The organism is Pseudomonas sp. FIP_A4 (assembly GCF_036701605.1).
GTDB lineage: Bacteria > Pseudomonadota > Gammaproteobacteria > Pseudomonadales > Pseudomonadaceae > Stutzerimonas > Stutzerimonas phenolilytica.
Map to the genome: position 1 here is coordinate 1 of NZ_JAYDXP010000120.1, position 113,713 is coordinate 113,713.

General features: G+C 63.7%; 102 protein-coding genes, 4 tRNA genes and 3 pseudogenes. 51 read left to right on the forward strand and 58 right to left on the reverse strand.

Features of this window, described 5'->3' with window-relative positions:
• Nucleotides 1-146, forward strand: a pseudogene (locus U8L64_RS06565) (aminoacyl-tRNA hydrolase); the annotation flags it as partial.
• A gap of 166 nt (nt 147-312) precedes the next feature.
• On the opposite strand, the gene U8L64_RS06570 reads toward U8L64_RS06565, so the two are convergent.
• On the reverse strand, nt 313-1,368 hold the full coding sequence (locus U8L64_RS06570; RefSeq protein WP_077682504.1) for an asparaginase: 1,056 nt from the start codon (nt 1,366-1,368) through the stop codon (nt 313-315).
• Between the two features lie 225 nt (nt 1,369-1,593).
• Here U8L64_RS06570 and U8L64_RS06575 point away from each other — a divergent pair, with 225 nt between their 5' ends.
• From U8L64_RS06575 to soxR, 3 genes are all read left to right on the forward strand, one after another.
• Nucleotides 1,594-2,121, forward strand: coding sequence for a GNAT family N-acetyltransferase (locus U8L64_RS06575; protein ID WP_333395005.1), 528 nt, complete (start codon nt 1,594-1,596; stop codon nt 2,119-2,121).
• 223 nt (nt 2,122-2,344) lie between these two features.
• Nucleotides 2,345-2,941 carry a LysE family translocator gene (locus U8L64_RS06580; protein ID WP_234302220.1) on the forward strand — a complete coding sequence of 199 codons (597 nt, stop codon included), beginning with the start codon at nt 2,345-2,347 and terminating at the stop codon, nt 2,939-2,941.
• Between the two features lie 80 nt (nt 2,942-3,021).
• Complete coding sequence (soxR, locus tag U8L64_RS06585) at nt 3,022-3,498, forward strand: redox-sensitive transcriptional activator SoxR (protein WP_043298390.1); 477 nt, start codon at nt 3,022-3,024, stop codon at nt 3,496-3,498.
• 86 nt (nt 3,499-3,584) lie between these two features.
• Here the strand turns inward: soxR and U8L64_RS06590 are convergent, their stop codons facing one another.
• On the reverse strand, nt 3,585-4,289 hold the full coding sequence (locus U8L64_RS06590; RefSeq protein WP_234302218.1) for a class I SAM-dependent methyltransferase: 705 nt from the start codon (nt 4,287-4,289) through the stop codon (nt 3,585-3,587).
• A 181-nt stretch (nt 4,290-4,470) separates the two neighbouring features.
• Here U8L64_RS06590 and U8L64_RS06595 point away from each other — a divergent pair, with 181 nt between their 5' ends.
• The 5 genes from U8L64_RS06595 (at nt 4,471) to U8L64_RS06615 (ending at nt 11,454) form a co-directional block, all read left to right on the forward strand.
• Complete coding sequence (locus U8L64_RS06595) at nt 4,471-4,728, forward strand: type B 50S ribosomal protein L31 (protein WP_333395009.1); 258 nt, start codon at nt 4,471-4,473, stop codon at nt 4,726-4,728.
• Between the two features lie 91 nt (nt 4,729-4,819).
• The gene (locus tag U8L64_RS06600) at nt 4,820-6,775 is read left to right on the forward strand and encodes a TonB-dependent receptor domain-containing protein (protein ID WP_333395011.1); all 1,956 of its coding nucleotides are present in this window, start codon (nt 4,820-4,822) and stop codon (nt 6,773-6,775) included.
• Between the two features lies 1 nt (nt 6,776).
• Entirely contained in the window at nt 6,777-10,634 is a 3,858-nt protein-coding gene (gene cobN, locus U8L64_RS06605) for a cobaltochelatase subunit CobN (RefSeq protein ID WP_333395013.1), read from the forward strand.
• Nucleotides 10,635-10,651: 17 nt separating this feature from the next.
• Nucleotides 10,652-11,125 (forward strand): MotA/TolQ/ExbB proton channel family protein, encoded by a 474-nt coding sequence (locus U8L64_RS06610; protein ID WP_273526358.1) that lies wholly within the window; start codon nt 10,652-10,654, stop codon nt 11,123-11,125.
• On the forward strand, nt 11,125-11,454 hold the full coding sequence (locus U8L64_RS06615) for a DUF2149 domain-containing protein (protein WP_054094918.1): 330 nt from the start codon (nt 11,125-11,127) through the stop codon (nt 11,452-11,454). Before U8L64_RS06610 ends, U8L64_RS06615 begins: the two co-directional genes overlap by 1 nt.
• Nucleotides 11,455-11,619: 165 nt before the next feature.
• Here the strand turns inward: U8L64_RS06615 and U8L64_RS06620 are convergent.
• Both U8L64_RS06620 and U8L64_RS06625 read right to left on the reverse strand, forming a co-directional pair.
• A tRNA-Asp gene (locus U8L64_RS06620) sits at nt 11,620-11,696 on the reverse strand.
• A gap of 18 nt (nt 11,697-11,714) precedes the next feature.
• Nucleotides 11,715-11,790 (reverse strand) — tRNA-Val (locus U8L64_RS06625).
• 272 nt (nt 11,791-12,062) lie between these two features.
• On the opposite strand from U8L64_RS06625, the gene U8L64_RS06630 reads away from it, so the two are divergent.
• Together U8L64_RS06630 and gspD are read left to right on the forward strand one after the other, a co-directional pair.
• On the forward strand, nt 12,063-12,680 hold the full coding sequence (locus tag U8L64_RS06630) for a type II secretion system protein N (protein WP_138299791.1): 618 nt from the start codon (nt 12,063-12,065) through the stop codon (nt 12,678-12,680).
• A gap of 3 nt (nt 12,681-12,683) precedes the next feature.
• Nucleotides 12,684-14,933 (forward strand): type II secretion system secretin GspD, encoded by a 2,250-nt coding sequence (gene gspD / locus U8L64_RS06635; RefSeq protein ID WP_054094916.1) that lies wholly within the window; start codon nt 12,684-12,686, stop codon nt 14,931-14,933.
• A gap of 52 nt (nt 14,934-14,985) precedes the next feature.
• Here the strand turns inward: gspD and U8L64_RS06640 are convergent, their stop codons facing one another.
• The 13 genes from U8L64_RS06640 to leuC all read right to left on the reverse strand — a co-directional run bounded on the left by U8L64_RS06640 (nt 14,986) and on the right by leuC (nt 30,668).
• Nucleotides 14,986-16,197, reverse strand: a complete 1,212-nt coding sequence (locus U8L64_RS06640; RefSeq protein WP_043298372.1) for an O-succinylhomoserine sulfhydrylase — start codon at nt 16,195-16,197, stop codon at nt 14,986-14,988.
• A gap of 42 nt (nt 16,198-16,239) precedes the next feature.
• Nucleotides 16,240-17,745 (reverse strand): amidophosphoribosyltransferase, encoded by a 1,506-nt coding sequence (gene purF / locus U8L64_RS06645; RefSeq protein WP_043298370.1) that lies wholly within the window; start codon nt 17,743-17,745, stop codon nt 16,240-16,242.
• A gap of 12 nt (nt 17,746-17,757) precedes the next feature.
• Entirely contained in the window at nt 17,758-18,333 is a 576-nt protein-coding gene (locus U8L64_RS06650) for a CvpA family protein (RefSeq protein ID WP_043298368.1), read from the reverse strand.
• Between the two features lie 135 nt (nt 18,334-18,468).
• On the reverse strand, nt 18,469-19,071 hold the full coding sequence (locus U8L64_RS06655) for an SPOR domain-containing protein (protein WP_054094915.1): 603 nt from the start codon (nt 19,069-19,071) through the stop codon (nt 18,469-18,471).
• Nucleotides 19,058-20,359: a bifunctional tetrahydrofolate synthase/dihydrofolate synthase gene (folC, locus tag U8L64_RS06660; protein ID WP_333395021.1), complete on the reverse strand. Its 1,302-nt coding sequence runs from the start codon at nt 20,357-20,359 to the stop codon at nt 19,058-19,060. The genes U8L64_RS06655 and folC overlap by 14 nt, the downstream gene beginning before the upstream one ends.
• The gene (gene accD / locus U8L64_RS06665) at nt 20,356-21,249 is read right to left on the reverse strand and encodes an acetyl-CoA carboxylase, carboxyltransferase subunit beta (RefSeq protein ID WP_043298362.1); all 894 of its coding nucleotides are present in this window, start codon (nt 21,247-21,249) and stop codon (nt 20,356-20,358) included. The genes folC and accD overlap by 4 nt, the downstream gene beginning before the upstream one ends.
• Nucleotides 21,250-21,428: 179 nt before the next feature.
• The gene (locus U8L64_RS06670; protein WP_333395024.1) at nt 21,429-22,058 is read right to left on the reverse strand and encodes a phosphoribosylanthranilate isomerase; all 630 of its coding nucleotides are present in this window, start codon (nt 22,056-22,058) and stop codon (nt 21,429-21,431) included.
• A gap of 111 nt (nt 22,059-22,169) precedes the next feature.
• Nucleotides 22,170-23,048: a tRNA pseudouridine(38-40) synthase TruA gene (truA, locus tag U8L64_RS06675; protein WP_054094912.1), complete on the reverse strand. Its 879-nt coding sequence runs from the start codon at nt 23,046-23,048 to the stop codon at nt 22,170-22,172.
• Nucleotides 23,048-25,813 (reverse strand): FimV/HubP family polar landmark protein, encoded by a 2,766-nt coding sequence (locus U8L64_RS06680; protein WP_333395027.1) that lies wholly within the window; start codon nt 25,811-25,813, stop codon nt 23,048-23,050. Before U8L64_RS06680 ends, truA begins: the two co-directional genes overlap by 1 nt.
• Nucleotides 25,814-26,233: 420 nt before the next feature.
• Entirely contained in the window at nt 26,234-27,346 is a 1,113-nt protein-coding gene (gene asd / locus U8L64_RS06685) for an aspartate-semialdehyde dehydrogenase (protein WP_156714281.1), read from the reverse strand.
• Nucleotides 27,347-27,402: 56 nt separating this feature from the next.
• Nucleotides 27,403-28,485, reverse strand: a complete 1,083-nt coding sequence (gene leuB, locus U8L64_RS06690; protein WP_138299785.1) for a 3-isopropylmalate dehydrogenase — start codon at nt 28,483-28,485, stop codon at nt 27,403-27,405.
• A 96-nt stretch (nt 28,486-28,581) separates the two neighbouring features.
• A complete protein-coding gene (gene leuD / locus U8L64_RS06695; protein WP_043298350.1) occupies nt 28,582-29,229 on the reverse strand; it encodes a 3-isopropylmalate dehydratase small subunit in 648 nt (215 codons plus the stop codon).
• 11 nt (nt 29,230-29,240) lie between these two features.
• Nucleotides 29,241-30,668: a 3-isopropylmalate dehydratase large subunit gene (leuC, locus tag U8L64_RS06700; protein ID WP_054094909.1), complete on the reverse strand. Its 1,428-nt coding sequence runs from the start codon at nt 30,666-30,668 to the stop codon at nt 29,241-29,243.
• A 190-nt stretch (nt 30,669-30,858) separates the two neighbouring features.
• Here leuC and U8L64_RS06705 point away from each other — a divergent pair, with 190 nt between their 5' ends.
• Nucleotides 30,859-31,758, forward strand: coding sequence for a LysR family transcriptional regulator (locus U8L64_RS06705; protein WP_333395031.1), 900 nt, complete (start codon nt 30,859-30,861; stop codon nt 31,756-31,758).
• Nucleotides 31,759-31,769: 11 nt separating this feature from the next.
• Entirely contained in the window at nt 31,770-32,516 is a 747-nt protein-coding gene (locus U8L64_RS06710) for an SDR family oxidoreductase (protein ID WP_138299782.1), read from the forward strand.
• Nucleotides 32,517-32,521: 5 nt separating this feature from the next.
• Here U8L64_RS06710 and U8L64_RS06715 read toward each other — a convergent pair whose 3' ends face one another.
• A complete protein-coding gene (locus U8L64_RS06715; RefSeq protein WP_054094906.1) occupies nt 32,522-33,496 on the reverse strand; it encodes a tRNA dihydrouridine synthase in 975 nt (324 codons plus the stop codon).
• 104 nt (nt 33,497-33,600) lie between these two features.
• Complete coding sequence (locus U8L64_RS06720) at nt 33,601-33,882, reverse strand: hypothetical protein (protein ID WP_333395036.1); 282 nt, start codon at nt 33,880-33,882, stop codon at nt 33,601-33,603.
• A 137-nt stretch (nt 33,883-34,019) separates the two neighbouring features.
• Between U8L64_RS06720 and U8L64_RS06725 the strand changes: the two genes are divergently transcribed.
• From U8L64_RS06725 to U8L64_RS06815, 19 genes are all read left to right on the forward strand, one after another.
• Nucleotides 34,020-34,199 (forward strand): hypothetical protein, encoded by a 180-nt coding sequence (locus U8L64_RS06725; RefSeq protein ID WP_043298957.1) that lies wholly within the window; start codon nt 34,020-34,022, stop codon nt 34,197-34,199.
• A 41-nt stretch (nt 34,200-34,240) separates the two neighbouring features.
• A tRNA-Met gene (locus U8L64_RS06730) sits at nt 34,241-34,317 on the forward strand.
• Nucleotides 34,318-34,450: 133 nt separating this feature from the next.
• Nucleotides 34,451-34,527: transfer RNA gene (locus U8L64_RS06735), tRNA-Met, on the forward strand.
• An 849-nt stretch (nt 34,528-35,376) separates the two neighbouring features.
• Nucleotides 35,377-36,156, forward strand: coding sequence for a hypothetical protein (locus U8L64_RS06740; protein ID WP_138299779.1), 780 nt, complete (start codon nt 35,377-35,379; stop codon nt 36,154-36,156).
• A 62-nt stretch (nt 36,157-36,218) separates the two neighbouring features.
• Complete coding sequence (locus U8L64_RS06745) at nt 36,219-37,394, forward strand: DegT/DnrJ/EryC1/StrS family aminotransferase (protein ID WP_333395038.1); 1,176 nt, start codon at nt 36,219-36,221, stop codon at nt 37,392-37,394.
• A gap of 23 nt (nt 37,395-37,417) precedes the next feature.
• Complete coding sequence (locus tag U8L64_RS06750; RefSeq protein ID WP_054094898.1) at nt 37,418-38,947, forward strand: lipopolysaccharide biosynthesis protein; 1,530 nt, start codon at nt 37,418-37,420, stop codon at nt 38,945-38,947.
• A 1-nt stretch (nt 38,948) separates the two neighbouring features.
• The gene (locus tag U8L64_RS06755) at nt 38,949-39,881 is read left to right on the forward strand and encodes a glycosyltransferase family 2 protein (RefSeq protein ID WP_054094897.1); all 933 of its coding nucleotides are present in this window, start codon (nt 38,949-38,951) and stop codon (nt 39,879-39,881) included.
• A gap of 43 nt (nt 39,882-39,924) precedes the next feature.
• Entirely contained in the window at nt 39,925-42,135 is a 2,211-nt protein-coding gene (locus tag U8L64_RS06760) for a polysaccharide biosynthesis tyrosine autokinase (protein ID WP_333395041.1), read from the forward strand.
• 21 nt (nt 42,136-42,156) lie between these two features.
• On the forward strand, nt 42,157-42,903 hold the full coding sequence (locus U8L64_RS06765) for a WbqC family protein (RefSeq protein WP_333395043.1): 747 nt from the start codon (nt 42,157-42,159) through the stop codon (nt 42,901-42,903).
• A 47-nt stretch (nt 42,904-42,950) separates the two neighbouring features.
• Complete coding sequence (gene rfaH, locus U8L64_RS06770) at nt 42,951-43,451, forward strand: transcription/translation regulatory transformer protein RfaH (RefSeq protein WP_054094894.1); 501 nt, start codon at nt 42,951-42,953, stop codon at nt 43,449-43,451.
• Nucleotides 43,452-43,488: 37 nt separating this feature from the next.
• A complete protein-coding gene (locus tag U8L64_RS06775; RefSeq protein WP_333395046.1) occupies nt 43,489-44,754 on the forward strand; it encodes a glycosyltransferase family 4 protein in 1,266 nt (421 codons plus the stop codon).
• Entirely contained in the window at nt 44,693-45,991 is a 1,299-nt protein-coding gene (locus tag U8L64_RS06780) for a hypothetical protein (protein WP_333395048.1), read from the forward strand. Before U8L64_RS06775 ends, U8L64_RS06780 begins: the two co-directional genes overlap by 62 nt.
• Nucleotides 45,992-46,008: 17 nt before the next feature.
• Complete coding sequence (locus U8L64_RS06785) at nt 46,009-47,316, forward strand: hypothetical protein (protein WP_139346414.1); 1,308 nt, start codon at nt 46,009-46,011, stop codon at nt 47,314-47,316.
• A 57-nt stretch (nt 47,317-47,373) separates the two neighbouring features.
• On the forward strand, nt 47,374-48,480 hold the full coding sequence (locus U8L64_RS06790) for a glycosyltransferase family 4 protein (protein WP_333395052.1): 1,107 nt from the start codon (nt 47,374-47,376) through the stop codon (nt 48,478-48,480).
• 68 nt (nt 48,481-48,548) lie between these two features.
• Nucleotides 48,549-49,739 carry a glycosyltransferase family 4 protein gene (locus U8L64_RS06795; RefSeq protein ID WP_043298974.1) on the forward strand — a complete coding sequence of 397 codons (1,191 nt, stop codon included), beginning with the start codon at nt 48,549-48,551 and terminating at the stop codon, nt 49,737-49,739.
• Between the two features lie 33 nt (nt 49,740-49,772).
• On the forward strand, nt 49,773-50,066 hold the full coding sequence (locus U8L64_RS06800) for a hypothetical protein (protein ID WP_138299769.1): 294 nt from the start codon (nt 49,773-49,775) through the stop codon (nt 50,064-50,066).
• A gap of 37 nt (nt 50,067-50,103) precedes the next feature.
• Complete coding sequence (locus U8L64_RS06805; RefSeq protein ID WP_043298976.1) at nt 50,104-50,313, forward strand: hypothetical protein; 210 nt, start codon at nt 50,104-50,106, stop codon at nt 50,311-50,313.
• Nucleotides 50,314-50,336: 23 nt separating this feature from the next.
• Nucleotides 50,337-51,335 (forward strand): glycosyltransferase, encoded by a 999-nt coding sequence (locus U8L64_RS06810; protein WP_333395056.1) that lies wholly within the window; start codon nt 50,337-50,339, stop codon nt 51,333-51,335.
• A 25-nt stretch (nt 51,336-51,360) separates the two neighbouring features.
• The gene (locus U8L64_RS06815) at nt 51,361-52,449 is read left to right on the forward strand and encodes an acyltransferase family protein (protein WP_333395058.1); all 1,089 of its coding nucleotides are present in this window, start codon (nt 51,361-51,363) and stop codon (nt 52,447-52,449) included.
• Here the strand turns inward: U8L64_RS06815 and U8L64_RS06820 are convergent.
• The 14 genes from U8L64_RS06820 to U8L64_RS06885 all read right to left on the reverse strand — a co-directional run bounded on the left by U8L64_RS06820 (nt 52,427) and on the right by U8L64_RS06885 (nt 65,097).
• On the reverse strand, nt 52,427-53,464 hold the full coding sequence (locus tag U8L64_RS06820) for a tetratricopeptide repeat protein (RefSeq protein ID WP_043298979.1): 1,038 nt from the start codon (nt 53,462-53,464) through the stop codon (nt 52,427-52,429). The two genes, U8L64_RS06815 and U8L64_RS06820, sit on opposite strands and share 23 nt — an antisense overlap.
• A 1-nt stretch (nt 53,465) precedes the next feature.
• Nucleotides 53,466-54,440, reverse strand: a complete 975-nt coding sequence (locus tag U8L64_RS06825; protein ID WP_333395061.1) for a type II secretion system F family protein — start codon at nt 54,438-54,440, stop codon at nt 53,466-53,468.
• A gap of 15 nt (nt 54,441-54,455) precedes the next feature.
• On the reverse strand, nt 54,456-55,442 hold the full coding sequence (locus U8L64_RS06830) for a type II secretion system F family protein (RefSeq protein ID WP_043298981.1): 987 nt from the start codon (nt 55,440-55,442) through the stop codon (nt 54,456-54,458).
• Nucleotides 55,439-56,872: a CpaF family protein gene (locus tag U8L64_RS06835; RefSeq protein ID WP_077682473.1), complete on the reverse strand. Its 1,434-nt coding sequence runs from the start codon at nt 56,870-56,872 to the stop codon at nt 55,439-55,441. Before U8L64_RS06835 ends, U8L64_RS06830 begins: the two co-directional genes overlap by 4 nt.
• Nucleotides 56,873-56,874: 2 nt before the next feature.
• Complete coding sequence (locus U8L64_RS06840; RefSeq protein WP_333395065.1) at nt 56,875-58,092, reverse strand: AAA family ATPase; 1,218 nt, start codon at nt 58,090-58,092, stop codon at nt 56,875-56,877.
• Nucleotides 58,086-58,583 (reverse strand): TadE/TadG family type IV pilus assembly protein, encoded by a 498-nt coding sequence (locus U8L64_RS06845; protein WP_156714258.1) that lies wholly within the window; start codon nt 58,581-58,583, stop codon nt 58,086-58,088. The genes U8L64_RS06840 and U8L64_RS06845 overlap by 7 nt, the downstream gene beginning before the upstream one ends.
• Nucleotides 58,583-59,050, reverse strand: a complete 468-nt coding sequence (locus tag U8L64_RS06850; protein ID WP_333395068.1) for a TadE/TadG family type IV pilus assembly protein — start codon at nt 59,048-59,050, stop codon at nt 58,583-58,585. The genes U8L64_RS06845 and U8L64_RS06850 overlap by 1 nt, the downstream gene beginning before the upstream one ends.
• A 10-nt stretch (nt 59,051-59,060) precedes the next feature.
• Nucleotides 59,061-60,323, reverse strand: coding sequence for a Tad domain-containing protein (locus tag U8L64_RS06855; RefSeq protein WP_333395070.1), 1,263 nt, complete (start codon nt 60,321-60,323; stop codon nt 59,061-59,063).
• Nucleotides 60,324-60,387: 64 nt separating this feature from the next.
• Nucleotides 60,388-60,657 (reverse strand): hypothetical protein, encoded by a 270-nt coding sequence (locus tag U8L64_RS06860; RefSeq protein ID WP_077682468.1) that lies wholly within the window; start codon nt 60,655-60,657, stop codon nt 60,388-60,390.
• 13 nt (nt 60,658-60,670) lie between these two features.
• Nucleotides 60,671-62,173, reverse strand: coding sequence for a type II and III secretion system protein family protein (locus tag U8L64_RS06865; RefSeq protein ID WP_077682467.1), 1,503 nt, complete (start codon nt 62,171-62,173; stop codon nt 60,671-60,673).
• A 55-nt stretch (nt 62,174-62,228) separates the two neighbouring features.
• Nucleotides 62,229-63,023: a Flp pilus assembly protein CpaB gene (gene cpaB / locus U8L64_RS06870; protein WP_333395073.1), complete on the reverse strand. Its 795-nt coding sequence runs from the start codon at nt 63,021-63,023 to the stop codon at nt 62,229-62,231.
• A gap of 12 nt (nt 63,024-63,035) precedes the next feature.
• On the reverse strand, nt 63,036-64,355 hold the full coding sequence (locus U8L64_RS06875; RefSeq protein WP_043298992.1) for an ATPase AAA: 1,320 nt from the start codon (nt 64,353-64,355) through the stop codon (nt 63,036-63,038).
• Between the two features lie 14 nt (nt 64,356-64,369).
• Nucleotides 64,370-64,885, reverse strand: a complete 516-nt coding sequence (locus U8L64_RS06880) for an A24 family peptidase (protein WP_333395075.1) — start codon at nt 64,883-64,885, stop codon at nt 64,370-64,372.
• A 5-nt stretch (nt 64,886-64,890) separates the two neighbouring features.
• Nucleotides 64,891-65,097: a Flp family type IVb pilin gene (locus tag U8L64_RS06885; RefSeq protein WP_008567587.1), complete on the reverse strand. Its 207-nt coding sequence runs from the start codon at nt 65,095-65,097 to the stop codon at nt 64,891-64,893.
• Nucleotides 65,098-65,406: 309 nt separating this feature from the next.
• Between U8L64_RS06885 and U8L64_RS06890 the strand changes: the two genes are divergently transcribed.
• The 9 genes from U8L64_RS06890 (at nt 65,407) to rimO (ending at nt 78,501) form a co-directional block, all read left to right on the forward strand.
• A complete protein-coding gene (locus U8L64_RS06890) occupies nt 65,407-66,303 on the forward strand; it encodes a helix-turn-helix domain-containing protein (RefSeq protein ID WP_370525247.1) in 897 nt (298 codons plus the stop codon).
• Nucleotides 66,304-66,379: 76 nt separating this feature from the next.
• The gene (locus U8L64_RS06895) at nt 66,380-67,909 is read left to right on the forward strand and encodes a sigma-54-dependent transcriptional regulator (RefSeq protein WP_333395078.1); all 1,530 of its coding nucleotides are present in this window, start codon (nt 66,380-66,382) and stop codon (nt 67,907-67,909) included.
• A 328-nt stretch (nt 67,910-68,237) separates the two neighbouring features.
• Nucleotides 68,238-68,621, forward strand: coding sequence for a glycine cleavage system protein GcvH (gene gcvH / locus U8L64_RS06900; RefSeq protein ID WP_008567590.1), 384 nt, complete (start codon nt 68,238-68,240; stop codon nt 68,619-68,621).
• A 9-nt stretch (nt 68,622-68,630) separates the two neighbouring features.
• Complete coding sequence (gcvP, locus tag U8L64_RS06905; protein WP_333395080.1) at nt 68,631-71,489, forward strand: aminomethyl-transferring glycine dehydrogenase; 2,859 nt, start codon at nt 68,631-68,633, stop codon at nt 71,487-71,489.
• A 175-nt stretch (nt 71,490-71,664) separates the two neighbouring features.
• A complete protein-coding gene (locus U8L64_RS06910) occupies nt 71,665-73,038 on the forward strand; it encodes an alanine/glycine:cation symporter family protein (RefSeq protein WP_054094870.1) in 1,374 nt (457 codons plus the stop codon).
• 65 nt (nt 73,039-73,103) lie between these two features.
• A complete protein-coding gene (gene glyA, locus U8L64_RS06915; protein ID WP_077682461.1) occupies nt 73,104-74,357 on the forward strand; it encodes a serine hydroxymethyltransferase in 1,254 nt (417 codons plus the stop codon).
• A 58-nt stretch (nt 74,358-74,415) separates the two neighbouring features.
• Nucleotides 74,416-75,792 (forward strand): L-serine ammonia-lyase, encoded by a 1,377-nt coding sequence (locus tag U8L64_RS06920; protein ID WP_054094869.1) that lies wholly within the window; start codon nt 74,416-74,418, stop codon nt 75,790-75,792.
• A 105-nt stretch (nt 75,793-75,897) separates the two neighbouring features.
• Nucleotides 75,898-77,013 (forward strand): glycine cleavage system aminomethyltransferase GcvT, encoded by a 1,116-nt coding sequence (gcvT, locus tag U8L64_RS06925; RefSeq protein ID WP_156714245.1) that lies wholly within the window; start codon nt 75,898-75,900, stop codon nt 77,011-77,013.
• Between the two features lie 162 nt (nt 77,014-77,175).
• Nucleotides 77,176-78,501 (forward strand): 30S ribosomal protein S12 methylthiotransferase RimO, encoded by a 1,326-nt coding sequence (gene rimO / locus U8L64_RS06930; protein WP_333395085.1) that lies wholly within the window; start codon nt 77,176-77,178, stop codon nt 78,499-78,501.
• A 92-nt stretch (nt 78,502-78,593) separates the two neighbouring features.
• On the opposite strand, the pseudogene U8L64_RS06935 reads toward rimO, so the two are convergent.
• Together U8L64_RS06935 and U8L64_RS06940 are read right to left on the reverse strand one after the other, a co-directional pair.
• A pseudogene (locus tag U8L64_RS06935) lies at nt 78,594-78,665 on the reverse strand (tyrosine-type recombinase/integrase); the annotation flags it as partial.
• 105 nt (nt 78,666-78,770) lie between these two features.
• A pseudogene (locus U8L64_RS06940) lies at nt 78,771-79,010 on the reverse strand (phage integrase N-terminal SAM-like domain-containing protein); the annotation flags it as partial.
• Nucleotides 79,011-79,125: 115 nt separating this feature from the next.
• On the opposite strand from U8L64_RS06940, the gene U8L64_RS06945 reads away from it, so the two are divergent.
• The 6 genes from U8L64_RS06945 (at nt 79,126) to tsaA (ending at nt 84,245) form a co-directional block, all read left to right on the forward strand.
• Complete coding sequence (locus U8L64_RS06945) at nt 79,126-79,392, forward strand: hypothetical protein (RefSeq protein ID WP_152947601.1); 267 nt, start codon at nt 79,126-79,128, stop codon at nt 79,390-79,392.
• An 85-nt stretch (nt 79,393-79,477) separates the two neighbouring features.
• The gene (locus U8L64_RS06950) at nt 79,478-79,726 is read left to right on the forward strand and encodes a hypothetical protein (protein ID WP_152947599.1); all 249 of its coding nucleotides are present in this window, start codon (nt 79,478-79,480) and stop codon (nt 79,724-79,726) included.
• Nucleotides 79,727-80,193: 467 nt separating this feature from the next.
• Nucleotides 80,194-80,841 (forward strand): HEPN domain-containing protein, encoded by a 648-nt coding sequence (locus U8L64_RS06955; RefSeq protein WP_333395089.1) that lies wholly within the window; start codon nt 80,194-80,196, stop codon nt 80,839-80,841.
• A gap of 100 nt (nt 80,842-80,941) precedes the next feature.
• Nucleotides 80,942-81,244 carry a hypothetical protein gene (locus U8L64_RS06960; protein ID WP_333395091.1) on the forward strand — a complete coding sequence of 101 codons (303 nt, stop codon included), beginning with the start codon at nt 80,942-80,944 and terminating at the stop codon, nt 81,242-81,244.
• A 1,007-nt stretch (nt 81,245-82,251) separates the two neighbouring features.
• On the forward strand, nt 82,252-83,460 hold the full coding sequence (gene trpB / locus U8L64_RS06965; RefSeq protein WP_054094903.1) for a tryptophan synthase subunit beta: 1,209 nt from the start codon (nt 82,252-82,254) through the stop codon (nt 83,458-83,460).
• A 92-nt stretch (nt 83,461-83,552) separates the two neighbouring features.
• Nucleotides 83,553-84,245 (forward strand): tRNA (N6-threonylcarbamoyladenosine(37)-N6)-methyltransferase TrmO, encoded by a 693-nt coding sequence (gene tsaA / locus U8L64_RS06970; RefSeq protein WP_043299010.1) that lies wholly within the window; start codon nt 83,553-83,555, stop codon nt 84,243-84,245.
• Nucleotides 84,246-84,271: 26 nt separating this feature from the next.
• Here the strand turns inward: tsaA and U8L64_RS06975 are convergent, their stop codons facing one another.
• From U8L64_RS06975 to U8L64_RS07010, 8 genes are all read right to left on the reverse strand, one after another.
• On the reverse strand, nt 84,272-86,806 hold the full coding sequence (locus U8L64_RS06975) for a penicillin acylase family protein (protein WP_333395095.1): 2,535 nt from the start codon (nt 86,804-86,806) through the stop codon (nt 84,272-84,274).
• Between the two features lie 76 nt (nt 86,807-86,882).
• Complete coding sequence (locus U8L64_RS06980; protein ID WP_077682454.1) at nt 86,883-87,347, reverse strand: DUF2489 domain-containing protein; 465 nt, start codon at nt 87,345-87,347, stop codon at nt 86,883-86,885.
• Nucleotides 87,348-87,353: 6 nt separating this feature from the next.
• Nucleotides 87,354-87,551, reverse strand: a complete 198-nt coding sequence (locus tag U8L64_RS06985; protein WP_003289983.1) for an SEC-C metal-binding domain-containing protein — start codon at nt 87,549-87,551, stop codon at nt 87,354-87,356.
• 10 nt (nt 87,552-87,561) lie between these two features.
• Complete coding sequence (locus U8L64_RS06990) at nt 87,562-88,059, reverse strand: LEA type 2 family protein (RefSeq protein WP_273527496.1); 498 nt, start codon at nt 88,057-88,059, stop codon at nt 87,562-87,564.
• A gap of 137 nt (nt 88,060-88,196) precedes the next feature.
• Nucleotides 88,197-88,931 (reverse strand): S-methyl-5'-thioinosine phosphorylase, encoded by a 735-nt coding sequence (locus U8L64_RS06995; RefSeq protein WP_077682453.1) that lies wholly within the window; start codon nt 88,929-88,931, stop codon nt 88,197-88,199.
• 28 nt (nt 88,932-88,959) lie between these two features.
• A complete protein-coding gene (gene nagZ, locus U8L64_RS07000) occupies nt 88,960-89,958 on the reverse strand; it encodes a beta-N-acetylhexosaminidase (protein ID WP_054094861.1) in 999 nt (332 codons plus the stop codon).
• Nucleotides 89,959-89,961: 3 nt separating this feature from the next.
• Complete coding sequence (locus U8L64_RS07005; protein WP_054094860.1) at nt 89,962-90,498, reverse strand: L,D-transpeptidase; 537 nt, start codon at nt 90,496-90,498, stop codon at nt 89,962-89,964.
• Nucleotides 90,499-90,537: 39 nt separating this feature from the next.
• Entirely contained in the window at nt 90,538-91,245 is a 708-nt protein-coding gene (locus U8L64_RS07010) for a TetR/AcrR family transcriptional regulator (RefSeq protein ID WP_333395102.1), read from the reverse strand.
• Between the two features lie 191 nt (nt 91,246-91,436).
• Between U8L64_RS07010 and lexA the strand changes: the two genes are divergently transcribed.
• Together lexA and sulA are read left to right on the forward strand one after the other, a co-directional pair.
• On the forward strand, nt 91,437-92,045 hold the full coding sequence (gene lexA / locus U8L64_RS07015) for a transcriptional repressor LexA (protein WP_043299024.1): 609 nt from the start codon (nt 91,437-91,439) through the stop codon (nt 92,043-92,045).
• Between the two features lie 10 nt (nt 92,046-92,055).
• The gene (gene sulA, locus U8L64_RS07020; protein WP_333395105.1) at nt 92,056-92,523 is read left to right on the forward strand and encodes an SOS-induced cell division inhibitor SulA; all 468 of its coding nucleotides are present in this window, start codon (nt 92,056-92,058) and stop codon (nt 92,521-92,523) included.
• Between the two features lie 57 nt (nt 92,524-92,580).
• Here the strand turns inward: sulA and U8L64_RS07025 are convergent, their stop codons facing one another.
• Nucleotides 92,581-92,820: a hypothetical protein gene (locus U8L64_RS07025; RefSeq protein ID WP_054094858.1), complete on the reverse strand. Its 240-nt coding sequence runs from the start codon at nt 92,818-92,820 to the stop codon at nt 92,581-92,583.
• Between the two features lie 171 nt (nt 92,821-92,991).
• On the opposite strand from U8L64_RS07025, the gene U8L64_RS07030 reads away from it, so the two are divergent.
• Nucleotides 92,992-93,837: a DMT family transporter gene (locus U8L64_RS07030; protein WP_333395684.1), complete on the forward strand. Its 846-nt coding sequence runs from the start codon at nt 92,992-92,994 to the stop codon at nt 93,835-93,837.
• Between the two features lie 15 nt (nt 93,838-93,852).
• On the opposite strand, the gene U8L64_RS07035 is transcribed toward U8L64_RS07030, so the two are convergent.
• The 5 genes from U8L64_RS07035 to fadB all read right to left on the reverse strand — a co-directional run bounded on the left by U8L64_RS07035 (nt 93,853) and on the right by fadB (nt 101,057).
• Complete coding sequence (locus tag U8L64_RS07035) at nt 93,853-94,371, reverse strand: DUF6586 family protein (protein ID WP_054094856.1); 519 nt, start codon at nt 94,369-94,371, stop codon at nt 93,853-93,855.
• A 140-nt stretch (nt 94,372-94,511) separates the two neighbouring features.
• The gene (topA, locus tag U8L64_RS07040) at nt 94,512-97,112 is read right to left on the reverse strand and encodes a type I DNA topoisomerase (protein WP_333395109.1); all 2,601 of its coding nucleotides are present in this window, start codon (nt 97,110-97,112) and stop codon (nt 94,512-94,514) included.
• A 246-nt stretch (nt 97,113-97,358) separates the two neighbouring features.
• Complete coding sequence (locus tag U8L64_RS07045) at nt 97,359-97,586, reverse strand: DUF1653 domain-containing protein (protein ID WP_003290002.1); 228 nt, start codon at nt 97,584-97,586, stop codon at nt 97,359-97,361.
• Between the two features lie 129 nt (nt 97,587-97,715).
• Entirely contained in the window at nt 97,716-98,891 is a 1,176-nt protein-coding gene (gene fadA / locus U8L64_RS07050) for an acetyl-CoA C-acyltransferase FadA (RefSeq protein WP_333395111.1), read from the reverse strand.
• A gap of 18 nt (nt 98,892-98,909) precedes the next feature.
• On the reverse strand, nt 98,910-101,057 hold the full coding sequence (gene fadB, locus U8L64_RS07055; RefSeq protein WP_333395113.1) for a fatty acid oxidation complex subunit alpha FadB: 2,148 nt from the start codon (nt 101,055-101,057) through the stop codon (nt 98,910-98,912).
• A gap of 425 nt (nt 101,058-101,482) precedes the next feature.
• Here fadB and U8L64_RS07060 point away from each other — a divergent pair, with 425 nt between their 5' ends.
• Nucleotides 101,483-103,516: a S9 family peptidase gene (locus tag U8L64_RS07060; RefSeq protein WP_333395115.1), complete on the forward strand. Its 2,034-nt coding sequence runs from the start codon at nt 101,483-101,485 to the stop codon at nt 103,514-103,516.
• 728 nt (nt 103,517-104,244) lie between these two features.
• On the opposite strand, the gene U8L64_RS07065 is transcribed toward U8L64_RS07060, so the two are convergent.
• From U8L64_RS07065 to U8L64_RS07105, 9 genes are all read right to left on the reverse strand, one after another.
• Entirely contained in the window at nt 104,245-104,463 is a 219-nt protein-coding gene (locus tag U8L64_RS07065) for a hypothetical protein (RefSeq protein ID WP_043299039.1), read from the reverse strand.
• A gap of 369 nt (nt 104,464-104,832) precedes the next feature.
• Nucleotides 104,833-105,918 (reverse strand): CaiB/BaiF CoA transferase family protein, encoded by a 1,086-nt coding sequence (locus tag U8L64_RS07070; RefSeq protein ID WP_333395118.1) that lies wholly within the window; start codon nt 105,916-105,918, stop codon nt 104,833-104,835.
• A 67-nt stretch (nt 105,919-105,985) separates the two neighbouring features.
• A complete protein-coding gene (locus U8L64_RS07075; protein ID WP_333395687.1) occupies nt 105,986-107,605 on the reverse strand; it encodes a long-chain fatty acid--CoA ligase in 1,620 nt (539 codons plus the stop codon).
• Nucleotides 107,606-107,712: 107 nt separating this feature from the next.
• On the reverse strand, nt 107,713-108,846 hold the full coding sequence (locus U8L64_RS07080; RefSeq protein WP_333395120.1) for an acyl-CoA dehydrogenase: 1,134 nt from the start codon (nt 108,844-108,846) through the stop codon (nt 107,713-107,715).
• A 10-nt stretch (nt 108,847-108,856) separates the two neighbouring features.
• Complete coding sequence (locus tag U8L64_RS07085) at nt 108,857-110,041, reverse strand: acetyl-CoA C-acyltransferase (protein ID WP_333395122.1); 1,185 nt, start codon at nt 110,039-110,041, stop codon at nt 108,857-108,859.
• Between the two features lie 11 nt (nt 110,042-110,052).
• Entirely contained in the window at nt 110,053-110,820 is a 768-nt protein-coding gene (locus U8L64_RS07090) for an SDR family NAD(P)-dependent oxidoreductase (protein WP_333395124.1), read from the reverse strand.
• Between the two features lie 159 nt (nt 110,821-110,979).
• Nucleotides 110,980-112,035, reverse strand: coding sequence for an AraC family transcriptional regulator (locus U8L64_RS07095; protein ID WP_052079061.1), 1,056 nt, complete (start codon nt 112,033-112,035; stop codon nt 110,980-110,982).
• A gap of 73 nt (nt 112,036-112,108) precedes the next feature.
• Nucleotides 112,109-112,546, reverse strand: coding sequence for a YqaA family protein (locus U8L64_RS07100; protein ID WP_234302168.1), 438 nt, complete (start codon nt 112,544-112,546; stop codon nt 112,109-112,111).
• A gap of 133 nt (nt 112,547-112,679) precedes the next feature.
• Entirely contained in the window at nt 112,680-113,696 is a 1,017-nt protein-coding gene (locus U8L64_RS07105) for a glutathione S-transferase family protein (RefSeq protein ID WP_333395127.1), read from the reverse strand.
• Between the last annotated feature and the right edge of the window lie 17 nt (nt 113,697-113,713).

Below are 113,713 nucleotides of genomic sequence, written 5' to 3' on the forward strand. Positions count from 1 at the left end.
CCATCCTGGTTGCCCACGATGAACTCGACATGCCCCCCGGCGTCGCCAAACTCAAGCAGGGCGGCGGCCATGGCGGACACAACGGGCTGCGCGACATCATCGCCAAGCTCGGTAATCAGAACGGCTTCCATCGCCTGCGCCCCGGTGGCGAAGATCGAGGCGGTGGCCACCAGCATGAGGAAGTGGATCTGGATCTTCAGCTGTGTGTCCAGGTAGCCCATGCCGAGGATGTGCGCTCGAGATCGGCCGCCGCCCGCGGCCCGCCCCCCCGCCCCCCCCCCCCCCCCCCCCCCCCCCCGCGACGCTGCCGCTTCACATCGCGTCAAACCCGGCCTGCAGCTCGCCCTGCCCCGTCTTCCCGTCCTGCAGAAGCAGCATGAGCAGAATCCGCGCCTTCTGTGGGCTTAGATTGCCTGCCATGACGGCACCTGCATCCGCAGTCGTTTTGCCGCCGCCCTCGAAGCCGTAGTTGGCCATGACTCGACCGTTGTACACGCGCGTCGAGATCACGACGGGCACCTGCTTGCCCAGCGCGTACTTGACGGCCTCGAACATCGGCTGGTTCATGTTACCCATGCCCAGCGCCTGGACCACGATCCCCTTCGCACCCTGGTCGACCGCGCTGCGAAGCAGGCTGCCATCGGCGCCGCCATACATAGCGACGATATCGACCCTGGGCATGGCGTCGGTCTTGATCTCGATGTGCTGTCGGCGCAACGGCTCTCTCGCGAAGATCACACGATCGGGATAGACCTCCCCGAGAAAACCGTAATCACCGGACTGGAATGTCTCCACGTTTGCCGTATGGGTCTTGGTCACATGACGCGCAGCATTGATCTGGTTGTTCATGGCCAGCAGGACCCCTTTGCCCTTCGCCTGATCATCGACAGCAATACGCACTGCGTTCAGCAGATTGCGCGGGCCGTCGAAGTCAGAAGAGGAAGCGTTGCGCTGTGCCCCGATGACGACGACCGGCTTGTCGGACTCGACGGTCAGGTCGAGCCAGAAAGCCGTTTCCTCCAGCGTGTCGGTGCCGTGCGAGACAATTACGCCCGATACCTCTGGTCGCTCGAGCGCGGTGTTCACTGCCTTGGAGAGTTCGATCCAGCGCGGCGGATCCATGTAGTCCGACGGCACATTCGATAGGTTGTCGACTTCAATGTTCGCGAACTCGGCCACTTCCGGCACCGTGGCAAGCAGATCATCACCTGATATGGCGGGCACCGGCGCTTTTTTGACCGGGTCGATCTTCATCGCGATCGTTCCACCGGTGGCAATGAACTGGACCGTCGGTTTCTCCTGCGCATTGGCGCTGCCAACCAGCGCCAATGCGCAAATCCCGGCCAGTAGAAATGAGCTCTTGTTCATGTCGACTCCTTGCCGATCGCTTATGGGGGCAAAGGAACTGACAAGCGAACCACCGTTTGGTTGGGTTTCCGGCCAGCACGAAAGTAAAGGGGGCACGTCTCCTGCCCGCTTGTAATCATCCCTTGACCTTAACTTGACTTGAAGTCCTAGAGTTGCTCGCGCCGGGTTTGGCAACCCTATTCGTTGCCTCGCCCCCAACCTGCCGCTGAACCAGGACACAAGCATATGTGCTACTTCATGGACACCCCGTGGGATGCCGGATTCTCATCACACTCGCTCAGGCGAATAAACCGCGTTGGCCTCCGGCGAGCCACATGTCGTGATCAGCTGGTCCTGTTCGAGATCCACAGGACCGCATTTCTGCCGCACATCGCCCGGATCTGGGGCTGGGACGAACGCCAGCAGCGAGCCAGCTTCCTCGAGGAGGTGGCCACAACCAATACCTGGGTCGTGGAGACCGACTCGGGCATTGCCGGCTACCTGCAGGTCAAGAGCCAAGCCGGGCGGCTGTACGTGCGCAACATGGCGCTGCTTCCAGAGTTTCAACGCCGGGGAATCGGGACGTGGCTCGTACAGAAGCTCCAGACGAAGGCGGCCGCGCGGGGCATGCCAATCGAGCTCAGCGTTCTCAGGACGAACGTGCCGGCACGGCGTTTCTACGAGCGCCTCGGGTTCGTCAGGACGCGCGATGCGCAAGCCCATTTCGAGTTGACCTGGCACGCCCCGAGCGTGAGCAACAGGCTTGATTGTTGAGCCGAGGGAACCGTCAAAACACGTGGCAGTAGGGATCATCACGCATCGCGGGACGGTTGCGCGCCGCTTGACGTCGAGGCGTTGTCCACGCAGCGCCACTGTTCGGGTCGATTCGATGGCGGCTGTACATGGAGCACGGCCATTCGAAGACCGAGACTGCTCTGCGCTGGCTGCCAGTCGAAAGCCTGTCGTTTCCAGTCGATAGCCCACCCCGGAGGGAACCATGCCGTCAGAAACCCTGCTTGCCTTCATCACCTATGCCTTCGTGACATCCATTACCCCGGGGCCGAATAACACCATGCTGCTGGCCTCCGGCTTGAACTACGGCTTTGTTCGCAGCCTGCCGCACGTCCTGGGCATCAGCATCGGCTTCGCGGTGTTGGTGATGGGGGTGGGCGCAGGTCTGGGGCGCGTATTCCAGACCTACCCCGCGCTGTATGACCTGCTGCGGATCGTTGGCGCCGCTTACCTGTTGTATTTGGCCTGGCAGATCGCGACGGCGCTCCCGGTGCAGGAAGCCTCGACGCATGGGCGTCCGTTCGGATTCTGGAAGGCCGCGGGGTTCCAATGGGTCAATCCGAAGGCATGGATCATGGCCATCGGGGCCATCACCGCCTACCTGCCTGCCGGTGGTGGCATGCAGGCCGTCGTGGCGCTGTCGCTGCTATTCGCGATCGTCAACGCGCCCAGCGTGGTGGTCTGGGTCACCTTCGGTACGACGCTACGGCGCTGGCTGACCAATCCGCGTCATCTACGAGCCTTCAACATATCGATGGCGTTATTGCTCGTGGCGTCGTTACATCCGCTCCTGCGTGGATAAGCGAGCTCGTCATCAGCGCAACGCCAGCGCATGGCGGAAGTGAAGTGAGCTTCATCGTGTTCGACTCAAGGGAGCTACCAGTGGCTGGAAAGGCAAGCAAGAAGGATCCCCTGCTACCCATCGGCGAAATCACCAGACGTAGCGGCATAGCGGCATCGGCGCTGCGCTACTACGAGTCGCTCGGTTTGATCAGCTCGTCCCGCCAGGGAACCAGTCGCCGCTTCTTCCCACGGTCGACGCTGCGCCGGGTGGCCTTCATCATCTTCGCCCAGAAGATCGGCTACTCGCTCGAGGAGATCGGCCAGCAGCTGGCGCGCCTGCCCACCGGAAAGCTACCGACGAACAAGGATTGGCAAGCCCTCTCTCGCGGATGGAAGCAACAGGTCGCCCAGCGCATCGGGGAACTGCAGCGACTCGACATGGACCTTGATCACTGCATCGGTTGCGGCTGCCTTTCGCTGCAGCGCTGCAAGCTGGCGAATCCAAATGACGCGGCCGGAGCCAGCGGCACCGGCCCACGACTGTGGCTGACTGACCAGAGGCCGGAGCAGGGATGAGTTATTGGCCTGAGTCGCGTGCTGATTGACTCCGCCAGTGCAAGGGGACCATCCGTTGTGAAAACGGCAGCGGAGCGTCGCAAGGCTTATTCCTTCCTCCTGACCGTCGAAACCCAGCCTTGCATCAATCCGGCCTGGAAGAACTGCACGGGCGTTTCGAATCCGGCTTGCTCGATAATGCGCCCGACCTGTTCCGTCGACAGGATGGCCACGTCCTTGGCATAAGCCTTCCGCGCACGCGCCAGCATCTCCGGTTGCACGCCGGCCGAGGACATCAGCGTCATCCAGCTGCGCAGCAGCGTCTCGTATGCCGGTGACTGCACGTCAGCGGCAAGATCGGCCGTTGCCAGCAACCCGCCGGGCTCGAGCCTTCGCGCGATCTTGTGGAAGAAGTCCACGCGCGCCTGGCGCTCGAGCAGGAACTGAGAGACCAGGAAGCAGGTCGCCGCGTCGTGGGCGGGCTGCAAGGGCAACGTGTCGAGGTAGCCTTCATGGAAGGTGCATCGCGCGAGGAAGCCGCCCTGCCGAGCTCGCTCACGGCACCTTTCGAGCATCGCACCCGAAGGGTCCACGGCGGTGAACTGCCAGCCGGGGAACCTCTGCGCCAGGTGCCCCAGTTCCGCACCGGTGCCGACACCCACGCAGAGAATCCGGGCGTTGGCCGGCAGATCGGCGAACAGCGATCCGAGCAGCAAATGCAGCGTATCGCGAATCGGCGCCATGCCCGCCCATTGCTGGTCGTAGCCCTGGGCCTGCTGATCGAATAGCGCTTTCAGTTCATCTGGTTGCATGGCTTGCCGCCTCTCTCTTTAGATGTTGAACCCGCCTAGACCCGGCGATCACCGACATCTGCCCTGCGCAGGCGCTTGAGGATATCCCGCGTGTGCAACGTCGATGGGGTTGTGTCCAGTTGATTGCTCGCTTTAATTGTTATGATATAACATCTTTCCTGTCACTCTGAGGACTCACTACATGAAGCCTGGCATCCACCCTGACTACCGCCCCGTTCTGTTTCATGACACGGCAGCCGACGTCTATTTCCTGATCTGCTCGACGGCTGAAACGACTCGTACTCATCAGCACAGCGACGGCAATACCTATCCGTACATCGCGCTCGACGTGTCCAGCGCGTCGCACCCGATCTACACCGGCAAGCAGCGCAAGACCACGACCGAAGGCCGCGTCGCCGGCTTCAACAAGCGCTTCGCCAGTTTCACCATCCAGAGATAACCCGCGCCACCTGCCGCAGGGCCCGGGACGCTCCATTCGAGCGGACCGCGTCGCTGCGCACGTTCGCCCGTGCTTTCAAGGAAGACGCCCCATGCCCCGCCCTCACCGCCTGAGCGCTACCCGCCCTCATGCTCGACTCATCCCCTGCCTAGCCCTTTTACCGCTGCCGGTCTTAGCCGAGCAGGTCTTGCATCTCCAGCCCACTGTCGTGACCGCGACCTCTACCCTGCAGGCGCTCGAGGACGCCCCAGCCAGCATGACGGTGATTAGCCAGGAAGAGTTGGCGCTGCGTCCGGTGCAGGACCTCGAGGATGCGTTGCGCGGCACCCCGGGGTTGCAGTTCACCGGCGTTGGCATGACGCGCCGGGGAGTGAGCATCCGCGGGATGGGCAGCGAGCACACCCTCGTGCTGGTCGACGGACAGCGCATCGGCAGCGCCGCCGGCGCCGTGGCGCACGCCGATTTCGATCTGGGCTGGGTGCCGGTCGAAGCCATCGAGCGCATCGAGGTCGTGCGCGGCCCGATGTCCTCGCTCTACGGCTCCGAAGCGCTGGGCGGCGTGGTGAATATCATCACCCGTCGCAGTACCGATACCTGGCAGGGTGCGGCGCGACTCGACGGTGGCGTCAGGGAAGATGACCGGGGTGGCCAGACGCACCAGTTGGGTACTTACGCCGGTGGCCCTCTGGTCCCAGGCGTGCTCGGGCTTTCGTTCACCGGCGAGACGCGTCGCCAGCAGGAAACGCCGCTGCACCGCGACGCGCCCCTCTCCGAGATCGAAGGCCGGGATGCCGACAGTGCAAGCGCCACGCTCAGCTGGACGCCGGATGCCGCGCAGCGAATCGACTTCGGCTACGCCAGCGGCCAAGAAGACCGCTGGCGCAACACCCGCGGCGCCAGCCGAGCTCCGGTCGAATACGAATCCCATGATCGCATCGAGCGCGAGCGATTTTCCCTCGCGCATCGGGGCGATTGGTCATGGGGCAAAAGCTCCGTGCGCGCCTATCGCAACACGCTGGAACGCACCAACCGCTACACCCACGGGATCATCCCAACCTCGCCGCGTCAGGAACTCACCGATGACGTGATCGACGGCAGCTTGAGCGTACCGGCCGCTGCGCACCTGTTCACCTTCGGCGGCGAATGGCGCAAGGAGCTGCTGGAAGATGCCGGTTTTGCGCGTGGCGATGCGCGGACCATTCATCGTGCCCTGTTCCTGCAGGACGAGATCGAGCTCGCCCCGTCGTGGTCGCTCGTCGTGGGAAATCGTTTCGATCGTCATGAAACATACGGCTGGCACAACAGCCCGCGCGCCTACCTCGTGCATCACGTCACCGATGCGCTGACGATCAAGGGCGGCGGCGGTCGTGGCTTCAAGGCCCCATCGCTCAAGCAGTTGTCGCCAGGCTACTCGGCCATCGGCGGCGGCGGGATGTTCACCATCCACGGCAATCCTGACCTCGAACCGGAACTCAACACGACCTACGAACTCAGCGCGGACTATCAGGCCAATGGCTGGACCCTCAATGTCGGCCTGTTCCAGAACAACGTGCGCGGACTGATCCAGACGCTGTGCGTTGCCAGCTGCGGACTGCGCGGTCGGGAGGTGCGCAACTACGACAACGTCGACCAAGCTCGCATTGGTGGCATCGAGCTCGGCGGCAGCCTGGAGCTGCCCGCCGACCTGCGCTGGGAGCTGAACTACACCTATCTCGACGCCATCGACCGCAGCGCTGACCGCCGGCTTGGCGATCGCGCACGCCATCTGGCCAATACGCAGCTGCAATGGACGCCAACCGCAGATTTCTCCGCACAGTTGCGTGGCGAGTACGTCGGCAGTCAGCTCACCTACACCAGCAACATCGCCCATGCGGTACCGGCCTACAGCCTCTGGCACCTTGAGCTGACCCAGCGCATCACCGACAGCCTGAGCGTACGCGGCGGCATCGAGAACCTCACGGACCAGGACTTCAGCGACACGTCGGAACACTTCACCTTCGCCGACCCCGGGCGCACCTATCACGTCGGCGTGAGGCTGAGTTTCTGACATGCGCCTTCCGTTCTATATGGGCATCATCCTGCCCATGCTCGCAAGCCTGTCGGCTGCCGCCGAATTGCCACCCGATTCTCTCGAGGTGCAGGTCGTCGCCACCGACTTCGTGCTGCAGGGCAAGATCGACAGGCTCGCGCAACGGGCGGCCGAGTTCGGCGTCGCGCTGAGCCGCGCGCCCATGCACGCGCAGGACTCGACAGCCGATACGCCTGACTTGCTCATCCTCGACGTGCCGCGTCCGGCCGACCTGGTCGCGATACAGCAAGGCCTTGGCGAGCGACTGAACAACACGCGCTTACCCTGGATTCGCGTCGGTGGCGGCCCGTCGGCGTTCGGCAACCTGCCTGCCCCGGTGGCCAGACGGCTGATCGGCTATTACGCCAATGGCGGGCGACAGAACCTCGACAATCTGTTCGCCTATCTGCGCGCCTGGCACGACCGCGCGCAGCTGGACGCGATACCGCCTCCGGTCACGCTCGTCGACGCCGGCATCTACCATCCGGCGGCACCGAAGCCCTTCGCGCAGGTGGAAGACTACCTGGCGTGGGGCACGGCACGCTGGCGGTCGGATGCGCCACGGGTGGCCTTCGCCATTCACCGCGGAGCGCTGGCCGACGACCAGCTTCGGCTGATCGACACCTTGATCACGCGGAGCGAGGCGCGTGGCCTGGCGCCTATGGCGTTCTGGATGGACGACACGGATCCCAAGGCACTCACGAAAGTGCTCAGTCCCGCACGCAGCGAGGTGCTCGTCAACCTGCAGCACATGCAGAACGGGCCGGCGCGGCAGGCCGAGTTCCTCGCGCTCGGTATTCCGGTGCTGGCCACGCTCACTTGGCGCGAAGGCGATCGCACCCACTGGCGCGCCTCAGCCAGTGGCATCAAATCCCATACCGCAGCCGCCATGCTGACCGTCCCGGAAACCTGGGGCATGACCGACCCAATGGTGATCGCCGCCATCGAAGACGGCCAGCCGACGCCAATTCCCGAGCAGCTCGACGCCCTGCTGGCCAAGGTCGAGCGCCTGGCCCGGCTGCGCTACCTGCCCGCTTCCGAAAAGCGCTTGGCGCTGATGTTCTGGAACCATCCGGGCGGCGAGAAGAACGTCACCGCCTCCAACCTCAACGTGCCGCGCAGCCTCGCCAAGCTGACGTCCGCGTTGCGCAAAGCGGGCTATGCGGTGCCCGAACGCAACGAGATCGATCTGATCGAAACCGCGCATCGCCTGCTGGGCGGCTACTATCGGCCCGAAACCCTCGATGCCCTGCTCGCCGACAGGCTCGCCATCTCACTCCCATTGCCTGAGTACCAACGCTGGCTCGCGGATTTGCCAGAGTCGAGCCGACAGGCGCTGGCCGAGCGCTGGGGCGATCCGGCGAGACACTGGGCATTGCGCGATATCGAGGGGCAACCCCATTTCGTTATACCCGCTGTCCGCCTGGGCACGCTGTTGCTGCTACCGCAACCGCCACGCGCGGGGCGGCCAGGTGAGGCCTACCACGACAGCAAGGTTCCGCCCGACCACCTCTACCTCGCCGCCTACCAGGCGGTGCGAGAACGCTTCAAGCCCGATGCGCTGATCCACTTCGGCACCCACGGCACCCAGGAATGGCTGCCAGGCAAGGACCGGGGACTCGCGGTCGGCGACTACCCCTTCCTCGCCTTGGACGATCTTCCGGTGTTCTACCCTTATATCCAGGACAACATCGGCGAAGCCATCCAGGCACGCCGCCGGGGTCGCGCCGTCATCGTCAGCCACCAGACGCCTCCGTTCGCACCGGCCGGCCTCTACGACGAGCTACGCGACCTGCATGAGCTGCTCCACGAGTACCAGCAGCTCGACGAGGGTGCGGTGCGGGAAGCGACCGCCGAGCGAATCCGCCAGGCAGCCATGAAAGCGGAGCTGCTGGCCGATCTGGGCTGGGACGGCACCCGTATGCACGGCGAACCCGAGGGGTTCCTGCAGGCGCTGCATGATCATCTGCACGAGATGGCGCAGGCCAACATACCCTTGGGGCTGCATACCTTTGGGGAACCGGCGCGCCCCGAGCATCGCCTGGCCACGGTGCTCCAGCAGCTGGGGCGCCCCTATCTTCAAGCGCTGGGCGTCAGCGAAGACGAGCCAGTCGCCGAGGACTTCACCGGGCTGCAGGCGAGCCTCCCCTACCGTACCCTGCAGCGATTTGTGCGCGACGGCGAAAGCCTCGATGCGATCGACGATGCTCGGCTGCGCGAGCAGATCGAAAGAGCCCTGGTACTGGACGCGCAGCTGGCCGAGACGGGGGAAATCGAAGCCCTGCTCGAAGGGCTTGCCGGTGGTTTTGTCCCACCGGGCCCAGGTGGCGACCCGGTACGCAATCCGGATGTGCCCAGCGGTCGCAATCTCTACGCCTTCGAGGCGAACAAGCTGCCAACCCGCGCAGCCTACGAGGCGGGAGGCACCGCGTTCGAACAACTGATCCAAACCTACCGGGCAGATCATGACGGCAAGATGCCGGAAAAGCTGGCCTTCAGCCTGTGGTCGTCCGAAGCCATGCGCCATCTGGGCATTCTCGAAAGCCAGGTCCTGCACGCACTGGGTGTGCGTCCCATCTGGGACGCAGGTGGGCGTGTGCAAGCACTGGAGATCATTCCGGCAGCGGAACTCGGACGACCGCGCGTCGATGTCGTGGTACAGGTCACCAGTGTCTACCGGGACCAGTTCGACGGCTTCATGCGCCTGCTGGCTGACGTTGTGGAACGGCTCTCGCGCCTGGACGAGCCGGGTAACGTTCTGGCCAGCAACAGTCACGCGTTGGCAGTCCGACTGCGCAGCCAGGGTTTCCAGACAGCCACCGCCGAGCGCCTGTCACAGCTGCGCTTGTTCGGCAACGAGCCGGGTGACTACGGTACCGGCGTGTCGCAGCTGACCTTGGACTCGACTACGTGGGACAACGAAGCGGAGCTGGCGGAGCAGTTCCTGTCCCGCCAGCAGCATGGCTACGGCACCGGGAACTGGGGCGAGAAGATCGACGGCCAGAACTTCTTCGCCGAACAACTCAAGGGTGTCCAGGCGGCAGTCATGGCGCGCTCCAGCGAACTGAACGGGGTGCTCTCCACCGACCATCCCTTCGAGTACCTCGGCGGGCTTGCCCTGGCCGTCCGTCATCTGGACGGCGCGAGCCCGTCGCTCTACATCGCCGACCTGCGCAAGCGTGAACCGCGCACCACCGATGCCGCAGGTTATCTCGCCACCGAGCTGCGCAGCCGTTACCTGAACCCGCAATGGATCGCCGCGATGCAGCAGGAAGGCTACGCCGGCACGCTGGAAATCCTGAACGTGGCCAACAACCTCTGGGGCTGGCAGGCGGCCGATCGCAGCATGGTGCGCGCCGACCAGTGGCAGGCGCTGCACGACACCTTCGTGCTGGACCAGCGCGAGCTCGGCGTCAATGAATGGTTCGAGGCACACAATTCCACGGCCCAGGCTCAGTTTATCGAGCGCATGGTCGAGGCGATTCGCAAGGGCTACTGGGATGCGTCTACGCAAACTCGACGCGAGTTAGTCGAGCGATGGCAGGCCCTGACCGCCGAGCACGGCGCCGACGCTGGCGAACCGGTAACCCGCGCATTCATCGAGCAGCTGGCCGCCGGCTTCGGTCTGGCGCAAACGACGCAGCAGGATGCCGATTCGGGGGTGGTCGAGGCTGGCGAGACGGTACGCGGGCGGGTGATGCAACCGATACCCGCGCGACCACCCGACGAGCATGAGCTCTGGCGGCCGCTGCTGGGCATCGTAGTTCTGCTCCTGCTCGCTCTGCTCGGCGTAGTGCACCAGCTAAGGGCCAATCGCCGCATCACCGCTCATTTCTAAACGTGGAAACGAACCGTATGAATACACTTGAATCAGCTCTCTACGAGCTTACCCGCATCTTCCTGATCCCCGTCCTGCTGCTCATCCTGGCGGCCCTGGTCTACGCATTTTTCGTACTAGGCAGCTTCGCCATGGAAGCCTGGCAACGTCGTACCGGACGCTATCGCTCGGTGCTTGCCGCACATCAGCGCGAGCACGGCGGCACGAGTGACGATCTCGAACTGTGGATCATGCAGCGCCTGGAATGGTTGCGTGTGACCTCGCGCAGCGCCCCGATGCTGGGCCTGGTCGCCACCATGATCCCCATGGGACCCGCCCTGCTGGCGCTGACCGAAAGCGATGCCAAGGGCGTTGGCGACAACCTCGTGGTCGCCTTCTCGGCCGTGATCCTGGCATTGGTTGCGTCGAGCATCGCGTTCTTCGTGCTCACCGTGCGCCGCCGTTGGCTGCTTCAGGAGTTGCGCGCGATCGAGCGCGCGGGAGAGAACTGATGCGCTTTCTCGAGCACGACAACGAAGACGACCCGCTGCTCTCGGTGGTCAACCTTATCGATCTGTTCCTGGTGGTGATCGGCATCCTGCTCATCGTCATCGTGCAGAACCCGCTCAACCCGTTCCGGCAGGACAAGGTAGTGGTCGTCGAGAATCCCGGCGAAGCGAACATGCGCATGTTGATCAAGGACGGGCAGGCGTTGAAGCAGTACGAGTCCAGCTCAGAGATTGGCGAGGGCCAGGGTGCAAAGGCCGGCATCACGTACCGATTGAACGACGGACGCATGATCTATGTGCCAGAGGGACCCGATAGATTGCCTGCGAACTAGCCGCAGCAAGGGATACCCGCTCGGTAAATGGCTAGCCAGCCCCGCCAGGGCGACGATTAAGCTGATGGCTGGAACGTGAGTTCCGCAGGGTGTTTTGACGGGCACAAAAAAAGCTGCCCTTGGCAGCTTCTCTTGCTCCTCTTTTTCAGAAAAGAAGGAGATGTATGGCGCAGCGGACGGGACTCGAACCCGCGACCCCCGGCGTGACAGGCCGGTATTCTAACCGACTGAACTACCGCTGCGCGTCGGTCTCGCAAAGATGGTGGCTGATGACGGGATCGAACCGCCGACCCCCTGCGTGTGATGCAGGTGCTCTCCCAGCTGAGCTAATCAGCCGATCGCCTTGCGAGGCGCGCAATTTACTGATCCCCCTTTGCTAAGTCAACAGCGGCATTGGATTTTTTTACCGCGCCGCGGGTCCATCGTTACTGGCTCACGGATTTGAAATCATGCCGCGGCACTATCGCACTGCCTTGCGGTCTTTGTTCTGCCGCGACGGCAACAGGCGTGACGGGTCTCGCGACGGTCACCTGTCGAAAAACGCGATATGTGCCTAAGGTTGAAGACGTAACGGACATAACATCACGATGCGGCATGGAGTAACTCGCTTGTATTTGCCCGGACCGTTGCGGAATTATCGACAGCACGCCCCGCTAGCCCTGAGCGCCCTGCTGGTCTGCCTTTTCGGAATATACCTGGCGAAGCAGATCGAAACGGTGTGGCAACTAAGCCGCGCCCCGCTCACGGTAGAGGTCAGCCCTCCCGCCGCCAGCGCTATTGGCAGTTCCGATCCAGCGCGCCTGGATGTCCTTTTTGGTGCGCCGCCTACCCTCCAGAACAGTGCAACGGCCAACGCCTCAGGCGTGACCCTGCATGGCAGCTTCGTGCATGCCGACCCCAGTCGCTCCAGCGCCATTGTTCAGCTCGACGGCCAGCCCCCCCAGTTGGTCTGGCAGGGCCAGGAACTACAGAGCGGCGTGGTACTGCGCAGCGTGCATCCTGACCATGTGCAACTCATGCGCGACGGCCAGATAGAACGGCTGGACTTTCCCGCGGTACGTTCGCCGGTGTTCGTTCCCGATGAAGCAGTGCAAACGTACGAGACCGAAGACGCGGGCACCGAAGAAATGCAGCAACAGATGGAGGCGCTACGCCAGCAACTGGAGAACGCCGTCAGCCCGCCCGCTTCGCCCACCCCGAACGTACCGACCAAGGAAGATGACTGAACGATGCCGCCGTTTCTCATGCGTCCGTTGCTTGCCCTGACCCTATCCAGCGTTCTGATCATGCCGTCGGCTGCACTGGCGGCAGCTGGCGACGCCGGTATCGAGCCAAGCGCCAGCCAGGAAGACGGTTGGACCATCAACCTGAAGGATGCCGACATCCGCGCATTCATCGATCAGGTCAGCCAGCTCAGCGGCCAGACGTTCATCGTCGACCCTCGGGTCAAAGGCCAGGTCAGCGTCGTATCCAACGCCACGCTGACGATGGATGAGGTCTACCAGCTATTTCTTTCGGTGATGGCGACTCACGGTTTCAGCGTGCTGGCACAGGGCGAGGTCGCGCGCATCGTGCCCAACGCCGAGGCGAAGGCCGAGGCCGGTGGCGGTCCGGCCGGCGGCGATCAGCTTGAAACGCGCGTCATCCAGGTTCAGCACACCGCGGCGACCGAGTTGATTCCGCTGATTCGTCCGCTAGTACCGCAGTATGGCCATCTCGCTGCGGTCACGTCTGCCAACGCGCTGATCATCAGCGATCGCAGCGCCAACATCGCGCGCATCGAGGATCTGGTACGGCAACTGGATCGCACCGAGAGCGACGACTACAGCGTGCTCAATCTGCGCCACGGCTGGGCCACCGATATCGCCGAGGTCCTGCGCAATTCCTTGATTCGCGGAGACGCGAAAAGCACTGCCGGGCTGCAGATCATCGCCGACTCGCGCACCAACCAGCTGATTTTCATTGGCCCACCGCAGGCTCGCAGCAAGCTGGCCAGCCTGGCACAGACGTTGGACACCCCCGCCACCCGCTCGGCCAATACGCGGGTAATCCGCCTGCGGCACAACGATGCCAAGTCGCTGGCCGAAACCCTCGGTGATATTTCTGAAGGTCTGAAGGATTCCGGCGAAGGCGAAACGACCACCACCCGCAGCCAGAACATCCTGATTCGTGCCGACGAAAGCCTCAACGCCCTGGTGCTGCTGGCCGAGCCGGAGCTGATCGGCACGCTGGAGAGCATCGTCCGCCAGCTGGATGTGCCGCGCGCACAGGTCATGGTCGAGGCTGCAATCGTCGAGGTTTCCGGCGATATCAGCGACGCTCTGGGGGTGCAGTGGGCAGTCGATGCACGTGGCGGCACGGGTGGTGTAGGCGGTGTCAATTTCGGCAACACGGGGCTGTCGATCGGCAGCGTGCTGAACGCCATCGACGAAGACGAGATACCGAGCAACCTGCCCGACGGTGCGATCATCGGCATCGGTACACGCAGCTTCGGCGCGCTGATCACCGCGCTGTCGTCCAACAGCAAGAGCAACCTGTTGTCGACGCCGAGCCTGCTGACGCTGGACAACCAAGAGGCCGAAATCCTCGTCGGCCAGAACGTGCCGTTCCAGACCGGCGCCTATACCACCGACTCCTCGGGTGCGAACAATCCGTTCACCACCATCGAGCGGCAGGATATCGGCGTTACGCTGAAGGTGACCCCGCACATCAACGAGGGCGCCACGCTGCGTCTGCAGATCGAGCAGGAAATCTCGTCCATCGCGCCGACCGCGAGCCTCACCGCACAGGCTGTGGACCTGGTCACCAACAAGCGCTCGATCAAGAGCACCATTCTTGCCGAGGATGGCCAGGTGATCGTGCTCGGCGGCCTGATTCAGGACGATGTAACCCGCACCGACTCCAAGGTCCCGCTGTTAGGTGATATTCCGTTGCTCGGTGCGCTGTTCCGCTCGACGCAGGAGAGTCATGTCAAACGCAATCTGATGGTCTTCCTACGCCCTACGGTGGTGCGTGACCGCGCAGGCCTGGCCGCGCTATCAGGCAAGAAGTACAGCGATATCCGCGTGATCGAGACTGACTCGGCCAGCCCCACCATTCTTCCCGCCAATCCCGAGCGTCTGTTCGATGGCCAGGGCGAACCGGCGCCGGCCATCGATCTGCGCGCCAACGAGCCAAGCCAAGGCTCGCTGGCACCGCCTCCGCCGCCGCGCGGCACCAAATCGAGCGCTCCCTCCAACGCCACAGGCAGCTGGGCGATTCAGCTGGCCAGTCTGCGCAACCCGGCTAATGCCGAAGCGATGCGCGAGCGCCTGGTCGGACTTGGCTATGAGGCTTATGTTCGACCAGGCAGCAATACGAGTCGGGTCTACGTCGGACCATTGGCGAGCCGCGACGAGGCCGTACGCCTACGTGAGCAGCTCTCGAAGGAACAACGCCTGGACGGCATCGTGCTGAAAATCGAGCCTACACGCGAATAAGCCGCCGAGGCTCATTCGCACGGCTGCCAGCAGTAGCCGCCGTTCGGTCTAATCAAAGCGCCGCGAGGCCGCGCGCCAGATCGGCCTGCAGATCAGCGACATCTTCCAGCCCGACCGCCACGCGGATCAGACTGTCGCTGATGCCGGCGCTGGCGCGATCCTCGGCAGACAGTCGGCCGTGCGTAGTCGAGGCCGGATGGGTGATGGTGCTCTTACTGTCGCCCAGGTTGGCCGTGATGGAAATCAGTCGGGTGGCATCGATGAAGCGCCAAGCACCCTCCTTGCCTCCTTTGACCTCGAAGCTCAACACGGCACCAAAACCCTTCTGCTGACGCTTCGCCAGTTCATGCTGCGGGTGGCTGGGCAAGCCTGCGTAATAGACCCGATCCACCGCTGGTTGGCGCTCCAGCCATTCGGCCAGTTGCTGTGCGCTGGCACAATGGGCCTGCATGCGCAGGCGCAGGGTTTCCAGCCCCTTGAGGAAGACCCAGGCGTTGAACGGGCTGAGCGTCGGACCGGCGGTACGCAGGAAGCCGACAATCTCCTTCATCTGTTCGCAGCGTCCCGCAACCACACCGCCCAGACAGCGCCCCTGCCCGTCGATGTACTTGGTCGCCGAATGAATGACGATATCCGCGCCAAGCGCCAGAGGCTGCTGCAGCACCGGCGTGCAGAAGCAGTTGTCGACCGCAAGCAATACGCCTTTGGCTCGGCAGAGTTGGGCCAGCGCAGCGATATCCACCAACTCCGCCAGCGGGTTGGACGGCGACTCGACGAACACCAGTTTGGTGTTGGACTTGAAGGCTGATTGCCACGCCGAAAAATCGGTCAGTGGCACGTAGTCGACCTGCACACCGAAGCGTTTGAAGTACTTCTCAAACAACGAAACGGTGGCGCCGAACACGCTGCGCGACACCAAAATATGATCGCCGGCCGAGCATAGGCTCATCACGGTCGCCAGAATCGCGGCCATGCCGGACGCCGTCGCGACGGCCTGCTCGGCACCTTCCAACGCCGCGATTCGCTCTTCGAAGGTGCGCACCGTGGGGTTGGTGTAGCGCGAATAGACGTTACCCGGCACTTCACCGGCAAAGCACGCAGCCGCAGCTGACGCGCTGCGAAACACATAGCTGGAGGTGAAGAACAGCGGCTCGCCGTGCTCTGCCTCCGGGGTGCGATGCTGCCCGGCACGTACGGCCAGAGTGTCGATCCCGACGCCGTCGAGATCGCTGTCCAGCCGCCCGGCTTCCCACTCAGTGGTCATTCTTGCTACCTCCAGCGCCGCAGCCGCACCGCGGCGCCCAGCTTAGTCGTTGTACAGATCGATGATGGCGCTTACGGCATTGGCCTTGGACTTGCTGAGGTCGTTGCGCGCCTGTTCGATCCGGTGCAGATAGGCGTCATCGATATCGCCGGTGATGTACTTGCCATCGAACACCGCGCAATCGAAGTGCTCGATCTTCACCTTGCCGCCACCGACGGCTTCGATCAGATCCTCCAGGTCCTGATAGATCAGCCAGTCGGCGCCGATCAGCTCGGCCACTTCCTCAGTGCTGCGGTTGTGCGCGATCAGCTCATGGGCGCTGGGCATGTCGATGCCGTAAACGTTCGGGTAGCGCACCGCTGGCGCTGCCGAACAGAAGTACACGTTCTTCGCGCCAGCCTCGCGCGCCATCTGGATGATCTGCTTGCAGGTGGTACCACGCACGATCGAATCATCAACCAGCAACACGTTCTTGCCGCGGAATTCGAGGTCGATGGCGTTGAGCTTCTGGCGCACCGACTTCTTGCGCGCTGCCTGGCCGGGCATGATGAAGGTCCGGCCGATATAGCGATTCTTGACGAAGCCTTCACGGAATTTCACCCCCAGCCGGTTCGCCAGTTCGAGCGCAGCAGTACGGCTGGTATCCGGAATCGGGATAACCACGTCGATATCATGCTCGGGACGCTCGCGCAGAATCTTGTCCGCCAGTTTCTCGCCCATGCGCAGGCGCGCCTTGTACACCGACACGCCATCCATCAGGGAATCGGAGCGCGCCAGATAGACGTACTCGAAAATGCACGGCGAGAGCTTCGGAGCGTCCGCGCATTGACGGGTGAACAACCGGCCATCAGTGGTGATATACACCGCCTCACCCGGCGCCAGGTCACGGATCACGGTGAAGCCGAGCACGTCGAGCGAGACGCTTTCCGAGGCGATCATGTACTCGACGCCTTCATCGGTATGACGCTGGCCGAAGACAATCGGACGGATTGCATTTGGGTCACGGAAGCCAACGATGCCGTAGCCCGTCACCATAGCCACAACCGCATACCCCCCTCGGCAGCGTTCGTGGACCTTGCTGACCGCGGCGAACACGTCTTCCTCGGTTGGCTGCAGCTTGCCGCGTACCGCCAGTTCATGAGCGAACACGTTGAGCAGCACTTCCGAGTCCGAGCTGGTGTTCACATGGCGCAGATCCGACTCGTAGATTTCCTTGGTGAGCTGCTCAACGTTGGTCAGATTGCCGTTGTGTGCCAACGTGATGCCGTAGGGCGAGTTGACATAGAACGGCTGCGCTTCGGCCGAACTGGAACTGCCGGCGGTGGGGTAGCGGACGTGGCCGATGCCCATATTACCGATCAGACGCTGCATGTGACGCTGCTGGAACACGTCTCGCACCAGACCGTTGTCCTTGCGCAGAAACAGGCGATCGTCGTGGCTGGTGACGATACCGGCGGCATCCTGCCCACGATGCTGCAGTACGGTAAGCGCGTCGTACAGCGCCTGATTGACGTTCGACTTACCGACGATGCCGACAATGCCACACATGCAAGGAACCTCTCAGTTTGTTTCAGGCTGACGCGCAGGCAGGAAACTGCCAGAAGCGTCTTCAATAAATTTTGCAGAACCGGACGGATCGAGCGAACTGGCCAGCCATTGGCTGCTGAACTCGAGAATCAGGTTCTTGGACCAATCGGCAACCAGCAGAAAGTGCGGTAGCAGAACCGACTCCTTCCACCAGAGATCCTCCTGAACCGGCGCAAGGCTGAGCAAGCCGGCCAGCACTACCACCAGCAGTCCACCACGCGCCGCACCGAATACCATGCCCAACAAACGATCGGTACCGGACAGACCGGTCACCCGAATCAGTTCACCAATCAGGAAATTGACCAGCGCCCCCACTAGCAGCGTGGCGATGAACAGGATGGCGCAAGCCGCGATGATTCGTGCCGAGGGCGTGCTGATGAACTCTGCCAGATGATGCGACAAGGCACCGCCGAACATCCAGGCGATCACCCCGGCAATGATCCAGGTCAGCAGCGACAAGGCTTCCTTGACGAAGCCTCGCTTCAGACTGATCAGACTGGAGACAGCAACGACGGCGATGATGATCCAATCGACCCAGGTAAAAACCACGACGTCTTCTGCATAGAGGAAAGGCGGCGCATTTTAGCAGACGGCCGGCGACGGAGTAAGCACAAACACCCTGCGCGATCGCGCCGAGCGCAACCCCCGCTCGACGAAGCTCGCGCTCGCCGGATCTGGTCCGGCTCAGCGCGGTTCCGGTTTGAAGCGCACCACGAAACCATTCAGCTTCTGCTGGCGCTGCAGCTGATCGCGCAAACGGTTGGCCTCGTCACGCTCGATGAGTGGCCCGACAAACACCCGGTTCATTCCGTCTGCGGTGCGAATGTAGGCGTTATAGCCCTGCTCACGCAGGGTCTTCTGCAGCTTCTCTGCACCCGCTCGATTGGACAGGCTGGCCAACTGGATGGACCAGCTCACTGGCAGGTTATCGGCATCCACGCGAGGCTGCGGTACAGGATTCGCCTGCGCAGGTGCTTTCACCTGCTCCGACTCGGCCACCGCCGGCGACTCGGTCGGCACAGCTGAAGGGACAGCCGCCGCCTGAGCACTGGCATTGTCTTCGACGATCTCGAAACCCTCGGGAATTGATTTAGGTTCCGGGACTTCCACCGGCTCGATTTCGATCTGAGCCACCGGCGGCGTATTGGGCATAGCCGGGGCATCGACAACGACATGGCGCAGGTCGTCTTCGCGAGTGAACAGCATCGGCACGAAGATCACCGCCAGGGCGATCAGCACCAACGCGCCGACCATGCGCTGTTTCAATCCTTTATCAAGCAGTGCCATCTCCCGCTTCCTCCATACGCGTGGCGATCCATTGCAGCGCTTCGGCTACGCAATAGAACGATCCGAATAACAGAATCTCGTCCTGCTCACCGGCTTTTTCGCACTGCGACTCTAGCGCCTGCATGAGCGATGCATGGGTGCTCACCGCGGCCTTGCGCTCAACCAAGGCCGCGTGCAGTTCCGCTGCGGGGCGCGAACGCGGGCTGGCAAGCGGCGCAACCGCCCACTCGCTCACGTGCGGCAGCAGGATATCCAGGATGCCGGCAAGGTCCTTGTCCGCCAGCAAACCGAACACAGCCAGGCGCCGGCCGGTCAATAACTGTTGTTCGAGATAGCTGGCCAGGTAGCTGGCCGCATGGGGGTTGTGCGCGACGTCCAATAACAGAGTGAGCGTGCGCCCGTTCCAGCGAATCGTCCGGCGGTCGAAGCGGCCACTGATGCGGGTTTGCTGTAACGCCTTTGCCAGAGTCTCGGGTTGCCACGGCAAATCCAGCAACGCGTAGACCTGCAGCGCAAGCGCAGCATTCTCCAGCGGCAGCGACAACAGTGGGAGATCATGCAGTTCGCGTGATTGGCCGGCCACATCGACGCCGCGCCAGTGCCAGCCGGCTACCCCGCTCGCAAGATCGTAATCCCGGCCACGGAGATGCAAAGGCACCTCCAGCTTCTCGGCCTGCCTCAGCACCGACACTGGTGGCTCCAGATCACCGCATACGGCCGGAACGGTGCGGCGGAGAATCCCCGCCTTTTCGTAACCGACGCTTTCCCGATCATCGCCCAGCCACTCGGCGTGATCGAGACCGATGTTGGTGATCACCGCCACATCGGCATCGATCAGATTGACAGCGTCCAGTCGCCCGCCAAGGCCGACCTCCAGAACCGCGGCGTCAAGTCCGGCTCGCTGGAAAAGCCATAAAGCCGCCAAGGTACCCATCTCGAAATAGGTAAGTGACGTATTCTCTCGCGCCCGTTCGGCAGCCTCGAAAGCCTCGCAGAGCGAGTCATCATCAACTTCCAGCCCCCCGATGCGCACCCGCTCGTTGTAGCGCAGCAGATGCGGCGATGCGTAGACACCGACACTGAGGCCCTGGGCCTGCAGCAACGAGGCGATGAAGGCGCAACTGGAACCTTTGCCATTGGTCCCGGTGACGGTGATCACCTTTCGTGCGGGACGCCCCAGGCCGAGCCGCTGCGCGACCTCGCGAACCCGCTCGAGCCCCATGTCGATGGCCGAGGGGTGCAGTTGCTCAAGATAACTCAGCCAATCTGCGAGGCCGCGGGCGCTCATGCAGAAGCCGCAACCTGCGCAGGCGCAACGGTCGCCGGCAGTCGCTGCAACTGCGCAAGCAGACGGGAAAGACGGGGTCGTAGCTCGGCACGCGGGATAATAAGATCGATGGCACCGTGATCCAGCAGGAACTCGCTGCGCTGGAAGCCCTCAGGGAGTTTCTCGCGAACGGTCTGCTCGATAACTCGCGGGCCGGCGAAGCCAATCAGGGCTTTCGGCTCCGCGACGATGACGTCACCCAGCATGGCCAAGCTGGCCGAAACACCACCATATACCGGATCGGTCAGTACGGAGATGAAAGGCAGCCCTTCTTCACGCATGCGGGCCAGCACAGCGGACGTTTTTGCCATCTGCATCAGCGAAATCAGCGCTTCTTGCATGCGCGCGCCGCCGGAGGCAGAGAAGCATATCAGAGGGCAACGCAGCTCCAGCGCCACATTGGCGGCTCGCACGAAGCGCTCACCAACGATAGCGCCCATCGAACCGCCCATGAAGGAGAATTCAAAGGCACAGGCGACGACCGGCACCTTGAACAAAGTACCCTGCATCGCGATCAGAGCATCCTTTTCACCAGTCTGTTTCTGCGCAGCAGACAAGCGATCCTTGTACTTCTTGCTGTCCCGAAACTTGAGTCGATCCACTGGCTCCAGGTCGCTGGCAATTTCCTCGCGGCCCTCGGCATCGAGAAAAATGTCCAGCCGGGTACGAGCGTCAATGCGCATGTGATGCTGGCATTTCGGACAAACATCCAGCGTCTTTTCCAGTTCAGGGCGATACAGCACAGCCTCGCAGGAGGGACACTTGTGCCACAGCCCCTCGGGTACCGAGCTCTTCTGTGTCTCGGAACGCATGATCGAAGGGATCAGCTTGTCTACCAACCAGTTGCTCATGCTCTTGTTCTCCAAAGCTTCCATTCGGGCCGCATCAACCTCGCGCCCCGATCAATGTATTGTTGCGGCTCGGCACTCCGCATTCGCTAAAGATGAGGCCCCCACTCTTGCGGGCAAGCCAACTGCCCGGCGCCGGCCGCATCGGCGATTCGTACTGGACGGCAAAGAGCCGCCAAGCGTCACATGACAGAGCGAACTCGTTGAACGAACGCGCGAACTTTTTCGGCGCTCTTGATGCCTTTGCTCAACTCAACGCCACCGCTCACATCAACCGCATAAGGGTGTACCTGCGCGATTGCATCGACCACGTTGTCGCAGGTCAGGCCGCCCGCCAGTATCAAAGGCTTGGGCAAATCGTCAGGAATAAGCGACCAGTCGAAACGGGTTCCCGTCCCGCCGGGAACGCCCGCTACGTAGGTATCGAGTAACAGTGCGCTAGCTCCGGCCGCAGCATATCGTGCTGCCGCGGCGCCAATATCGCGCCCAGGCGAAACACGTAACGCCTTGAACCAAGGTCGATGGAATCCTGCGCAGTCGGCAGGTTCCTCATCGCCGTGGAACTGCAACACATCGAGCGCAACCGCATCCAGAATATGTTCGACCTCGCAGCGACTGGCGTCGACAAAAAGTCCGACCACGGTCAGAAACGGAGATAACGCCTCGACGATTTCACGCGCCCGCCTGATGTCGACCACACGTGGACTGTTGGCATAAAACACCAAACCGATGGCGTCCGCCCCAGCCTCCGCGGCGAGCAACGCGTCCTCAACCCGCGTAATCCCACAAATTTTGCTTCGAACGACCGACAAGTCTTACTACCTTTGCGAAAGACAACGGATGGTAGCAAAAGCCGCGCTACCTGCAAGCCGAAGCCTGCAGAGCGTGACTATAGGCGACCATTCCAGCTTAGCGCCGCAACGCTAGTCATTGCTCGGGAGGGAATCCTGATAATCGGCAAGACCGGAAAGAAAGTGCGGACCGAGATACCGTTGAGGCAGCTCAAACTCTTCTGGATATTCAACCCGCACCAAGTACAGTCCGTAAGGATGAGCCGTGACCCCACCGGTTCGACGTATACGCGTCTGCAATACCTGCTGAGCCCATTCGACCGGGCGCTCGCCCGCTCCGATGGTCATCAGAACACCGGCGAAATTGCGCACCATGTGATGCAGGAAGGCATTGGCACGCACGTCGATCACAATGAATTTGCCATGCTGAAGCAACTGCAGATGATGCACGGTCTTCACAGGCGACTTGGCTTGGCACTGGCGCGCCCGAAAGGCACTGAAATCGTGGGTGCCGACAAACGACTTGGCTGCCTCGCGCATCAATTCGATGTCAAGTGGCCGATGGTTCCAGGTAACCTCTTCAGCCATGTGGGCCGGACGAATCTGGTCGTTATAGATAACGTATCGGTATCGGCGCGCCATAGCACTGAAACGAGCATCGAAATGAGCCGGCATCGCCTTTGCCCAAGTTACGCTGATATCACCCGGCAAGTTCATGTTCGCCCCCATGACCCAGGCGTGCATGCTGCGCTCAACCGAAGTATCGAAGTGCACCACCTGCCCGCTCGCATGCACCAGGGCGTCAGTGCGCCCTGCACAGCTCAAGGCAACGGGGTGTCCGCCGGCAACTCTGCTCAACGCGCGCTCAAGCGCTTCCTGGACTGAAGGCACACCCGCACGCTGGCGCTGGAAGCCGCGGTAACGCGACCCTTTGTACTCGACACCCAGTGCAATTCTGGAAACGCCAACGGCAGCCGATTCGGCTGCCGCTTCAGGTACGTCGTGAAGCATCAAGCCAGCTTGGCGAGCATCTCTCTCGCCTCTTGCTGCTGTTGCTCGCTCCCCTCCGAAAGTACCTCGTCGAGAATATCGCGAGCGCCTTCGGCATCGCCCATGTCGATATAAGCGCGGGCAAGATCGAGTTTGGTAGTGGCCTCATCGGTATCCGCGAAGAAGTTGAAATCATCCTCCTCTGCGGCGCTTTCAGGCTCGACACTCAAAAGGTCTGGAGACGCTGTTTTAGTGTCATCCAGACTGCCAGCGGGAATATCAAAATCAACACTATCGTCAGCGGCGCCCTCAACTTGCGACTCGCTCATTGGCTCATGATCAAAAGACAGATCGAAGTCCGCCGACAGCAGCTCCTCATCTACCGTGCCACCGCGATTGGCCGCAACGTCTTCCAGGGAATCGTTCAGATCGAAACTGTAGTTTTCTACCGACGGCTGCCCCCCCTCCACAGAAACGCCTTGCTCTTCAGTTCCGAGATCGAAGGAGAAATCATCCAGCTCATCAGACAGAGAAACTGCTGACGGGGACTTTTCTGTCAAGTCGGCAAAACCATCGTCAGCACCTGCATTCTCTGCCGCGCTGGGCGCCGGCTCATCAACCGAAAGATCATCGAAGTTCAGGGTTTCAGCCTGTGCGGTTTCGCTGATTGGCGTAGCCGGGGTCAGACCGGCCTGATCGCTGTCCAGATCGATATCCAGATCGTCCAAACTCAGGTCGAAGGCGTCGTCCGGATCCTGCCCGGCAGCCCTCGCAGATACCTGCTCCTCGAATTGCAGATCGTCCAGATCGAAATTATCAAGATCGGCATGTGTTGCTACTGCCGCGACGGCTGTGGTGGCGATGGCCGGATACTTGAGCTTGAGCCGTTCGATATCGCTACCGGCACCGCCAATTTCGCGCAACTCCGACTCTTGGCGAGAAAAACCGTCACGATCACCCAGCTCTGCATAAACCTCCATCAGTTTAAGACGCAAATCACTGCGCTGCGGTTCGTCGTTCAGGGCGTTGCGAAGCAGCTCGGCGGCCTGATTGAAACGACCATAGGCAATATAGATATCAGCTTCTGCCAGAGCATCGCCGGTAGAGGCATGCGTCGGAGCAACCGGTTCGGTTTCGACAAACGTAGCAGTGGTGCTCGGGAGCGATGCATCAGAGTCTGAATGCAAATCCTGTAGCGCCCCGGGCTGCAAATTGAAGCTTTCGTTCTCACTCTCCGCGAGGAGTTGCTCTTGAAGCTCGGCTTCCTTCATTGCGTTACGACGGGATAGCGCCATCAGCCCAACCAGCAACAGTAGCAGCGCGCTTCCACCCAGCACACCGAGCAGCATCGGGTTGGCCAGATAGTCGTCAAGCAAACTCGGCTCTTCAGGAGTCGCATCCACAGGATTTGCAGAAGTCGGCTTCGGTGCTGGCGCTGGGGCCGCCGCCGGCTTGGAAGGCTGGGCGCTCTGCGAAGCAGCCGCCGCAGCGCTTGCCGCTGCCTCCTGATCAGTTGTCAGCTCGGCCTTGTTCTCGCTCGCGTGATCTGTTTCATCGCTCTGCGGTTTAGAAGCAGACACGGAATCAGCTTGAACTGCCCGAACATCATCTTGCGACGGACGTTCAGCATTGCTCGTCTCGCCATCGACTGCCAGCTGAGCCTGCAGCTTGGCCAGCTGATCATCCTTAAGCTGCATCAGGCGCTGCAGTTTCTCCAGCTGACCTTGCAGCTCATCCAAGCGCTCTTTCAGATCGACATTTTCGCGCCGACTGGAGTCGAGACTCTCTTGGGTAGTGGCAAGGCGATCACGGAGCGCCTTGCTGTCGCCGCTGGAGCCAGTATCACTGCCAGCGGTGGACTTTCCTGTATCCGGAGCTACAAGCCGCAGGTTATCTCGACTATCACTTTGGGCAGGCGCCTCGCCTGCGTTGGTCCGGCGAGTCGCATCGATCTGTTTCGCCACATCGCGAGGCGCGGTGCGCCCCTGCCGCCAGATCGTATTCTGCTCAGCGACCTGCGCAATGGCCTCGGCCTGAGTGCGGCTGCTGATCTGCTCGGTGTTGGGCAGACGAAGGACTTGGCCACTCTTCATGCGGTTGATGTTGCCACCGATAAAGGCATCTGGATTCAAATCCTGAATCGCGAGCATGGTCTGATGGACCGTGCCAGAGCCAGCGTTTCGCTCGGCAATTTCCCAGAGTGTATCGTGCGAAGAGGTCTTGTACTCGGAGCTGGTCGGCACACGCTCAACCACCTGCCCGGTCGTCGACGCGGATGACGGCGACCTCACCTGACTCGGCGCAGGCGAAACAGTCGGCGTGCGGGCCGGTGCCACCGAGGTGATCGGCAACTGCGGAGCAACAGCAGCTACGGTTTCGGGAGAATAAAGCGGGGGGTCCAGCAACAACGTGTACTCACGCAACAAGCGACCGCTGGGCCATAGAACCTCAACCAGAAAATTGAGATAAGGCTCACGTACCGGCTTGGTCGATGAGACTCGGATGACGCTTTTGCCGTCCGGCCGCAGCACCGGAGTGAATTTCAGATCAGTCAGAAAGTACTGACGATCAATTCCGGCGCGGTTGAACTCCTCAACGGAGGCGAGAGAAGGAACCACCTCGCCCGGAGCGAGCATTTTTGCGTCAAGCAGTTCGATTTCCGCAACCAGTGGTTGATTCAGCGACGATTGCAGCCGGACCTCACCAAGCCCCAGCGCATGGGCCACCTCGGTAGTCAGCGCAGTAGCAGCTGCAATTGCCAGTACCAGATTTCGAACCCGAACCATTGTCTATCCTTTGTTTATCTTTTTCTCGAAGCTTGAGAAAGGGTCTTATGTCACTGCCCGCGCTTTGCAGCGCCCCGATCAGCGATAGGCCGTACTAGCACAACTTAGAAAAGTTCTTCGAATTACCGGTAAGTATCTTTTACAGATGGTGTTTTATCAACAACTTGGCGGACAGCGGGGCATTCCACGCCGCCGCTTTTAGCACGTTATCAGACTCAATCCACAATTTGACCGGCCGCCCCCTCTGCGCGCTGTAGCGCCTCTTCACGCCGAAGCCCCCGGCTCGCTGCCCACCAGCCCCAACGCTCACCGCGCACCGTTCGACGAAGTAACCCACCTGATATTTGGCACTTGCCTACATTCAGCCTGCAGGATGCAGACGAAAAAAAACCGCGGCTGACCGCGGTTTTTAAAAGTGCCTCAACGCTCAAGAAGTATGCGGAGCATCCGACGCAGGGGCTCCGCAGCCCCCCATAGCAATTGATCACCAACGGTGAAGGCCCCGAGGAAATGGGAGCCCATGTTGAGCTTACGCAACCGTCCGACCGGTACGCTCAACGTGCCAGTGACGGCCGCCGGGCTCAGCTCCTGCATGCTGGCCTCTCGATGATTCGGCACCAGCTTGACCCACGGATTGTGCTGGCTGATCAGCCCTTCGATATCCGAAATCGGCACATCCTTGTTCAGCTTGATGGTCAATGCCTGACTGTGGCAGCGCATAGCGCCGATGCGCACGCAGATACCGTCAACCGGAATCGGGTTCTTGAATCGACCAAGGATCTTATTGGTCTCGGCCTGCGCCTTCCACTCCTCACGGCTCTGCCCGTTGGGCAGTTCCTTGTCGATATAGGGAATCAGGCTGCCGGCCAGCGGTACACCAAAGTTATCGACGGGGAACGCTTCACCTCGCTGACTCTCGGCAACCTTGCGGTCGATATCCAGAATGGCGCTCGCCGGATTGGCAAGGTCTTCGGCAACGGCGGCGTTGATGGTTCCCATCTGCTTGATCAGTTCGCGCATGTTCTGAGCGCCAGCGCCGGATGCAGCCTGATAAGTCATGGCGCTCATCCATTCCACGAGCCCCGCCTCGAACAAACCACCGAGGCCCATCAGCATCAGGCTGACAGTGCAGTTACCGCCGATGTAGTTCTTGGTACCGGCATCCAGCTGCTGGTCGATCACGCGGCGGTTCACCGGGTCGAGCACGATAACGGCGTCATCCTGCATACGAAGTGCCGAGGCGGCATCGATCCAGTAGCCTTGCCAACCTGCTTCGCGCAGCTTCGGGAAAACCTCGTTGGTATAGTCACCGCCTTGGCAGGTCAGGATCACGTCCAGCGCCTTCAGCTCATCGATACTGTAGGCATCCTTCAGCGGAGCGGTTTCCTTGCCGATGGCCGGCCCCTGGCCGCCAACGTTCGAGGTGGTGAAGAACACCGGCTCGATCAGATCGAAATCCCGCTCTTCCAGCATCCGCTGCATGAGCACGGAACCGACCATCCCGCGCCAACCGATCAGACCTACACGTTTCATCGCAACTACACCTATAGAAAAAGTGGCCCGCACATATAGAAAGGCGGGCGAAGAGCTTACAACTTCGCGAGCGCCGCGACTACCGCATCACCCATTGCCTGAGTACCTACCTTCGTGCAGCCCTCAGACCAGATATCGCCGGTACGCAGCCCCTGGTCGAGCACATCACTGACCGCCCGCTCGATGGCGTCCGCCGCAGTGACCTGATTGAAGCTGTAACGCAGCATCATCGAAACCGAGAGAATGGTTGCCAACGGGTTGGCAATGCCCTTGCCGGCGATATCCGGCGCTGAGCCGTGGCAGGGCTCGTACATGCCCTTGTTGCTAGCATCCAGCGAGGCGGATGGCAGCATGCCGATGGAGCCGGTGAGCATGGAAGCCTCGTCGGACAGGATGTCGCCGAACATGTTGTCGGTAACGATCACGTCGAACTGCTTGGGTGCGCGCACCAGTTGCATGGCGGCGTTATCGACGTACATGTGCGACAGCTCGACCTCGGGGTAATCCTTGGCCACTTCCTCGACCACCGCGCGCCACAGCTGGCTAGAAGCCAGTACGTTGGCCTTGTCCACCGAGCAGAGCTTCTTGTTGCGCAACATCGCCATATCGAAACCAACCTTGGCGATGCGGCGGACCTCGCTTTCGCTGTACGGCAGGGTGTCGTAGGCCATGCGCTCACCATTCTCGAGCACCTTGCTCTCGCGCGGCTGACCGAAATAGATGCCGCCAGTCAGCTCACGCACGATGAGGATGTCCAGACCCGCGACGATCTCCGGCTTCAGGGTCGAGGCATCGGCCAGTTGCGGATATAGCAGCGCCGGGCGCAGGTTGCCGAACAGGCCCAGCTGCGAACGGATCTTCAGCAGGCCGCGCTCGGGGCGAATGGCTGGATCGATGGTGTCCCACTTCGGGCCACCCACGGCACCCAGCAGGATGGCGTCCGCCTTGCGGGCACGCTCCAGGGTTTCGTCGGCCAGTGGTACGCCATACTTGTCGACCGCGGCGCCGCCCAGCTCGTCGTAACTCAGCTCGAAGCCGAGCTGGAACTTGTCGTTGGCCAGCTGCAGTACCTTGACGGCTTCCGCCATGATTTCCGGACCGATACCGTCACCCGGAAGAACCAGAATCTGCTTGCTCATTGTTTCCTCGATTTTTCGTGGGGCGGTTGATTACCTCATCCGCCGAAATCCTGCGAAACGAGGTGAATGACAGATCACCCACCTTCCCGCTTCATATCATTTGATCGCGCCGAACAGCCAAGGCTGACTCGTGCGGTGCTTTTCCTCGAACGCGCGAATCGCGTCGGCGTCCTGCAAGGTCAGGCCAATATCGTCCAGACCGTTGAGCAGGCAATGCTTGCGGAAGGCGTCGATCTCGAAGCGATACTGCACGCCATCCGGGCGCGTCACGGTTTGGGCCTGCAGATCGACGGTGAGTTGATAGCCCTCGATGGCCTCGGCCTGTTGGAACAGCGCATCGACCTCCTCTTCTTTCAGCACGATCGGCAGCAGGCCGTTCTTGAAACTGTTGTTGAAGAAGATATCGGCGAAGCTCGGCGCGATGATGGCGCGAAAACCGTACTCATCCAGCGCCCACGGAGCATGCTCTCGGGACGAGCCGCAGCCGAAGTTCTCGCGCGCCAGCAGCACACTGGCGCCTTGGAAGCGCGGGAAGTTCAGCACGAACTCCTTGTTCAGCGGGCGGTTGGAACAGTCCTGGTTCGGCTGACCGACATCCAGATAGCGCCACTCGTCGAACAAGTTAGGACCGAAGCCGGTACGCTTGATCGACTTAAGGAATTGCTTGGGAATGATCTGGTCGGTATCGACGTTGGCGCGATCCAGCGGGCAGACCAGGCCGGTGTGTTGGGTAAAGGCTTTCATGCTGTTGCTCCTCAGGCCTGGATCAGTTCGCGAACATCGATGAAACGACCGGTTACCGCGGCGGCGGCGGCCATGGCCGGGCTCACCAGATGAGTACGACCACCGGCACCCTGACGCCCTTCGAAGTTGCGGTTGGAGGTCGACGCGCAATGCTCGCCGCTGCCCAGCTTGTCCGGGTTCATCGCCAGACACATGGAGCAGCCCGGCTCACGCCATTCGAAGCCGGCCTCGATGAAAATCTTGTCCAGCCCCTCGGCCTCGGCCTGCTGCTTGACCAGACCGGAACCCGGCACCACCAGCGCCTGCTTGACGTTCGCCGCGACCTTGCGGCCCTTGGCTACCTCGGCGGCAGCACGCAGATCTTCGATGCGCGAATTGGTGCACGAACCGATGAACACGCGATCGAGCTTGATTTCGGTGATCGGCTGGTTGGCGCTAAGGCCCATGTACTTCAGAGCCCGCACGATGGAATCGCGCTTCACCGGATCGCTTTCGGCGGCCGGGTCTGGCACGCGCTGATCGACCGCCAGCACCATTTCCGGCGAGGTGCCCCAGCTGACCTGAGGCTTGATGTCCTCTGCCTTCAACTCGACGATGGTGTCGAATACCGCGTCCTCATCGGACACCAGGTCTTTCCAGACTTCGACCGCTTTTTCCCAATCCGCCCCCTTCGGTGCATAGGGCCGCCCTTCTACATAGGCGACGGTCTTCTCATCGCAGGCGACCATCCCCACACGGGCGCCAGCCTCGATGGCCATGTTGCAGAGGGTCATGCGGCCCTCCATCGACAGGTCGCGAATGGCACTGCCGGCAAACTCCAGGGCATGACCATTGCCACCGGCGGTACCGATCTTGCCGATCACCGCGAGCACGATGTCCTTGGCACTGACGCCAAACGGCAGTTTGCCTTCGACGCGCACCTGCATGTTCTTCATCTTCTTGGCGACCAGGCACTGAGTGGCCAGCACGTGCTCGACTTCCGAAGTGCCGATACCGTGCGCCAAGGCACCGAAGGCGCCGTGGGTGGAAGTATGCGAGTCGCCGCAGACCACGGTCATGCCGGGCAGAGTGGCGCCCTGCTCCGGGCCGATGACGTGGACGATGCCCTGACGTACGTCGTTCATCTTGAATTCGAGGATGCCGAAGTCGTCGCAGTTCTCGTCCAGTGTCTGCACCTGAATGCGCGAGACCTCGTCGGCGATCGCTTCCAGGCCGCCCTGGCGCTCACCCTTGGTCGTCGGCACGTTATGGTCCGGCGTCGCGATATTGGCGTCGATGCGCCACGGCTTGCGGCCGGCAAGGCGCAGCCCTTCAAAGGCCTGAGGCGAAGTCACTTCGTGCAGGATGTGACGATCGATATAGATCAGCGACGAACCATCGTCGCGCCGCTTCACCTCGTGCATCTCCCAAAGCTTGTCGTAGAGCGTTTTGCCGGCCATCGGAGTTTTCCTCATCTGCTTTCTATGCGGGGCGAATAGCCCTTGCGCTTATGGGGCGATCCTAGGGGCTTGATTTGAATTACTCAAATTCATATTTTTTATCCAAAGCATTCCCTACAGGAATCGCACAGGCCGCTGGTTAGCACCCAACTGCCCCGCTCGTGGCACCACTCAACGATTCGGAAGCCCCATGGACCTTGCCAACCTCAATGCCTTTATTGCAGTCGCCGAAACCGGCAGCTTCTCCCTGGCTGCCGAGCGCCTGCATCTGACGCAACCGGCCGTCAGCAAGCGGATCGCCGCACTGGAAGGGCAACTCGATGTGCGCCTGTTCGATCGGCTGGGTCGCGAAATCGGGCTTACCGAGGCCGGCCGCGCGTTGCAGCCACGTGCTTACCAGATTCTCAACGTTCTGGAGGACACCCGCCGCGCCCTGACCAATCTCAACGGCGACATCGGCGGGCGGCTGTCACTCGCCACCAGCCATCACATCGGCCTGCATCGCCTGCCGCCGCTGCTGCGCGCGTTCACCCGGGCCCACCCGCAAGTGAACCTGGACATTCGCTTTCTCGATTCGGAGATCGCCTACGACGAGGTCCTGCATGGGCGTGCCGAACTGGCGGTCATCACCCTGGCGCCGCAGACGGCCGAGCCGGTGAAGGCAGTGAAGGTTTGGGACGACCCGCTCGACTTCGTCGTCGCGCCCGAACATCCGCTGGCACGCCGGCCCACGATCACACTGGCGGATATCTCCAGCCATCCCGCGGTATTTCCCGGCGGCAACACCTTCACTCATCACATCGCGCACCGCCTGTTCGAACGCGAAGGACTGACGCCCAACATCACCATGAGTACCAACTATATGGAAACGATCAAGATGATGGTTTCCATCGGCATCGCCTGGAGCGTTCTGCCTCGCAGCATGCTCGACGAGCAGGTGGTGCGCCTGGATCTACCAGGCATTCAGTTGACGCGCCAGCTAGGCTATATCCGGCACACCGAGCGAACGCTATCCAATGCCGCAAGGGCGTTCATGGCCCTGCTCGATAGCGTGGCGGGTACCGCCGGACGCAAGGCAAACGATCAATAAAGAGGCCCGCCATGTCCAAGGTCATGCTGATCACCGGCGCCAGCCGTGGCATCGGCGCCGCCACCGCGCAACTGGCGGCAGAACAGGGCTATGCCCTGTGCCTGAATTATCACCATCGGGAAGATGCCGCGCGCCAGGTATTGCACGAGGCCCAGCGGCTCGGCGTACAAGGCATCGCGGTACAGGCCGATGTCTCTCGCGAAGATGAAGTGCTCGACCTGTTCACCGCGCTTGACAGGGAATTCGGCCGCCTCGACGTACTGGTCAACAACGCCGGCATGCTGGAGCGACAGATGCGCCTGGAGCAAATGGATGCGGCACGCTGGAGCCGCGTGCTTGGCACCAATGTGATCGGCAGCTTTCTCTGCGCCCGCGAGGCGATCAAACGGATGTCGACCCGCCACGGCGGGCATGGCGGCGCGATCATCAATCTTTCCTCGGCAGCCGCGCGTCTCGGCGCCCCGGGCGAGTACATCGACTATGCGGCAGCCAAGGGCGCCATTGACAGCATGACGCTGGGACTGGCCAAGGAAGTGGGCGCCGAAGGTATTCGCGTCAATGCCGTGCGCCCCGGCGTTATCCATACTGACATCCACGCCAGCGGCGGCGAGCCGGACCGGATCGAGCGGGTCAGGACAAGCGTACCGCTCGGACGCGGTGGTGACGCGCGTGAGGTCGCCGAAGCCATCCTCTGGCTCGCCAGTGACGGCGCCAGCTATACCAGCGGCGCATTGCTGGACGTCAGCGGCGGACGGTGAGCGCCCTACGCCAGGGCGCGCTGACGGATGGCCTGGGTATCCACGCCAAGCAACGCATCGATCCGCTCGCAGTCGTTCTCCCGACGAAGCTCGGCGAACAATGTCGACGCCTGCGGATAATTGCGCGTCAGCAATGCAAGCCATTGCTTGAGTCGGCCAGGCGCGTAGCGCGGTGCGATCTTGCCGCGGGCCTGGCGCCAGAAATCGGCCAGCATGGGCTTGAAGGCGTCCCAGCTCATCTCAGCCAGCGCCTGCCCCTGCCTCGCCGCCGCGATCTGACGGGCCAGATCGGGACGCGAAACTAGCCCGCGCCCGAGCATCACATCCTCGACGCCACTGACCTCGCGGCAGCGGCGCCAGTCAGCCACCGACCAGATCTCGCCATTGGCGTACACCGGCACATCCACCACATCACGCACCCTAGCTACCCATTCCCAATGCGCCGGGGGCTTATAGCCGTCCAGCTTGGTGCGCGCATGCACCACCAACTGCTGCGCGCCGCCAGCAGTCAATGCACGCGCGCAATCGAGGGCGCCATCCGGACTGTCGAAGCCCAGGCGCATCTTCGCGGTCACCGGAATATGCGCCGGAACGCTGCGGCGCACCTCGCAGACAATGGCGTGCAGCAGCTCTGGTTCCTTGAGCAGCACGGCGCCGCCGCGCGATTTGTTGACCGTTCGCGCCGGGCAGCCGAAGTTCAGGTCAATGGCCGGCGCTCCCAGCGTGCAGGCATAGGCGGCATTGTCCGCCAGGCAGGCCGGATCGGAGCCCAGCAGCTGCACCCGCACTGGCGTACCGGCACGCGTCACCGCACCCTCGGTCAGCTCCGGTGCTAGTTTGCGGAAGCTGCTCTGCGGCAGAAGGCGGTCCGAGACGCGAATGAACTCGGTCACGCACCAGTCGACGCCACCCGCCCGGGTCAAAACATCGCGCAGGATCTCATCGACCAGTCCTTCCATCGGTGCAAGAGCGATCTGCATGTTGCGACGTCTCGTGAAAAAGGGACGGCATTGTACGGAGATCGGCCGCACCGATGAATGCCGAGCGAAGCCTGTTCCTGGCGTCCTCGAGGCAACGCACCCGATCAATCGTCGAACTTGTCTCGCAGCTCTCGTCGGTGGTGGACCATATCGGTCTCATTGCCCCCATGACCGGGTTCGCCGGCATTGCGCTCAAGCGGTACCGCCAAGCGTTTCGACGCCTCATCCGGGGCCTTGTCCGCTTCCGACCATCCCTTAACGACGGTTTCGGTTTCTCGCGCGCCGTCGTCGGTAGTTCCACGCTCCGGCGACACGCCGTCCGATTGCGCGGTTGCAGCGCTCGCCCACCACACAACCCCGAACGCGAGCAGAAGATGAACACGCATGGCTGTCTCCTCCTTTATTCCCCTGCAGTTTAGGCCGTACGTGCCGCACAGGCGTTCCGGCCGGTCTGGAACCGCTTCGGGCACACAAGGTCCACTGCATAGCCACAGGACGAGACTCACAGCACAGGATGCGCTACATGATGACGCCCGCCTTCACCCTTATGTTGATGCTCTTCGGCTGGTTCCTGGTCGCGCTGGCGCTGCTATGGGGCATGATGCGGATCGCCCGTCGCCACCATCGTCCACGCGTACGCCACCGCAATCGCTCGGCGGCGAAGATATTCAGCCTGCCGATGCCGCTCAGAAAAATTTTCTAATCAGGTCGTGACAATCACGACAGAACCTGTAGAATTCGCGCCGCGGGATGGAGCAGTCTGGTAGCTCGTCGGGCTCATAACCCGAAGGTCGTCGGTTCAAATCCGGCTCCCGCAACCAATTCAAAAGGCCACTCATCGAGTGGCCTTTTTTGTTTATCTGTACAGCGCGCTGCGAAGCTAACTCGCTGATAAAAAAGCTAATTTTTCAAGAAATAGCTTGACAGCCGACGCTCAATGCGTAGAATTCACGGCGCGGGATGGAGCAGTCTGGTAGCTCGTCGGGCTCATAACCCGAAGGTCGTCGGTTCAAATCCGGCTCCCGCAACCAATTCAAAAAGGCCACTCATCGAGTGGCCTTTTTCGTTTCTGCGCTCATTGTGTGAAGCGTCTTAGGCACGAGCCGTTATCCCTCCTCGCCCCGCCTGCCGGCCTCTGCGGCGGCTTATCGCACGAAATGAAAGCAACTCTCATTTCTCAAACACTTATTCCAGATAGCATTTAAAAAAGAGCGCTTATTTCCATAGGCGTTCGCTTAGTAAAGCACTCAACTATTAGCAACAATTGAAATATAGACAAGAGAATCGCAATCCACCCAAGGATTGATTCTTGCAGGAACCGTCAAAATAAATTTTCTTTACCTTTCAGCAGGTTATACGAGCCGACTCAGCTGGCTTCGCCAAGCAACAAAAAAACGTCTCCGCGAGCTTGACTTCGATCACAGTTTGACGGATATCTATTGCCGAACGGAGTAGTGCGCTGCGAGCAGTTAAGATCATCGGGAGCGATCAAGTTCAGCAGCTGAGTTATACCGCCAGCGAAGCCCCGAAAAATTGTCAGTTCAAGAACCGCAAAGAGAGGTAAGTGCGGTAGCTTTGCCCAAATAAAAGTTATTGGGCAGTTAACGGCTTTGCAGTGCGGAATCTGAGTCAAGACGGTAAAAGATCACTGAACGGCGAAACGGTCTGAAACGCCGGTGGGCGGTAGCATTGCCGGATGCCCACACAGACTCCAGAAGCCAAAACTCATATATACGCCAGCTAGGCGAAAGTGCGAAAGACACACTCGTTTCTCTCTGTAATGTGAATCGCCCTGGCTCAAGGCGGAAAACTCACCGTCAGATAAAAAAGTTCATGTAAAGACAATCTTCATATTTCCCTCTTTTCTGCGGGAGAAACTTGTGCGCGCCCAAACTAGCAACTTAGACAATAGTTCCACCGCTCTTATTGCCAACGCAATAAACAAAGACGGTTACGCCTGCATTCCCGATTTCCTCAGCAGATCGCAGCTTGAAGAACTTCGCGAGCAGCTTTCCATTGAGGCCGAGCGACATGAAGGCAACTACTTCGCGTATCACGGCGACAATGCGCTGGCGGGAAGTCCGCTCGTTGCGCTGAAGGCGTCGCCTGATTTCCAGAAGATGCTCGCCGATGTTTATCGACAGGCGGTCGGTAACAGCGCGCCGAGTTCTGAAATATTCCCCGTATTGCGCTGCGTTCAGGGAGGCAGCGGACGGCGCGAGTCCAACTGCTTTCACTTCGATGCCAGTCTGGTGACCGCCCTGCTCCCTATCGAAATCCCCCAACAGGGCAAGCCGAACGAGCGCGGCGATCTGTTGCTATTCGCCAATCGGCGCCGTGTTCGCCCCAGTGTGCTGCTCAATGTGCTGGAGAAGGCGCTGGTGCAGAACGCCTTCACACGCAAGCTGATCAGCCTCGGCATACGGCTGCATTTGCTTCGGCCGCAGCGTCTGCGTCTGGTGCCCGGCAACCTCTATCTGTTCTGGGGCTATCGCTCACTGCACGCCAATGAGCCCTGCAACCCGGCCTATCGCCGTGCCACGGCGATCTTCCACTACGGCGATCCGCATGCCGGCAGCCTGCTGACCAGCCTGATCCTGACGGTCAACCAGCACCGTGCACGTCGCGCCAGCCAGATAAGCGACCAGCACGCCGTCTGACTGCCCTCCCCTTGCCGGCCAGAAACCGGAGAAGGGCCCCATGGCCCGATAAGGAAATCGACATGATCAACGTGACCAAGTCTTACCTGGGCAACAAAGACAAGTTCATAGCCTACGTCGACCGCATCTACGACACGGGCTGGCTGACCAACCAGGGCCCGTTGGTGATGGCGCTGGAACAGCGGTTGCAGGAATACCTGGGTGTGAGGAACATCATTCTCACCAACAACGGCACCATCGCCCTGCAGATCGCCTACCGCGCCCTGGGGCTCACCGGCAGCGCGATCACCACGCCGTTCAGCTTCGTGGCCACGACCAGCTCCCTGCAATGGGAAGGCATCCGGCCGATCTTTGCCGACATCGACGAAGCCACATGGAACATCGATCCCGAGCGGATCGAAGCGTGCATCGCCCCCGATACCAGCGCCATCGTTGCCACCCATGTGTTCGGCAATCCCTGCGCGGTCGAACACATCCAGCGCATCGCGAACCGGCACAACCTCAAGGTTGTGTACGACGGTGCCCACGCGTTCGGCGTGCGTCACGGCGGCCAGTCGGTGTTCAACTGGGGCGACATCAGCACCCTGAGTTTTCATGCCACCAAGCTGTTTCACACCATCGAGGGTGGCGCGATCGTCACCAACGATGATGCGCTGGCCGCACGGATTCGCCTGCTGTGCAACTTCGGCATTGTCGATACCGACATCATTCAGGGCATCGGCATCAACGCCAAGCTCAACGAATTCTCCGCGGCGATGGGGCTGTGCATCCTCGACGACATCGAGGACATCCTCGATCAGCGTGCCCAGATCGGCCAACGCTACGAGCGCGAACTGGGTGGCTATTTCGACCTGCAGGCGCCGCAACCGGGCAGCCAGCGCAACTACAGCTACTTTCCCGTTGCGCTGGCGAACGAACTGCAGCTACTGCGCAGCCGTGAGCAGCTGAACGACAACGGCATCAATCCGCGGCGCTATTTCTACCCCTCGCTGGACACCTTGGAATACCTGCAGCCGCAGGCACCGCAGCCGCGCTCGCGCGCGCTCAGTCGCCGCGTGCTTTGCCTGCCGATCTACCCAGGCTTACCGCCCAAGGTGCAGAGCCGCGTCATTCATACCCTGATTCATGAATCGATTCATAGCGAACAGGCCAGCCGCGCGCTGTTCAACCCGCTGGTCCGGGCTCTCGACCTGGTACAGCCGCAGCTCACCGGCGCCACCTGCAAGCGTATTTCCTGATTCGAATGGACGCACCTATCACCATGCCTGACCCGAAACGGCTTTCGGTACTGCGCAACACCGGCCTGAACTACCTTGGCCAGGCTTACGCCTTGCTGGTCGGTATCGTCATCCTGCCGTTCTACCTCAGCCACCTGGGCGCCGAAGCGTATGGACTGATCGGCTTCTTCGCGGTACTGCAGGCCTGGCTACAACTGCTCGATGCCGGCCTGTCGCCCTCGCTGGTGCGGCAGATCGCCCATTACCGAGGGCAGGCCACGGATTTTGCCCGGCTGAGCGAACCGGGCCGCCTGCTGCGCTCGTTCGAGATCATCTTCGTCCCCATCGCCCTGCTGACGTGGGCCAGCATCCACGCCGCCAGCGGCTGGATTGCCGAACACTGGCTGCAGTCCCACGAACTCAGTGGCGCCACACTCGCCCAGTGCATCAGCCTGATGGGCGTGCTGGTCGGCCTGCGGCTATACGCGACGCTGTACAAGAGCGGCCTGCAGGGGCTGGAACTGCACGGCTGGCTGAACGGCGCGAACATGCTGATCGCCACCCTGCGCTACTTCGGCGGGCTGTTTCTGGTCGCCTTCGTGACACAGGACCCGCGGGACTTCTTCGTCTTCCAGGTCGCGGTCGCGCTGATCGAAACTCTGCTGATGGCCTCGCGCGCCTATGCGCTGATGCCCAATCCGCATCTGTTCACCGGTTTCGACTGGACGGTGGTCCGGCCGGTACTGCCCTTCGCGGCGGGGATGACGCTCACCTCGGTGCTGTGGATCGTCCTCACGCAGCTGGACAAGGTGCTGCTCTCCAAGGTGCTGCTGCTCAAGGAGTACGGCTATTACTCGCTGGTCGCGCTGATCGCCACCGGGTTGCTCACCCTGACCAACCCGCTGGTGCAGACACTGCTGCCGCGCATGACCATGCTTACCGCCGAAGGGCGGATCGCCGACATGCGCGCGCTGTACCTCAACGCCAGCCGCTTCGTCTGCAGCGTGCTGTTCCCGCTGGCGGCGGTGATTGCCTTCCACTCGCGCGAGCTGATTTTCGCCTGGACCGGCGATGCGCAGGCCGCGGCGTGGAGCGAGCCGATCCTCGCCTGGTACGTGCTGGGCAGCGCGATCCTGGCGGTAGGTGCCTTCCAGTTCTACCTGCAGTACGCCTTCGGCGAGCTGCGCCTGCACATCTGGTTCAGCGTCGTATCCACGGCGATCAGCATTCCGCTGGTGGTCTGGGCCGTGCTGCAGCATGGCGCGCTCGGTGCGGCACTGGCGTGGTTCGGCCTGCGGTTGATCACCTTCGTCATCTGGCCGCCGCTGGTACACCGGCGCTTCGTTCCGGGTCTGCACGGCATCTGGCTGAAAGACCTGGTTCGTATCACCGCCATGACCGTTCTCGGCCTGCTGGTCGGCGAGCCGCTGTTCGACGCCATCGCCAGCGACGAGCGCATCGACATCCTGCTGGGGCTGGCCAGCAGCGGCCTGATCTGCCTGGTCCTGGTCGCCGCCAGCTCCCGGCCGCTGGTTCTCAAACTCTACGTGTTGATCACCAAACCGAGCCTGTGACATGGAATTGAAGAGCGAATACGCCATCAGGTCGCGCTGGCAAGGCCGCACCGAGCCGACGCTGAGCATCATCTGCCTGACCTACAACCACGCTCCCTTTATCAGGAAGACCCTGGAGAGTTTTCTCCAGCAAGAAACGGATTTCCCTTTTGAAGTGATCGTGCATGACGACGCCTCCACCGATGCGACCGCCGCGATCATCGCCGAGTACGCCGCGCGCTACCCGGGCATCGTCAAGCCGATCTACCAGCAGCAGAACCAGTTCAGCCTCGGCGTACCGTTCAGCACGCGGCTGTTCGCCCGTGCGGCGGGTCGCTACATCGCCTACTGCGAGGGCGACGACTACTGGACCGATCCGCGCAAGCTGCAGATCCAGGTGGATTTTCTCGAACGCCACCACGACTACGTGCTGACCTACCACGACGCCTTCATGTTCAACAGCCAGGGCGTCATCCGCAGCCCGCAGTTCACCGGCAAGTTGCGCCAGGACGCCAGCGCACGCGAGCTGATGCAGGGCCGGCCGTTCTCCACGCTGACTGTGTGCTTTCGCAACCTGCTGCAGGAGCTGCCACCCGAACTGCTCGGCGTGGAAGTGCTGGACATCTGCTGGTGGTCGCTGCTCGGTGCCCACGGCAAAGGCAAGTTCATCGACGAGATCAAGCCGGCGGCCTACCGCGTTCACGAAGGCGGCATTTTCTCCATGCGCCCCAGCCGGCAGCGCATCCAGATGACCCTGCACGCCCATTACTGCCTGGCCCGTTACTACCAGCGCATCGGCAAACGCGAGCTGTACGAGTACTTCCTCGGCCAGGTCGCCAGCGAGTGCCTCGCGCTTCTCTCGCCGCTGAGCAAGCTGCAGGCGCTTTGTGGTGTTGCCCAGAACCTCGCACTCAACCTGTTGCGGCGCCTGGCCCCGCGACCGGCCAAAGGCTGAGTTACAAAACCCTGTTTCACTGCACCATCAGGATGGATCCCCAATGACTGCACTGACCCGCTCCTCGCTGGAATACGACACGGACAGCCGTATCGATCTGGCCGGTATTCTGCGTACCGCCTACGACCACAAGGGACTGATCGCCAGCATCACCGGGCTGTTCGCCGCCCTGGGCATCGCCTACGCCGTAGTCGCCACGCCGATCTACGAAGCCACCGCGATGATCCAGATCGAGCCGAAGAAGACCGGTATCACCGGCGTGCCGGAGGTCGTGCCCCGGCCGGATTCGGTATCCCAGGCCGTCACCGAGATTTCCCTGCTCAAGTCGCGCGCCGTGCTGGGCAAGACGGTGGAAAACCTCAAGCTCTACATCACCGCCAAGCCCAAGCGGCTGCCGCTGCTGGGCGGCTACCTCGCGCGGCAGCACGACCCGGCCGTCGACGGTCCACTGGCCGCCCCGCTGTTCGGCCTCGCCAGCCTTGCCTGGGGCGGCGAGAAGATCGAGGTGTTCCAGCTCGACGTACCGCCGGCCTACCTGGGCGAAAAGCTCACCCTCGTCGCCGAGAACGACGGTGGCTATCGGCTGCTGGATGAAGAACAAACCCTGCTGCTGCGCGGCGAAGTGGGCCAGGCCGTAGCCAGCCGTGGCTTCAAGGTCCAGATCAGCGAACTGCTGGCGCGTCCCGGCACCGAGTTCGAGCTGGTGCGCAGCCGCGCGCAGACCACCGCACTGGATTACCAGGACCGACTCAAGGTCGGCGAAGCCGGCAAAGACTCGGGGATCATCTACCTGTCGCTGGAAGACGCCGACGCGCAACAGGCCACCGCCGTGCTCGACGAAATCGGCCGCCTCTATGTACGCCAGAACGTCGAACGCAGCTCGGCCGAGGCCGCGCAGCGTCTGGAGTTTCTGCGTTCGCAGCTGCCGCTGGTGCGCAAGGAGCTGGAAAAGGCGGAGGCTGCGCTCAATGCCTACCAGACCAGCGCCAAGTCGGTGGACATCAGCATCGAGACCGAATCGGTGCTCGAGCAGATCGTCGAGCTGGAAAAACTGCTCTCCGAGCACAACCTCAAACGCGTCGAGTACAACCGGCTGTACACCCGCGAACACCCGATCTACCAGACGCTGATGAAACAGATCGGCCAGTTGCAGACGCAGAAGGAGCAGCTGCTGAAGAAGGTCGATGCGTTGCCGGAAACCCAGCAGGAGCTGCTGCGGTTGAAGCGTGACATGGAAGTCACCACCGAAACCTACACGCTGCTGATGAACCAGGCCCAGGAGCAGGACGTCCTGCGCGCCGGCACCATCGGCAACGTGCGCATCATCGACGATGCCTACACCACCACCGAGAAGCCGGCCAAGCCAATCCGCCCGCTGATCGTCGGCATCGCCATCTTTCTCGGACTGCTGGCCTCGGCGCTGGTCATCCTGCTGCGCCAGGCCTTCTATCGCGGCGTGGAAAGCCCCGACGTGATCGAGAAGCTCGGCATTCCGGTGTATGCCGCCACGCCGTTCTCCAGCCGTCAGGAGCAACTGCAAAAAGCACACAAGGCGAACGACGGTCTGGCCCGGCTGCTCAGCCTCATCGACCCGGCCGATCTGGCAGTCGAGTCCATGCGTAGCCTGCGTACCAGCCTCAAGTTCGCCACCCTCGAGGCGCGCAACCGGGTGCTGATGATCACCAGCCCGACGCCGGGCGTCGGCAAGTCGTTCGTCTCCAGCAACCTGGCGGCGGTCATCGCCCAGAGCGGCCAGCGCGTGCTGCTGATCGACGCCGACATGCGCCGCGGTTACCTGCATCGCGTGCTGGGCCTCACACCGCGCCACGGTCTGTCCGACGCACTCGCCGGCGGGCTGCCGCTGAACGAGGTGACCCGGCGCACCGCGCAGAAGAATCTGGATTTCATCGCCAGCGGTTGCAACGCGCCCAATCCGTCCGAACTGCTGATGCACGACAACTTTGCCCGGCTGCTCAAGGAAGCCGAGCAGCACTATGACTTCGTCATCGTCGACACCCCGCCGGTGCTGGCCGTGACCGATGCCGTGCTGGTCGCCCAGCAGGCCGGCACCAGCCTGCTGGTGACGCGTTTCGGCGTCAGCAGCGCCGCACAGATCGAGGCCGCCAAGCGCCGCCTGATGCACAACGGCGTGCTGCTCAAGGGCGCGATCCTCAACGGCATACGCCGCCGTGCCTCCAACTCGGCGTACGACACCGGCGCCTACGGTTACTACAGCTATCCCCAGAAAGCCTGACAACGCACAAGGAGAAGCGCCGTGCTCCGCACCATCGCCATGATGCAACCGTACCTGTTTCCGTACCTGGGCTACTTTCAACTGATCAACGTCAGTGACGTGTTCGTACTGGGCGACGACCTGCAGTACGAAAAGGGCTCATGGATGAATCGCAACCGGATTCTGGGTGACGGCCAGCCGAAGCTGATCACCTTTCCCCTGAAGAAGGGCCACCAGTACGACCGCATCAACGAGCGCTGGCTGAGTGACGACTTCGACCAGCAGGCCCAGACCCTGCTGCGCAAGATCGAGCACGCCTACGCCAAGGCACCGCAGCGCGATCAGGTGATGCCGCTGCTGCGCGAGATTCTCGAATACCCGGAGCGCAACCTGGCGCTGTTCACCGAGTACTCGCTGCGCCGCCTGTGCCAGTACATGGGCATCACCACGCCGATTTTCCGCGGCTCGGACCTGTGCCTGCCGCCGGTGATGGACAAGCAGGACCGCGTCATCCAGATCGCCCGGCGCATGGACGGCGAGCTGTACCTCAACCCCATCGGTGGCATCGCCCTGTACTGCCCTGCCCGCTTCCGCGCCGAAGGCCTGCTGTTGCGCTTCCTGCGTATGGACGACGACCTGAGCTATCCGCAGTTGAACCATCCCTTCGTGCCGGCGCTGTCGATCATCGATGTGCTGATGTTCAACGACCGCGAAACGCTCAAGGACATGCTCAACCGCTTCGGCGTGATCGAAGGCCGCGAGACAAGGCCAACGCTGCACCTGGCATGACCCTCATTCCGGCCAGGCTGGCCGATCCACACCGGGAAGGACCTCACATGACACCGCTCCACACACCGCGCTGGTATCTCATCCAGACCAAGCCACGCCAGGAATCGCGCGCCGAAGAACACCTGCTGCGTCAGCACTACGAGTGCTACCGCCCGCTGCGCAACACCACCAGCGGCAAGCAGCCGGCGCGCCACGCCGAGCCGCTGTTCCCCGGCTACCTGTTCATTCGCCTCGACCCCGCCAAGGACAACTGGTACCCGATCCGCTCCACACGCGGCGTCAGCCGGGTCGTCAGCTTCGGCGGCCACCCGATTCCGGTGCAGGACGAGCTGATCGAGCAGTTGCGCCAGCGCCTTGCCGTGCCGGCGATGGTCGCGGCGCCGTTCAGCCCTGGCGAGCGGGTGCAGATCAGCGGCGGGGGGCTGCGCGAGCTGGAGGCGATCTTCGTCGCCAGCGACGGCGAGCAGCGCTCGATCATCCTGCTCAACCTGCTGCACCGGCAGCAAAAGATCACGGTGCCGAACCACTACCTGCAGTGCTTTGCATGAACGGCCGGATTGTCCGGCATCAGCGAGTCTCGAACCGATGAAGATCCTTTTTCTCAACGCCTTCTATCCGCCACACATCGGCGGCGGCGCCGAAGTGGTGCTGCGCCAGCTGGCCGAAGGTCTGCAACGGCGCGGTTGCGACGTGGCCGTGCTGGCAACCGGACCGGATGCCGGCCTGCAGCAGCAGGTGCAGCAGAACGTGCGGGTCTACCGTGCGGGTCTGCACAACCTCTACTGGCACTACACCCAGCAGCGTCCCGGCCGCCTCGCGCGCATGGGCTGGCACCTGCTCGACCGCTACAACCAGCGCATGCGCCGCTACGTACGCGCCGTGCTGGCGCTGGAGCGGCCGGACATCGTGGTCAGCAACAATCTCACCGGCTGGTCGATTTCCGCTTGGGACGAGATCAGCGCTGCCGGCGTGCCGATCGTTCAGGTGCTGCATGACCTCTATCTGCTGTGCCCCAAGGACACCATGTTCAACCACGGCAAGGTCTGCACGCAGCAATGCGGCCAATGCCGGTTCATGCGCATCCGCCACGCCGGCGCCTCGGCGCAGGTGGCGGCGGTGATCGGGGTCAGCCGCTTCGTGCTGGAACGGGTCGCCAGCCACGGTTACTTCCCCCACGCCAGCCGCTATGTAGTGCACAACCGCAGCGAAGCCAATGCCGAGCAGCGCGCGCCGGCGGCGCGGCCGGTGAACCAGCCGCTGCGTTTCGGCTACATCGGCACATTGTCGGAGAACAAGGGCGTTGCCTGGCTGATCGAGCAATTTCAGGCGCTGGCCATCGATGCGCGGCTGGAGATCGCCGGGCGCGGCAAGCTGGATTACGAAGCGCGGCTCAAGGCCCAGGCCGACCCAAGCAAGGTCACCTTCCACGGCTATCGCAAGGCCGACGACTTCATGCGCGAGATCGATGTGCTGGTGGTGCCATCACTATGGGATGAGCCCTTCGGACTGGTCGCCGTGGAGGCCTGCGCCAACCACGTGCCAGTGATCGCCACCCAGCGCGGCGGCCTGCCGGAAATCATCCAGGACAACCTCAACGGCCTGCTCTGCTCGCCGCACGAACCGCATTCGCTGGCCATCGCCATGCTCTGGCTGTACCTCGACGCCGACCTGCGCGAGCGCCTGGGCCGGCAGGCGCGCGCCAGCGTCGAACCGCTGCTGGATAGGGAACGCATGTTGGATGAGTACCAGTCCATCCTGCGTAAAACGCTTCAGGGAAAGAGCATTCGCCATGAACCAGAGCCTGCTGATCACTGCCCGACGCCCAGCGTCGCATCCGCTCGAGATCGATAAGCCGACGCTGCTGACGCTGATCGCCGCCGCACTGCTGCTGACCGAGACGTTTTCCGGCGCGCTGCGCTACTACAGCGCGCTGGCCGGAGTGTCCTGGCTGCTCTACCTGCCGAAGATGGCGTGCCTGGCCGCGCTCAGCCTGGAGCTGCTCGGCTACCGCGGGCAGCCGCTGTTCTGGCTGGTGCTGCTGGCGCTGGTGACCTCGGCCTGGCTGGCGCTGCTCAACGGCGCGGAGCTGGCCAACATCGGCTTCGCGCTGTTCATCTACATCCCGCTGCTGTTCGGCGTGATCTGCGGCGGGTATCTGGAAGGCAAGCTGGCGCTGCTGATCCGGGTGATCGGCTTCTGCCTGCTCGCCTCGTTCGTCGGCATCGCGCTGGACATGCTCATCAGCGTGCCGTGGAAGGGCTACAGCTACATGCTCGGCGACGTGGAACTGAGCGGCAATCGCTCCTGGGCAATGGACGATATCGACCGCATCGGCGGCTTCGCGCGGATGTCCACCAGCCTGTCGGTGATGATTGCCGTGTACAGCCTGGTTCTCGCTGCCTTCATCCGCTCGCGGCTGCTGCGCGTGCTGCTCTACGGCGTGTCGCTGGCCGGCATCGTGCTAACCACCAACAAGTCGAGCGTGGCGGCGTATGTGGTCACCCTGCTCATGCTGACCTTCGCCGCGTACCGCTTCGCCAGCGCCACGGCGTTTTTCCTCGCGGTGCTGGGTGGCGCGGCGCTGCCGATCGCTAGCCTGCTGTTGCGCGTCGACCCCATCGCCGCGGTCAGCAGCAGCCTGCTGGCCTCGTTCGCCGATCGCCTGGTCAACAGCTGGCCGAACTTCATCGACAACGTGACGAGCCAGGCCTCGATCTGGTGGGGCGCGGGCTTCGGTGCGGTGGGCAGCAGCGGCACGGCGTTTCCCATTCCGGGCCTGGAGTTGCTGGCCATCGCCGACAACACCGCGCTGTACCTATGGGGAATGCTCGGCCTGAGCGGCGTCGCGCTGTACCTGCTGGCCCTGCCGCTGCTGCTGCGCCTGCACGAGCGCGGCCCGCGCGTGCGCAGCGGCCTGCTGGGCGCAGTGTTCTGCATCTGCCTGGTGGCCTGGGCCACCGACGTGCTGGAAGTGCCCATTGCCAGCCTGTTCCTCGGCCTGGCGATTGCGCACGTGCTTACCCCGCTCGACCGACCGGCGGCCAGCCTGATGACGCCGCGCATCACCGATCCCCGCCACCTGGCGTAACCACGACGAGACCGATGATGAATTGCTTCGCCCTGTTGCCGCTGGCGCTGTTCGGCAGCCTGCTCGGCTTCACCCTGACCACGGCGGCACAGACCGCCGAGCCGCTGTTCACTGTTGGCGTCTGCTCGCATGAGCTGCACAAAGGTGTAGCCGGCAAACAGCCCGGCGCGCTCGCCAGCGCCGCCGGCATCACCTCGGTCCGCACCGATGCGCACTGGGCCTACGTGGAACGCGAACGCAACCGCCTGCTGATCGAGCCCTCCTGGCAACGCTACCTTGCCGACAACCGCCGGCACGGCCTGGATACGCTGTTCATTCTCGGCTATGGCAACCGCTTTCACGGCGAGGGCGAAAAACCTCGCAGCGAGCCGGTGCGCGCGGCGTTCAACCGCTACGTAAGCCACCTGGCCGGCGCGCTGAAAGGCCAGGTCGCGCACTACGAAGTGTGGAACGAGTGGGACGTGGAAGACCCGCACAGCCCCACCTTCAGCGAGGACTATGCGCGTCTGGTCGCCGACGCCGCCGGCATCATCCGCGAGCAGGATCCGGCCGCCAGGGTGCTGGCCGGCGCGGTGACGACCCAGGGCATCGAATCCGGTTTCGCCCGGCGGCTGATCGAGCATGGCGTGCTGCAAGCGGTCGACGGCCTGTCGCTGCATCCGTACGTGCACTGCCGCGGCTGGCGGCGCGACACGCCCGAAGCCTGGATCGACTGGCTCGCCGAGGTCGACCAGCAGCTGAGCGTGGCTGCCGGCCGGCCGGTGCCGCTGTACCTGACCGAGATGGCCTGGCCCGCGCATGACGGCGCCTGCGGCGTCAGCGAAACGCTACAGGCGGCTTACCTGGCGCGCAGCTACTTCCTCGCCCGCACGCTGCCGAACGTCAAGGGCATGTGGTGGTACGACTTCAGAAACGACGGCACCGACCGCCGCGAGCGCGAGCACAACTTCGGCCTGCTGCGCCACGACTACTCGGCCAAACCGGCGTATGCGGTGCTGCAGGCGATCAGCGAGATCGTCGGCGAATACGAACTGCTCGGCCACGAGCGCCGCGCCCGTGGCGAGGTGGTGCTGTTGCGCTTCGCCCGCGACGACGACGAACTGCTGGTCGCCTGGACCGGTGGACGCCCGCGCACGCTGGCCATCGAAAGCGCCCGCGGGCGGGCCGGCAACGTGCAGATGCTCGATACCGCCACGCCGCAGCGCGGACGCTTCGCCAGCGACGTGCGCTGGAACTGCGCCGCTGCCGGCCAGGCCTGCACGGCGCGCATCGAGCTGAACGAGTTCCCCAAGATCATCAGTACCCGCGCGTCGCCGACGCACTGAAACACTCTGTCTTGCCGGCGCCGGATCGCTGGCGCAGGCCCCTGAAGGAGTAGTCCCATGATCGTGATCAACGCTCGTTTCCTGACCCAGGAGATTCGCGGGGTACAGCGCTTTGCCGAGCAGCTGTCCCTCGAACTGGGCAAGCTGCGCAGCGATCTGCTGTTCGTGGCACCGCATGACGTGCATCTGCGCGACAGCGCCACCCAGCTCAACGTGCGCCGCATCGGCCGCAACCGCGGCCATCTGTGGGAGCAGCTGGATCTGCCGCTGTGGCTCGCGCGCAACGGCCGGCCGCCGCTGGTCTCGCTGTGCAACACGGCCCCGCTGGCCTACGCCAACCAGATCGCCACCCATCACGACATCACCTACGTGCGCCACCCGGAGAGCTATTCGCCGCTGTTCCGCCGCTTCTACCAGACCATGACGCCGCTGCTGCTGCGGCGCATCCGCGCGCTGATCACCGTCAGCGAGTTTTCCCGCCGGGAAATCGCCCAGCACTATGGCTACCCCGCAGACCACATCTGCGTGGTGCCGAACGCGGTGGCGCCGCGCTTCAGACCGTTCAGCGCGAGCGATTGCCGGGGCGCAGCAAAGCCGTACCTGCTGGCCGTCTCCTCGCCCAACGCGCACAAGAATTTCGAGCGGATGGTCGCAGCCTTTCTCAGCCTGGAGGGCTTCGACGATACCGAGCTGCGCATCGTCGGTGATTCGCATTCGGTGTTTTCCGCCGGCAACTGCCTGGTCAACGGCAACCAGCGCATCCGCATGCTCGGGCGCCTCAGCGACGAGGAGCTGGTGGAGGAATACCAGGGCGCGCGGGCGTTCGTGTTTCCCTCGCTGTACGAAGGTTTCGGCATCCCGCCGCTGGAAGCGCAGGCCTGCGGCTGCCCGGTCATCGCTGCGCGCGCCGCGTCGATTCCCGAGGTGCTCGGCGAAAGCGCGCTGTACTTCGACCCGCTGGACATTCGCTCGATGGCCCTGGCCATGAGCCGTGTGCTGCAGGACGCCAGCCTGCGCAACGACCTGCGCGTAGTCGGCCGTGCCAACGTGGCGCGCTACTCCTGGGAGGCCTCGGCCCGGACGGTCTCGCGCCTGATCGACCGCACCCTGGCCGGCAAGCACAACCACCCGGCAGTCGCCCGCTGGAACCCCGGCCAGCGCTAACAACGCCGCATCGCCCATTCGTGCGCCGGCGCCCCGCGCTGCCGCACCTCCACCATCGAGGTGACCCCATGAAAATCGCCATCGTTCACGACTGGCTGGTGACCTATGCCGGAGCTGAACGGGTACTCGCCGCGCTGTGCGAGACCTGGCCGGAAGCCGACCTGTTCGCCGTCATCGACTTCCTCTGCGACGAGGACCGCGCGCGGCTGGGCGGCAAGCGCGCCACCACCACCTTCATCCAACAACTGCCCAAGGCGCGCAGCGCCTACCAGAAGTACCTGCCGCTGATGCCGCTGGCCATCGAACAGCTCGACATGTCGGCATACGACCTGGTGATCTCCAGCAGCCACGCGGTCGCCAAGGGCGTGCTGACCGGCCCCAACCAGCTGCACATCAGCTACGTGCACTCGCCCATCCGCTACGCCTGGGACCTGCAGCACCAGTACCTGCACGAGGCCAGCCTGGATCGCGGCGTGAAGGCCAAGCTGGCGCGCATGCTGCTGCATTACATGCGCATGTGGGACCAGCGCACCGCCAGCGGCGTCGACGAGTTCATCGCCAACTCGCACTTCATCGCCAAGCGCATCAACAAGAGCTACCGGCGCCAGTCGACGGTCATCTACCCGCCGGTGGACACCAGCCGCTTCACCCTGCACGAGGCCAAGGAAGACTTCTACCTCACCGCCTCACGCATGGTGCCGTACAAGAAGATTCCGCTGATCGTCGAAGCCTTCGCGGCGATGCCGGACAAACGTCTGGTGGTCATCGGCACCGGCCCGGAAATGGAGCGCGTGCGCGAAGTCGCCAGCGCCAACGTCACCCTCATGGGCTACCAGAGCGACGAGGTGCTGCGCCAGTACATGCAGCGTGCCCGCGCATTCGTCTTCGCCGCCGAGGAGGACTTCGGCATTGCGCCGATCGAAGCCCAGGCCTGCGGCACGCCGGTCATTGCCTTCGCTCGCGGCGGCGTGCTGGAAACCATCCGCGGTCTGGAGCACGAAAAGCCCACCGGCGTGTTCTATCCCGAGCAGAGCGTCGACTCGATCGTCGCCGCCGTGCGGACCTTCGAGACGCATTGCCAGCGCATCAGCGCGAGCAACTGCCGCAGCAACGCGGAGCGCTTCGGTGGCGAGCGCTTCAAGCAGGAAATCAAGGCTTTCGTCGAGGCGCGAATACGGGAAGTGTCGCTGCTCGACGGACAACTGGCGCTGCAGGGACGTGCGGCCATCCAGCCGCTGCTTTCGGCCAAGCACGCCTGACCGGTACGCAACCCACCTCACGGAGATTCAAGGATGAACACCGCAAAGCAGTGGATGAAAGCTGGCCGCACCCTCGGTCTGGTCTTGCTGACCGTACAGACCGCGCATGCCGAGCCACGCCAGGTAACCAGCCCGGCCGCAACGCGCTGCATAGGCGTGGCCGTTTACGAGAGCGCCGTCAAGACGCCGCCGCGCGCCGCCTGTTTGCGGTCGCAACCGCTGCGCGCCATCGCCATACCGGCGCCGCCGACCGTGCGCGTGATCGCCGAACCGGCCGTTCAGCCCTACCTGCCCAGTACCCCGGATACCCGCCGTTACTCGTTCTGATCGACAGGCGCATCGACCGATGCGCAGGAGAACCAACATGCATCGCCCAGGTAATACCCGACGTCCAATGGTCCTCGCCGACGGCTATTCCTACACCGAAATCGTCCCGGTATCGCAGCCCGCCGGGGCCGGGCCGGGGCCGGAGTACGTGGTCATCTTCCATGCGCTGTTCCACCCCAACGATGACGATCAGCCCGCGGCGGCCTGCCCCCACGGCAGCCTGCTGTCCACCGCCGACGAAGCCTGAAACCGCCCCGCCGCGAGACGACCATGAAACGCACCACCACGATTGTGACCGTGACCTACGGCGACCGCCTGGGCTACCTGCAACAGCTGATCGAACGCGCGCTGGCCTTCGCGGCCATCGAGCGGGTGGTGGTGGTGAGCAACGCCGCCACCGCCGCGCTCGACACGCTGCGCGAACGCTGGCCGGAGCAGGTCGAGCTGCTCGAGCTGCCGCACAACAGCGGCTCGGCCAACGGCTACGCGGTCGGCATCGAAGCCGCGCTGCAGCGCGGCGCCGAATACATCTGGATGATGGACGACGACAACGCACCGAGCGCCGCCGCCGTGGAAATCCTGCATCGCGAGCTGGCCGAACTGGGCAATGAGCACGGCCTGGCGCGTGTCGCGGTTCTGGGTTTTCGCCCCACCCAGCAGGCCGATATCGCCCAGGGCGTGCCGGCCTGCTTCGCCATCCAGCCGCGTTCGAGCTACTTCGGCTTCCACGTCGCCCAACTACCCTACAAGCTCTGGCGACGCCTGCCCTGGGGCTCGCCGCGCGGCACGCCGCCACGGCGCATCAGCCTGCCGTTCGCGCCTTATGGCGGCATGCTCGCGCACCGCAGCCTGTACCAGCGCATCGGCGTGCCGCTGCGCGATCTGGTGCTGTACGCCGACGATACCGAATACACCCGCCGCATCACCGAAGACGGCGGCAGGCTGTACCTGCTCACCGATGCGCTGATCGACGAGCTGGAGCTGTCGTGGAACATCAAGGCGCGCACTCGCAACATCTACGAGGCCTTCCTGCTCGGCGACTCGGACTTTCGCGCCTACTACAGCGCGCGCAACCAGGCCTGGTTCGATACCCACGTCTGGGTCGGCTCGCGCTGGCTGCTGCGCCTGAACCGCACGATCTTCCTCGCCCTGCTACGGCTCGTCGCCCATCGGCGCAACGCCCCGCAACGCCTGCGCCTGCTGGAACGAGCCATCCACGACGGTGAACGCTGTGCACTGGGCATGAGCGAGGCGTTCCCGCTGCGCTGAGCGCTGATCCAGGAGATTACCGGCAATGAATGCCACCGATTCGCGCGACAACAACTTCGACTTCCTGCGCTTCTTCGCCGCCTCGGCGGTGGTGTTCGGCCACAGCTTCTGGCTGTCCGGCCGTGGCACCAGCGAGCCGGTACGCCTGTTCACTGGCCGTTACGACAGCGCCGACATTGCCGTTCACCTGTTTTTCGTGATGAGCGGTTATCTGATCGCCGCGTCCTGGCTCAACAGCCGCAGCGTGATCGACTTCGTCGGCAAGCGGGCGCTGCGCATCTTCCCGGCGCTGGCCGTCTCGGTGCTGCTCGGCGTGCTGGTGATCGGGCCGCTGGCTACGCAGTTGCCGCTGGCCGACTACTGGAGCGGGCAGCAGACGCTGGGCTACCTGGGCAACATCGCGCTGCTGACGCAGTTCCAGCTACCCGGCGTGTTCGTCGACAACCCCTTCCCCAACACGGTCAACGGCTCGCTCTGGACCCTGCCCTACGAGGTGCTGATGTATGCCTCGGTGGTGCTGCTGGGCATGCTCGGGCTGTTCAGCCGGCGCATGGCGCTGCTCGGGCTGGCGCTGTTGATCGCCACGCAGTTCTACCTGATTCCGGCATTCGATCTGCAGAGCGACCTGCTGCGCAAGTTCACCCGGCTGGGGGTGTTCTTCTATTTCGGCGCGGTGCTGTACCTGTACCGCCATCGCATCCGCTGGAGCTGGAAGATCGCCGTGCCGCTGCTGGCGACCAGCCTGCTCAGCGCCGGCCACGGCATCTGGCCGCTGGTACATTCGCTGACGCTGCCCTATCTGGTGATCTACCTTGCGCACCTGCGCATCCCAGGGCTTGCCGGCTTCGGCAAGGCCGGGGATTTTTCCTACGGCCTGTACATATTCAGCTTTCCGCTCCAGCAACTGCTGATGTACTGGAGCGCCGGCAACCTGCCGTTGCTGCCGTTCATGGTGCTTGGCTTCAGCGCCAGCCTGCTGGCGGCCGTGCTCTCGTGGCATCTGGTCGAGGCGCCGGCGCTGGCGCTCAAGCGCTACCTGCCGCGCGGCCCGCGTCGCGCGACGCGCAGCAGTCCCTCGCTGGTCGGCGCCACTACGGTACGGCGAACACCTTGACGTCGGCCGCCGCGGCGACCGCCTCTGTCTGGATCGGTTCCTGGCCGAGCTGGCGCACCTTGCGCAGCTGACGCACGCGCTCGAGGTTGTCCCAGGCGGTGGCGTAGTGCGACGGCGACTGCTCCATCGCGCTGCGGAAGAACTGCTCGGCCTCGTCCAGCCGGCCCTCCACCAGACAGACGTAACCCACGTCATTGCTGGCCTGGGCGCGCGAACCGATCTGCTCGAACGCCGACAGCGCCGCCTCGTAGCGCTGCGTACGCGCCAGCAACAGGCCGTAGTTGCGCCACAGCGGCGCGTAGCTGCCGTTACGGTCGAGCGCGCGGCGGTAGACCTGCTCGGCCTCCACCCAGTGTCCGGCCATGTAGTACGAGTAGCCGAGGCTGTTCTGCACCAGCGCCGAACGCGGTTCGATCTGCAACGCCAGTCGGTAGTAACGCTCGGCCAGCGGAAACTCGTTGGTCAGGTCGGCCAGCACGCCGAGCGCGTTGTACAGGCGCAGCGGCGACTGCCGGTCCACCTTCAGCGCATCCACCGCGGGCATGACGTTCTGCGACGTGTTCGCCAGGCGTTGCTGATCCAGCAGCAGTGCGCGCGACAGCAGCTCGCGCGCCACATCCTGATCGCGCTTGGCCAGTTGCAGCATGCCCATCTCCGCCAGCGCGTCGAGATCGTTCGGCGCCTTGCTCAGCACCTCCTCGAAGGCCAGTTCGGCGAGCTGGATGTTGCCGCGCTCGCGGTGAATCCGCCCCACCCAGACCAGCGCCGAATAACGCTTGGGCTCCAGCTCCAGCACGCGCAGATACTGGAACAGCGCCTGATCCAGATCCCCCGCCTGATAGGCCATGTCGGCCAGCTGCAGCGCCTGCTCCAGCGAACCGGCTTGTTGCCGCGCGCGATACAGCACCGAATGGTTGCCGGCGTAGATGGAACGTCCCTCGCCCGGCTCCGGCCCCATCGACTGACACCCGGCGAGCACGGCCGACAGGGCCAGCAGCAGACTGATTCTTCTCATCTCACAATCTCCCGAACGCTTTGAGAACGCCGATCATGGCGGGGCCGATGGCGACCAGGAAAAAGCTCGGCCACAGGCAGAAAATCAGCGGGAACACCAGCTTGGTACCGATCTTGGCGGCCTGCTCCTCCGCCGCCTGGGTACGCCGGTCGCGAAACTCCTCGGCGTAGATGCGCAACGTGTCGGCAACGCTGGTGCCGAAACGGATGCTCTGCGCCAGCAGGCTGACCAGCCCGCGCACATCCTCCAGGCCGGTGCGCTCGGCCAGATGCGCCAGTGCCGCCGCGCTGGAAATACCGGCGCGAATCTCGGCATTGACCGTCGCCAGCTCCTCGGCCAGTTCGGCCTGGCTCACCGCCATTTCCTCGGCGACCCGCTCGATGGCCTGCGGCAGGGCCAGCCCCGACTCCACGCAGACCACCATCAGGTCCAGCGCATCGGGAAACGCCCCGCGCAGCCGGGCCTGCCGGCGGTCGCGGCGCTTCTCGACGATCACTGCCGGCGCCAGCCAACCGAGGCCGACCGCCAGCCCCGCCACCAGCAGGCCGGTGGTCAGGCTGGGCGTGGTCACCATCGGCAGCACCAGCAAAGTCGCCACCAAGAGCGTGAGCGGCAGCAGCAGGCGGATCGCCCAGTACATCTGCACCGCCGCGGCAGAGCGGTAGCCGGCATGCTGCAGCAGCGCGGCGGTCGCCGAGCGCTGGCCGTCTTCGGCGCTGACGAAGCGCTGACCGACCTGCTCCAGCAGCACGTGCAGATTGCCGCGTGGCACCTGCGCGGCATGTTCGGCGCCGCGCAGGTCGCCGCGCTTGATCACCGCCAGACGCCGGCGCACCGGGTCCTGCAGGCCCATCACCAGGACCGACAGGGTGCCCACCGCCAGCATCGCGCTCAGCGCCACGGCCAGCAGGAAGATCAGCCGTACCTGCTGTTCATCGCCCACCACGCTCTGCACCAGCCCGTAGAGATAGTCCATCACCGCGCCCCCCGCTCAAACCTGGATACGGATGATCCGGCGTATCCAGAAGATGCCCAGCAGCATCGCGCCGAAGGCCGCCATGCTGAGTTTCTGCCCGATGGGTTCGTTGACCAGCAACGGCAGATACTCCGGCGTGGTCAGCATGATCACCGCCGCCAGCACGAACGGCACCGACACCAGCACCCAGGCCGACATCCGCCCTTCGGCCGACAGCGTGCGGACCTTGCGCTGGAAGCGGAAACGCTCGCGAATCAACCGGCTGAGGCGCTCCAGCACCTCGGTCAGGTTGCCGCCGGTTTCGCGGTGGATGAGGATGCTGGTCACCAGCATCATCACCGTCATGCTCGGCATCCGCTCCAGCAGGCCGAGCATGGCGCGGCGCACGTCGTTGCCGTAGTTGATGTCGGCGAAGGTCAGGCCGAACTCGTGGGCGACCGCGCCCTGGTGCTCGTCAGCTACCAGCCGCAGCGTTTCGTTGAACGGATGGCCGGCGCGCAGCGCGCGGCACATGGCATCCAGCGCATCGGCCAGGCCCTCCTCGAACTCGGCGAAGCGATTGGCACGGTCACGTCCGATCTTCAGCAGCGGCAGCCAGAACGCCGCAAAACCCAGCAGCGCCGCCAGCCACCACAGCCGCAACAGCAACCAACCGAGCAGTGCCACTGCGACGCCCAGCACCAGCCCCAGCAGCACCACGCGATAGGCGCGGTAGTGGTGTCCGCTCTGCTCGATCGTCTGCGCCAGCCGCTCCATCAGCGGCAGCTGCTCCAGCGCGGCATCCAGCGGCGACAGGCGCTTGAGGTACTTCTGGCGCAGCAGCACCTGCATGTTCGGCAGATCGCTGGCCTGTTCGAGCAGCTGCAGACGCTCGCGGATGCGCTTGCGTACCCGCCCCGCCTCGCCGAATACCGGCACCGTCAGGCCCTGGCTGAGCAAGAACACCGCGACGAAGATCATGCCGAAGAACGCCAGGAAGAATTCAGCGGGAAGCTGGCTCATGGCTGCAAGGCCTCCATCCAATCCGGGCGGAACAGCTCCAGCGGCAGCTCGATGCCGCGCTTGGCCAGCACGTCGCGGAACGCCGGGACCATGCCGGTCGGCCGGTAATCGCCGAGCACCTCGCCGTGCTCGCCAATGCCGCGGCGCTCGAAGGTGAAGATCTCGGTCATAGTGATGATCTCGCCTTCCATGCCGTTGATCTCCTGCACGCTGACCAGCCGCCGCTTGCCGTCTTCCTGACGTTCGAGCTGAATGACCACGTCGATGGCCGAAGCGATCTGCTGACGCAGGGCCTTGATCGGGAAGGTCGCGCCGCTCATCGACACCATGTTCTCGATGCGGCTCAGGGCGTCTCGCGGGGTGTTGGCGTGGATGGTGGTGATCGAGCCGTCGTGGCCGGTGTTCATCGCCGCCAGCATGTCCAGCGCCTCGGCGCCACGCACCTCACCGATGACGATGCGGTCCGGGCGCATACGCAGGCTGTTGCGCACCAGCTCGCGCTGGTTCACCTCGCCACGCCCCTCGATATTCGGCGGCCGGGTTTCCAGGCGCACCACATGCGGCTGCTGCAGCTGCAGCTCGGCCGAGTCCTCGATGGTGACGATGCGCTCGTTGTGCGGGATGAAACTCGACAGCACGTTGAGCATGGTGGTCTTGCCGGTGCCGGTGCCGCCGGAGACCAGTACGTTCATCCGCCCGCGCACGATGGCCTTGAGCACCAGGGCGATGGCCGGCGTCAGCGTGCCCATCTGCACCAGACTCTCGGCATTCAGCAGGTCCACGGCGAAGCGGCGGATCGACACGCTCGGCCCGTCAATGGCCAGCGGCGGGATGATCGCGTTGACCCGCGAGCCGTCCTTCAGCCGCGCATCCACCAGCGGCGAGGATTCGTCGATGCGCCGGCCGAGACTGGACACGATGCGATCGATGATGTTGAGCAGGTGCTGGTCGTCGCGAAAGCGCACATCGGTGCGCTGCAGCTTGCCGTGGCGTTCGACGTAGACCGAGGCATGGCCGTTGACCAGGATGTCCGACACCGTGGCGTCGGCCAGCAGCGGCTCCAGCGGGCCGAGGCCGAGCACTTCGTCGGTGATCTGCTTGATGATCTGCTGGCGCCCGGCGGCGCTCACCGGCGCGGCATGTTCGTCGAGCAGGCGCTGGCAGATTTCGCGGATCTGCCACGTCGCATCCGCCGGCTCCAGGGAATCGAGCAGCGACAGGTCCATCACCTTGAGCAGCTGCTGGTAGATTTTCTCGCGCCACTCGGCATCGATCGGGTTGAGCTGGCTGCGGGTCTCGTACAGCGACTCGACCGTCGCACTCTCCCAGGCCATGAGGTTGTCCGCCGCTGCGGCCGCGGCTTGCGGCGTCGGTGCGCTGGGCGGGGTTCGCTTGCCTGCCTGCAGGCGGTTGCGCAGTTCGCTGAGCATGATCAACCCCCGAAGAATCGGCCAAAGGTGCGTTTGAGCAGCCCCGGCGCCACGGCCTCGCCACCGAGCAGTTCCCGGCTCATCTGCGCGATGCTCTGGGTCAGCGCTGCGCGCGGAGCGTGCAGCTCCAGCGGCACGCCGGTGTTCTGGCTTTCGCTGGTTACCGCGTAGTCGTTCGGCAGCCTCTGCGGTTCGCCGCAGCGCAGCGCCTCGGCGATGTCCTTGAGGCTGACCGGTGCCGTCTTGTCGTAGCGATTGACCACCACCTGCAAGCGCTCGCCGGCAACGCCGAGGTCTTCGCGCAGGATGCGCACCAGTCGCGCGGCATCCTTGAGGTGGCTGAGCGACTGCTGCATCACCACATAAACGTGATCGGCCTGCTCCAGGGCGATGCCGGTGAGGTGGTCGATCTGCCGCGGCAGGTCCACCACCACCCAGTCATAGCTGCCGCGCGCCAGGCTGAGCAGGCTTTCCAGCTGCTCCAGCTGCACGTCCTGAGTCAGGCACAGCTCGCCAGCGCGTCCGCCGAGCACATCCAGCGTCGGGCTGAAGTGGCTGCAGAAACCATGCAGCGCGATGCCGTCCAGCTCATTGACGCGCTGCAGCACCTCGATGTGGCTATGGGTCGGATGGACGTCCAGGCAATGCGCGACGCTGCCGAACTGCAGGTCCAGGTCGAGCAGCAAGGTACGCCGGCCGCGGGCGCTGAGCGCGTGGGCCAGGTTGCAGGCCAGCATGGTGGCGCCGGAGCCGCCCTTGGCGTTCATGATGGCGATCACCTTGCCGCCGCACGCCTGGCCGTCACGCAGCTCCAGCGAAATACGGCCGATGGCGGCAAGCAGCTCGTGCGCCAGCACCGGCTCCGGGAAGAAATCCCGTGCGCCCGCCTGCATCGCCAGGCGCATGCAGTCGCGATCGTCCTGCGGGCCGCACACCAGCAGCGGCGGCCGCAACTGCGCCGGATGCTGCTGCAGCGCGCCCAGTTCCTCGCGCCACAGGTGGCTGGCATGCAGCAGCAGCACATCGGGCATTTGCTCCAGCCCGTACAGCGGATCGGTGTGGCCGTTGCTCACCAGCCGCGTACTGACCTCCAAGCCGGGAAGCTCCTGGATCAGCGCCTTGAGGCGGGTCAGCGCGGCAGCATCGCGGCTGCTGATCAATATGCGCAAGGTTTGCCGACCGGTCACGACGACGCTGGGCATTTCGAGTGTATTCAGCATGGCGTGATCTCCGGGATGACATCAGGCTCGGCGTGGCGGCCGAGGCTTTCGCGAGGCAGGGTGGAAAAGAACGGCGGCAGCGTGAACACGCCGCGCAGACCGGGAATCAGCAGGTTGAAAGTGAAGTTCTCCACGCGCAGCTGCACGTAGCGGATGTTGCTGAAGCCCGTGCTGCCGGCGGCTGCCGGGGCGATCTCGGCGCCATTGGCGTCCAGGTACACCAGCCGCAGGTCGCTGGTGTCGAGGTTGGCGATCAGGCCGCTCGCGCCGGTTTCGTCGGCCGCGTTGAAGATCGCCCGGCGCAGGATGCGCGGATCGTCGATGTTGCACACCGCCGCCAGCCGCGCGCCACGGCGTACCGTTTCGTTGAGCGCGTTGACGGTGAAGAACAGCCGGCCCATCTCCAGCACGCCGAACAGCAGCACGAACAGCAGCAGCCCGACGATGGCGAACTCCACCACGTAAACCCCGCGCATGCGTCTGGCGTTCATCACAGCGCCCTCATCACGCTGGTGGCCACCAGCGGAAAGCTCAGCACGCTCGCGCCATAGCCGACGTCCGGCAGACCGCTGCCGATGATCGGCCGAAACGCATAGCTGATGCTGACCTGCACGTGATCGGCCCCCTGCACACCGACCGTCACCTGGGCGGTGGTCAGCCCGCTGACCAGCGGCTGGCTGCCGGCGCTCGCCACCGGTACGCCATAGACCGCCAACGCACGGGCCTGGGCGCGCAGCTCGTCGGTCAGCTCCAGCCGTCCGAGCGTGCGGTTCCAGGCCTGGCCAGCGACGAAGCGGCTGGCGTCGCGGCTGGCCTGCAGCAAGCTGTTGTACTGGTACAGCAGGCGGCCCATCTCGCCGACGGCGAGCAGCAAGAGCAGCAGCAGCGGCAGCGCGATGGCGAATTCCACCATCGCCAGCCCGCGCTGGCGCATCCGGGTGTTCGTCAGGCTGTGCATGGTTGCCTCCTCACGAATCGCTGCTCGGCGTGCGGTTGTTATCGATGTAGGTCTTGTACAGCTGGATGATCTGCGGGCCGCTGTCTTCCGTTGGCGTGGGACCGGCGACACCATCGCCCTGGCATTCACGCACGAACTGGCCAAGCACCTGCTTATCGGTCCCACCCTGCTCCACTCGCTGCAGCAGGTAGAAGCAACCGAATCCCAGCACGGGTACCGAAGTGGCGCCGCTACCGGGAACACCAGCGCAATCGCCGATTACCACATTGAGCATTCGCCGCTCGGCTACCCCGCTACATAAATCAGGATTGCTGGCGCATTCCTGGGTGGTCTGCTGCCAATCATTGGCATCAACCAGAGAGGTGCCGCCGGCCGACAGGTTGCCGGAGTTGCTGATGACCTCTTGTCCCTGAAATTTGGGCGTGGAACCGTCCATGACCACTAGCGGCTCGCTGTAATCCGTGAACCAGTCCGCCGGGCAGCTTGTGGCGTTGACTGGGCCGTTGTAGATACCCAAACGAGTGTTCAAACCCTGGGCCACCGGCCCCCAGGTCATGCCGGGCTCGGTATCCACCGAATCGCCCACGATGGTGCATTGCTCGACGCCTGCGCAGAACGCCTCGCGGATAGCGGCGCCGCCAGAACCGCCAGCCAGACGCAATAACTGGCAGTTGCCCGCGCTCGGGCTGCCAGGCTTGTCGCAGGTAAGCGCGACCAGATCGCCAAATTCGTACCCCCAGAACTCGTTGTTTTCGGGGTTGTGCTTAGTCGGATCGCCACATACGAGGATCGGCTCGATCTTGCACGGCGCGATGGTCGGGCTGGGGCCGGCGGTGGCGACCGCCGCCACGCGCTTGTCCGCGTCGCTGCCGAACATCGACAGCATTCCCCAGAAGAAACGCGCCAGCGGAAACTCGGCCACGGTCACGCGCACGTAGCGGGCATCGGTCGGCCCCGGGAAGGCGAACGGCCCATAGACGCTGGCCGCCAGCTCGACGCGCACGAAGTCGCCCAGGTCGCTGCCCACCGCCTCGCCCAGCTCGTGGTTGCCGGCCGCCTCGGCGTTGCGCCGGAAGGTGTCGAGCGCGGCGTCGCGGCTCAGCGTGCCTGCGTTGCCCGAGCCCATGACCTGCTGCAGCGTCTTGGCGCCGCTCAGCGCGGCGGCGTCCACGGCGTTCTGCAGGCGTGTCTTGTTGACCAGCATGTGGCTGCCATCGAGCGCCAGCGCCGCCATCAGCAGGATTGCGGCCAGCGCCAGGACGACCAACGCCATGACCGAGCCACGCTGGTGCCGGGGTAGCGAGTGCGTTGCGCGTGAGGCGTGCATGGCGCCGGCCTCAGTTTTCCAGGTTGATCTGGATCGGCTGCGCAACCTGCCGGGCATCGCCGGTGACGTCGCGGTAACCGTCGAGCACCTGCTCGGTCAGCGGGCCGTCGAAGCCGGTCGCCGGCAGCGCCGTACCCGGGTTGGCGGCGGTCTGCTGGTCGGCGATCTGCTGGTAGAGCGTGGCGTTGACCGAGCTGCCGAGCGGGCCGACGCGGCCTTCCTGATAGGGAATGCAACCGGCCAGCAGGGCGAACAGACACAGCGGAACGATGGTTTTCATGGTGGCGGCTCCGTTATTTGAGGTCGTGGCCGAAGCGGCCTTCGCTGATGCCCAGGCTCACCGGCACCGCGCGGCCCGGCGTGCTGCCCTTGGTCTTGCCGAGCAGGTAGAACTCGGCGTCGCTGGGTTCGACGAAATGCTCGGTCGGCAGGCGCACCGTGCGCGCATCCACCGGCTTGGCCAGATGCGGCGTGACCAGGATCACCAGCTCGGTCTCGCCGTGGATGAACTGCTGGCTGCGGAACAGCTGGCCCAGCACCGGCACATCGCCCAGGCCGGGGAAGCGGCTGACGAAGTCGCGGGTGTTCTCGCTGATCAGGCCGGCGATGGCGATGGTCTGGCCGTTGCCCAGCTCGACGGTGGACTGCGCGCTGCGCTTGGTCAGCGACGGGATGACCTGGTTGACGCCGTTGCCGAGGATGCTTTCCAGGCCGGTGTCGAGCACCAGCGAATTGGCGTTGGAGAGTTCGCTGACCGATACGTTGAGGTTGAGGTTGATCCGCCCGGAATCGAGTACCACCGGGAGGAACTTCACGCCGACGCCGAATTCCTTGAACTCGATGGTGATGCCATCGTCTTCGGTGATAGGCACCGGGAATTCGCCACCGGAGATGAACTCCGCCTGCTGCCCGGTCAGCGTGGTCAGCGTCGGTTCGGCGAGCACCTTGGCCGAGCCATTGTCCTTGGCCGCTTCGAGCACCACGTTGAAGAGGAAGTTGTCCGACAGGAACTGGCCGAAGATGCCGGTGCCGTCGCCGAACAGCGTGGTCGGGTTGACCAGGCCGTCCTCGTCGAAGCCCAACCCGTCGCCATTGTTGAACCCCCCGCCCGACCAGCGCCCGGACGAACCGAAGTCCAACGCGTTGAAGCGCACGTTGAGGTTCTTGAACAGGTTGCGCTGCATCTCGGCGACCTTCACCTCCAGCATTACCTGCTGGCTGCCGCCGACGCTCATCAGGTTGATCAGCGGCATCGGCTGCTCAGCGGCGGCGCCGGCTGGCGCGCCCTGCTTATCGTCCTTGGTGGCCTGCTGGGCGTAGCTCTCGGCCAGCTTCAGCGCGCTGTCCATCGCCGCCGCATTGCTCACCTGGCCGCGCAGCACCAGCGCGCCCTGGGCGCTGAACACTTCGATGGGCTCGTTGGGCAGCACCTGATGCAGCTTGCCTTTGAGCCCGCTCAGGTCGTGCACCACTTCCAGATCGAGGCTGTCGATCAGGCGGTTGTTGCCGTCCCACAGCAGCACGTTGGTGCTGCCCAGCGAGCGCCCGAGCAGGTACAGCTGCGTTGGGCTGGTGATGAGAATGTCGGCGATCGCCGGGTTGCCCACCGAGATACGCTTGACCGCCGTGCGCGTGGTCAGCACCCGCGATTTGTAGATCGGCACCTGCACGTCGCTGATATTGGCCGCCGGCGTGGCGCGTACTGCCGGCACGGTTTCGGCGCCCGCCAGCCCGGACAGCATCGCCAGGCTCCCCAGCATCAGGGCCAGAGCCCCCACTCTGCGCATGTTCTTCATAGCCCTCTCCTTGCATGTCAGGCCGTCGCGGCCGCGCGTCGCTGGCGGTGGTGGCCTACAGGCCCACCTTCGTCATGTTCACCTCGGTGCCGCGAATGATCGTCACGCCGCTATCCGCCGGCGCGCGCCGGCGCACCACCGGTTTCGGCGCCACGGCCACGGGAGCCGCGGCCGGCGCGGCGGCGACGGGTTTCTTCTGGTTATCCAGCGGGTTGCGCAGCGCCAGTTGCAGGCGCCCTTCGGTCATGGCCTTGACCAGCTCTTCGGCTTCCTCGGAAGTCATTTCCAGCGTGACCGCGCGCACCACCACCGGCTGGGTCTTGTCGGTGCTGGCGGTCTGGTCGACGGCCAGCACGCGCAGGTCTTCGAGGATGGTCTTGGCCTCGGCTTCATCGCCGCTGCCCTTGCGCTTGGTGGCCAGTACATCGACCCGGTTGCCCGGCAGGAGGAAGCCGCCCACCCCCACCACGTCGTCGACGCGCACCGACACCGCGCGCTTGTCGGTGGCGATCAGCGAGGCCAGCGTGCTGCCGCCCAGGTGCTCGGCCAGCCGCGCGCCGCGCAGCACATCGCCGCGCAGCATGCCGAAGGTGGCGATCTTGCCGATCACCTCCTCGGTGGTCGCGAAGGAGTCGTCCGGCACGGTGCCCTTGGGCATGCGCACCAGGGTCACGTGCTGCGCCTCGACCATCTGCCCGAAGGGAATCTCGGTGGTGGCCACCACCACGTTCTGGGTCTTGTCGGTGGTGCCGGCGTCGAGCCGGGCGCTCAGCCAGTTGTTGGCCATCCAGACCGCGCCCAGACCGAGCAGCAGCGATAGCGCGATCAGCGTGAGGGTACGTGAGCCCATGTCTGCATCTCCTTATTCGAGGTAGTCGAGCTGAACGAAGTAGTTTTTCCAGGCCCAGTGCAGGTCGGTCGGGGTCAGCGGGCCGCTGGCGCCGACGTAGCGCTGGCGATCGAGCGCCATGCCCAGCAGGTCACGCGGGTGACAGGGCACCAGCGGCATGCCTTCGGCCTCGTAGAGTTCGCGCAGGACGTAGCGCAGCAGCTGCGGATCGAAGTCGATCCCCAGGCGCTCGCTCTCCTGGCGCCAGATGCCCTGGTATTCCGAGGGCTTGAGGTAGCTGAAGCGCAGCTTGTAGCCGATGCGCCGCAGGAAGGCCTCGTCGGCCAGTTCCAGCGGATTGAGGTTGGTGGAGAACACCAGGATCAGGTCGAACGGCAACACGCACTGGCGGCCGCCCCCGAGGTTGAGGAAGTCGCGTTTTTCCTCCATCGGCACGATCCAGCGGTTGAACAGCTCGGCCGGCGGCATGCGCTGGCGCCCGAGGTCGTCGATGATGAACAGGCCGTTGCTCGCCTTGAGCTGCAGCGGCGCCAGGAAGCGCCGGCTCAGCGGGTCGTAGCGCACGTCCAGCTGTTCCATGCTCAGTTCGCCACCGCAGGCCACCAGCGGGCGCATGCAGCACAGCAGGCGCCGGTCGATGCCTTCGTTGAGCAGCAGGTTGTTCTGTCCGGGTTCATCCAGACGCTGGTGAATCTGCGGGTCGTAGATTTCCACCACCGCATCGTTGACGGCGATGGCGTGCGGCACCCAGATCGCTTCGCTGAACAGCCGTATCAGGCGGCCGCTGATGTAGGTCTTACCGGTACCGGCCGGGCCGTAGATCATGATCGCGCGGCCGGAATTCACCGCCACGCCGAGCTGGTCGAGCAGTTCGCCGGCGAGCACCACGCCGCTGTAGGCCGCGCGCATCTTCTCGGCGTCGATTCGTGCGTGGTGGACGGTCTGCAGCTTGACCAGCGAGCGATAGGTACTCACCGGAAACGGCGCGGCACCGATGTAGCCGCCGCGATCCAGCGCGTCGCGCGCGGCGTTTCGGCCACGCTCGGTCAGACCGTAGCGCAGCGCCTGGCCGTTGTGCTGGCCGAGCACCTCGATGCGGCCATCCTTGCGCAGCAGGCCCAGCACTTCCTCCAGCACGGTGCCGGGCAACGCCAGCCGGTCGACCAGCCGCGCCATGTCCAGCGCGCCGCCTTCGTGCAGGTGCTTGCACAGCAGATCGACGAGCAGCTGGTCGCTCAGCCCGGTCTCGGCGATGGTGCGCGGCTGCGGCGCCAGGCGCTGCACCGTTTCACGCTCGCTCGGGTAGGCATCGCTATCGCTGACGGCGTACATGGCGGCCTCCCGCGCTAGTTGAAGTGGAACCACAGGCTGCTGGCGAGCGTGCCCAGCAGAATTGCGATGGCATACGGAAACGGCTGGCCGGCGACCTCACCCGGCACTGCGGCGAGGTAGGTCTGGGTGCGCAGCATCAGTCCGTAGCGCCCCAGCGTCTGGCGCAACTGCCCGCGCCAGACCACCAGAGCCAGCCCGCACAGGCCGCCGGCCATCAGGCTGGCGGCGGTCGCCCCCAGCGCCTGTGCGGGCGTCAGGAACACCCCGACCATCCCCATCAGCTTCACATCGCCAGCCGCCATACCGCCCACGGCGTACAGCAGCAGAAACAGCCCGAAGCCGATCAATCCCCCCAGCAGCCCCTGCCCCAGCCCGCCCAGCCCCCCGCTGAACAGCTGCCCGGCCAGCCCCAGCGCCAAACCGGTCAGGATCAACAGGTTGGGGATGCGGTGGTGGCGCAGATCGCTGACCACCGCATAACCCAGCAGCGAGAGCAGCAACAGCCCGCTGACCCAGCCTTGAGGGCTCATAACTACTAGTTCGTCGGAGCAGCAGCCGTAGTCCCGCCAAGCGCTGTAATGAGCTGGTTGATCTTGGCAAGAACCGCAGCGCCAAGGTTGGTAAATGCAAGCGCGACAGTCGCCGTTATCAACCCACCCGCCACCGCATACTCCACGATGGTCAGCCCGTCTTCGTCCTTCGCGAACTTCAGCACTGCGCGCTTGATCGTTTGAATGGTCATTTCGCTCACCTCACTGAGGAATGTCGGTTCAACAGCTGGCGACGCTTCGTGCGCCGCTCGAGGTGGAAGATAGTCAGAGTGCCACTACTCGGTTAGGACTCCGTTGCGGGTCGCTAGGACTCAATTTCCAGACGCCGCAAACGCTCTGGTTGGCGCCCTCGGGCGACGTTGGCGGGGCGGATGGGAAGCGTTCGCACACTCATAACGGCAAATAGCCATCTAGCGCAGCGCTTAGCAGAATCGATTCCTAGCGACTGATGGCGCATCGCCAATACTCTCTGCGAACAAGTACAACCAAGAGCTGAGTCTGTGCAGAAGTCAAACTCGCCCACCCTTCCTTTGTTGCTCTGGCTCGACCTGTCCCATGACCGCAGTACCGCGACGCTGATGCAACAGTTCACCCCGTTCGCCGAATGCCGTCTGCTACAGAGCCACAGCCTTGTCGCGAGCCCGCACAACCGCCGGATCGACATGATCTGCATGCACTACGATCGCCCCGACGTGCTCGGCCTGAACCAGCTGCAGCAGGTCAAGCGCGCCGCGCCGTCGATTCCGATCACCATGTTCACCGTGCAGCACTCCGAGGAGCTGGCGGTGTGGGCGATGCGCTCGCGGGTCTGGGAGTACCTCACCCTGCCGCTGTCAGCAGCCGAGCTGCAGCGTTATCGCCTGGCACTGCAACAGCTCTGCGAGCTGCGCCAGCAGCCCGAGGGCGGCAACCGCAAGACGCCCAGCGAGCACTTTCCCGACCTGCCGGCCAGCATCCGTCTTACTGCCGATCACCAGAAGCACCAGTCGCTCGCCCGCGCGCTGCACTACATCGACCAGCACCTGTGCGAAAACATCGACCAGCGAGACCTGGCGCAGCTGTGCGGGATGACGCCCTCGCGCTTCAGCCGCCTGTTCAAGGACGTGCACGGCGTCTGCTACCAGGAGTACGTGCTGGGCAAGCGCCTGGAACTGGCCAAGGACCGGCTCGACAACAGCCGGATGTCCATCACCACCATCGGTTACGAGGCCGGCTTTCGCGATCCGTCCTACTTCGCCCGGGCCTTCAAACAGCTCGTCGGCTGCACCCCGAGTGAATATCGCGCCAACGCCGGCGTGGCCGCCCGCGAGGCGGTTCGCGACCTGTCCGACGCGCAGCGCCTGGGCCTGGAGGCCGAGTCGCTGCCCCTGACCGAGCCGACCTTCCTGTCGAAATAGCGCTCCGTTCGCCCGCGTGTGAGGCGCGGCGAATAGCGGCATACTTGCTCTCTCCCGCAATCGCTCCGGCTCACCCATGCGCATCCACGTCACCTTCATCGATCGCGTCGGCATCACCCAGGAAGTTCTTGCGCTGCTCGGCGGACGCAACCTCAACCTCGATGCGGTGGAGATGATTCCGCCGCATGTCTATATCGACGCGCCGGCGCTCAGCGCCGAGGTACTCGAAGAACTGCGCGAGGCGCTGTTCAACGTGCGGGGTGTACGCGCGGTCGAGGTGGTCGACCTCCTGCCGGGCCAGCAACGCAACCTGCAGCTCTATGCGCTGCTCGCCGCCATGCCCGATCCGGTGCTGGCGGTGAATGCCAGCGGCCAGGTGTTGCTGGCCAACCCCGCGCTGATCGAGCTGGCCGGCCACGATCCGCAGGGCCAGCCGTTGAGCGCGCTGTTCGGCGATGCGCAGTTGCACAGCAATCTGGTGGCGCATGGCTTTCGCCTGCCGATGCACGAGGTCACGCTCGAAGGCCAGTCGCTGCTGCTCGACGCCATGCCCATCAGCGATCCCGACCTGTCGGGTGCGCATCATCTGGCCGGCGCGCTGCTGACGCTCTACACACCGAACCGTATCGGCGGCCGCCTGGCAGCGCTGCACCATGACCACGCCGAAGGCCTGGATGCGCTGCTCGGCGATTCGCCGCCGCTGCGCACCCTCAAGGCCCGCGTGCTGCGTGTCGCCAGCCTGGATGCGCCGCTGCTGATCCAGGGTGAAACCGGCACCGGCAAGGAGCTGGTGGCGCGCGCCTGCCACACGCTGAGCGCGCGGCGCAACGCGCCCTTCCTCGCGCTGAACTGCGCGGCGCTGCCGGAAAACCTCGCCGAAAGCGAGCTGTTCGGCTATGCGCCCGGCGCCTTCACCGGCGCCCAGCGCGGCGGCAAGCCGGGGCTGCTGGAGCTGGCGCACCAGGGCACGGTATTTCTCGACGAGATTGGCGAGATGTCGCCCTATCTGCAGGCCAAGCTGCTGCGCTTTCTCAGCGACGGCAGCTTCCGTCGCGTCGGCGGCGAGCGCGAGATCCGCGTGGACGTGCGCATCCTCAGCGCCACGCACCGCGATCTGCAGCGCATGGTCGACGAAGGCCACTTCCGCGAAGACCTGTTCTACCGCCTCAACGTGCTCACCCTCGCCGTGCCACCGCTGCGCGAGCGTGGCGAGGACATCCTGCAGCTGGCCCGGCATTTCCTCGAACAGGCCTGCGCGCAGATTCGCCGCACGCCCTGCCGCCTGGTGCCGGCCACCTATCCGGCGCTGCTGGCCAACCAATGGCCGGGCAACGTGCGGCAATTGCAGAACGTGATCTTCCGCGCCGCGGCAATCTGCGAAGGCAGCGCGGTGGAGATCAGCGATCTGGACATCGCCTGCACGACCACCGCCGTGCCTACCGAGGAAGTCGGCAGTCTCAGCGAAGCGGTCAGCCAGTTCGAGCGCGAACTGCTGGAAACGCTCTACGCCAGCTACCCCTCCAGCCGCCTGCTGGCTACGCGCCTGCGCACCTCGCACACGGCCATCGCCATGCGCCTGCGCAAGTACGGCATTCCCTCCCGGTAAGCGGTCGCCAAACGCCCCGCTCAGCGCCCATGTCGCATTGGCTCCAGAGCCGTTTCGATTTCGCTACAAACGGAATGAAATCGTTACAGAGCATCAAAGCGGCCGACTGCGCACGCTGGCGTGCGCAATGTCGCCTCAGCTGTATCGAAATCGCTCCAGATCGGCTACGACGGCTTACTCACGAATTAGACAAGCTACTGATTTATAAGGATATTTCAAATCAGGCATTGTCCTTGCTCTGATCAGGGTAATCGCTCGCTGCAACGCACGAGCCTTTCCACCCGCTGCGGATTGTCGCGGGCCCCTAACAAGAGTCAGGAGTTCACCCATGAGCGAATTGCGTTTTACGGCCGATCACGAATGGCTGCGTCTGGATAGCGACGGCCTGGTCACCGTGGGTATCACACCGTTCGCCCAGGAGGCGCTGGGGGATGTGGTTTTCGTGCAGCTGCCGGAGCTGCAGGAATACGCCGCCGGTGACGAGGTCGCGGTACTGGAGTCGGTGAAGGCCGCCAGCAATATCGCCATGCCGCTGCAAGGCGAGATCGTCGAGGTCAACCCCGCGCTGGAAGCCAGCCCGGAGCTGGTCAACAGCTCGCCGCTGCAGGATGGCTGGTTCTTCCGCTTCCGCCCGCAAGACGCCAGCGCCGTGGCCGATCTGCTCGACCAGGCCGCCTACGACCGCCTGCTCAACGCCAGCGACGATGTCTGAGGAGGCCCGATGAACAAGCCCTTCCCCCTCGACACCGCCAACGAATTCGTTGGCCGTCACATCGGCCCGCGTGCGGCCGATACCGCCGCCATGCTGCAGCAGCTGGGCTATGACTCGCTGGAGACGCTCGGCGCCAGCGTGATCCCCGACAGCATCAAGGACACCAGCGTACTCGAGCTGACCGCCGGCCTCGGCGAAGCCCAGGCACTGGCCCGGCTCAAGGCCATCGCTGCGCAGAACCAGCAGTTCGCCAGCCATATCGGCCAGGGTTACTACGGCACCCACACGCCGGCGCCGATCCTGCGCAACCTGCTGGAAAACCCGGCCTGGTACACCGCCTACACGCCTTATCAGCCGGAAATCTCCCAGGGTCGCCTGGAGGCGCTGCTGAATTTCCAGACGCTGATCAGCGACCTCACCGGCATGGAGATCGCCAACGCGTCGCTGCTCGACGAGGCCACCGCGGCCGCCGAGGCCATGACCTTCTGCCAGCGCCTGTCGAAGAACAAGGCCGCCAAGGCCTTCTTCGCTTCGCAGCACTGCCACCCGCAGACCCTCGACGTGCTGCGCACCCGCGCCGAGCCGCTGGGCATCGAGGTGGTGGTCGGCGACGAGCGTGAGCTCACGGATGTCAGCCTGTACTTCGGCGCCCTGCTGCAGTATCCGGCGAGCAACGGCGACATCTTCGACTACCGCGCACTGGTCGAGCGCTTCCATGACGCCAAGGCGCTGGTGGCAGTTGCTGCCGACCTGCTGGCGCTGTGCCTGCTCACCCCACCCGGCGAATTCGGCGCCGACGTCGCGCTCGGCAGTGCGCAACGCTTCGGCGTGCCGCTGGGCTTCGGCGGTCCGCATGCCGCCTACTTCGCCACCCGCGACACGTTCAAGCGCGACATGCCGGGCCGGCTGGTCGGCCTCTCGGTGGATCGTCACGGCAAGCCGGCACTGCGCCTGGCCATGCAGACCCGCGAGCAGCACATCCGCCGCGAGAAGGCCACCAGCAACATCTGCACCGCGCAAGTACTGCTGGCCAACATCGCCAGCATGTACGCCGTCTACCACGGCCCGCGCGGCCTCACGCAGATCGCCCGGCGGGTGCACCAGCTGACCGTGATCCTCGCCGAGGGTCTGCGTGCGCTGGGCGTTACCGTCGAGCAGCAGAACTTCTTCGACACCCTTACCCTCGCCACGGGCGAGCGCACCGCGCAGCTGCACCGTCAGGCCCGCGACATGCGCATCAACCTGCGCGAAGTGGATGCCGGGCGCATCGGCCTGTCGCTGGACGAAACCACCGATCGCGTTGCGGTCGAGCGTCTGTGGGAAGTCTTCGCCCAACCGGGCCAGAGCCTGCCGAACTTCGATGCGCTGGCCAGCAGCGCGACCAGACTGCCGCAGGGCCTGCTGCGTCAGTCGGCGATCCTGCAGCACCCGGTATTCAACCGCTATCACTCCGAAACCGAGCTGATGCGCTACCTGCGCAAGCTCTCGGACAAGGACCTGGCGCTGGACCGCGCGATGATCCCGCTGGGCTCGTGCACCATGAAGCTCAACGCTGCCAGCGAGATGATCCCCGTCACCTGGCCGGAATTCGGCAACCTGCACCCGTTCGCGCCGGCCGAGCAGAGCCAGGGCTACCGCCAGCTGACCGACGACCTGGAGCGCATGCTCTGCGCCGCCACCGGCTACGACGCCGTCTCGCTGCAGCCCAACGCCGGCTCGCAGGGCGAGTACGCCGGCCTGCTGGCGATCCGCGCCTATCACCAGAGCCGCGGCGATGACCAGCGCGACGTCTGCCTGATCCCCTCCTCGGCCCACGGCACCAACCCGGCAACCGCCAACATGGCCGGCATGCGCGTGGTGGTGGTGGCCTGTGACAGCCGCGGCAACGTCGACATCGCCGACCTGCGCGCCAAGGCCGAGCAGCACGCGGCTCAGCTCGCCGCGCTGATGATCACGTACCCCTCGACCCACGGTGTATTCGAGGAAGGCATCCGCGAGATCTGCGCCATCGTTCACCAGCACGGCGGCCAGGTGTACATCGACGGCGCCAACATGAACGCGATGGTCGGCCTGTGTGCCCCGGGCCAGTTCGGCGGCGACGTTTCGCACCTGAACCTGCACAAGACCTTCTGCATTCCGCACGGCGGCGGCGGCCCGGGCGTCGGCCCGATCGGTGTGAAGGCGCATCTGGCGCCGTTCCTGCCGGGGCATGATCGGATGGAGCGCAAGGACGGTGCCGTTTGCGCCGCGCCGTTCGGCAGCGCCAGCATCCTGCCGATCACCTGGATGTACATCAGCATGATGGGCGGTGAAGGCCTGCGGCAGGCCTCGCTGATGGCGATCCTCAACGCCAACTACATCGCCCGGCGCCTGGAGGAGCACTACCCGGTGCTCTACACCGGCGGCAACGGCCTGGTGGCGCACGAGTGCATCCTCGACCTGCGCCCGCTGAAGGACAGCAGCGGTATCTCGGTGGACGACGTGGCCAAGCGCCTGATCGACTTCGGCTTCCACGCGCCGACCATGTCCTTCCCGGTGGCCGGCACGCTGATGATCGAGCCGACCGAGAGCGAGTCGAAGGAGGAGCTGGATCGCTTCATCGACGCCATGATCGCCATCCGCGAGGAAATCCGCGCGGTGGAAAACGGCGAGCTGGACAGCACCGACAATCCGCTGACCAACGCGCCGCATACCGCGGCGGAACTGGCCGGCCAGTGGTCGCACCCCTACAGCCGCGAGCAGGCGGTGTACCCCGGCAAGACCGCGGTGGACAGCAAGTATTGGCCGCCCGTGGCCCGTGTCGACAACGTCTACGGCGACCGCAACCTGGTCTGCTCGTGCCCACCGATGGAGGCCTATCAGGACTGACGCGCCCCCGGCCTCGACCGGAAGCCGGCCTGCGGGCGGGGCGATCCCCCGCCGCACGCCGGCCAGTGTCCTCACTACCAATCCGTACCCATAACAACACGGGAGCCACAAGCACCCACCGCCTCCGGGCCACGCCAATAACCGGCTACCAAATAAAAACAAGATTGGAGTAGTTATGGAAACCCTCAATACGTTGGTAAACGACATCAATGCCCTTGTCTGGGGCGTACCCATGCTGGTGCTGATCCTCGGCACCGGTCTGTTCCTGATGATCTATCTGAAATTCATGCCCTGGCTGAACATCCCGGCCGGCTTCGCCCTGCTCTGGAAAGGGCGCCACAAGGACGATGACGAATCCGGCGAGATCAGCCCGTTCCAGGCGCTGATGACCTGTCTGGCCGCTACCGTCGGCACTGGCAACATCGCGGGCGTGGCCACGGCGATCTTCCTCGGCGGCCCCGGCGCGGTGTTCTGGATGTGGTGTACGGCGCTGGTGGGCATGGCCACCAAATACTGCGAAGTGGTTCTGGCCGTGCATTACCGCGAGAAGGACGAGCGCGGCGAGCATGTCGGCGGGCCGATGTACGCCATCAAGAACGGCCTGGGCAGCCGGTGGGCCTGGATGGGCGGCGCCTTCGCGCTGTTCGGCGGCCTGGCAGGTTTCGGCATCGGCAACATGGTGCAGGTCAACAGCATGGCCGACGCGCTGCAGGGCTCGTTCGGCATTCCGGACTGGGCCACCGGCGTGGCGACCATGGTCGTCACCGGAATGGTGATCCTCGGCGGCGTCCGGCGCATCGGCAAGGTCGCCGAGATGCTGGTGCCGTTCATGTGCGTCGGCTACGTCGTCGCTTCGCTGACCGTGCTGGCACTGAACTATCAGGCCATCCCGGGCGCCTTCGCCCTGATCTTCGACCACGCCTTCAACCCGGCAGCGGCTACCGGCGGCTTCGCCGGCGCAGCGGTGATGGCGGCGATCCGCTTCGGTGTGGCGCGCGGCATTTTCTCCAACGAAGCGGGCCTGGGCACTGCCGGTATCGCGCAGGCTGCCGGCACCACCCGTTGCTCGGTGCGCTCGGGGCTGATCGGCATGCTGGGCACCTTCATCGACACCATCATCGTCTGCTCGATGACCGCACTGGTGATCCTCACCACCGGCGTCTGGACCAGCGGCGCCAGCGGTGCGGCACTGTCCAGCGCGGCCTTCGAGACCGCCTTGCCGGGCGTCGGCCAGTACGTACTGGCGCTGTCGCTGGTGGTGTTCAGCTACACCACCATCCTCGGCTGGAGCTACTACGGCGAACGCTGCTGGGAGTACCTGGTCGGCACCAAATCGATCCTGCCGTTCCGCGTGCTCTGGGTCGTGGCGATTCCCTTCGGCGCCGTCGCCCAGCTCGACTTCGCCTGGCTGGTCGCCGACACCCTCAACGGCCTGATGGCCATCCCCAACCTGATCTCGCTGGTGCTGCTCAGCCCGGTGGTGGTCAAGCTCACCCGTGAATATTTCGCCCGCCGCCGTATGCAGGCGGCCGTGTCCTTCGAGCGCTGAAGGCGCGAACCGCTGATTCGAGGCGCGACCCTCGTCGCGCCCGCTCCCTACAAGAGGTGAAGAACATGTTCCACAAAAACCTGACGCTGACCCAGTACGACCCGGCGCTGGCCCAGGCCATCGCGGCCGAAGACCGCCGCCAGGAAGACCACATCGAGCTGATCGCCTCGGAAAACTACACCAGCCCGCAGGTCATGCAGGCTCAGGGCAGCGGCCTGACCAACAAGTACGCCGAAGGCTACCCGGGCAAGCGCTACTACGGCGGTTGCGAGTACGTCGACGTGGTCGAGCAGCTGGCCATCGACCGCGCCAAGGAGCTGTTCGGCGCCGACTACGCCAACGTCCAGCCGCATTCGGGCTCCTCGGCCAACAGCGCGGTGTACCTGGCATTGCTCAACGCCGGCGACACCCTGCTCGGCATGAGCCTGGCCCACGGCGGCCACCTGACCCACGGCGCCAAGGTTTCCTCCTCGGGCAAGCTGTACAACGCCGTGCAATACGGTATCGATGAGCAGGGCCTGATCGACTATGACGAGGTCGAGCGCCTGGCCGTCGAGCACAAGCCGAAGATGATCGTCGCCGGCTTCTCCGCCTATTCCCGCGTGCTGGATTTCGCCCGTTTCCGCGCGATTGCCGACAAGGTCGGCGCCTACCTGTTCGTCGACATGGCCCACGTCGCCGGGCTGGTCGCGGCCGGGCTGTATCCCAACCCGGTGCCGTTCGCCGACGTGGTCACTACCACCACCCACAAGACCCTGCGCGGCCCGCGTGGTGGCCTGATCCTGGCGAAGAAGAACGAGGAGATCGAGAAGAAGCTCAACTCCGCCGTGTTCCCGGGCGCCCAGGGCGGCCCGCTGATGCACGTGATCGCCGCCAAGGCGGTGTGTTTCAAGGAGGCGCTGGAGCCGGGCTTTCGCGACTACCAGGCGCAGGTGGTACAGAACGCCCGCGCGATGGCCGAAGTCTTCGTCGGCCGCGGTTATGACGTGGTGTCCGGCGGCACCGACAACCACCTGATGCTGGTCAGCCTGATCCGCCAGGGCCTGACCGGGAAGGCCGCCGACGCCGCGCTGGGCAGCGCGCACATCACGGTGAACAAGAACGCCGTGCCCAACGACCCGCAGTCGCCATTCGTGACCTCGGGCATCCGCATCGGCACGCCGGCGGTGACCACGCGCGGTTTCGGCGAGGGCGAGTGCCGCGAGCTGGCCGGCTGGATCTGCGACATCCTCGATGACATCGACAATCCGGCGGTGATCGAGCGCGTCAAAGGCCAGGTCACCGACCTCTGCGCGACGTTCCCCGTCTATGTTGAATAACCAGGCCATCGATGTTGTGCGGGCCGCTGGTACGGCTCCCGCAATTGGAGTACATGCCATGTCCCTGAGCGTTTTCGACCTGTTCAAGATCGGCATCGGGCCATCCAGTTCGCACACCGTCGGCCCGATGCGCGCCGCGGTGCGCTTCGTCGACGGCCTGCGTCGCGACGATCTGCTGGCCGCCACGGCGAGCGTGCGGGTGGAGCTGTACGGCTCGCTCGGCGCCACCGGCAAAGGCCACGGCAGCGACAAGGCCGTGCTGCTCGGCCTGGAAGGCGAACTGCCGGAGCGGGTCGACACTGCGCTGATCCCGCAGCGTCTGGAGACGATCCGCGCCAACGGCGAGCTGAAACTGGGCGGCGAGCGGCCGATCCGCTTCGTCGAGAAGGAACACCTGGCGTTGATCCGCAAGCCGCTGCCATACCATCCCAACGGCATGATCTTTCGTGCCTTCGACGCCGCTGGCTTGCAGCTGCGTTCGCGTGAGTACTACTCGGTGGGCGGCGGCTTCGTGGTCGACGACAGCGCCGCCGGTGCTGATCGTATCGTCGAGGACAGTACCCCGCTGCCCTACCCGTTCCGCAGCGGCGCCGAACTGCTGGCGCTGTGCGCCGAGCACGGTCTGTCGATCAGCGCGCTGATGCGCGAGAACGAGCGCGCCTGGCGCCCGGACGAGGAAACCCGCAACGGCCTGCAACGCATCTGGCAGGTCATGCAGGACTGCGTCGAAGCCGGCTGCCACAACGAGGGCATCATGCCCGGCGGGCTCAAGGTCAAGCGTCGTGCGGCGGCGATGTACCGCCAGCTGAGCGGCAACCCCGAGGCCGCCCTGCGCGATCCGCTGTCGGTAGTGGACTGGGTGAACCTCTACGCGCTGGCAGTGAACGAGGAGAACGCCAGCGGCGGACGCGTGGTTACCGCGCCCACCAACGGCGCGGCCGGCATCGTGCCGGCGGTGCTGCACTACTACATGCGCTTCATCCCGGGCGCCAACATCGAGGGCGTCGAGCGCTTCCTGCTCACGGCCGCGGCCATCGGCATCCTCTACAAGGAGAACGCCTCGATTTCCGGCGCCGAGGTCGGCTGCCAGGGCGAGGTCGGCGTGGCCTGCTCGATGGCCGCCGGCGCACTGTGCGAGGTGCTCGGCGGCACCCCACAGCAGGTCGAGAACGCCGCCGAGATCGGCATGGAACACAACCTCGGCCTGACCTGCGACCCGGTCGGCGGGCTGGTGCAGGTGCCGTGCATCGAGCGCAACGCGATGGGCTCGGTGAAGGCGATCAACGCCGCGCGCCTGGCGCTGCGCGGCGACGGTCATCACTTCATCTCGCTGGACAAGGTCATCCGCACCATGCGCCAGACCGGTGCGGACATGAAGAGCAAGTACAAGGAAACCGCCCGCGGTGGGCTGGCCGTGAACATCATCGAATGTTGAAAAAAGCAGCGGCAAGCTGACATCGGCGGCGGCAGGTGAAGCGTCGGTTTCACCCTGCGGCGTGCGGTTTGAAGTTTGCGGCTCCTTCATATTGAGGAACGAGCAATGTCCCTGGAAAAAACTCCGCTGCACGCCCTACATCTGGAACTGGGCGCCAAGATGGTTCCGTTCGCCGGCTACGACATGCCGGTGCAATACCCGCTGGGCGTGCTCAAGGAACACCTGCACTGCCGCGAGCAGGCCGGTCTGTTCGACGTATCGCACATGGGCCAGATCCTGCTGCACGGCCCGCAGGCCGCGGCCGCGCTGGAAAGCCTGGTGCCGGTGGACATCATCGACCTGCCGGTGGGCATGCAGCGCTACGCGCTGTTCACCGACGAGAACGGCGGCATCCTCGACGATCTGATGGTCGCCAACCTGGGCAACGACCGGCTGTTCCTGGTGGTCAACGCCGCCTGCAAGGAGCAGGACCTTACCCATCTGCGCAAACACATCGGCGACCGCTGCGAGATCGAATCGCTGTTCGAGTCGCGCGCGCTGCTCGCCCTGCAGGGACCGCGCGCCGTCGACGTGCTGGCGCGCCTGGCGCCGGACGTGGCGAAGATGACCTTCATGAACTTCGCGCGGGTCGCCGTGGCCGGCATCGACTGCTATGTCAGCCGCTCCGGCTACACCGGCGAGGACGGTTTCGAGATTTCCGTGCCGGCGGTCGCCGCCGAACAGCTCGCCCGCGCCCTGCTGGCCGAGCCGGAAGTCCAGCCGATCGGCCTCGGCGCGCGCGACTCGCTGCGCCTGGAAGCCGGCCTGTGCCTGTATGGCCACGACATGAGCAGCGCCACCACCCCCATCGATGCCAGCCTGCTGTGGGCCATCTCCAAGGTACGCCGCGCCGATGGCGCGCGGGCCGGCGGCTTCCCGGGTGCCGAGCGCATCTTCGCTCAGCAGCGCGACGGCGTGCCGAGCAAGCGCGTCGGCCTATTGCCGCAGGACCGCATGCCGGTACGCGAAGGTGCCGAGATCGTCGATGCCGATGGCAGCCCGATCGGCCAGGTCACCAGTGGCGGCTTCGGTCCCAGCCTGGGCGCGCCATTGGCGATGGGTTATGTCGCCAGCAGCCATGCTGCGCTCGACAGCGAGGTCTGGGCCGTGGTGCGTGGCAAGCGCGTGCCGATGAAAGTGTCCAAGACACCGTTCGTGCCGCAACGCTACTACCGCGGCTGATCGCCGGTGCGCAGCGGATCGCCGTGCCACAACGGCGATCCGTTGCAGGCGGGCCATGGTACGAGCTGATATTCGGCATCGCGACGGGCATCGAAAAGGCGCGGATCGCTGTATAATCTCGCGCCATTTTTCCCCTGCCGCATCACCGAGGCCCGGCCTGTCATGTCGAATAAAGTTCCAAGCGTAGGGTTCGTGTCCCTCGGCTGCCCGAAAGCAACCGTTGACTCCGAGCGCATCCTCACCCAGCTGCGCATGGAGGGTTACCAGATCGTGCCGTCCTACGAGGATGCCGATGTGGTGGTGGTCAACACCTGCGGTTTCATCGACAGCGCCAAGGCCGAATCGCTGGACGCCATCGGCGAGGCGATCGCCGAGAACGGCAAGGTGATCGTCACCGGCTGCATGGGCGTGGACGAGAACAACATCCGCGGCGTGCACCCCAGCGTGCTGGCCGTCACCGGCCCGCAGCAATACGAGCAGGTGGTCAACGCGGTGCATGAAGTGGTGCCGCCGAGCATCGAGCACGATCCCTTCATCGACCTCGTGCCGCCGCAGGGCATCAAGCTCACCCCGCGCCACTACGCCTACCTGAAGATTTCCGAAGGCTGCAACCACAGCTGCAGCTTCTGCATCATCCCCTCGATGCGCGGCAAGCTGGTCAGCCGCCCGGTCGGTGACGTGCTGTCCGAGGCCGAGCGGCTGGTCAAGGCTGGCGTGAAGGAGATTCTGGTGATCAGCCAGGACACCAGCGCCTACGGCGTGGACCTCAAGTACAAGCTCGACTTCTGGGACGGCCAGCCGGTCAAGACGCGCATGCTCGAACTGTGCGAAGCGCTGGGCAAGATGGGCGTGTGGGTGCGTCTGCACTACGTCTACCCCTACCCCAACGTCGACGACGTGATCCCGCTGATGGCCGCCGGCAAGATCCTGCCGTACCTGGACATCCCCTTCCAGCACGCCAGCCCGAAGGTGCTCAAGGCCATGAAGCGCCCGGCCTTCGAGGACAAGACCCTGGCACGTATCCAGAAGTGGCGCGAGATCTGCCCCGAGCTGACCATCCGCTCCACCTTCATCGTCGGCTTCCCCGGCGAGACCGAGGAAGACTTCCAGTACCTGCTCGACTGGCTGACCGAAGCCCAACTCGACCGCGTCGGCTGCTTCCAGTACTCACCGGTCGACGGCGCACCGGCCGAGGATATGGGCCTGGAGCCGGTACCGGACGAGGTCAAACAAGATCGCTGGGACCGTTTCATGGCCCACCAGCAGGCCATCAGCGCAGCGCGCCTGCAGCTGAAAGTCGGCCGCGAGATGGACGTGCTGATCGACGAAGTGGACGAAGACGGCGCCATCGGCCGCTCCTGGGCCGACGCACCGGAAATCGACGGCATGGTCTACGTCGACAGCGAACAGCCGCTGCAGCCGGGCGACAAAGTCCGTGTACGCGTCACCAACGCCGACGAGTACGACCTCTGGGCCGAAGTGATCTGATCACCGCGCCTGCCAAAGAAGCCCCGCTCATGCGGGGCTTTTTCATGGGCGGTCGAGCGGACTGAGCATCGCCAGACCACCGCGATTGAGGCATGGGTGTAGATCTGCGTGGTTTTCACATCGGCATGGCCGAGCAGCTCCTGCACCGTGAGAATGTCCTGGCCGCTCTCAGCAAATGCGTGCTTCGCCCTGATCACACCCTCCAGCCACGGCAACTCTATCTGCAACACCTGCTTGTACAGAAACAGAATCGCCGACAGCGCTTGGTTCTGCGTGGACGCCGAAACATCACGGCGCACCGCCAGATCACTGAGAAAGGCCTCCACTTCAGACGCGCCCATATCCTGTGGATGTCGGTACTTATGAAAACGAATGAAGCGCCTGATCCACTCCAAATAGACAGCTTCGGTACGAATCGAATAGTGTCGCAATCGAATCTGCCCTCGCACCTGGTCGAGCAGCCTAGGCTTGTTATCAATGTCGCTGTTGCTCCCTGATTCGTGTCGCATCTGTTGATGCGTTTTTCAGGCTAGACAAGACCTGCAGGGCGGCAAGGAATTTTATGCGACACATGTGGCGTAGTTTTTTACGCCATTTGTGTCGCCTACTTGATAGTTAGGTGCCATGGAAAGTTCTCAGAAAGCCCCGACCAAGAATATGGCAGTTCTGTGCAGTCTAGCTGAGCTGCCTGATGGTTCATTGCGCGTGACACTAGATGATGTCGCTAAAGGTAAACAGCTGTGCACCTGGCAGCACCAAAGTCTGTTTACCTTCAAGGACTACCCGCCGGAAACTCTTGCTGAGCTAAATTCATTACCTGAGGCAGAGCTAGCAAGCTTTGGCTACTACATCCTTGCACGCCTCATGGCAAGCAATGGGTATGGCACCTAACAATGCGCTCAAAGCGCTCACTCCGTTCGCTGGGACCGGCGAAGCCGGCCCCTTAGCTTAATCGTTATACACAAGGAGCCAGTGCATGGATGGCCTGAGATACAGGTTCTTTATTGGCGGGCAATCCCACCAAATGCTGAGGTTCCTAGAAGCTTTTGATGAAGAGTTACGCCCGCATTTCCAAGAAGCCGGAATTACGGAGGCAGAGGACTCAGTTGCCAAACGGCAAGAATTAACATTCAAGACAACAGCTACTGCTGATGCCGGCGCTTCAACCTTTATTGGCGGACTCGCCTTATTTGCACGCCTGGGCAGGAAATTAAGTTCTCGATGAACTATTCGAGGAAAAATTCAAAGAAAGCCTGAGAAAATTTATAGATAAAGCTCGCAACAACATTCCATTAAACAGAAAAGAAACCATCGAGTATCGGAGCATTCTATGCAGGCCTGGAGAATTTCCGACAGTAGTGGTACGCATGATCGTCAGTGACGACGACACTCTGGCAGAGCTAGCAAATAGCATAAAAGCAGCTCATGAAAACGCAGAGAATTGGATTATAAAAAATGGCAAACAGGCCGCAATTCATTGCTATAAAGTAAGCAATGGGCAGTGTAATCTCGAACCAGTACTATTAAAAAACATTAAAGAGTTAGACGAGAAAAAGCGCAGAACCATAGTTTGCCAATGGCAATAGGTGCCTTGCGTATAACAATGCGCTCAACTGTCGCTCACTTCGTTCGCTGGACAGCCAAAAGCTACGCTTTTGTCTGCCCATTAGCTTAATCGTTAGAGCTAAACGCATGCCGTCATCTGCCCTGCAAAAATTTGAACGCAACATGCTTGTGGACGTCGACAGGATTATTGAGAGCCATGGGCAACTCAATCACGACGGCTTAGGGCGCAGAGGTCTTGGCCATATCACTAGAAGTGGTGTCCTTATGCTTTGCGCAGCATGGGAGCTATATCTAGAGGAACTTTTGGTAGAGAGCGTGCGCACCTTGATTCGCCGCGCGGACATTCCTACCCAGTTACCACAACACGTTCAGAAAGAAATCTCAAAGACTGTCCGAGAGTCCAAACATGAACTCAAGCCACTTGAGCTGGCGGGCGACGGTTGGAAAACTGTTTACGACAACCACACCACTCAAACAATCCAAGGCTTAAACACACCAAAGAGCACAAATATTGACCCCTTGTTTAAGCGCTTCGTTGGAATCGAAAATTTATCAAATTCGTGGTCTATTGGCGAAGAAGCATTAAATGCATTCGTTACCGCCAGAGGTGACATTGCTCACCGGGGAAGGAATGCGGGATACATAACAATTATAAATCTCCATGAATACAGAGCCCAGATACTTCGATGTGTAATAGACACAGATAACGCAATGGCAGATTTCATTCAAAGAAAGTCCATCGGAGGGAGCCCATGGCGACGCCGTGCAATATAAGCTCTAACAAATCGCTCAACACCGCTCGCTTCGCTCACTGGACTCGCAAAAGCTGCGCTTTTGCTCGCCTGTTAGCTTAATCGTTATACGCTGGAGCCACATGGACGAACTACTCAGCGCGATACTCCGCTTCCTAGGCTACGTAGTAAGCGAGTTACTACTCGGAACCTTCTTCTACGCGATAGGCTGGCCTTTTGTAAAAGCCGTCACACTTGGGAAATACCCCAAGCGCGAATGGCTGAGCGGATCAAAAAATGAGGCGTATGTATGCTGCGTCGGAATCCTCGTGTTCGCTATATCGTTAATGGCAGCCCTGGGCCAGTTCAGCGCACAACAATGCGCTCAACTGTCGCTCACTTCGTTCGCTGGACGTCCAAAAGCTGCGCTTTTGTCCGCCCGTTAGCTTAATCGTTAGAAGCTGGCCAATCGCCATGAAAGGGCATGCAATTAAAATACTAAAAAATGCTTGAAAAGCATGGTGAGCTTACACTAGAGAAAATATCAAACTACATCCCAAATAAGCATCGAGGCCATCGAGATCTTTATATTTTCTCCTCACCAATCTGGCTATCGCCTTTATTCCTAAGATGATGTGCAGCGCATGGTAGGGATAATGACCTATCGCGATACGGGGCTCTCGCTGGATGTCATCGGAGCGCTATTACAGGCCGATGGCGCATCTGCTCCTGTGGTGCTGGAACGTCACTTGCAGAAGGTCAACGAGGATCGCCAGACTCCGACAGCAACAACACGTCATCGCCCAACTGCTCGGCGACGCGCAGGTGCTGCGAAATAGTCGCTCAATGTCCAAGGAGCGGTGGATTGCGCTACTCGCCTTCACCGGATTGAACGAGGAAGGAATGGAAACATGGCATGCGGAATTCGAGAAGATGTCACCTGATGCGCATCAGGATTTTCTGGAATCGCTCGGAATAGCACCGGGCGAAATTACCTCGATCCACCAATTCTCAAGGCGACCAGCTACCGAGGGTGATGGCTAACTCCAGATTCAACCGAGCCTGCACCCAGGCCGGCCCGTTCCACGCTGCGGCTGAGGAGCAATCTGCCGCCCGCCTCCCCACCGGCCAAGCTCCGCCAAAACCAGCTATTGCTGAAAGAGCGACCTCGGTCCTCGGCCGAGTACAGCTGACCTCTGGCCGGTTCCGCGATTGTGGTGAGGCGGCATAGAATCCGCCCACGCCTCGGCCCGGGTCGCCGCATGGATACCCGCTATCCCCGCGACTGTGGAAGCCGGAAGCCCGTCCAGCGCTGCCTTGGCGGGCAACCACGCGCCACGCTGGTCGCTGTGGATGCACGAGGCTGGCCCGCATGCTGATCTGCCGCAGCCCCGAACGAATTGCCTCCGATAAACTGCCGATTTTCACGCCCCCTATCAGGACTCGCACGCCCATGACCCAAGACTCGCGCTTCGCCGCCATGCCTGATGCCAACGGATACTTCGGCCCCTATGGTGGCCAGCTGGTACCGCCGCACCTCAAGCAGGCCATGGATGACATCAATCTGGCCTACGAGGAAATCCGCCAGCGCGAGGACTTTCAGCAGGAACTGGCGGCCCTGTTCGCTGACTACGTCGGCCGGCCGAGCCCGATCTTCCATGCCCGACGCCTGTCCGAGCAGCTCGGTGGCGCGCAGATTCATCTCAAGCGCGAGGACCTGAACCACACCGGCGCGCACAAGATCAATCACTGCCTGGGCGAAGCGTTGCTGGCCAAATTTATGGGCAAGCAGAAGGTGATCGCCGAAACCGGCGCCGGCCAGCACGGCGTGGCGCTGGCTACCGCCTGCGCGCTGGTGGGCATCCCCTGCGAGATTCACATGGGCCAGGTGGATATCGAGAAGGAACACCCCAACGTCACCAAGATGAAGATCCTCGGCTGCAAGCTGGTGCCGGTGACCCGCGGCGCGGCGACGCTCAAGGAAGCGGTGGACAGCGCCTTCGAGGAATACCTGAAGGACCCGCACAACTACATCTACGCCATCGGCTCGGTGGTCGGCCCGCATCCGTTCCCGAAGATGGTGCGCGACTTCCAGTCGATCATCGGTACCGAGGCGCGTGCGCAGTTCCTGGCCAAACATGGCCGTCTGCCCGATCAGGTCGTCGCCTGCGTGGGTGGCGGCTCCAATGCCATGGGCATGTTCACCGCGTTTCTTGAGGATGCCGCGGTCGACCTGGTTGGTATCGAGCCGGCCGGCGAGAGCCTGGACAAGCCCGGCCGTCACTCGGCCACGCTGTCCAAGGGCAAGCCGGGTGAGCTGCACGGCATGGCCTGCTACGTGCTAGAGGATGCCGAGGGAAATCCGTCGCCGGTGCACTCCATCGCGTCCGGGCTGGACTACCCCGGTGTCGGCCCGCAGCACAGCTATCTGAAGGATCTCGGCCGGGTGAACTATCAGACCGCGACTGATCAGGAATGCCTCGACGCGTTCATGACCCTGTCGCGCGTGGAAGGCATCATCCCGGCGCTGGAAAGCGCCCACGCGGTAGCTTGGGCGATCCGCGTGGCGCCGACGCTGCCGCAGGACACGCACATCCTGGTCAACCTGTCCGGCCGTGGCGACAAGGACGCCGACTACGTCGCGCGCCTGCTGGGCCTGTAGTCGAACCCGCGCCCCGCGCTCGCGGCGCGGGGTGTTCTCGCCGCGTGCGGCGCGTATCATCCGCAGCCTCGTTCCTTTCCCGGGCGCCTTCCATGCTGCATCACGTCCGCCCCGTCGGCATCCTGCACTCCTGCTTCAAAGAGAAGTTCGCCATCCCGCGCCAACCGCAGCTGGCCCCAGCCGCACGCGGTGTGCTGGAACTGCTGCCGCCGTTCGATACCGGCGAGGCGGTGGCCGGACTGGAGCAGGTCAGCCATGTCTGGCTGTTGTTCCTGTTCCATCAGGCGCTGGAGGACAAGCCGCGGCTCAGGGTGCGTCCGCCGCGCCTGGGCGGCAACCGCATGATGGGTGTGTTCGCGACCCGCGCGACGCATCGCCCCAACGGCATCGGTCAATCGGTGGTGAAACTCGAGAAGGTGGAGGCGAATCGGCTGTGGCTTTCCGGCATCGATCTGCTCGACGGCACGCCGGTGATCGATATCAAACCCTACGTGCCCTACGCCGACGCCTTGCCAGACGCCACGAATGCGATGGCGGTGGCACCGCCCCGGTTGCTCGAGGTGCAGTGGAGCGAGCCCGGGCTGGCTCAGGCCCGTGGCGAGGCGCTGCGCCTGGGCGAGCCCCTGGTGGAACTGATCGAACAGTGTCTGGCGCAGGACCCGCGCCCGGCGTACCAGAAGCCCGATCCGGAACGGCGCTACGGTACGCAGTTCTGGGACGTGCAAGTCCGCTGGCACTACCCCACGCCGGGCACAATCCGCGTGGTCGAGGTGGTTCGCGCCTAGCGCCATCACCTCGGCACGCGAAGCGGCTACTGCTTCGGCGTCAGCAACAGGCGCCGGGTGCCATAGACCTTGTCCAGGTTGGCCGGCTGGAACGGGAAACTCAGGTACTGCGCCTTCATCCAGGCCTCGATACCGTCGGCGTAATGCGGGCTGGCCGGATTGCCTGACTGACCCGAGCTGTTGACGCCGAGCATCGGCTCTGCCTGATTGAAATCGACGATGATGCGCATCGCTGGTATCAGCCAGGTATCGAACCCCGCACCCCAGTGGTACGCCGAGACGTTCAGCGTGCTGTGGTCGCCACCCGCCGGGTAGGGTCCGCGATCCAGATAGCCGTGCAGCGCCTTGATCGAGCGCCCCTGCCCCGCCGGCAGGTGCGGCGCCAGCTGGGTATTGCCGGTAAGCCATTCGTAACGATGCAGCTTGCCCCACTGCCAAGCGCTGCGTTCGTGCCCCACCTGTGCTTCCAGCAGATTCACCGCCGCAGCCAGACTGCGCGCGAGGATTGCCGGCTTGTCTTCGACCTGCGGCGTGCCGATGTCGTCCCAGAACGGGCTGTCGTCGCGGCCGAGAAGATGATCGGCCTGCGCCGAGTAGGACAGGCCAGACACCTGCAGCAGCGCTTTCCAGGTCTGGCTGTCGTCCGGCCCCAGTTCATCGAGGAAGGTGTGGCGCGCACTTTCATGCAGGAACGCGCCATACAGCGCGGCATCCGCCGAGCTGGCGGCGAGACGGCCATCAAACGCCAGCAGGCGCCGATAGGCCTCCTTGGCCTTGGCGCGCTCGCCGGCTGGCAGCGCCGCGATGGCGGCACGCAGCGGCTCGGCCATGCCGGGCGCCTCGAACATCGTCTTGAGCTTGGCGGCGAATGTCGTGGTCTGGTCGTACTGCATGGCGATGGTGCTGCGGGTGTCGTGCTTGCCGCGCCCGGCCAGCTCGGCCAGACGCTCGAAGCGCTCCGGCCCATACCAGGTGCTGGAAAGCTGCATGCCATAACCGCGCGGGGCTATGCGATGGTTGGCGGTGCCCAGCCAACCCTGCACAGGGTCCTGGTCGTAGGGGTGCAGCATCGGATCGGCAAAACCGTCCCAGTCGTAGCGTCCATCCCAGCCGGGCGAAGGCATCAGCCCTAGCCCTTCGCGACGGTTGGGAAAACGTCCGGTCACCTGCCAGCCAATGCTCTGACGGTCGGCGAAGACCATGTTCAACGCGGTCGTGCCGATCCTGCCGGTGGCGGCGAAGGCTTCATCGACGGACTGCGCGCGCGACAGATCGAAAAACGCATCCAGCGATTTGTCCGCTTCCAGCTGCGTGGTCTTGAACGCCAGGCCGTAGCCGCTGCCGAGCTGCAACGGCTGAATCGGGTGCTTGCGCTCGCCCAGTGCACTGTTGAGCAACGGACCGTGGCGGGTTTCGTAGATGATTTCGCGAACCGGCCGTTGCCCCTTGATGAAGAACGTCTCATGCCGCTCGCGCGCGGCGAGCCACTTGCCGTCGGCCTGATACATCAGGCGCGGGCCTTCGCGACGAATACGCTCGAGGAACAGGTCCTGGTTGTCGCCCATGACCATCGTCATGCCCCAGCCAAGCTTGCCGTTGAAACCGGCGACCACCGCAGGCACACCGGCGATGGAGACGCCTGCGGCCTGAAATTTCGGTGCGCGGATCTGCACGAAATTCCAGTACGAGGGCATCGACAGCGGCAGATGGGTGTCGTTGGCCAGGATCGGCTTGCCGCCGCGCGTATGGCTGCCGGCAATCGCCCAGTTGTTCGATGCGGCAACACCGAGCATGTTCAGCGCGGAGACCCGACCGGCGGCGCGCTCCAGCGCGGCCAGCCCCGAAATCTGCCCGCCCAGATCCAGACCCTGCAGCTTGGCCGCCTCCTCCACCGGCAGCGGCTCGTCCGGGTAGGTCGGCAGCAGCCAGGCCAGCTTGTCGCTGCCGACCTTCTGCGCCATGACCAGCGCGGCGATCTCCTCCTGCAGGTTCACCGACAGGCCGAAATTGAGCAGGCAGAACACCAGCACCGAGTCCTCGGGCTTCCAGTATTCGGGGCGGTAGCCGGACTCGGCGAGATCCATCGGCAACCGGTCGCGATGGCGGAACAGATAGGCGTTGACGCCGCGGGCGTAGACTTCGAAGAACTTCTTCATCCGCGGCGAGCTTTCGCGATAGAGCAGCTCGGCGCTCTGGCGCAGATTCACCGTGCGCATGAAGCGATCGATCTCCAGCACGCCCGGTCCAGCCATCTCCGCCAACCGGCCCTGAGCGGTCAGCCGCAGGCTGACCATCTGGCTCAGACGGTCCGTGGCGTGAACGTAGCCCAGCGCGAACAGCGCATCGTGAAACGACGAGGTTTCGATCAAGGGCATACCCAGAGCGTTGCGCCGAATGCTCGCGCTACCGGCCAGGCCGGACAGCGGCTGGATACCTTGCGCCGGTGGCAAGCTGGCGCTGTAGCGGTTGTCCAGATAGGACTGGCAACCGGCAAGGCTGACCAGGCCGAACGCCATGCCGACGGTCAGGCGAACCAAGGGAAAGGGCAGACGCAGCGTCATCGACGACTCCTGAGAGCGCAAAGCCGTAGTAATGGTAGTGAGTGTATGAACCGCAGGAAGTGCCGGGATTGACGCCTCAGGCCGCGCGGCCGTTTTTGGGCAGCGCCTCGTCGAGCAACCAGCGCGCCGAGCGTCGCGCGGCCGCCTTGTGCTGCAGCTCCAGCGCGCTGAAGTTCGCCTCGTGACGGCGTCGCTCTTTGCTGTCCAGCGCTTTCCAGGCGGCGTGCGTGGGGACCTGTTCGGTCGCCTCGAACAGTTTCTGGAACACCTCGCAGCGCGGGTCCTGCCCCAACGCCGAGTCGTAGTTGTCGAGCAGCACCTTGATGCGGATGGCACCTTCGATCAGCGGCAGCTGCTCATCCAGCAGACTGCTGGCGAGAATCCGCAGGTCTTCGGCCAGCGCGGCGTGACGCTTGATCTGCGCTTCCGCCAGCAGGCGCTCGTTACGCCACACCCGGCGCCACAGGTACAACGCGTAGCCAGCCAGCGCGCCGACCAACAGCGTCGCGACAACGAGCAGCGTGACAACGAGCGGAGTCATGGTCGGTCAGGCGCCGTGGCACTTCTTGTATTTCTTCTGGCTGCCGCACGGGCACGGGTCGTTGCGACCGACGTCCTTCAGCGGATTGCGCACCGGCTCATGATGGCCGTGATTGCAGTGCGGCCCGTGCACGTGATGGTGATCGTGCGCATGGTCGTGATCGTGATTGCAGTCGGGGCCGTGGACGTGGGTTTCGTGGTTCATGTTGCGTCTACTACTCAGGGATGAAGTTGCCGGGGATTATCTCGCCATTGCTCGCGACATGCACCTTGCGGCCGAACATCAGGCCGGTCTTGATCTCGCCGTCGAAGCGATAGCGGATCGGCCGATCAGGCTTTTCCAGCAGGCGCACGATGTATTTCATGTGCCGCCACAGGTTGGTATGCACCGGCACTTCGTAATAGTCGAAGCCGTTGGCCGGCACTGTCAGCCAGCCGCTGGACTCGCCGCTCGCCAGCTCGACATCGTTCAGGTGTACGGTATAGACGAGCCCGCGTACCGGCAAACTGCGGTCGTTGGGATTCTCGATGCGAAAGCGCAGCAGAAACTGTTGTTCCAGCAGCCGAGCCTTGATGATCTCGACCTTCGTCAGCTCGACGCGCGGATCGCGAAACTCGGCGCCGAACCAGGTGGAGCAACCGCTCAGCAGGCTGAAAAGACCCAGCAGAACCACGGTGTTTAGCGTTCTTGTTATTCGTGGCGGGCAAAGCATACCGGTACTCCAAAAGACGGCTCAGTGTAGCAAGCGGCGCTTGGGCCGCAACGGGGAGCGACCATAAAAGAAGGCAGTTTCCTACATTTGGATGACAGGCCGGTTTCCGTCCGCGACCTCGTTTGTCACGTCGGTCTTCAGACCAGAACTCGCGCCAGCACGGCACGTGCCTGACCGATACCCTCGACCAACGCCGCCTCGATCGCGTTCATGGTGATCACCTCATTCGCCTTGCCTGCCGCGGGATTGACCACCAGCGCCAGGCACGCGTAAGGCAACTGCAGTTCACGCGCCAGCGCAGCCTCGGGCATGCCGGTCATTCCGACGATGTCGCAGCCGTCGCGCTCCATTCGGGCGATCTCGGCAGCCGTCTCCAGGCGCGGCCCTTGCGTGCAGCCATAGACGCCATGGTCGCTGAAAGCGCAACCCTGAGCCTGCAACGCGGCAATCAGCCGTTCACGTAGTTGCGCATCGTAGGGATGAGTGAAATCGATATGGGTGACGTGGTCGAGGTCGCCAGCGAAGAAGGTATGTTCGCGACCGTAGCTGTAGTCGATGATCTGATGCGGTACGCAAAAATGCCCGGTCCCCATAGCGGCGTGGATACCGCCGACGGCATTTACCGCGATGACAGCCTGCGCGCCGGCATGACGCAACGCCCACAGGTTCGCCCGGTAGTTGACCTGATGCGGCGCGATGCGATGCGGGTGTCCGTGACGGGCGAGAAACAGGACCTCGCGTCCGGCGAACTCACCGCACACGATGTCGGCAGAAGGCAAGCCGTAGGGCGTCTCGATCGCTCTGATCTCGCGCAGCACGAGCCCGCTGAGCTCGGTCAGGCCGGTGCCGCCGATAATGGCGTGGACAGTCATGGATTCTTTCCTTGGAGGATCGGTGTGATCAGTCGATGAGCCCGGCGCTGCGCAGCGCACCAATCGATTCGAGCCAGCGCGGCTGCTGCTTGTAGTCAAGCGACGCGGTGCCGGCGCTGCGCATGCGTGCGAGCGCCGGTGCGGGCTGCACGCCGAGGCGCTGCAGTGCGGTCAGCGCCAGCTCCGCTGCTGGGCGGTCGTTGCATACCAGCCCCATATCGCAACCGGCCAGCAGCGCAGCCTCTATGCGGGCCGCCGCATCACCTGCCACATGCGCCCCTGCCATCGACAGATCATCGCTGAAGATCACCCCACGAAAGCCCAGCTCACCACGCAGGATGTCCTGCAGCCAGCACCGGGAAAAGCCTGCCGGCTGCGCATCGACTTCAGGAAAAATCACGTGCGCCGGCATCACCGCATCGAGCACAGGCGCCAGTGCGCGGAACGGCACCAGATCGTGATTGCGCAGCTCGTCGAGGCTGCGTCCGTCAACCGGAATCGCCACGTGCGAATCTGCCTCAGCCCAGCCATGACCGGGGAAGTGTTTGCCGGTTGTGGCCATACCGGCCGCGCGCATACCACGGATGAACGCGCCGATCAGCTCGACCGCGCGCTCAGGGTCCGCCTCGAAGGCACGCGTACCGACGACGCCGCTGCGCTGGTGATCGAGGTCGAGCACCGGCGCGAAACTGAAATCCAGCCCCACGGCCAGCACCTCGGTAGCCATCACCCAGCCGCAGATCTCAGCCAGGCGCGCACCGTCGGCGTGACGGGAAAACTCGCGCATTGCTGGTAGCCACACGAAATCCTGACGCAGCCGCTGCACGCGCCCACCTTCCTGATCCACCGCCAGCAGCAGATCGGGCCGTAGCGCGCGAATCGCCCGGCACAGCTCTTGTACCTGGCGGGGATGCTCGATATTGCGAGCGAACAGAATCAACCCGCCGACTTCCGGCTGGCGCAACAGGTGGCGATCCTCGGGCGTCAGCCAGGTACCGCCGATATCCAGCATCAGTGAACCGTGCATGGGTCAGATAAATCCTTGAGCAAGTTCGGCGCTTGCCCATTCCGGGCGGGCGCGTTCGTCTATGTGGACGGGGCAATGCAGCGGCACCTGCTCGAACAGCCGGGCCAGATCGACATTGCGCATACGAATGCAACCGTGCGACAGCGGAACGCCCATGGGTTCGCAATCAGGCGTGCCGTGCAGATAGATGTAGCGGCGAAAGGTATCGACATCGCCGAGTCGATTACGGCCGATCTCGCAGCCACTCAGCCAGAGAATTCGGCTCAGAATCCAGTCGCGCCCGGGGAAACGCTCGTGAAGCTCGGCCGACCAGATTTCTCCGGTCCAGCGCCGGCCACGCAGCACCGCACCAAGCGGCAGACCGCCACCGATACGCGCACGCACCTGATGCCGGCCACGCGGCGTGCAACCCGAGCCGTTTCGCTCGCCGGCGCCATTAAGGGCAGTGGATACCGCAAAGCGGCAACGCAGCTTCCCGTCGGCAAAGCCATAGAGCTGCTGGTCGGCGAGGGAGATGTACAAACAATCGAGATGGGTCATGGGCGACTAGCTTAAACGAAGGATCTGGCGCCTAGCACCTCACCCCTTCGCCGGCACGGCTACGGCGTTGCGCCTGCCCTTGGGCTGGGCCTCGGCCAGCGCAGCATCTGCCACACCGCTCTCGGCCCGCATGCCAGCCGCCAGGAACGGCACCATCATCCGCATGATCTGCTCGATCGAAGTCCGGGCACCGAAGTCATTCTCGGCAATCGCGCGAAGTGCCTTGATCCCGGACATGCTGAACGCCGCCGCACCGAGCATGAAATGCACGCGCCAGAACAGCTCAATCGGTGGAATGTTCGGCGCGGCCTCATGCACACGCAGCATGTAGCGACGGAATACCTTGCCGTACATATCTTCGAGGTAGCGCCGCAGATGGCCCTGGCTCTGGCTGAAGGAAAGTCCGAGCAGGCGCATGAAAATCGACAGGTCGTCGCCGCTGCGCGGTTTAGCCGCCAGGGCCTGCTCCACCAGTATTTCCAGCAGCTCTTCGAGCGTATCCGGCTTATCGGAAATCGACTCGCGGCGATCCAGCTCGCGTTCCAGGCTGGCGCAGAAGGGGCCGAGAAAGCGTGAGAAAACTGCCTGAATCAGCGCCTTCTTCGAACCGAAGTGATAATTCACCGCCGCCAGGTTTACGCCGGCCTTGCTGGTGATCAGGCGAAGCGAAGTCTCAGCGAAGCCTTTTTCAGCGAACAGCTGTTCCGCTGCATCCAAAATGCGCTCGACTGTCTCGGACTGCGCCATGCCCCCTCCAATGACGAACATCTGTTTGAAACTTACGTTTCAGCCAATAGCCAAGTCAACCATGAAAGCGGCGTGGCGCCTAGCTCATCTTCGCATTCACGGCCGTCGCGATCGAATGCTCGCAGAACTCGTTGCCAACACCCGATCACTGTATATAATCCCAGTCACTGTATAAAAGAACAGAGACCGCCATGATCAAGCTGACGCCCCGCCAGTCGGAAATCCTCGCCTTCATCAAGCGCTGCCTGGAAGACCACGGCTACCCGCCGACGCGCGCCGAGATTGCACAGGAGCTCGGCTTCAAGTCCCCCAACGCCGCCGAGGAACATCTCAAAGCGCTGGCGCGCAAGGGCGCAATCGAGATGACGCCCGGCGCCTCGCGCGGGATACGCATCCCGGACTTCGAGCCCGCTGCGCAGGAAGGCAGCCTGCCGATCATCGGCCGGGTGGCAGCAGGCGCACCGATCCTGGCGCAACAGCATGTCGAGGAGTCCTGCCAGATCAATCCGGACTTTTTCCACCCGCGCGCCGACTACCTGCTGCGGGTACGTGGCATGAGCATGAAGGACATCGGCATCATCGATGGCGACTTGCTGGCAGTCCACAGCACCCGCGACGCGCGCAACGGCCAGGTCGTCGTCGCACGGGTCGGCGAAGAGGTTACCGTCAAGCGCCTCAAGCGCGAAGGTGACAAGGTCTGGTTGCTGGCGGAAAACCCCGAGTTCGCACCTATCGAAGTGGATCTCGAACATGAAGACTTCGTGATCGAGGGCTTGAGTGTCGGCGTGATACGCCGCTAGGAGACGTTCGATGCAGTACCTCCCCACACCAAACACCAAGCCGCAGCTGTCCCTCTTCGAGGGACTGATCGCTCATGGCATGCCGCCCTTTCTCGCCGAACCAGCGCCGCCGCAACTCGAGCGCCTGAGTGAGTTGAGCCTGAGCGGCAACAGCGAGCATTGTCGGCTGCTACTCGCCCCCATGCTGCGCGAACTCAGCGATGCTCCCGACAGCCGCTGGCTCACGCTGGTCGCCCCTCCGGCATTTCTGTCGTCCCAGTGGCTACGCGAAACCGGACTGAATCGCGAACGCATCATCCTGCTGCAACCGCGCGGTATTCAGGGCGCGCTGGAGCTGACCTGCAAGGCGCTGACTTCCGGCTGCAGCCACACCGTCGTCAGCTGGTTTGCTCACATGGATGCCCGCATGCGCAGCAGGTTGCATAGCGCCGCCAGCCAGGGCAACACTCAGAGTCTCAACATTCGCCTAGGCCGCTAGTAGTCCCGAAAGGCACATGGATCGTGCCGAATCCCCCCCGCTACACCCCCACCTCGCTCAGTGCAGTACCCGCGGCTCATCCTCGTACTCGATCTCGCCCTCACCTTCTGACATGCGTCCAGCCATCTGCACACCCACGTTGAACATCGCCTTGGCGATCTCCACATGCTGGCCCTGCAGAAAGAGTTTCGCGTCGTCGGAGAAATCCAGCGTCACCAGCACCTCTTCGTCTTCGGCACGGCGCAGGACGATGCGGCCGTCAGGTAGCTCGACAATTTCCAGAAACGAGGTAGGCATTCGATCAGCTCTCCGAGAAAGGCGCGCATTGTACCAGTCGACTATCGACGGGGCAGCCTTCAGGCAACAGGCCAACCCGCCATGGCCGGGTTTCATGGTGGCGGTCCAGGACGTAGCATTGCCCGAACCGACACCGCCCGGCACAACACACCAAGAACAGGCCGAGTATCCATGACGCCCCGCATTCTGCTGCTTACTACCTTGGCCATGTTCGCCTTCGCCGGCAATTCGCTGCTGTGCCGGATCGCCTTGCGAGACACCGCCATAGACCCCGCCAGCTTCACCGGCGTACGCCTGCTTGGCGGTGCGCTGACACTCTGGTTTCTGATGTTGCGACGGGAACGCCGCGCGATACCGGACGGTGACTGGCACGGTGCCGCGGCCTTGTTCGTGTACGCCGCAGCGTTCTCGTTCGCCTATCTGCATCTCGACGCCGGCACCGGCGCGCTGCTGCTATTCGGCGCCGTGCAGCTGAGCATGATCGTCTGGGGGCTGATACGTGGCGAGCGATTCGGCCACTGGCAGATCGTTGGCCTGATCCTGGCGCTGGGCGGCTTGGTATTTCTGCTGCTGCCGGGGAGTAGCGCGCCGTCATGGCATGCTGCGCTGCTTATGCTGGCCTCCGGAGTCGCCTGGGGAATCTATTCCCTGCGGGGACGCGGGACCGTCAATCCGCTGAATGCCACCGCCGGCAACTTCATGCGAGCGGTGCCGCTGGGCATCCTGCTGAGCCTGGCGGGCTGGAATCAATTGCAGTGGGATATCCCAGGCCTGATTTACGCGCTGCTCTCGGGCGCTCTGGCCTCTGGTGTCGGCTACGCCATCTGGTATTCGGCGTTACCCGGTCTAACGGCGATCCAGGCCGCCAGCGTGCAACTGAGCGTGCCACTGTTGACCGCCCTTGCCGGCGCGTTGCTGCTTGGCGAAGCACTGACGGACCGCCTGCTGATCGCCGGCACGGCAATTCTCTGCGGCATTGCCCTGGTCATGCTGACTCGCAAGCCAGAAGCGGCATGATGTGGAAGCGCCCGCTCACCACTCGGTCAGCGACTCGCGAAAGCGCAAGGCCAGACTCTTCAGGTTCTGTCGCCAGAGCTCCAGTTCCTCACGGGTCAGGGCGGGCTCCGGCTCGTCGAGGCTGACGGCCTCGATCAATGGCTGGCGTGGATCGGATTTAACCTTTGCCGGCGCACGCGGCGGCTCGAATAGCGCCGCGTAGGCTTGCAACAGGCTGGCCAGCCAGGTTTCCCCCTGCTCGGCCAGTTCCACCAGCTCGGCCAGCTCCGGACTCGGCGCTGCGTCGAGAACCGAGCGCGAGAGAATCAGTTCGACCCGCGACGCACCGGCGCCAGGCGAGCGGTAGTAGCCGGCAATTTCATGACACAGCCCCAGCAGGGCGCCGTAGAGATGGAACAGGCTCGCCTCACGCTCGGCCTGGATCAGCCCCTGCGCATTCAGCGAGCCCGATGCTTCGGCCTTGCGCCAACTATCCAGCGACAGACCAGCGAAGTAGATTTTCTGATTGGTCCGGGTGTAGAGCTCGTGAGCCATGTGGGCGCTCTCCGAATGTCGGGAAACTGCAAGAATGAACTCTGCCGCCCGTCAACGCCAGCGCTACAGGCAGAGCTCAACAGCCGCAGACACCGCCTAGTCGGACGGTATCTGCAAGCGCATCGTCGCAGCGGCGTGCGTTACTTCTCCTCGACCTTCCACTTACCGCCGACGAAGAAGGCCTTCCAGCCGGTCGGCTTGCCGTCGACTTCCGATTGCACGTACTGCTCCTTGGTTTTGCGGCTGAAGCGGATCACCGTCGGGCGACCTTCTGCGTCCTGCTGCGGTGCGTCCAGCAGGAAGTGGTACTTCGGATCGATCTCGTCACGGTGCGGGATCAGCTCCTTCACCAGCGGAGCACGTGTCTCGCGGTTCTTCGGAAACTGGCTGGCGGCCAGGAACAGCCCCGATGCACCGTCACGCAGTACGTAGGTGTCGTCAACTTTCTCGCAACGTAGCTCCGGCATCTTCACAGCATCCATCTTCGGCGGCGCCGGCTCGCCGTTCTTCAGCAGCTTACGAGTGTTCTTACATTCGGCGTTGGTGCAGCCGAAGAATTTGCCGAAACGACCGGTCTTGAGCTGCATCTCGCTGCCGCACTTGTCGCATTCCAGGCTTGGGCCTTCGTAGCCCTTGATCCGGTATTGGCCTTCCTCGATCTCGTAGCCCGAGCAATCGGGGTTGTTACCGCAGATATGCAGCTTGCGCTTCTCATCGAGCAAATAGGCATCCATCGCCGTGCTGCAGATCGGACAGCGATGCTTGCCCAGCAGTACCAGGGATTCTGATTCACCCTCGTCATCTGCAGCGATCTCGTCACCAGGCACGAGGTTGATCGTCGACTTGCAGCGTTCCTTGGGCGGAAGGCTGTAGCCAGAGCAGCCGAGGAACACGCCGGTGGACGCGGTGCGGATCATCATCGGCCGGCCGCAGACCTTGCAGGGAATGTCGGTCAGGGTTGGCTGGTTGGCGCGCATGCCGTTCTCGCTGCCCTCCGCCTGCTCGAGCTTGCGTTTGAAGTCGCCATAGAACTCATCGAGCACGTGCCTCCATTCGCGCTCGCCCTGCGCGACGTCGTCCAGATGCTCTTCCATGCCGGCGGTGAAGCCGTAGTCCATCAGGTTCTCGAAGCTCTCGGAAAGGCGTTCGGTGACGATGTCGCCCATCTTTTCCGAATAGAAGCGGCGGTTGTGCAGCGAGACGTAGCCGCGATCCTGAATCGTGGAAATGATCGCCGCATAAGTGGACGGACGACCGATACCGCGCTTCTCCATCTCCTTGACCAGGCTGGCTTCCGAGTAGCGCGCGGGCGGCTTGGTGAAGTGCTGGCTCGGGTCGAGCTTGAGCAGCGCCAGCGCTTCGCCCTGCTGCATATCCGGGAGCACGTCGTCCTCGCCGGCCTTGCTCTGCTGCGGCATGACCTTGGTGTAGCCGTCGAACTTGAGAATGCGGCCCTTGGCACGCAGCTCGAACTCGCCGGCCGTTGCCGTGACGCTGGTGGACAGGTACTGGGCCGGCGGCATCTGGCAAGCCACGAACTGGCGCCAGATCAGCTCGTAAAGGCGCTCGGCATCGCGCTCCATTCCCGAAAGCTGGTTGGGGCGCAGATTGACGTCAGACGGGCGGATCGCCTCGTGCGCCTCCTGCGCGCCCTCCTTGCTCGAATAGACATTGGCCTTCTCGGGCAGGTACTTGCCACCGAACTCGCTCTCGATAAAGCCACGTACCATGGCGATGGCGTCGGCCGAGAGGTTGGTCGAGTCGGTACGCATGTAGGTGATGTAGCCCGCCTCGTAGAGCCGCTGCGCCATCATCATGGTCTTCTTCACGCCGAAGCCGAGGCGGTTGCTCGCCGCCTGCTGCAGGGTCGAGGTGATGAACGGCGCCGACGGCTTGCTGAAGGTCGGCTTGTCCTCGCGCTTGCTGACGCGGTAGTTCGAGCTCTTGAGTTTCTCCAGCGCGGCGGTGGCCTGCGCTTCGTTCAGCGGCTTGAACGCCTCACCGTTCTGGCGGGCCACCTCGAAGCGCACCTTGGCCTGCTGCGCGGTCGCCAGGTCGGCATGCACTTCCCAGTATTCTTCCGGTACGAAAGCACGGATTTCACGCTCGCGCTCCACTACCAGCTTCACCGCCACCGACTGCACCCGGCCAGCGGACAGGCCGCGGGCAATCTTCGCCCACAGCAGCGGGGACACCATGTAACCGACCACGCGGTCGAGGAAACGCCGGGCCTGCTGGGCATTGACGCGATTGATGTCGAGCTCGCCGGGTTGCGAGAACGCCTCCTGGATCGCCTTCTTGGTGATTTCGTTGAACACCACGCGCTTGTAGCGACTGTCATCGCCGCCGATGGATTCGCGCAGGTGCCAGGCGATCGCCTCCCCTTCTCTATCCAAGTCGGTCGCGAGATAGATGGTGTCGGCTTCCTTGGCCAGGCGACGCAGCTCCTCGATCACCTTCTCCTTGCCCGGCAGGATCTCGTACTTGGCCTTCCAGTCATGCTCCGGGTCGACGCCCATGCGCGCGAACAGCTGACGTTTGGCCTTCTCCTTGGGCGACAGCGCAGGCGTCTCACCAGCGGCGGCCTTGCCGCGCTTTGCCGGCTCCTTGCTGGCGGAACCACTGGTGGGAAGGTCGCGGATGTGGCCGATACTCGACTTCACCACGTACTGGTTGCCCAAATACTTGTTGATTGTCTTGGCCTTGGCCGGTGATTCCACGATGACCAGCGATTTACCCATGGAGAGCAGAGTTCCTGAATCGAGAGGTGAACGGAGCGAGTATCTGCGGCAAGGTGCGCGCAAATCGGCGACCGGAGGTCGGACTGCTGGCAGCGGCGTCGACGCGCCTCAATGAGCTTTCCGAGCATGCCCGAGAACGCATGAACGAGTGCAAAGACGGCCACTCTGTCCGAAAGGCACCGCTATATATAGTGGCGAGCGCGACGAGGTCAAGCGCCGAGCCTGGCAAGCAAGCGTTCGCACGCATCAGTAACGGCTCGGCTCGGCCTCGATCAGAGCGAACCGCGGCACAGTTTCGCCATCGACATCGACGGTCTCGACGAACATGGACAATGGGCGAACCCACAGTCCGTACTCACCGTACAGTGCCTGATAGAACACCATCGGCTCTTCCGTCTCCGAATGTCGCGCCACGGCGAACACTCGGTATTCGGGCCCCTTGTAATGGCGATATCGCCCCGGCTCCACCTGCATCATCTGCTTCCCCTGCCGTCACAAAAAGAAAAACCGGGGCACTTGGCCCCGGCTTCCATGCACCGTCTGACAATCCGCCCCGCGAACCTGCGGGCGCGGCTGTCAGCCTAGCGCAGTCATCTGCATCTGTCAGACGCGTTCGAAGACCGTACTGATCCCCTGCCCCAGACCGATACACATGGTGGCGACACCGAGCGTACCGTTGTTCTGCTTCATCACGTTCAGCAGGGTGCCGGAGATACGCGCACCGGAGCAGCCGAACGGGTGGCCCAGGGCGATGGCGCCGCCATGCAGGTTGACCTTCTGTTCCATCTGGTCGAGCAGCTTGAGGTCCTTGAGCACCGGCAGCGCCTGCGCGGCGAAGGCTTCGTTCAGCTCGACGTGGCTGATGTCATTCATGGTCAGACCGGCACGCTTGAGCACCTTCTGGGTCGACGGCACCGGGCCGTAACCCATGATTGCCGGGTCGACACCCGCCACTGCCATGGCACGAACCACGGCCATCGGCTGGATGCCGAGATCCTTGGCGCGCTGGGCGGACATGACGATCATGCAGGACGCACCGTCGGTGATCTGCGAGGACGTACCCGCAGTCACGGTGCCGCCCTTCGGATTGAATGCCGGCTTCAGTGCGGCCAGGCTTTCAAGCGTGGTATCCGGACGGATGGTTTCATCGTAATCGAAGACCTTGAGGAAGCCGTTCTCGTCGTGACCTTCCAACGGAATGATCTCGTCCTTGAACTTGCCTTCCACCGTAGCCTTGTGTGCCAGGCGGTGCGAACGCTCGCCGAAGGCATCCTGCTGCTCGCGGGTGATGCCGTGCATCTTGCCGAGCATTTCGGCGGTGAGACCCATCATGCCGGACGCCTTGGCCGCGTGCAGTGACAACTGCGGGTTCGGGTCGACGCCGTGCATCATGCTGACGTGGCCCATGTGCTCCACACCGCCGATGACGAACACGTCACCGTTGCCGGTCTGAATAGCCTGCACTGCGGTGTGCAGGGCGCTCATGGACGAACCGCACAGGCGGCTCACGGTCTGGCCGGCGCTGGTGTGCGGAATGCGGGTCAACAGCGACGCCATGCGGGCGATGTTCCAGCCCTGCTCGAGGGTCTGGTTCACGCAGCCCCAGATCACGTCCTCGACTTCGGCCGGGTCGATCTTAGGGTTGCGCGCCAGCACGCCATCGATCAGCTGCGCGGACATGGTCTCGGCGCGGGTATTACGGTGCATGCCGCCCTTGGAGCGCCCCATCGGGGTGCGACCGAAGTCGACGATGACTGCATCTCTTGGATTCAGGCTCATGAATTCTCTCTCCCTCGATTAACCGTAGAAGCGCTGGCCGTTGGCAGCCATCTCACGCAGCTTCGCGGTCGGGTGGTACAGCGGGCCCAGGTCGGCGTACTTGTCGGCCATCGCGACGAACTCGGCGACGCCGATCGAATCGATGTAGCGCAGCGCACCACCACGGAAGGGTGGGAAGCCAATGCCATAGATCAGGCCCATGTCGGCTTCGGCAGCGGTCTCGACGATGCCGTCTTCCAGGCAGCGCACGGTTTCCAGGCACAGCGGGATCATCATGTAGTTGATGATGTCCTCGTCGGACAGCTCGCGCGTCTCGGCGACGATCGGCTTGAGCAACTCGTAGGCCTGCGGGTCGACGACCTTCTTCGGCTTGCCCTTCTTGTCCATCTCGTAGGCGTAGAAGCCCTTGCCGTTCTTCTGGCCGAGGCGGTTGGCGTCGTACATGACGTCGACAGCCGTGCGGGTGTCGTCCTTCATGCGATCCGGGAAGCCTTCGGCCATCACGTCACGGCCGTGGTGGCCGGTGTCCATGCCGACGACGTCCATCAGATAGGCCGGGCCCATGGGCCAGCCGAACTTCTCCATCACCTTGTCGGCGCGAACGAAGTCGACACCGTGGGCGATGGCGCGGGCGAAGCCGCCGAAGTACGGGAACAGCACGCGGTTGACCAAGAAGCCCGGGCAATCGTTGACCACGACCGGGCTCTTGCCCATCTTCTTGGCGTAGGCGACGGTGGTGGCGATGGCGGTTTCGCTGGTCTTCTCGCCGCGGATCACTTCCACCAGCGGCATCATGTGTACCGGGTTGAAGAAGTGCATGCCGCAGAAGTTTTCCGGACGCTTGAGCGCCTGGGCCAGGTAGCTGATGGAGATGGTGGAGGTGTTGGAGGCGATGATCGCGTCTTCGCGCACGTGGCCTTCCACCTCGGCCAGCACGGCGTGCTTGACCTTCGGGTTCTCGACCACGGCCTCGACAACGATGTCGACGTTGCCGAAATCGCCATAGGACATGGTCGGGCGGATCGCGTTGAGCGCCTGCGCCATCTTCTCCGGAGTCAGACGGCCCTTCTCGACGCGCTTGCCGAGCAGCTTGGAGGCCTCGTCCAGACCCATCTGGATACCCTCTTCGCGGATATCCTTCATCAGGATCGGCGTGCCCTTGACGGCCGACTGGTAGGCGATGCCGCCACCCATGATGCCGGCGCCCAGCACGGCAGCCAGTTTCACGTCGCGCGCCTGCTTGTCGTAAGCCTTGGCCTTCTTCTTCAGCTCCTGATCGCTGAGGAACAGGCCGATCAGGCTTTCGGCAACCGAAGTCTTGGCCAGTTTGACGAAGCCGGCGGCCTCGACTTCCAGCGCCTTGTCACGGCCGAAGTTGGCGGCTTTCTGGATGGTCTTGATGGCTTCGACCGGCGCCGGGTAGTTCGGGCCGGCCTGGCCGGCCACGAAGGCCTTGGTGGTCTCGAACGCCATCATCTGCTCAATGGCGTTGAGCTTGAGCTTGTCCAGCTTCGGCTGGCGCTTGGCCTTGTAATCCAGCTCACCGGAGATGGCGCGCTTGACCAGATCCAGTGCCGCTTCCTGCAGCTTTTCCGGAGCGACGACGGCATCGACCGCGTGCACCTTGAGCGCGTCTTCGGCACCGTTTTCCTTGCCTGACGCGATCCACTCGACGGCGTTATCGACACCGATCAGGCGCGGCAGGCGGACGGTACCGCCGAAGCCCGGGTAGATGCCCAGCTTCACTTCCGGCAGGCCGACCTTGGCAGCGGTGGACATGACCCGGTAATCGGCAGACATGCACATCTCGAAACCGCCACCCAAGGCGATGCCGTTGATGGCAACCACGGTGGGCACGCCCAGGTCCTCGAAATCGCTGAAGATCTTGTTGGCTTCGAGGTTGCCGGCGACCAGCTCCTCGTCGGGCAGCTTGAAGTTGTCGACGAACTCGGTGATATCGGCACCGACGATGAATACGTCCTTGCCGCTGGTGACGATGACGCCCTTGACCGATGCATCGGCCTTGAGGGCGTCGACCGCCTGACGGAGTTCGTTGAGAGTGAGGCGATTGAATTTATTGACGGACTCACCCTTGAGGTCGAAATTCAATTCGACGATGCCGCTCTCAAGAGCCTTAACCGTGATGGCTTTACCTTCGTAAATCATCAACTGATCTCCAGGAATGGAAGCTGAACGTTACGTGCCGCACGTCTTCGGTCTACTGCGACCACGCCTCGCGGCGACGACACCCACCGACACGATACATCGGGCAATCGGCGATGCGCTGACAAACGCTCGATTCATACGCCCGTTTGATTTGGGTCGGCACACCTTCGAGCAAAAGCACTGCCTTGTCAATCGGCTCTCTCATCGAGACGGATTCGGACATTTCGCGACTGACCGGTCATTCTCAGCCACACGAATTTCTGCCCATTTGCAGCATCTATCGACCGATGGCCAGCAGCACTCATCGCTGAAACCGTAGCTCAGCGCGTCAGTCAACCTACAAAGCGCCCAGCGGGTACACTGCCGCCTGTCATCGCACGCCATACGCGGACCGAAATGCCGCCGCCCCCAGACTGGAGTACTGCATGTCCCAAGCCCCTATCGCCCGCGCCGATGCAGGCGCCGATCCTTACCGCTGGCTGGAGAATCGCGACGCGGAGGACGTGCTGGCCTATCTCAGGGCGGAGAATGCCTATCTCGAAGAGCAGCTCGCCGATCAAGCCGAACTGCGCGAAACCCTGTTCCAGGAAATCAAGAGCCGCATCCGCGAAACCGATTTGTCACTGCCCTCGCCGTGGGGGCCGTGGCTGTACTACCAGCGCACCACCGCTGGGGACGAGTATCCCCGGCACTACCGCTGCCCGCGCCCACTGGATGGTTCGCTGACCGTCGATGAAAGCGCCGAACAGCTGCTGCTCGACCCCAACGAGCTGGCCGGTGGCGGCTTCCTCTCGCTGGGCGCCTTCAGCATGAGCCAGGACCACAGCAAGCTCGCCTACAGCCTCGACCGCGAGGGCGACGAGATCTACCGGCTGTACGTCAAGGACCTGGCCAGCGGCGCGATCACCGAGCTGCCCTTCGACAACTGCGACGGCAGCATGACGTGGGCCAACGACAGCCAGACCCTGTTCTACGGCGAGCTGGACGAGACCCACCGACCACACAGGATTTACCGCCATCGCCTCGGCGAAACCGGCAGCAGCGAGGTTTATCACGACCCGGACGGGCGCTTCTTCGTGCATTGCTACCGCGCCAGCTCCGACCGCCAGCTGGTCATCCTCTCCCACAGCAAGACCACCAGCGAAGCCTGGGTGCTGTCGGCGGATCAGCCGGAAGGCAGCTGGACCTGCCTGGCGCCACGCCGGGAAGACCACGAATATTTCCCCGATCATGGCCTGTACGAGGGCCAGTGGCGCTGGCTGATTCGCAGCAACCAGGCGGGCATCAACTTCGCCCTTTATCACGCCAGCGAGGCCGAGCCGGGCCGCGAGCACTGGCAGGTGCTGGTCCCGCATGACGACGCGGTGATGCTCGAGGATGTCAGCCTGAACGCCGAGGCAATCACCCTGACCCTGCGCGAGAGCGGCCTGCCGGTGATCGAGGTGCGGCCGCAGGGCGTCCAGCCCTATCGCCTGCAATTGCCCGATGCGGCCTACAGCCTGCACGTGCAGAACTCGCTGGAATTCACCAGCACGGTGATCCGCCTGCGCTACGAGGCGTTGAATCGCCCGGCGCAGATCCGCCAGCTGACCCTGGCCGACGGCACGCAGAAGGTGCTCAAGGAAACCCCGGTGGAAGGCCCCTTCGATGCCGATGCCTACGAAAGTCGGCGCATCTGGGCGACCGCCCAGGACGGCACGCAGATTCCCATCAGCCTGGTCGGCCGCCGCGACAGCTTCGGCAAGCCCGCACCACTCTACCTCTACGGTTACGGCGCCTACGGTCACAGCCTCGACCCCTGGTTCTCCCACGCGCGGCTGTCGCTGCTCGACCGCGGCTTCGTCTTCGCCATCGCGCATGTGCGTGGCGGTGGTGATCTGGGCGAAGCCTGGTACCGCGCCGGCAAGCTGGAACACAAGCCGAACACCTTCACCGACTTCATCGCCTGCGCCGAACAATTGCTGGCCGATGGCTACACCACGTCGCCACGCCTGGCCATCAGTGGCGGCAGCGCTGGCGGCCTGCTGATCGGCGCGGTGCTCAACCTGCGTCCGGAGCTGTTTGGCGCAGCCGTCGCCGAGGTGCCCTTCGTCGATGTACTGAACACCATGCTCAACGCCGACCTACCGCTGACCGTGACCGAATACGACGAGTGGGGCGACCCGAACCAGCCGGAGGTGCATGAGCGGATCAAGGCCTATGCGCCGTACGAAAACATCCGCGCCCAAGCCTACCCCGCGCTGCTCGCAGTGGCCGGCTACAACGACAGCCGCGTGCAGTACTGGGAAGCCGCCAAGTGGGTCGCCAAGCTGCGTGCCACGCGCACCGACGACAACCTGCTGTTGCTCAAGACCGAGTTCGGCGCAGGGCACGGCGGCATGAGCGGCCGCTACCAGGCGTTCAAGGACGTGGCGCTGGAGTATGCCTTCGTGCTCAAGGTGCTCGGCCTGGCGGAGTAGACGCTGAGGCGCTTGTCGTCAGTCAGGGCCTGACCAGCCGTGCTGGCGAAGCACAAAAATAGAAAGGGGAGCCTGACGGCTCCCCTTCAAGAGTTATTGCTTTGTTCTTCTTTTGCTGACGGGCTTGTTGTTTTTGTTGAGCGCCCGGTTCGAGCCAGAGCCCGAAGCAGTCCCAGGTTCGGGACATAAAGAACAAACGGATTATTTTGGTCGCTGATTTGCCACTGCCCCTCAGGGCTCAACCGGTTCTGGTGCTGCCTCATGGCAGTTTTGTCATTCTCGGCCCGGTCGACAGGAAACCTGTCGGGCAATTCCTCTCCAAAAGAATCAGTTTGCTACGCCTCCACGTGCTTGTTTTTATTGTGTTGGAGTCGCTACGTGTTGTTTTTGTTGTGGGTTCTGCTTTCTTGTTCTTGTTGTGCAAGAGATAAAGCATTCGGCGTGCCATCTTTTGTAAATCCTTATTTTTCATAGACTTACGTTTTTCAGCAGAGTGTCGCGCGCAGGGAAAACGGGCACCATCGTTACCGTGCGCCCCAGGCGTCGTTACATTTCTGTGAAGCGGTAACACCGGTACGCCGCTCAGCGCACACCACTGGGACGCGGCCGCACAACGTGCGACGCCTCGAAAAGCCGGAAAATGGGAAGGGGCAGCCGCGGGAACCCGGCGGCTGCCTGCGTTCTATCGGAAGGGCGTCGACGCCATGGGTTGCGCCGACGCATCGTGCTCAGGCGCGGATTGCCGATTGCAGCGCATCTTCCTGACGCTTGGCCAGCAGATCGGAGGCCGCAAGTGCGAGCAGTGGAACCAAGCCTACATTCAGGGCCACGCTCCAGGACCCGATCAAACCAATGAACAACATGCCGGCCACAACAATGGCAGCGATGCAATGCGCGCAGAAGCGGCATAGCTCAAGTGCAACTACAGGCTCGTTGTAATTGTTCATGACGTCTGACTCCCCGCTTTTTGTTGTAATAATTGGCATCTACATTGAGGGTAGCCAGCTCTCGTGCCGATGCAATTCAAACCGACGCGCGGCTCGTCTAGGTCGAGCGTTACAGGCGGATGAACATTGGTTTACAGGCACTTCTGCAACATCCCGTCGACAGTCTACGCACCACCTCAAGTTCATCTGCTTATTCAACTTCTGATATCCCGCCCGCCTCTTCGTTGCGGCATCGAGACCAAGAGGCTGTAGTGAATCGGCGTGAATTACGGATTGTCGAACAATGAACTTCGCCCATTCATCACCTGTTCGTGAGCGTGAACCGCCAAGCCGGCAGACGCACGCGGCGGGCAACAGCGACAGCTCACATCAATCCCAGCGGGCGTCCGTTTCCACTATGCGCAGCGTGCGCCGGGCCTTGCCGGGAGTGCGTGAGAAGCGCGGTGCAGGCGCCGCTTGCAACTGGCCGTCGACCTCCTGATAGACGCCACGCTGGCGCATATGAACATGCCCGGCTGCCTCGTCCAGAGGCAGTACCGGAGCGAAGCAAGCATCGCTGCCCTCCAGCAAGGCGCACCATTCGGCCTGGCTGCGGCTGGCGAACAACCGTGCCAGCACGTCGCCCTGCTCGGCCCAGGCAGCCGGGTCCGCGCAGCCCTCCCAAAGCGCTTGCGGAGCGTCGATGCGTTCGAGCAACTCGCGCCAGAACGGCGGCTCCAGCGCGCCGATGGCAATCTCACGGCCATCGGCGCAGAGGTAACACCGGTAGTTCGGCGCCGCGCCACTCAGTGGATTGCGCTCGCGCTGCATCTCGATACGCCCGCTGGGTAGCAGCCCGGCAAAAAAGGTCATCAGCGACGACACGCCATCGACGATCGCCGCATCGATCACCTGCCCTTGGCCCGAGCGCTCGCGCTCCCACAGTGCGGCGAGGATACCCACCGCAAGGTACAGCGAGCCGCCACCGAAATCGCCGACCAGATTCAGCGGCGGCACCGCCGGTCCGCTCTCGCCGCGGATCGCGGCCAGCGCACCGGTCAGCGCGATATAGTTGATGTCGTGCCCGGCCGCCTGGGCCAGCGGTCCGGTCTGGCCCCAGCCAGTCATGCGGCCGTAGATCAGCCGCGGATTGCGCGCCAGCAGCTCGTCCGGCCCCAGGCCCAGGCGCTCCATGACGCCCGGACGGAAGCCCTCGATCAGCACATCGGCGCCCTGCGCCAGTTCCACACAGCGCGCCCGCCCGGTAGCGTTGCGGATATCCAGAGTCACCACCGTGCGACCGCGGTCGACCACCGGGTTCGCCCATCCCGTACCGCCCTCGCGCTCGACGCGCAGCACCTCGGCGCCCATGTCCGCGAGCAGCATCGCGCAGTGCGGTCCGGGACCGATGCCGGCGAACTCCAGCACGCGCAGGCCACGCAGCGGTCCCTGACGATCCTGCTCGGTCTCGCTCATCGTCCCTCCCCCTTTCTGGCTTGCCTCAGGCGCTCCGCGTCGACGCGAGAGCACCGTGCGGCGACGACTACTGGTTCGCCGCATTAAGCGGCTTATCGATTAGATGGTCGCGGTAGCGCTCGCGCAGCACTTTCTTGTCGATCTTGCCCGTGGCCGTCAGCGGCACAGCGTCGAAGACCACCGCATCGGGCATCCACCACTTGACGATGTTCGGTTCCAGATGCGCGAGGACCGATTCGGCGGTGACCTCGGCATCACCATGTGGCTCGATCACCAGCAGCGGGCGCTCCTCCCACTTCGGGTGGAACACGCCGACCACCGCCGCAACCTTCACCCCGGGGCACGCGGCGGCGACGTTCTCGATATCGATGGAACTGACCCACTCGCCGCCGGACTTGATTACGTCCTTGCTGCGATCGGTGATGCGCATGAAGCCATCGGCATCCAACGTGGCGATGTCGCCGGTATCGAACCAGCCGTCCTCGTCCAGCGCACTGGTTTCGCTCCGGTAGTAGCGTTCCACCGTCCACGGGCCGCGCACCTTGAGACGACCGGCACTGACTCCGTCGCGCGGCAATTCGCGGCCCTTTTCGTCCACCACCCGCAGTTCGATGCCGAACTGCAAGCGCCCCTGGCGCGTCCAGACGGTATCGTTGACGGCCTGCTGACCACGCCCGGCCAATCTGGGCGTCGGCGTGGCCACTACCCCCAACGGGCTGGTTTCGGTCATGCCCCAGAGCTGGCAGACCGCAACGCCGTAGCGGGTCTGGAAGGTTTCAGCCATCGAGCGGGGCACTGCGGAACCGCCGATCACCAACCGCGCGAGCGTGCCAGCATCCTCGCCGCTGCGCTCAAGGTGGGCCAGGTACATGGTCCAGATGGTCGGCACGCCACCGGAGATGGTCACGCCTTCGCTCTGGATAAGCTCCTGCAGGCTCGGGCCGTCCATCCGGTCGCACGGCAGGACGAACTTGCAGCCATTGATCGCCGCGGCGTACGGCAAACCCCAGGCAGTGCCGTGGTAGAGCGACGAGCACGGCATGATGCAATCGAAGGCGGACAGGCCGAAGGCACCGGACAGCCCCGCCGCCATCGCGTGCAGCACCACGGAACGGTGACTGTACAGCACGCCCTTGGGATCGCCGGTGGTACCGGAGGTGTAACAGAGCACGGCGCCGGCGTTCTCGTCGAACTGCGGCCAGTCCAGCGGCATTGCGGCAGCGATCAGTCGCTCATAGCCCTGCACGTCGGCCATTGCGGAAACGGGCTGGGCTGCCAGCTCGATGAAATGACGGATCTTGTCCAGCCGCGGACGCAACCGGGCGACGCATTCGGCGAAGGAGCTGTCGAACAGCAACACCTGACTGCCGGCGTGGTTGATGGTGTAGACGATCTGCTCGTCCGACAGCCTCGGGTTGGCGGTGTGCAGCACCGCGCCGATACCCGGCACCGCGAAGAACAGCTCGTAATGCCGATGGGTGTTCCACGCCAGCGACGATACACAGTCGCCAGCGTCGATGCCGAGGCTGCGCAGCATCGTGGCAGCCTGGGCCGCGCGGCTGGCCAGGCCGGCGTAGTCGTAGCGCCAGAGCGGCTCGCCGACCAGCCGCGAGACAATCTCGCGATCGGCGTGAGCGCGCGCGGCGTGGGCGAGGATGCCGCTGATCAACAGGGGCGCGTTCTGCATCAAGCCTGTCTGCATGTTTCCTACCTCGTCTTGTTTTTATTTTCAGGTGGCCGGCGTGTCCCGGCTGTGCTCGGCACGGCGGCTCGCCGCGCCGCATGACGCTTCGTTCACGCGCCCAGGTTGCGCGCAATGACCAGGCGCTGGATGTCGCTGGTGCCCTCGTAGATCTGGCAGACCCGCACATCGCGGTAGATACGCTCCACCGGGAAGTCGGCCAGGTAGCCGTAACCGCCGAGCGTCTGGATCGCCGCCGAGCAGACCTTCTCCGCCATCTCCGAGGCGAACAGCTTGGCCATCGAGGCCTCTACCAATGCCGGCCGTCCGGCCTCGCGCAGCGCCGCGGCGTGATGCACCATCTGCCGCGCCACGGCGATCTGGGTCGCCATGTCGGCCAGGCGGAAGGCCACCGCCTGGTGCTCGATGATCGGCTTGCCGAAGGCTTCGCGCTCCCTGGCGTAGTCGCGCGCCGCTTCGAAGGCGGCGCGGGCCATGCCCACCGCCTGGGCGGCGATGCCGATGCGTCCGCCTTCCAGGTTGGCCAGGGCGATGCGGTAGCCCTCACCCTCCTCGCCCAACCGGTTGGCGACCGGCACACGCAGGTCCTCGAAGGCGATCTGGCAGGTATCCGAGGCGTGCTGGCCGAGCTTGTCCTCGACCCGTACCACCTGATAGCCAGGGCTGTCGGTGGGCACGATAAAAGCACTGATGCCGCGCTTGCCGGCGTCCGGGTCCGTCACCGCAAAGACGATCACCGTGCCGGCATGCTTGCCGGAGGTGATGAACTGCTTGGCACCGTTGAGCACATAGTCATCGCCGTCGCGTCGGGCACGGGTACGCAAGCTGCTGGCGTCGGAGCCGGCCTGCGGTTCGGTGAGGGCGAAGGCGCCGATCTGCTCGCCGCGTGCCAGCGGCACGAGGAAGTCACGCTTCTGTTGCTCGGTGCCGAAACGCAGGATCGGCACGCAGCCCACCGAATTGTGCACGCTCATGATGGTCGAGCAGGCGCCGTCGCCGGCGGCGATTTCTTCCAGCGCCATGGCGTACGCCAGGTAGCCGGTGTCGCTGCCGCCCCACTGCTCCGGCACCAGCATGCCGAAGAAGCCCAGCACAGCCATCTCGCGGATGGCCTCGGCCGGAAAGCGATGGGCGCGACTCCACTGCTCGGCGAAGGGTTTGAGCCGTTCTTCGGCGAACTGCCGCGCCACCTCCGCGATGGCGCACTGGTCTTCGTTGGGCAGCATGGACACCTCCTCAGATCAGCTCGACAGCCATCGCCGTGGCCTCGCCACCGCCGATGCAGATTGCCGCCACGCCGCGCCGCAAGCCGCGCGCACGCAGCGCCGCCAGCAGCGTGACGAGGATGCGTGCGCCGGACGCACCCACCGGATGCCCCAGCGCGCAGGCGCCACCATTGACGTTGACCTTGGTGTGATCCAGCCCCAGCTCGCGCATCGCCACCATCGCCACCACGGCGAAGGCTTCGTTGATCTCGAATAGATCGACGTCCTCAAGGCGCCAGCCAGTGCGCTCCATCAGCTTGCGGATCGCCCCGATCGGCGCGGTGGTAAACAGGTTCGGTGCATCGGCGTAGGCCGCGTGACCGTGGATCACCGCCTGGGGCTGCAGCCCCCAGCGCTCGGCCTCGGAGCGGCGCATCAGCAGCAGCGCGGCGGCGCCGTCGGAAATCGAACTGGAGTTCGCGGCGGTCACCGTGCCGCCTTCGCGGAACGCCGGCTTCAGGCTCGGGATCTTCTCCGGCATGGCTTTGGGCGGCTGCTCGTCGTCGCGAATCGTGCGTTGCTGTTTGCCCTGGGTGACTTCCAGCGTGACGATTTCCTCGGCGAAACGCCCTTCGGCGATCGCCGCCTGCGCCCGGCGCAGCGACTCCAGTGCGTAGGCGTCCTGCGCCTCGCGGCTGAAGCCGAAGGTGTCGGCGCACTCTTCGGCGAACGAGCCCATCAGCCGACCCTTGTCGAACGAGTCCTCGAGACCGTCGAGGAACATGTGATCGAGCACCCGTCCATGGCCCATGCGGTAGCCGCCGCGGGCTCGGTCGAGCAGATACGGCGCGTTGGACATGCTCTCCATGCCGCCGGCAACGACGATGTCGGCGCTGCCGGCAAGCAGCTGGTCGTGCGCCAGGATCACCGTCTGCATGCCCGAGCCGCACATCTTGTTCACCGTGGTGCAGGTGGTGGCGCGGGTCAGCCCCGCCCCCACCGCCGCCTGCCGCGCCGGCGCCTGGCCCTGTCCGGCCGGCAGCACACAGCCCATCAGTACGTCCTGCACGTTCTCCGGCGGCAGGCCGCTGCGTTCCACCGCGGCGCGGATCGCTGCCGCACCGAGCTGGGGCGCAGTCATGCCCAGCAGGTCACCCTGGAAGCCGCCCATCGGCGTGCGCGCGCTGCTGACGATTACGATCGGATCATCTTTCATGTGCATTTCCTTTATTTGGCGGCCATGCGCAAGGCACCGTCGAGACGGATCACCTCACCGTTGAGCATGCTGTTCTCGAAGATGTGCCGCACCAGCGCGGCGTATTCGGCGGGGCGGCCCAGACGGGGCGGGAACGGTACGCCGGCGGCCAGCGAGTCGCGGACTTCCTGGGTCATGCCGGCCATCATCGGCGTCTCGAACACGCCGGGGGCGATGGTCATCACACGGATACCGAAGCGCGCCAGCTCGCGGGCGGCCGGCAGCGTCAGGCTGACGACGCCGCCCTTGGAGGCCGCATAGGCCGCCTGGCCGATCTGTCCGTCGAAGGCCGCGATGGACGCGGTATTGATGATCACGCCGCGCTCGCCGTTGGCATCCGGCGCGTTCTCGGCCATTGCCTCTGCGGCCAGGCGCAGCATATTGAAACTGCCGATCAGGTTGATGCCGACGATGCGGCTGAAACTGTCGAGGCCGTGCGGGCCATTACGGCCGAGGATTTTCTCGCCACCGGCAACCCCGGCGCAGTTGACCAACCCGTGCAGCGCACCGAAGTGCTGGCGGGCCGTGGTCACCGCGTGACGCGCGGCCTGTTCGTCGCGGATATCGGCCTGCACGCCGAGCGCGCCGGCGCCGAGCGCTTCGGCCTGGGCGATGGCCGCCGCCTCGTCGAGATCGGCCAGCACCACGCTGCCACCCGCCTCGACCAGCGCCTGCGCCGCGGCGGCACCAAGCCCCGAAGCACCACCGCTGATGAGGAATACCCTGTCGCGAATCTGCATGGCGCTCTCCCGTGCTTGTTGTTATTCGGTGCGAAGCCGGGATTCATCTTTAGACAGCGACACGGGAGCGGCAATGGCCGATCTACTCAACCTGCCTGAGCGTTTTGGCCAATGGCAAAGGGCAATCACGCCGGTGACGGGCGCTGCCTGGGCGTGCGGTCAGCGCTGAGTCGGCGCCAGGATCAAGTTGCGGTAGTGACCGGGATTGCTACCCGTCCACTTGCGAAACGCCTTGTAGAACGAGCTGACATCGGCGAAACCGAGCCGCTCGGCGATCTCGCCGTAGCTGACGCTGGCATCGGCCAGCCACTGCGTGGCCATCTCCTGACGCAGTCCGTCCTTGATGGTCTGGTAGGGCTGGCCCGCTTCGGCCAGCCGGCGGCGCAACGTCGAGGCAGACATGCACAGGCGCTGCGCCAGCGTCGCCGCATCGGGCCACTGCTCCGCCGGCAGATGACGCAGCTGCTGGCGGATGCGGCTGGCCAGGCTGGAATGATCGCGATAGCGCACCAGGATGTTCGCCGGCGCCTCGGCAAGGAAACTGTGCAGCTCGGCTTCGCTGCGCCGGACCGGCAGATCGAGCACTTCGGCGGCGAAGATGATGCGCGTCGAGGGACGCGCGAAGCGCAGGTTGTCGGAAAACATGACCCGGTAGTCGTCGGTGTACTCCGGCTCGGCGCAGCGCAATTCCACCGCCAGCAAGGGGATGCGCCGTCCCACCAGCCAGCAGGCCAGCCCGTGCAGCAGCATCCAGAACGTGAAATAGCAGAACGCCCGTGCGGGCTCGGCGGCGCGCTCGCGCAGCACGATCTCGGCAAGACTCTGGCTGCGGATCAGCTTGCCGCGAAAATTCTCCAACTCCAGGCCGAAGAAGCTCAGCGCCTGCTGCAACGCCTTTTCCAGGGTGGGTTGCTGGATGCAGCAGCGGCTGACGAAGACGAAACTGCCGGAACGCAGTCGACGCGGGTCCATGCCGAACAGTTCGTCATCGAAGCGCTGCGCCAGCCCGAGCCACAGCCGCGTGTAGTCGCGCACGTCGACACGCCCGTCCGGCTCGCGCAGACAGGCCGGATCGAGGCCCAGCTCGGCCAGCAGCTGCGCGCCCGTCAGATCGGCGCGCTCGAACGCGAGCAGCGCCTCGCGCACCAGGCGCACGGAGATGCTGTCACGTTGCGTAACGGTAAGGTGTGTGGTCGAAGACGGTGCGTGAGTCATGCGTGCCGAGGTATCCGCTGGACGTCGCTCGGGATCATCGTTCAGTCGGCTGCGGTTTCCAACCCGACGTCCGTCACATCCAGCCCAGCGTCAGGCCAACCACCATCAGATAGCGCGTCGTCTTGGCCAGCGCGACGATCAGCACGAAGCTCCACAGCGGCTCGCGCATCATCCCCGCTACCAGCGTCAGCGGGTCACCGATGATCGGCATCCAGCTGAGTAGCAAGGTCCAGCGACCGTAACGGTGATAGTGCTGCTGTGCGCGCGCCAGCTGCCGCTCGTTGACCGGAAACCAGCGCGTGTGGCGAAACCGCTCGACGTAGCGCCCCAGCAGCCAGTTCACCAGCGAGCCGAGCACGTTGCCGATGCTGGCCACCGCCAGCAATCCCCAGACGGCATAGCGCTCCGACAGCAGCAACCCCGCCAGCAGCGCCTCGGATTGCATCGGCAGCAGCGTCGCTGCGCCGAACGCTGCCAGAAAAAGGCCGAGATAGCCGGAAAGCCCCCACATCGATCGCGTCCATCCACCCTTGCTTGGCCGCGCAGTATGCACGGTGCATCGCTGCCGCGCCGCCTCGGCGGCAAATGGTGAGCAATGCCGCCGTTAGCTCAGGTGTGAATGACCGTTTGCGCAGCCGTCGCACTCAGGACAGAACGGCTGCAGCCGATCGATTGAAGATGCCCAGGCCCGGCAGGCGCTCGCGATCATGCGCGCGCTCCAGTTGCAGCGCCGGGCCCTGCGGCACGATGCCGTTGCCGTTGATCTGCCGATGGCTCTGATAGTAATGCCGCTTGATATGACCGTAATCCACCGTATCGGCGATCCCCGGCCACTGGTACAGCTCGCGCAGCCAGTTGGAGAGGTTCGGATAGTCCTCGATGCGCCGCAGGTTGCACTTGAAGTGGCCGTGGTACACCGCGTCGAAACGGATGAGCGTGGTGAACAGCCGCCAGTCGGCCTCGGTCAGGTACTCACCGGTGAGATAGCGCAGCTTGTGGAGGCGACGCTCCAGCCAGTCCAACGTACTGAACACCTGCGCGAAAGCCTCTTCATAGGCCTCCTGGCTGGTGGCAAAACCGGCCCGGTAGACGCCGTTGTTGACCGCCGGGTAGATACGCGCGTTGAGCGCGTCGATCTCGCCGCGCAACGGTTGGGGGTAGAGGTCGAGCGACGATCCGGTCAGGTGGTCGAAGGCGCTGTTGAAGATGCGGATCAGCTCGGAGGATTCGTTGTTGACGATGCGCTGCTGCTTGCGATCCCACAGCAGCGGTACCGTCACGCGGCCGTTGTAACGGGGATCGTCGCGAGTGTAGCGCTGGTGCAGGTAGCGGTCGTTGTCCAACGCATCGCCGCTGGAGCCGGTGCTGCGATCGAAGGTCCAGCCGTGGTCGGCCATCAGCCAGCTCACCACCGAGACGTCGATCAGGCTTTCGAGCCCCTTGAGCTTGCGGTAGATCAGGGTGCGGTGTGCCCAGGGACAGGCAAGCGAAACATACAAGTGGTAGCGCCCGGCCTCGGCCTTGAATCCCGGCTGCCCATCGGCAGCCGGCTTGCCGTCCGCGGTGATCCAGTGACGGCGCTTGGCCTGCTCGCGCTCGAAACGTCCGTCGCGGCTTTCATACCAGCGGTCGTGCCACTGGCCATCGATCAACAATCCCATTCGTGCCTCCAGTTGTT

What these genes read in the sequence shown, in the direction of transcription:
- leuC (WP_054094909.1), bottom strand. Translation starts at nt 30,668, where the DNA reads ATGGCCGGCAAAACGCTCTACGACAAGCTTTGGGAGATGCACGAGGTG.
- asd (WP_156714281.1), bottom strand. Translation starts at nt 27,346, where the DNA reads ATGAAACGTGTAGGTCTGATCGGTTGGCGCGGGATGGTCGGTTCCGTG.
- U8L64_RS06875 (WP_043298992.1), bottom strand. Translation starts at nt 64,355, where the DNA reads ATGTACGCCGTCAGCGATAGCGATGCCTACCCGAGCGAGCGTGAAACG.
- U8L64_RS06775 (WP_333395046.1), top strand. Translation starts at nt 43,489, where the DNA reads ATGAAGATCCTTTTTCTCAACGCCTTCTATCCGCCACACATCGGCGGC.
- U8L64_RS06720 (WP_333395036.1), bottom strand. Translation starts at nt 33,882, where the DNA reads ATGCGTGTTCATCTTCTGCTCGCGTTCGGGGTTGTGTGGTGGGCGAGC.
- leuD (WP_043298350.1), bottom strand. Translation starts at nt 29,229, where the DNA reads ATGAAAGCCTTTACCCAACACACCGGCCTGGTCTGCCCGCTGGATCGC.
- U8L64_RS07105 (WP_333395127.1), bottom strand. Translation starts at nt 113,696, where the DNA reads ATGGGATTGTTGATCGATGGCCAGTGGCACGACCGCTGGTATGAAAGC.
- U8L64_RS06945 (WP_152947601.1), top strand. Translation starts at nt 79,126, where the DNA reads ATGGAAAGTTCTCAGAAAGCCCCGACCAAGAATATGGCAGTTCTGTGC.
- U8L64_RS06595 (WP_333395009.1), top strand. Translation starts at nt 4,471, where the DNA reads ATGAAGCCTGGCATCCACCCTGACTACCGCCCCGTTCTGTTTCATGAC.
- U8L64_RS07065 (WP_043299039.1), bottom strand. Translation starts at nt 104,463, where the DNA reads ATGAACAATTACAACGAGCCTGTAGTTGCACTTGAGCTATGCCGCTTC.
- U8L64_RS06990 (WP_273527496.1), bottom strand. Translation starts at nt 88,059, where the DNA reads ATGCTTTGCCCGCCACGAATAACAAGAACGCTAAACACCGTGGTTCTG.
- U8L64_RS06850 (WP_333395068.1), bottom strand. Translation starts at nt 59,050, where the DNA reads ATGCACAGCCTGACGAACACCCGGATGCGCCAGCGCGGGCTGGCGATG.
- U8L64_RS07080 (WP_333395120.1), bottom strand. Translation starts at nt 108,846, where the DNA reads ATGCTGCCCAACGAAGACCAGTGCGCCATCGCGGAGGTGGCGCGGCAG.
- U8L64_RS07060 (WP_333395115.1), top strand. Translation starts at nt 101,483, where the DNA reads ATGTCCCAAGCCCCTATCGCCCGCGCCGATGCAGGCGCCGATCCTTAC.
- glyA (WP_077682461.1), top strand. Translation starts at nt 73,104, where the DNA reads ATGTTCCACAAAAACCTGACGCTGACCCAGTACGACCCGGCGCTGGCC.
- U8L64_RS06860 (WP_077682468.1), bottom strand. Translation starts at nt 60,657, where the DNA reads ATGAAAACCATCGTTCCGCTGTGTCTGTTCGCCCTGCTGGCCGGTTGC.
- U8L64_RS06810 (WP_333395056.1), top strand. Translation starts at nt 50,337, where the DNA reads ATGAAACGCACCACCACGATTGTGACCGTGACCTACGGCGACCGCCTG.
- U8L64_RS06680 (WP_333395027.1), bottom strand. Translation starts at nt 25,813, where the DNA reads ATGGTTCGGGTTCGAAATCTGGTACTGGCAATTGCAGCTGCTACTGCG.
- U8L64_RS06955 (WP_333395089.1), top strand. Translation starts at nt 80,194, where the DNA reads ATGCCGTCATCTGCCCTGCAAAAATTTGAACGCAACATGCTTGTGGAC.
- U8L64_RS07070 (WP_333395118.1), bottom strand. Translation starts at nt 105,918, where the DNA reads ATGAGCGAGACCGAGCAGGATCGTCAGGGACCGCTGCGTGGCCTGCGC.
- folC (WP_333395021.1), bottom strand. Translation starts at nt 20,359, where the DNA reads ATGAGCGCCCGCGGCCTCGCAGATTGGCTGAGTTATCTTGAGCAACTG.
- U8L64_RS06885 (WP_008567587.1), bottom strand. Translation starts at nt 65,097, where the DNA reads ATGACCATTCAAACGATCAAGCGCGCAGTGCTGAAGTTCGCGAAGGAC.
- U8L64_RS06830 (WP_043298981.1), bottom strand. Translation starts at nt 55,442, where the DNA reads ATGAGCCAGCTTCCCGCTGAATTCTTCCTGGCGTTCTTCGGCATGATC.
- U8L64_RS06820 (WP_043298979.1), bottom strand. Translation starts at nt 53,464, where the DNA reads ATGAGAAGAATCAGTCTGCTGCTGGCCCTGTCGGCCGTGCTCGCCGGG.
- U8L64_RS06715 (WP_054094906.1), bottom strand. Translation starts at nt 33,496, where the DNA reads ATGCAGATCGCTCTTGCACCGATGGAAGGACTGGTCGATGAGATCCTG.
- U8L64_RS06910 (WP_054094870.1), top strand. Translation starts at nt 71,665, where the DNA reads ATGGAAACCCTCAATACGTTGGTAAACGACATCAATGCCCTTGTCTGG.
- U8L64_RS07035 (WP_054094856.1), bottom strand. Translation starts at nt 94,371, where the DNA reads ATGGCTCACGAGCTCTACACCCGGACCAATCAGAAAATCTACTTCGCT.
- U8L64_RS06600 (WP_333395011.1), top strand. Translation starts at nt 4,820, where the DNA reads ATGCCCCGCCCTCACCGCCTGAGCGCTACCCGCCCTCATGCTCGACTC.
- U8L64_RS06575 (WP_333395005.1), top strand. Translation starts at nt 1,594, where the DNA reads ATGTGCTACTTCATGGACACCCCGTGGGATGCCGGATTCTCATCACAC.
- U8L64_RS06920 (WP_054094869.1), top strand. Translation starts at nt 74,416, where the DNA reads ATGTCCCTGAGCGTTTTCGACCTGTTCAAGATCGGCATCGGGCCATCC.
- U8L64_RS07085 (WP_333395122.1), bottom strand. Translation starts at nt 110,041, where the DNA reads ATGAAAGATGATCCGATCGTAATCGTCAGCAGCGCGCGCACGCCGATG.
- U8L64_RS06760 (WP_333395041.1), top strand. Translation starts at nt 39,925, where the DNA reads ATGACTGCACTGACCCGCTCCTCGCTGGAATACGACACGGACAGCCGT.
- truA (WP_054094912.1), bottom strand. Translation starts at nt 23,048, where the DNA reads ATGCTTCACGACGTACCTGAAGCGGCAGCCGAATCGGCTGCCGTTGGC.
- U8L64_RS06805 (WP_043298976.1), top strand. Translation starts at nt 50,104, where the DNA reads ATGCATCGCCCAGGTAATACCCGACGTCCAATGGTCCTCGCCGACGGC.
- nagZ (WP_054094861.1), bottom strand. Translation starts at nt 89,958, where the DNA reads ATGCACGGTTCACTGATGCTGGATATCGGCGGTACCTGGCTGACGCCC.
- gcvP (WP_333395080.1), top strand. Translation starts at nt 68,631, where the DNA reads ATGAACAAGCCCTTCCCCCTCGACACCGCCAACGAATTCGTTGGCCGT.
- U8L64_RS06655 (WP_054094915.1), bottom strand. Translation starts at nt 19,071, where the DNA reads ATGGCACTGCTTGATAAAGGATTGAAACAGCGCATGGTCGGCGCGTTG.
- U8L64_RS06610 (WP_273526358.1), top strand. Translation starts at nt 10,652, where the DNA reads ATGAATACACTTGAATCAGCTCTCTACGAGCTTACCCGCATCTTCCTG.
- U8L64_RS06725 (WP_043298957.1), top strand. Translation starts at nt 34,020, where the DNA reads ATGATGACGCCCGCCTTCACCCTTATGTTGATGCTCTTCGGCTGGTTC.
- U8L64_RS07005 (WP_054094860.1), bottom strand. Translation starts at nt 90,498, where the DNA reads ATGACCCATCTCGATTGTTTGTACATCTCCCTCGCCGACCAGCAGCTC.
- U8L64_RS06950 (WP_152947599.1), top strand. Translation starts at nt 79,478, where the DNA reads ATGGATGGCCTGAGATACAGGTTCTTTATTGGCGGGCAATCCCACCAA.
- U8L64_RS07090 (WP_333395124.1), bottom strand. Translation starts at nt 110,820, where the DNA reads ATGCAGATTCGCGACAGGGTATTCCTCATCAGCGGTGGTGCTTCGGGG.
- U8L64_RS06980 (WP_077682454.1), bottom strand. Translation starts at nt 87,347, where the DNA reads ATGACTCCGCTCGTTGTCACGCTGCTCGTTGTCGCGACGCTGTTGGTC.
- U8L64_RS06640 (WP_043298372.1), bottom strand. Translation starts at nt 16,197, where the DNA reads ATGACCACTGAGTGGGAAGCCGGGCGGCTGGACAGCGATCTCGACGGC.
- U8L64_RS06785 (WP_139346414.1), top strand. Translation starts at nt 46,009, where the DNA reads ATGAATTGCTTCGCCCTGTTGCCGCTGGCGCTGTTCGGCAGCCTGCTC.
- U8L64_RS06580 (WP_234302220.1), top strand. Translation starts at nt 2,345, where the DNA reads ATGCCGTCAGAAACCCTGCTTGCCTTCATCACCTATGCCTTCGTGACA.
- U8L64_RS06995 (WP_077682453.1), bottom strand. Translation starts at nt 88,931, where the DNA reads ATGACTGTCCACGCCATTATCGGCGGCACCGGCCTGACCGAGCTCAGC.
- U8L64_RS06895 (WP_333395078.1), top strand. Translation starts at nt 66,380, where the DNA reads ATGCGCATCCACGTCACCTTCATCGATCGCGTCGGCATCACCCAGGAA.
- tsaA (WP_043299010.1), top strand. Translation starts at nt 83,553, where the DNA reads ATGCTGCATCACGTCCGCCCCGTCGGCATCCTGCACTCCTGCTTCAAA.
- U8L64_RS06815 (WP_333395058.1), top strand. Translation starts at nt 51,361, where the DNA reads ATGAATGCCACCGATTCGCGCGACAACAACTTCGACTTCCTGCGCTTC.
- cpaB (WP_333395073.1), bottom strand. Translation starts at nt 63,023, where the DNA reads ATGGGCTCACGTACCCTCACGCTGATCGCGCTATCGCTGCTGCTCGGT.
- U8L64_RS06855 (WP_333395070.1), bottom strand. Translation starts at nt 60,323, where the DNA reads ATGGCGTTGGTCGTCCTGGCGCTGGCCGCAATCCTGCTGATGGCGGCG.
- U8L64_RS06755 (WP_054094897.1), top strand. Translation starts at nt 38,949, where the DNA reads ATGGAATTGAAGAGCGAATACGCCATCAGGTCGCGCTGGCAAGGCCGC.
- U8L64_RS06745 (WP_333395038.1), top strand. Translation starts at nt 36,219, where the DNA reads ATGATCAACGTGACCAAGTCTTACCTGGGCAACAAAGACAAGTTCATA.
- U8L64_RS06835 (WP_077682473.1), bottom strand. Translation starts at nt 56,872, where the DNA reads ATGCTCAGCGAACTGCGCAACCGCCTGCAGGCAGGCAAGCGAACCCCG.
- rimO (WP_333395085.1), top strand. Translation starts at nt 77,176, where the DNA reads ATGTCGAATAAAGTTCCAAGCGTAGGGTTCGTGTCCCTCGGCTGCCCG.
- U8L64_RS06710 (WP_138299782.1), top strand. Translation starts at nt 31,770, where the DNA reads ATGTCCAAGGTCATGCTGATCACCGGCGCCAGCCGTGGCATCGGCGCC.
- U8L64_RS06750 (WP_054094898.1), top strand. Translation starts at nt 37,418, where the DNA reads ATGCCTGACCCGAAACGGCTTTCGGTACTGCGCAACACCGGCCTGAAC.
- U8L64_RS06615 (WP_054094918.1), top strand. Translation starts at nt 11,125, where the DNA reads ATGCGCTTTCTCGAGCACGACAACGAAGACGACCCGCTGCTCTCGGTG.
- fadA (WP_333395111.1), bottom strand. Translation starts at nt 98,891, where the DNA reads ATGAGCCTGAATCCAAGAGATGCAGTCATCGTCGACTTCGGTCGCACC.
- U8L64_RS06960 (WP_333395091.1), top strand. Translation starts at nt 80,942, where the DNA reads ATGGACGAACTACTCAGCGCGATACTCCGCTTCCTAGGCTACGTAGTA.
- U8L64_RS07095 (WP_052079061.1), bottom strand. Translation starts at nt 112,035, where the DNA reads ATGACTCACGCACCGTCTTCGACCACACACCTTACCGTTACGCAACGT.
- U8L64_RS07030 (WP_333395684.1), top strand. Translation starts at nt 92,992, where the DNA reads ATGACGCCCCGCATTCTGCTGCTTACTACCTTGGCCATGTTCGCCTTC.
- U8L64_RS06840 (WP_333395065.1), bottom strand. Translation starts at nt 58,092, where the DNA reads ATGCTGAATACACTCGAAATGCCCAGCGTCGTCGTGACCGGTCGGCAA.
- cobN (WP_333395013.1), top strand. Translation starts at nt 6,777, where the DNA reads ATGCGCCTTCCGTTCTATATGGGCATCATCCTGCCCATGCTCGCAAGC.
- gcvH (WP_008567590.1), top strand. Translation starts at nt 68,238, where the DNA reads ATGAGCGAATTGCGTTTTACGGCCGATCACGAATGGCTGCGTCTGGAT.
- U8L64_RS07075 (WP_333395687.1), bottom strand. Translation starts at nt 107,605, where the DNA reads ATGCAGAACGCGCCCCTGTTGATCAGCGGCATCCTCGCCCACGCCGCG.
- sulA (WP_333395105.1), top strand. Translation starts at nt 92,056, where the DNA reads ATGCAGTACCTCCCCACACCAAACACCAAGCCGCAGCTGTCCCTCTTC.
- U8L64_RS06795 (WP_043298974.1), top strand. Translation starts at nt 48,549, where the DNA reads ATGAAAATCGCCATCGTTCACGACTGGCTGGTGACCTATGCCGGAGCT.
- leuB (WP_138299785.1), bottom strand. Translation starts at nt 28,485, where the DNA reads ATGAGCAAGCAGATTCTGGTTCTTCCGGGTGACGGTATCGGTCCGGAA.
- gcvT (WP_156714245.1), top strand. Translation starts at nt 75,898, where the DNA reads ATGTCCCTGGAAAAAACTCCGCTGCACGCCCTACATCTGGAACTGGGC.
- U8L64_RS06705 (WP_333395031.1), top strand. Translation starts at nt 30,859, where the DNA reads ATGGACCTTGCCAACCTCAATGCCTTTATTGCAGTCGCCGAAACCGGC.
- U8L64_RS06570 (WP_077682504.1), bottom strand. Translation starts at nt 1,368, where the DNA reads ATGAACAAGAGCTCATTTCTACTGGCCGGGATTTGCGCATTGGCGCTG.
- fadB (WP_333395113.1), bottom strand. Translation starts at nt 101,057, where the DNA reads ATGATTTACGAAGGTAAAGCCATCACGGTTAAGGCTCTTGAGAGCGGC.
- lexA (WP_043299024.1), top strand. Translation starts at nt 91,437, where the DNA reads ATGATCAAGCTGACGCCCCGCCAGTCGGAAATCCTCGCCTTCATCAAG.
- U8L64_RS06800 (WP_138299769.1), top strand. Translation starts at nt 49,773, where the DNA reads ATGAACACCGCAAAGCAGTGGATGAAAGCTGGCCGCACCCTCGGTCTG.
- purF (WP_043298370.1), bottom strand. Translation starts at nt 17,745, where the DNA reads ATGTGTGGCATTGTCGGCATCGTCGGTAAGTCGAACGTCAATCAGGCG.
- accD (WP_043298362.1), bottom strand. Translation starts at nt 21,249, where the DNA reads ATGAGCAACTGGTTGGTAGACAAGCTGATCCCTTCGATCATGCGTTCC.
- U8L64_RS06780 (WP_333395048.1), top strand. Translation starts at nt 44,693, where the DNA reads ATGAACCAGAGCCTGCTGATCACTGCCCGACGCCCAGCGTCGCATCCG.
- U8L64_RS06985 (WP_003289983.1), bottom strand. Translation starts at nt 87,551, where the DNA reads ATGAACCACGAAACCCACGTCCACGGCCCCGACTGCAATCACGATCAC.
- U8L64_RS07010 (WP_333395102.1), bottom strand. Translation starts at nt 91,245, where the DNA reads ATGGCGCAGTCCGAGACAGTCGAGCGCATTTTGGATGCAGCGGAACAG.
- U8L64_RS06790 (WP_333395052.1), top strand. Translation starts at nt 47,374, where the DNA reads ATGATCGTGATCAACGCTCGTTTCCTGACCCAGGAGATTCGCGGGGTA.
- U8L64_RS06865 (WP_077682467.1), bottom strand. Translation starts at nt 62,173, where the DNA reads ATGAAGAACATGCGCAGAGTGGGGGCTCTGGCCCTGATGCTGGGGAGC.
- U8L64_RS07045 (WP_003290002.1), bottom strand. Translation starts at nt 97,586, where the DNA reads ATGCAGGTGGAGCCGGGGCGATATCGCCATTACAAGGGGCCCGAATAC.
- U8L64_RS06880 (WP_333395075.1), bottom strand. Translation starts at nt 64,885, where the DNA reads ATGAGCCCTCAAGGCTGGGTCAGCGGGCTGTTGCTGCTCTCGCTGCTG.
- U8L64_RS06590 (WP_234302218.1), bottom strand. Translation starts at nt 4,289, where the DNA reads ATGCAACCAGATGAACTGAAAGCGCTATTCGATCAGCAGGCCCAGGGC.
- U8L64_RS06975 (WP_333395095.1), bottom strand. Translation starts at nt 86,806, where the DNA reads ATGACGCTGCGTCTGCCCTTTCCCTTGGTTCGCCTGACCGTCGGCATG.
- U8L64_RS07025 (WP_054094858.1), bottom strand. Translation starts at nt 92,820, where the DNA reads ATGCCTACCTCGTTTCTGGAAATTGTCGAGCTACCTGACGGCCGCATC.
- trpB (WP_054094903.1), top strand. Translation starts at nt 82,252, where the DNA reads ATGACCCAAGACTCGCGCTTCGCCGCCATGCCTGATGCCAACGGATAC.
- rfaH (WP_054094894.1), top strand. Translation starts at nt 42,951, where the DNA reads ATGACACCGCTCCACACACCGCGCTGGTATCTCATCCAGACCAAGCCA.
- U8L64_RS07100 (WP_234302168.1), bottom strand. Translation starts at nt 112,546, where the DNA reads ATGTGGGGGCTTTCCGGCTATCTCGGCCTTTTTCTGGCAGCGTTCGGC.
- U8L64_RS06825 (WP_333395061.1), bottom strand. Translation starts at nt 54,440, where the DNA reads ATGGACTATCTCTACGGGCTGGTGCAGAGCGTGGTGGGCGATGAACAG.
- U8L64_RS06845 (WP_156714258.1), bottom strand. Translation starts at nt 58,583, where the DNA reads ATGAACGCCAGACGCATGCGCGGGGTTTACGTGGTGGAGTTCGCCATC.
- gspD (WP_054094916.1), top strand. Translation starts at nt 12,684, where the DNA reads ATGCCGCCGTTTCTCATGCGTCCGTTGCTTGCCCTGACCCTATCCAGC.
- topA (WP_333395109.1), bottom strand. Translation starts at nt 97,112, where the DNA reads ATGGGTAAATCGCTGGTCATCGTGGAATCACCGGCCAAGGCCAAGACA.